Origin of the sequence: Enterococcus sp. E5-37, from assembly GCF_035726925.1 — a bacterium.
Taxonomy (GTDB): domain Bacteria; phylum Bacillota; class Bacilli; order Lactobacillales; family Enterococcaceae; genus Enterococcus_B; species Enterococcus_B faecium.
On sequence record NZ_JAPMLG010000002.1, the window covers coordinates 115343 to 230685 of the forward strand.

The window sequence follows — 115343 nt, forward strand, 5'->3', positions numbered from 1 at the left end:
TATACGGGGCGAACTATCATAAAGGTGAAGTAAATGTCTACCATATATTAGGAGATGGCGAACTGAAAGCAGCAGATTCAATATTCCATCAAGAAACGACAGGTCCTCATAAAAACCAAGATCATGCGCATGTCCACTATACGGATCTGACTCCTGACCAACGATTAGTCGTATGTGATCTTGGTACAGATCGTGTGTATACTTATGATGTGTCCGAAAACGGCAAATTGAATCTTGTAACTACCTTCACTGCAGAGCCAGGAACAGGCCCTCGCCATCTTGTCTTTCATCCAAATGGACAATTCGCTTATTTATTTGGTGAATTAGACAGCACAGTCCGCGTGCTTTCTTATAATAAAGAAACAGGTGCTTTTGAAGAATTACAGAAAATATCGACCTTGCCAGAAGAATTCGACGGTGAAAATGGAGGGGCAGCTATCCGCATTTCAAATGATGGCAAGTTCCTTTATGCTTCTAACCGAGGACATAACTCGATTGCTGTATTCGCAGTTTTTGAAGATGGTTCCCACATTCAAAACAAGCAAATCATCTCAACAGAAGGGGATTTTCCCCGCGATTTCGCACTAGATCCAAGCAATAATTTTGTCGTGTGTGCCAATCAGAATACCGATAATCTGACATTATATCGCCGTCATCCTGAAACAGGATTACTGGAATTACTAAAAAAAGATGTCTATGCACCAGAATGTGTCTGTGTTTATTTTGATCGTTAGTAAGAAAAGGAGAATGAAATGAATCAGCAAGACGTATTAGACAGACTACGGGAAGAACTAAATATTCCTTTCTTTGATGGGAAAATCGAAGATAAAGAGTATAGCGAAGAGGAATATCAGAAACTCAAAGCCGATTTACAGAACTACTTTGAACAATATGTACAGAATGTAGAAAACTAATCAGCTTTCCATACTATCTGAAAAGAACATCAGGACAAGACTTTTCCGTCTATCCTGATGTTCTTTTCTACAAATAAAAAACCGCCGAGATGGTTAGACTCGACGGAAAAGGAGTATTTACTCGATTTTGAGTAAGTACAAGGTTGTTGTTGGTTATAGGTATGTCATTATCATAAAGGATTTTGATCACTCTATCATAAAGGTAATATTACATTTATATTAGATAACTCTAGTTTTTATTGTTATCAAAGATTTCTTTTATTTTTTCAACAACAAATTAGTCATTTTTTGGATGGCAGCTGTCAATTGGTCTGTCGCTTGGTCTTGTTTTGCTTCAGATGTATTGAATAAATCTTTATCTACCCCTGACTCAAGATCAATACTTTGAATCATTTCTTCACAGCCTGCTACATATGAAAGATAAGCTTTTTCAAAATTTTTATGAATGCCCATTGCTTTTGCTGGTGGGCGCAATGTACTGACTTTCTTGAGCATTGCCCGATATTTTTTTGTTCCTTCTTCAAATAACAGGATGATCTCTTCAAGAGTCGATTTGTCCAGGTCACTTGTTTTTCCTTCATCGATTGCGTTTCTGATCACTTCATATTTCGGATGCATTCCTTCTCCGATTGCTTCTGTTTCCTTGACGATTTGATCGATGGACTGCACATAATAGCCAATATTCGGTAACATGTTCGTTTTCCTACTTTCTCCATTGTTGTTATTATTTATTCTACTTGTTTTTATCCTCAAATGACAAGTACTTGAAAAAATTTAATGGTTTCTATACAGCTCGCCATTCTTATTCGTGCTCAAAGAAACCATCTGCTAAACTATATTGTTTCCCTGCGACAATGTCATATTGGATCAATTGATATTCGTCGTAAATCTCTTGTTGCGAGCGATTGAATTGCGCTTCTTTATACCACTGTCCGTTTTGATAGTACAGTTCTCGTTCAAACGCCGGAAGTTCCTGTTCTAATGATAAAAGCAGCTGATAAAAGCCATTTGTTGTCTGATTCGTCTGTTCCATTAGATTCGCTGCAAAATAAAAAGGACTGGTGATTGCATCTTGAGTCGTTTGCTTTTCTAATTTCCCTTTGCTGTCAAACATCAAGAATTGTGTTTCGTGTAATGTTTGTTTATCATTTTTGGCTTGGATGGTATCTGAATAGATCCCTGGCAGATGATCCCCCCAAAAAACAACTAAAGTCCTTCTAGAAAGATTCTTCAATTCTTCCGTGAACTGCTTCAGTGCCGTGCTGCTATAGGAAATATCTTGCAGATAATTCTCTAAGTCAAGTGTCCCACTTCCATCTGAAATTTCTGCAGAATAGCCCAGTCTATCATACTTTCCATTGTAAGGCATATGTGTCTGCATCGTGACTAAATGAATGAACTGAGGTGTTTTTTCTTCCTTGAGAAGTGTCATTACTTCTTTGTAAGCTGACTCATCAGAAATATATGGATTATTCTCTATCGTATCCGTATAGGTCATCGTACGCTCGCTGATGAACTGGTCAAATCCTAATGTCTGATAAACATCCTCTCTTTTATACATCGAAGTATTGTATGGATGGATCGCTGTCGTCTGGTATGATTGTGCGTTTAACGCTGAAACGATAGAAGGAAGCTGATCCATTTTTGGTACAAGCATCGTGTAAGGGGTGGTGAGTTGCGCATTAAATAACGCCATAGAAAAACCAGTCAATGCTTCAAATTCGATATTTGCTGTTCCACCGCCATAGTTTTGAGAAAGCATATTGCCACTATATGTTTGATCAGCTACTTCATAATAATCTGCCAATGGCTCACCAGATACTTCTACGCCGTTTAATCGACTAGGATCTGAGAAACTTTCACTCATCACGAACACGATGTTCGGCGACTCTTCCTCTACAGTTTTATTTTTTTCATCGGCTAGCTTCTGGTATTTTTCAGTGATTTCTTTGATCTTTTCTTTCGAATATCCTTCAGGTTCATCCATTGGTTCTACCTTCAGATTGTACAAAAACCCACCGATAAAACCAGTGTTATAGTAGTTCATTTTCTGGCTGTAAGGTATCCATAGTGCCGTTTTATTATATGCTTTTCGCAACAAATTATCGGGATTGTTGAAATTACTGATATACCCTAGCAGTCCAATTGCCACAAGCAGTGTCGTTAATCGGATCAATTGGAATCGCCTTCCTTTTTTCAGGCTTCGAAACATGTACCAGCAAAACAATCCTAGCACGGTTCCTACGGCAGCTAAGATCACTGTAAACAGCATAGTGCCGGTTATATCTTTCAGCAATCCGATTTCAGTGATCATCTTCAAATCGTCTGGATAAATCGGTTCTTGCCGATAACTCATTTTCATATAATTTGCAAAACCTAATACACCGATGGCTACGACATACGTAAGGGAACCTAAAGGGACAGATCCTGCTAGTGCAATCAGAAAAATAAGAATGATCAGCAAGACGAGACAGGCTAAGAAGAATTTTTCCGTATGCCAAGAAAAAGCAAATTTCAACGCAAGGTCTACGGATAGATCATTTTGACACCACTGCAAAAACAAATTACTAAAAACAACAAGAAAAAAGATACTGATGATTGCTGCTGTTCCTTTTAAAATCTTTTTCTGTTTGGTCGAAAGTCTGCTTATATATCTTTTCAAATGCTTGCTCCTTCATTTCTATCAATAAAAGAATGTTGCTTCTCTTATTTTAGTTGTACGAAATTCGAAAGTAAAGAACGGAAAGAAGAATTAATGAAATCCAAATATTCTCTTTCTTTATGGCCTTTCTGGTTTCTTTAATAAGCGGACCTTTCGTACTCCAGAAATTTTTTCTAGCTGTTGTTTCACTTGATTGAGCTGTTCAAAATCAGTACTGTCTATGTCAATCAATATGTAGACATGCTCATTCTTATGGTTACGCGATATATCTGCGATCGCTAGCTCGTTCTCATTCAGCAGAGAAAATATCTCTGCTAATATATTGGTTTTCTTTTGATAAAATATAGTGAATCGAAACGGCGCTTGGAAAAACATTCGTGCGGATGGATAATTGACCGCTTCTCTAACCGTACCGAGCAAAAGATAATCTTTTAAGGCTTCAACTGCCAAACGTCCGCTGTCTGCCAAAGCTTCCTGAGTCGATCCCCCTAGATGAGGCAACATAAGTATACGGTCATTTTCTAAGAACTCTTCTTCTGGGAAATCAGTCACGTATTTGGCCAGATGTTGTTTTTCCAATGCTTGCATAACAGCATATTTATCAACAATTTCACTTCTTCCTACATTGATAAGTACAGCATCTTTTTTCATTTTTTCTATATTCGCCTGATCGATCAATCCTTTTGTATCTTCTGTCAACGGCAGCATGACTACGATGTAATCCGAGGTAGAAAGAACTGTTTCTAAATCTGCTTGCCGAACATAATCCAACTGGGCATCGCGGATAGAATAACCCAAGACATCCATCCCTAAGCTATAGCAACTTAGCGCTACTTTTGTGCCTATCGCTCCAAGACCAAGAAGACCGATGGTTTTGCCTTGCAATTCTCGTCCCACATAAGCACTTCTTTTGTTTTCTGCCTGTTCTAAAATATTAGGACCTGTTAGTGTTTGTACCATACGACTTGCTTCGATTATCGGACGGGAAGATAAGAGCAAACAGCACAAAACAAGCTCTTTTACTGCATTAGCATTTACACCTGGTGTATTCATGACGATCGTCCCGTTTTCAGAAGCTTTTTCAACGTTGATCGTGTTCACCCCAACACCAGCTCTTGAAATTGCTAGCAAATCTGGTGTAAGCCATTCATCTTTCACTTTCGTACTACGAATAACTATTCCTTCGGCTGGCAAATCATCTATTATTTTGAAATATTCCCCTTGTAACTTTTCTATCTCTTGTTCTGGAATAGCATCAATCAAATGAACGTGATACATAAAACCCCCTCCTTACTAACAAGTATCTCGAAATTTCTGCAATTAGACAACTGTTTACCATTTGACTTCCTAGAAGCAAAAAGAGCAGTTAGAGCAGAGTAGGCTTAGTGATAAAAATAAGGCTATGACAAGTTACTGCCATAAGCCTTATTTTCGAGAGCAAAATATTGAGGGTGAGATATCTTGATAAATGGTGTTCCGTTAGCTGACATTGATAATAAGACTAAATTTCAAAAAAGTTGAAAAGCAAATTTCGTCAATCTCTTCTTATTTCTTAAAACTAAGCGGCTTTTTCACAACCTCTTTTTATCTAATAACCACTGTTTCCAACTCAACTAATTTTGCCCACGTTTCAATTTGATCTGTTGTTAGATTTAGCGAGACAACGGTATGATGACCGCCACCTGCCTGAATCCATGAATGGACACCTTCATGGAAATTCGGTTTAGTTTTCCATAACACACGTGCAACAGGCAAATTAGGTGCTTCAGTTGTTGGTTCAAAGGCTTCTACTTCGTTGATCAGCAGTTTATAATGCGTACCGAAATCTGCCATCGAAACGACTACTCCTTCTCCTGCTTTCCCATCAAATACAAGACGCGCCGGATCTTCTCTATCTCCCATTGATAAAGGAGAAACAACGATTCTTGGTTTCGTCGCAGCAAGCGTCGGATCTACTTCCATCATATGGGATTCCAAGATTGCTTCTTGGCCACTAGCTAGCTCGTAAGTATAATCTTCCATGAATCCTGTATCTTTCCCTCGAGCCATGATTTTCAGCAACCGATCAATCGCTGCAGTTTTCCAGTCGCCTTCCCCGGCAAAACCGTATCCTTCTGCCATCAAACGTTGTACAGCTAGTCCAGGTAGTTGTTTCATTCCATACAGGTCTTCAAAATTAGTCGTAAAAGCGTTATAGCCTCCTTCTTCTAAGAAACGGCGAATACCGATTTCCTGCTGAGCTTGTACTTTTACATGTTCCTCCCATGTCTTTTCTTCATAATCACCATAGTCGAAGGTATACAATTCCTTGTACTCTTCAAATAATTGATCGACTTCTTCGTCTGATACGCGATCGATTACTTGTACAAGATCTCCGATACCAAAATAATCAACAGTCCAACCAAATTGAATCTGTGCTTCCACTTTGTCTCCTTCTGTGACACCCACGTTTCTCATGTTGTCACCAAAACGAGCCACTTTTATTCCAAAACTTTCATTATAGGCTACTGCAACATCCATCCAATCAGCAATCTCTTTTTGGATCTCAGGTCGTTTCCAGTAGCCAACGACGATTTTATTTTTTTTATTTAATCGAGCATTGATGAACCCATATTCGCGGTCACCATGAGCGGATTGATTTAAATTCATGAAATCCATATCGATCGTTTTCCAAGGAATGCTTTCGTTATATTGCGTAGCTAAATGAAGCAATGGTTTTTGTAGAAGCTTTGTCCCGCGGATCCACATTTTTGCTGGTGAGAAAGTATGCATCCAAGTGATCACACCTGCTACTTCTTCTCGATAATTGACCTCTTTCATGATTTTTGTGATCGTATCAGCAGTAACTGCTAATTCTTGAAGGCGGATTGGATAAGGCAATTGGCCATTTTCATTCAATTCATCGACCATTTCTTGTGCATGTTTCTTTACTTCTCGCAGTGCTTCTTCCCCATATAAATGCTGTGATCCTACAACAAACCAAAATTCTTTTTCTCCAATATTCAACATAACTAGCCACTCCTTTTATTTGTTTTGTCCGTAATACGCATTTTTTCCGTGTTTTCGTAAATAATGTTTATCTAAAATCCGTTGAGGCAGCTCTTCTGAAAATGAATTGAGCTGTCTGGTAAATAAATTCATCTTGCATACTTCATCTAGTACGACTGCGTTCATTACCGCACTTTGCGCATCTTTCCCCCAAGTAAATGGACCGTGTCCGTGTAAAAGTACCCCTGGAATTGCTAAGGGATCAATTTTGCGTTCTTTGAATGTTTCTATGATAACTTTTCCTGTTTCATATTCGTACCCGCTGTCGATTTCCTGTTGTGTCAAAAATCGAGCACAAGGTACCGATCCATAAAAAGTATCTGCATGCGTCGTCCCCATCGCAGGAACATCCAATCCTGCTTGTGCCCAGATCGTCGCCCATGTCGAGTGAGTATGGACGATTCCTCCGATTTGAGGAAATGAACGATATAAAACAGCATGAGTAGGCGTATCCGAAGAGGGATTGAGTTTACCTTCAATGATATGATTGTCCAAGTCCACAACGACCATGTCGTCTGCTGTCATCTCTTCATAACTGACTCCGCTAGGTTTGATAACGAAATATCGTGTTTCAGGATCAAAAGCGCTCACATTTCCCCATGTATATTTGACGAGTCCATGTTTAGGCAAGTCAAGATTTGCTTGATACACTTCTTCTTTCAGTTGTTCCAGCATTTTCTATCACTCCTTTTTCTTGCAATTGATGAATCGCTGTTTTTTCAATGTCGATCCCCTCACGGTAACGTCTCATAAATATCTGATAGCCTGCTATTTCTTCTGCTGAAGGTGTGATGGTGATTCCTTGGTCTTGTCCAAACACGTCTTCTGCCAAGAAGTTTTCTAAAGACTTCCCATGTCGATCCATCATATAGGCTGCTAATAACGCGATTCCCCACGCTCCACCTTCTCCGGCTGTGTCCATCACTGTAACTGGTGCCTCCATAGCAGATGCTAGAATCCGCTGTCCAACTTCTGGTGTTTTAAAAATCCCCCCATGCCCCACTAAACGATCAATTTGGACATTCTCAGATTTCAATATATCCATTCCGATTCTCATTGCACCAAAAGCACTGGCTAAATGGATCCGCATGAAATTCGCTAAATCAAAACGGCTACCTGGTGTACGTACAAATAATGGCCTTCCTTCATTTACTCCTGTAATGTTCTCTCCAGAAAAATAACCATAAGAAAGTAATCCCCCGCAATCCGTATCGCCTTCTAGCGCTTTGTTGAATAATGCCGTGAATAATTTATCTCTGCTTATCTCCATACCCAAAGAATTGGTAAATTCTTCAAAAATACTGACCCAAGCATTGATATCCGAAGAGCAGTTATTCGTATGAACCATGCCTACTAGTTCTCCTGAAGGTGTAGTGACCATGTCGATTTCCGGATGGACATTTTCTAGTTCTTTTTCTAATACGATCATAGCGAAGGCGGAAGTACCAGCCGAAATGTTCCCTGTCCGTTTGGCTACACTGTTCGTAGCGACCATACCGGTTCCTGCATCCCCTTCTGGCGGACAAACCGGGATTCCTGGTCTCAAATTTCCCGTAGGGTCGATCAGATAAGCCCCTGATTCGCTTAACTTGCCAGCTTCTTCTCCTGCTACTAGAACTTTAGGCAAAATGTGATCCAAGTCAATCGCTACGTGCGCTTTTTCGACTAACTGACCAAAAATATTTTTCATTTCTTGATGGTAGGTTTTCGTTGAAGGATCGATAGGAAACATGCCTGATGCATCTCCTACGCCTAGTACTTTCTCACCAGTAAGCTGCCAATGGACATAACCTGCAAGCGTTGTCAAAAAATTAATTTCTTTCACATGTTCTTCTTTATTCAAAATAGATTGATACAAATGAGCGATACTCCATCTCTGCGGAATATTGTATTGAAATTTTTCCGTTAATATTCGTTCTGCTTCTTCAGTGATTGTATTTCGCCAAGTACGAAATGGTACTAGTAACTGTTCCTTGCTATCAAATGCTAGATAACCGTGCATCATTGCACTGAACCCAATCGACCCGATTGTCGTAAGATTCTCGCCATAGATTTCGAATACTTCTGCTGCCATTTTTCGGTAACTGACGCGCAGTCCTTTCCAAATATCTTCTAATGAATAGGTCCAGATACCATTTTCTAGTTTGTTTTCCCACTCATAACTACCAGCGGCAATAGGAGTAAAAGATGAATCAATCAATACAGCTTTGATCCTAGTTGATCCAAACTCAATCCCTAAAGATGTACGACCATCTATGACATCTAACATACTTTGCGCATTTACTTCCTTCATAATGATTTAACTCCCTCCTTCTCGTCAAACCTGATCAAACCGTCTTTTTAGTAGCGCTTACAATGATTATTGTATACTTTTGTACGTACATGTCAAGCGGTTATTTACAAGAATACAATAAAAAACACTTGTTTTGTACGTACATAAGTTATAAAATGAAATTGCTTACAAAATCTGATCAACCGCCTTCTCGAAATTCTAGAAGGAGAGAATACTTATGAAAAAAGAAAAAAAAGTTTCCTCATCGTTTATTTATTTTTTTGGCGCATTTGGCGGCATTCTATTTGGATATGATATTGGTGTTATGACCGGCGCCTTACCTTTTTTACAGCATGATTGGGGTTTGGCAGGTAAAGCTTCTTTGATAGGATGGATCACGTCTTCGGTCATGTTAGGTGCGATCCTTGGCGGCTCTTTATCTGGTCTTCTTTCTGATAAGCTTGGACGACGAAAAATGATTCTTCTTTCTGCACTTATTTTTATGGCTGGTTCTGTCCTTTCTGCATCTGCCCCTCACAATGGTTCTTATTTTCTGATTGCAGCAAGGATTCTTCTAGGTTTAGCTGTTGGCGCTGCATCTGCCCTAGTTCCTGCTTATATGTCTGAAATGGCTCCTGCTAGACTAAGGGGAAGATTGTCAGGGATCAATCAAGTGATGATTGCTTCTGGCATGCTCCTTTCCTATGTTGCAGATTATTTGCTAAAAGGGTTGCCTGAAACGATGGCTTGGCGCGTGATGTTAGGACTCGCTGCTGTCCCCGCGCTGATTTTATTTTTCGGTGTTTTAGCTCTACCAGAGTCACCGCGTTTTCTTATGCAATCTGGCCGCTTGGAAGAGGCAAAAAGAGTATTGAACTATATTCGGACACCAAAAGAAGCTGAACAGGAATTCGAACAAATCCAGCTGAATGTCAAACAAGAAAAGACAACCGGAACTTCTTGGCATACTTTGTTTTTAGAAAAATATCGTTCCTTAGTCATTGCCGGTATTGGTGTAGCAATATTCCAGCAATTTCAAGGAGCTAATGCTATTTTTTACTATATTCCGCTGATCGTAGAAAAAGCGACTGGGCATGCAGCGAGCGATGCATTGATGTGGCCGATCATCCAAGGAATCATTTTAGTTGCTGGTTCTTTGCTCTTTTTGGTTATTGCAGACAAGTTCAATCGGCGAACTTTATTGAAAATAGGCGGTAGCGTGATGGGACTTTCTTTCATCCTACCAGCTGTTTTAGGAACTGTACTGGATGCTCATACAAATTCGTTGTTGATTCTCTTGTTTTTATGTATTTATGTCGCATTTTATTCTTGCACATGGGCTCCACTGACATGGGTAATCGTAGGCGAAATATTCCCACTAGCTGTCCGCGGGCGAGCATCTGGCCTAGCCTCTTCTTTTAATTGGATTGGTTCTTTCCTAGTTGGCTTGCTTTTTCCTGTGATGACTGCTTCTATGTCTCAAGAAATCGTTTTCGGCATTTTTGGGATCATCTGCTTTTTAGGGGTTTTATTTATTCAAGAGATCGTACCAGAAACTCGTGGGAAATCTTTAGAGGAAATCGAACAAAGTGCATCTAAAAAAACTTATCCTAAACGTATTTCTATCCATCATTCTTAAAGAGGTTGTGACAGAAGTGGTCAGCTTCAAGAAATAAGAAGGAATTTACGAAAATTGCTTCTTAAATTTTTGTGGAATTTCAGCTTATTTTCGAAGAAGTTACTTCTGGAACACCGTGAATCAGAGGTTGTGAAAAAGCTGTCCTTCATCAAATAATAAGAACAGCCAAACAAAAATAGCTTCTCCTATTTTTCGTTTGGTTAGGCTTATTACCGCAGATGCAAGCTTTTGAACATCGTTTAAGGAAGAAGTGGCGAGCCTGCCGTTTAACTCCGAGTCACAAGGAGCAATTTCAAAAAACAGCTTCTCATGTTTGATGAATATTGTGACTTGTGACCAGTTGGTAGGAGAACACCGTTTAGTGGAGAGGTGGTGAAAGAAACGTTCAGCCTTGAGCGATGACAAAAGCTCTCACAAACATTGCGACGAGTAACCGTAGGAGCAATAAGAGGCGGTAAAAACCCGTCTCTTATTTTTCGTTTTCTTTCACTGTTTCCCGTTCAACTAGTACAGGTTCATAAAGAATATTCGGCTGTGCCTGTCCTTTTTCAATCGTTGTGACGATCCACCGTGCGGCATCTTGTCCCAACTTTTCTTTTGGATGTGTCAATGTTGTTAATTTTTTATTTCCTAAATGGCTTAAAGAAGAATCGTCTGTTCCTACGATGGATAGATCATCTGGAATTTGATAGCCATTTTCTGTCAGCTTATCTAGCAATAAACTAGCTATTTGGTCGTTATAGCAAATGATCCCATCTAAAGCCTGTTCTTCTTTCAACCGTTGTACTGTTTTTTCAGCGATTGTTTCTCGTGTTTCCGTGGTGAAAGTAATGATGTCTTCCATCAAAAAACGCACATTGTACTGTTCACACGCGCTGATAAAACCTTTCATCCTATATTTTCCCTGAAGATCGTCAATTTTTGTGATAAATAACAGACGCTGATGCCCTTTTTTTATCAAATATTCCGCTGCCATAAAACCGACTTTCACATCATCTAAACAAATATAAGAGGCATTTAACTCTTCATAGGCAGCGTTGATCATCACCATCGGAATGTCTTGTTCTCTCAAAGCCACATAAAGTGCTAAGTTTGGATTATACTGATTACTTTTCGTAGGCTCAACGATCAAACCATCTACCCCATAAGCAATCATTTTCTTCAAACATTCTTTCTCTAATTCGTGATCGTTATTCGTACTGGCTAAAAGCAATGAATACCCAGATTCTCGTAATTCATTTTCGATTCCTCGGATAATCGACGGAAAAATATAGTCAGAGAGATATGTGGTGATGACACCGATCGTTTTTGTTCTGTTCAATGGTGTTTTTTCTATCTTATAGCTGTCATCTACATATGTGCCCGATCCTTTTTCTTTACGCAGATAGCCCTCATTTACCAACACAGCGATTGCTTGCCGAATCGTATGTCTGCTGACGTCATATATTTCTTGCAGCTTGAATTCTGAAGGAATGGTTGTATTTACTTCGTATTCCTCACGAAGGATCTTTTGTTTTATCTCTTCTGCAATATCTTGATATTTTGCCATTTGCCTTGCCCCTTTTTATTTGTACGTACATATATCATAACGAGTCTGCAAGGTTTATTCAAGCAAAAATCAAGGTTTCTTGTGCTCATAAGGCATACGGAACAGGTTCACCAAATTCTGGAAATCCTTGCTCATTCCACGTAAAGCATTGCGCGTTCGCGTGCCGATTGGGATTGTCTAACGGATCCCCTTTTTGGTTCTTCTCTGGTCGAGCATGATAGATCAAAATATCAAAGCACCCATCTTCTGAAACCGTAAACGAGTTGTGACCAGGACCAAATTGCTTATTTTTTTCAGAAGAAACGAATATTGGCTCCGATAATTTATGCCATGATTCTTTTAATAAAAGATTCTTGTGCTCATCAGCCCACAGCAGACCCATGGCATAGTTTTCATCTGTTGCACTACCAGAATACGTAATGAATATTTTCCCATTGCGAGTAAGGACTGCTGGACCTTCATTTACTGAAAAACCCCGTTTTTCCCATTCATACTCAGGTATAGAAAGGAGGATCTGCTTCCCCTTTAACGTCCAAGGATTATCCATTTCGGATAGATAAAGATTAGAATTCCCAGTAATTTCAGGATCTTGTTGAGCCCACACATAATATAGCTTTCCTTGAGAAGAGAAAGTTGTTCCGTCTAAACTGAAAGTTTCCCTTTTCGTTTTTATTTGTCCCTTTTCTATCCAATCTGTATTCATTGGATCTATATGCTGATTTTCAAGTACGAACATGCGGTGATGATGAGATTCATCACGTATAGTTTTATGATTGCTTGCAGCAAAGTAAATATACCATTTTCCATTGATATAATGGACTTCAGGTGCCCAGATCAATTCACTCATCGGTCCTTCTTCATGAGCCTGCCATACAATTAGGCTTTCAGCATGTTCTAATTCATTCAGTGACTTTGCCCTTCTTAATTCAATCACTTGGTAGCCTGGAACCGATCCTGTAAAATAATAATAACCATCTGTATGTTTATATACCCAAGGATCTGCCCGTTGCCGAACGATAGGATTATTATAAAGTTTCTTCATCATAACAAATTTCCTCACATTTTCTTTATTCTAATTACATTCCAAGAGTATTTTTCTATCCCTACATTTAATTCGTCATGTTTTTCTATTGAAAAATAGTTTATTTCAGGTCTTATTTTTTCTGGTTCTTCACGTGTATTTTTGTCCAACAGATCGCTACTGGTTAATGTGTAGTGCTCTCCTTGATCTAGCAAATTGAAATCATGCTCAATCGTTATCTTTTGTTGTTCATTTGTGCGATTGATCAAGAAAATAGTCAGCTGATTGCCGTTATCTACGATCACACTGTCCACATAAGAAACATTTTTTATCTTTTCACAATCATAAACAGGGCAAATGATTCGTTGTTCCAATACTTGACCTTTAGCATATTTCGATAAGTGTTGCATCACATAATAAGTTGGATTCCTCCATGCTTGACCTTTAGCATCTGTTAGTATTAAAGGTATTGTGTTTACTAACAATGATTGACAACTAATCTTTACGCGATCTGCGTGTCGTAAAATAGCCAGCCCTAATGAACCAAATAATAATGTATCTTCCATAGTAAAGTAACACCAATCGATGGGACTACCGACTTCAAAATCCCTATGTCTTTTTTCCGGTTGGGCATGTACATTCCATTCATCAAACGCTAGATACATTGTTTTCTCACTTCTTAAATATCCTTTTACATAATCACAAGTAGCAACGATTTCTTCAATTTGACGATCGAATCGATAAGCTTTTGCAAGGTATGTCGCTGTATCATCACGCTCATTTTTAGGAGGTTTAGTCAAGTCTTCTTCATCATACTTATCAATATAGTTATGCAAAGCTAAATAATCTACATTCTCATAAGCTTCTTCTAATGCGATACGATCCCATTCAGGGTACGATGGTAAACGTGGCGTAGAGCTTCCAACTAAGATTGTTTCAATTGAATCATCCACTAACTTCATGACTTTTGAGGCTTCATTTGCTAACCTACCATATTCATAAGCACTCTTAGCCCCCACTTGCCATGGCCCGTCTAGCTCATTCCCTAAACACCATAATTTAACGCCAAAAGGCTTTTTTTGCCCATTTTTTATTCTTAAATCACTCCAGAAGGTTCCTTTTGGAAAATTACAATATTCTACTAAATTTTTTGCTTCATCGATTCCTTTTGTTCCTAAATTCACCGTGAATATCGGTTCCGCTTGTACATGACTGATCCATTTAAAAAATTCGTGGAGCCCAAAAGAATTTGGTTCTATACCTCGCCATGCTAAATCAATTTTTTTTGGTCGTTGTTCTTTCCTACCTATAGTATCCACCCAATCATAACCAGATGTAAAGTTTCCTCCAGGATAGCGAATGACACCTAATTCCAATTCCTTTACATAAGAGAGGACATCTTGTCTAAACCCGTCACCATCAGCTGTTTCATGGCCCGGTTCATAAATCCCTGTATAGACGACACTTCCCATATGTTCAACAAATGAGCCAAACAGCCGAGAACTGATCTCTCCTACCGTAAAATCCTCTCTGATTTTTAATTTCACTTCTTCGTCCAACAGCTTTCCCTACCTTTCATTTCCTATAGTCAAGATAATAGATACAAGTTTCCATACGCCACCAGCAAAGATAAAAATAAAAGGAGGGAAAAGAAATATGAGCAGTACAAATCCTAATAACAATACGCAACAAAGAATATTTCTCAAAAAATCAAAAAATACTTTCCATGCACTTTGTTCAAAAATTTGTAAAAACGTGATATCTTTGTTTTCAGAAATCACATATATCCAGGACAAAAGAAACATGGAATAAATAAGTGAAACTACATATCCACTAATTGAAAGTACGATTGTCTGTTCTTCTAATAATTGATTAACAAGAAAATAAATAATGATCGTTAACAGACTAAGGAACAAGTTCTTACCAAAATGTTGCTTCATTCCTTGAAAGAAAAAATAAATGATATTTCCTGATCCCTCACCTTTCCATTGCGCCATTACATAAAAAACAGCACATGTAGCAGGCACGATAGTAATGACAGGCAAACACACGATTACCCAGAGAATACCTAATAAGATGTAATCAGAAACTATAATCAACTGTCCATAAAATTTAGTCTCAACTATTTTCATCTTCCTCACTCTTTCATTCCAGACATAGCTGTTCCTTGAACAAAATATTTCTGTGCAAAAATATAAACCACTAGTAATGGCAGCATTGAAATAACCGTTCCAGCCATTACAGGTCCATAAAAAGAAATGTTCTGCCCCGTAAATAAAGCTAACCCTGCTGGTAAAGTTCTCATTTTTGAACTACTTGTCAATATCAATGGATAAAGCAAGTCATTCCAACTATTCATCAGCGTGAAGATCCCTAATGATAAAAGAGTAGGTTTGCTCAATGGCAACATGATTTTCAAAAAAATATTAAACTCACTTAATCCATCAATGCGTGCTGCCTCTTCCAAAGAATCTGGTAAAGTGATAAAAAAGGAGCGCATCATGAAGATACCAAATGCAGTTGTCATACGAGGAATGATCAAACCTGCATAAGTATCAAGCATGCCAAGCAAATTGACTTCAATAAATAGAGGAATCATGAAGACTTGGAATGGGATCATCATTGTCAGCAAAACGAAATAGAACAAAACTGATTTTCCTTTGAAACGCATACGAGCAAATGCATACCCCGCAAGAGAATCAAAGAATACAGAAGTGATCACTGTCCCTCCAGCAAAAATCACTGTATTTTTGATGTAATCTAATAAAGGGATCGTTGTCCAAACCTTAATATAGTTATCTAGGGTATAGCTGTCTGCAAATATTCTAGGCGGAAATGAGATAATGTCTTTTTCGTGTTTAAAAGAAGAAATAATCAGCCACAAAAAAGGAAACGCAATAACCAACAATATAACTAGCATACTAATCGTTCGAATGATTTTTTTACCACTAACTGCTTTTCGACTATTCACAGTAACTGTAATCGAGCTTTCTGGTGCCATACAGGTTTCCCTCCTATTTCATTTGTTTTTCTTTCCGTGACATGTACACATTAGTGGAGATAGCTATAGTTGCAACAATGATAAACAAAACCGAAGACAGTGCTGATGCATAGCCCAATTCATAAGGTGCTGTAAATCCTCGACTGTAAATATATTGAACAGCTGTTTCTGTCTTAAATTGTGGGCCACCAGCGGTTGCAACATATACTTGGTCAAACACTTGCATCGAACCAATCAGATTCGTTAAAATACAAAAACCTAAGGAGGGAACGATCTGAGGTAGCGTAATGTTAAAAAACTGCTGCCGATTTGTTGCACCATCCATTTGAGCAGATTCATACAAAGAGGGAGAGATTCCCTGAATAGCAGTCAAGAGAATCGTCATAGTAACACCAAAATTCTTCCAAACAGTCATGATGGCTACCGTCGGCATAGCAAGGGTTGGATCGCGAAAAAATTGAGGGATCGGCAAGCCGACTTGTGAAAACAAGTAAGGAATCGCCCCTACATTCGGATCAAGCAACATAGAAAAAATAATCGCAATTGATGTCAATGAACAAATAACTGGAATGTAAAATGTCGAACGACAAAATCGATTGAATCTGGTATTTTTAGATAATGCTACTGCTGCTAATAAACCAACGATAATTTGTGTTGGCGTTTCGAGTACGGTGAAATATAAAGAATGAATCAACGAATTAACTGCTCGTTCATCACTAAATATACGTGTGAAATTTTCAAAACTTACAAAATTTCTTGATGTAAAGAAAATATTCAAATCTGTAAAACTAATAGCAAATGTTCCTAAAAGCGGTATGACAGTAAATAATAATAAAACTAAAAAAGATGGAGTCAAAAACAAATACGCAGCACGATCAGGGCGATTCCAATATTTGGTGAATCCGTTCATATAGTCCACCTCATCTTTCATTTTGATAAAATATACGATCTTGGTTTAAACGAATCTGAATAAGATATCCGAACAATCGCTGTGATTTTTGCAATAACACCTATCTGCAAACACTACGTCAATCATTCAGATATCTGTATCTTGCCAACAGTCTATCCTGTATAAAGGTCTGTACTATTTTTGCAGTAATTGATTGATGGCATCATCTGCATCGTTCATGAGTGTCTCAGGATCTTCTCCTGCTAATAATTTTTCAATCAGTGGATTGATGATATCGTTATTGATCGCAGAGATTTGGGTAAAACCTGGTAAATATGGCTCTGCATAGTCCATTTGTTTCGATAATTCAGATACAATAGGATCATTTTTTACTTCTTCATCTTTTGCTACTGAGTCCAAGTAGGCAGGAAAACCATTTTCGATACTCCATTTTTTACCAATTTCAGTTGTATTCCAATATTTCAAAAACTCATAGACAGCTTCTTTTTTATTATTATCTGTACTTGCCGGAATGGCATATCCTACGCCATCTAAAATAGCTGTTTTTTTGTCTGAATCACTCCCTTGTGGTAAGGTAGTCACATTATAATCAATCTCGTTTGCTTTCAATCCGTTATTTAACCATGGCCCATTGATTTCAATGGCTAGTTGACCAGCATTCATTAAATTGTCCATTTCGGCGCCAGAAATCGATTCTGGACCAGTCTTGTCTACATGGATCATTTTTTGGATCGCTTTTAACGTTTTAAGGTTCTCAGGAGACGCAAATTCAGACTTAGTATAATCATCGTTCACTAATTTACCGTCATTTGCTAACATCCAGTTATATAACGGTGCAGTTCCATCCTTATTGAAGACAAAACCTGATACATTTTTACTACTATCAGTTAATTTTGGTGCCATTTCTGTCAATTCTTCCCAAGTAGTAGGTGGTTGTTCAGTATCTAATCCAGCTTGTTTAAACAAATCATTATTCCAATACATATACATTCCTTGTACCTGCATGGGGACAAAATACTGTTTACCTTCTACTTCACCTAATTCAATAGCCGTTTCTTTAAAATCAGATTTATCTACTCCATCATATTCCCAGAAATCGTCTAATGGTTGTACCGCTCCGTTTTCTACATACTGTGCAAAATCTGGATAATTTAATGCAATAAAGTCAGGTGCTTTTTTAGAAGAAATCGCTGTAGGAAGTTTTTCATTCAAATTGGCCCAAGTCATGATATCCATTTCAATTTTGATGTTTTTATCATTTGTTTTATTAAATTCATTAACGATTTCTTGCAATATTTCACCATCAGATGCAGTAAACCCATTCCAAAAAGTCAAAGTCACTTCTTTATCAGAATCAGATTCTGCTGAACTTCCGCCACCGCAAGCTCCTAAAATACCTGTTGCAGCTACCAACAAAGAGCCAATTAACCATTTTTTACCTTTCATTTTTTGTTCCTCCTTCATCTGATAAACGACATCTGACCACATTCCAAGATAGCGGTTTCAAAAAACAATTGATTTTCCCATCTTCAGCTTTTACATTTGTTGAATGACTTGGTTTTACTTGTTCACTTTTAGGAAGATTAGTTGCTTTTGTATCAAACCCACTCATTTCAGAAAAATCAATCACTCCCTCTACTGATAATTCAGACAAGTAAACAGTTAAATTCATTTCTTCTTCTCCACGGTTAACTGCAAATATGACAAGTTCTTTGTCATTTATTACGGCTATACTTTCTAAATACGGCACTTCTTCAAAATCTTCCGTCGCATAGTTTGCTGAATGAATTTGTGGGCTTAACACCTCTCCTTGTCCATACACAGCAGCTTGCATAAATGGATAATAGATCGTCTGTCTCCAAGCTTCTCCGTTTGTTTCTGTCCTGATTGGTGCAATAACATTTACCAATTGAGCAAGACAAGCAATCTTTACTCTATCTGCATGTTTCAATAAAGTGATTAATAGACAGCCTAATAGTAATGCATCTTCAAAATTATAGTTATCTTCTAGTAAAGGAGGAGCAATCTGCCAAGGCGCTGCTTGCTCATCTTGTTCCGCTGAATGATACCAAATATTCCATTCATCAAAGGACAGGTTGATCTGCTTCTTACTATGTTTCTTCGCCTTGACTGTATCGCACATCGCTGTCACTTCAGAAATGAACCGATCCATGTCTAAGGAACGTGCAAGATAATGAGAAAGATCATTTTTTTGGTTGCCATAATATTGATGAAGAGACAAATAATCTATTTGATCGTACGCTTGATCAAGAACTGTTAACTCCCAATCACCAAATGTAGGCATTTGCCGATTCGAACTTCCGCATAAAACCACCTCAATTGAATCATCTACGAGTTTCATCGCCTTAGCCGTTTCCTCTGCTAACCGTCCATATTCTTCCGCTGTTTTATGTCCAATCTGCCAAGGACCGTCCATTTCATTCCCTAAACACCATGTCTTAATTCCAAAAGGGCTCTCTTGACCATTCGAACGCCTTAAATCACTCCAATAAGTTCCTTTAGGAAAATTACAATATTCGACTAAATTACGAGCTGCATCTACCCCACGAGTACCCAGATTGACAGCCATATTGATTTCGGCCCCCACATGCTGACACCAGTTATAAAATTCATGAATCCCAACTTCATTCGTTTCAATTGTCCGCCAAGCTAAATCCAACCTTCTAGGCCTATTTGCTATGGGCCCAATACTGTCTTCCCAACGAAATCCTGACACAAAATTCCCACCAGGATATCTAATCATGGGAATGTTCAATTCTTTTACCAAGTGAATGACGTCTTGGCGAAATCCACTTTTATTAGCTGATGGATGATCTGGCTGATAAATCCCTTCATATACTGCTCGTCCCATATGTTCAATAAATGAACTGTACAACCGCGGATCAACTTTGCCTACACGCTTGACACTACTAATCAACATTGTGGCTTCCATAACTGACCTCCTTTAATTTATACATGAATAATACACCTTGTTGAAAGCGTTGTCAATAATATAAATGTTAAACTTATTTATTTTTTATCGATTTTAATTAACAAAAATATTAATAATGATTAAAACAAATAATTTAATATAACTTTTATTAACAAATATGTTAATATAGAAGAAAAACCTTTTAAGAGGTGATATATATGCAACTACAAATAAACGAAGAATCCTTACCGGTATATGAAGCATTAGCTAGTAAAACAAGGATCAGGATCATCCAGCTACTTTCCAAAAAGAAGATGAATGTCAAAGATTTGGCAAAAGAACTTGGAGTAAGCAGTGCTATCACGACGATGCACGTGAAAAAGCTAGAGGAAGCAAACATCATCAAAACAGAGAAAGTAGGACAACAAAAAATTTCGAGCCTTCGTGTCGATAAAATCGATATCAGTTTTCCAGAAAAAATATTCAATGCTTTTGATATGAAAGAAACATCGATACCTATTGGTCACTATACAAATTATGCAATTGAACCAACATGCGGTTTAGCTACGATCCATGATTTTATCGGGAAAGTGGATGAACCACGCTATTTTATGGATCCTCGAAGGATGGATGCCCGCATTCTCTGGTTTACCAGCGGATTTGTCGAGTATCAGGCACCTAATTTTTTAAATACAGAGGATACATTGGAGATGTTGGAAGTTTCTGTGGAAATTTCTTCTGAATTTCCTTTTTCAAATGACAATTGGCCTTCAGATATCACTTTCAGCCTAAATGGTGTGGAGCTAGGAACATGGACGAGCCCTGGAGATTTTGCTGATATCCGCGGTAAATATACGCCTGATTGGTATCCAGATAATCTTAATCAATACGGCTTGCTGAAGACGATCCGAATTACCAAACACTTGACGAATATGAATGGAGAACCCTTGTCAAACATCACGATCAACGACATCCCTAAAGAGCAAGACACTTGGCATTTGCGAATCGAAGTGAAAGACGATGCCAAACATGTGGGGGGCTGTACTTTATTTGGTAAAGGATTCGGTAATTACGATCAGGATATCAAATTAAAAGTTTACTACAGCTGATATTTTTCTTTTCTATTTTATAAAACAAAAACAGCCAATCCCTATGAAGGGACGGCTGTTTTTGCTTTATTGTTATTTCCAGAAATCATCCAAAACGGAAATTGGCAAATGTCGTTTATGTTGTGTCTTGTTCCACCATGCTTCGATTTTTTCTTGTGCTTGAGCGGGAACTTCTTTTCCTTCTAGATAATCATCAATTTCATTATATGTGACACCTAGTGCGACTTCATCTGCAATCATTGGTTTCCCATCTTCAAGATCTGCAGTCGGAATTTTTGTGTATAATTTTTCCGGTGCATTCAATGCTTGAAGCAATTGTTTCCCTTGTCGTTTGTCCAAACGGAATAATGGCAAAATGTCGGCTCCACCATCACCAAATTTCGTGAAGAATCCAGTAATGTTTTCTGCAGCATGATCTGTCCCTAATACGGCTCCTGCTCTTTCTCCAGCTACGGCATATTGCGTAATCATACGTTGACGTGCTTTGATATTTCCTTTGTTAAAATCGCTGATTTCCACACCTGCTTCGCTTAATACTTGTACTTGTGCATCAACAGCTGGTTTGATATTTACTCGCAGACTAACATCGGGCTGGATAAAGTCAAGAGCAGCTTTTGCATCTTCTTCATCTGCTTGTTCACCATAAGGAAGACGAACAGCGATAAATTGATAGTTTTCATCTTTTGTTTCTTCACGCATTTCTTCCATCGTTAGTTGCGCCAAACGGCCTGCTAAAGTAGAATCTTGGCCGCCGCTAATACCTAGTACAAAAGTTTTAAGAAACGGATATTTTTTCAAATATGCTTTCATAAAGTCAATACTTTTACGTATTTCTTCTTTTGGATCAATTGTTGGTTTGACACCTAATTCATTGATAATTTCTGTCTGCAGGCTCATTTATTCTCCTCCTATGCTTCTGTATGAAGTTCTGCTACGCTTTTTTTCATTCGTTCCATGATAGCCATTTTATGGTTCCAGCATTCAGTAGACAGATCGACTGGGTATTTTTGCGGATTCAAGTCTCGTTTATACTCTTCCCATAGTGAATCTAGATTTTCTTTTGTATATTCTTTGATTTCGTTTAGTGCAGGTAATTCGTAAACTCTTTTTCCTTCGATAAAGATATCTTGTAAAACTGGGCGAGCTGTAAAGTCTCGAACAGTTTTATTGATAAACGTATGCACAGGATGGAACATGAAGATAGCTTCTTCTTCTCGAGGGTCTTCATCCCATAATGTAACGTAGTCTCCTTCAGATTTCCCATCAAAATTTCGAGTGATGCGCCACACTTGTTTTTTCCCTGGAGTAGTTACTTTTTCTGCATTGCTTGATAACTTGATCGTATCCATCATGTTTCCTTCATCATCTTCGATCGATACTAGCTTGAATACTGCACCAAGGGCTGGCTGATCATAGGCTGTGATCAATTTTGTCCCAACACCCCATACATCAATTTTAGCTTTTTGCATCTTTAAATTCAAAATCGTTGCTTCATCCAAGTCATTCGAAGCATAGATTTTTGCTTCCGTAAATCCGGCTGCATCTAATTGTTCCCGAACACGCTTAGATATATAGGCCATATCTCCACTGTCGATGCGTACGCCTTGGAAGTTGATTTTGTCACCTAATTCTTTCGCCACGCGAATCGCACTTGGCACACCTGATTTCAACGTATCATAAGTGTCGACTAAGAACACGCAGTCTTTATGGGTTTTAGCGTAGGCCATAAATGCTTCATAATCATTTCCATAAGATTGGACTAACGAATGAGCATGGGTCCCGCTAGCTGGTATCCCAAATATCTTCCCAGCACGTACATTGCTTGTTGCATCTGCTCCGCCGATATATGCCGCTCTAGTTCCCCAGACTGCTGCATCCAGTTCTTGTGCCCGTCTAGTTCCAAATTCCAATAGTGGATCTTCTCCGATGACAGATTTGATACGAGCTGCTTTTGTCGCGATCAACGTTTGGAAATTGACCATATTCAACAGTGCTGTTTCTACTAATTGGCAGTGCGCTAAAGGCCCTTCCACTTGGATCAATGGTTCATTTGCAAAAACTAGTTCTCCTTCACGAGCAGAACGAACTGTTGCTTTAAATTCAAAATTTTGTAAATACTCCAAAAAACCTTCAGGATAGACTTCTAATCCACGCAAGTAAGCAATATCGGAATCATTGAACGTCAGATTCTCTAAATAATTGACTAACCGTTCCAATCCTGCAAAAACCGCGTATCCGTGGTTAAAAGGCATTTCTCGAAAGTAACATTCAAAAACAGCATGTAAATCAGCTCGACCTAATTCCCAGTATGTCTGCATCATATTGATTTGATATAGATCCGTATGCAGCGTCAAACTGTCGTCTGGGTAAGTATTATTCATCTTGTATTACTCCTCTTGGCAAGTTTTCATTTCCTACCCATTATAACAAAAAAAATTAATAGGAAAAGAAATCTTCCATTTTTTCTGAAAAAGCACATGTTTTACGGATATTTCTTGCTAAAAATGAACTCCATCTGCTAAAACTATCCTTTCTTATTGGTATTTAACCTAAACGAGAAAGAATACTTATTTTATTCAATGTATCCGAGACACGAAGAAATTAGCGTTTTCTATTTTTCTTACTTGATAAAATAAGTAGCTTTTCCTACTACAATCGTAGCCGTTAAGATACCGATGATTGAACGAATATAACCAAATGTCTCTACAACATAATCAATGGCAAAAGTTTTTGAAGCAAATAATACAGCTTTCCTTTTTTGCTTCTTATCCCCAAAGAAACGGATATAACTTATTATGTATTGAATTTTTTTGGAAAGGCGAATTATGACAAGATATACCTTGCGTTGAAAAAACTCGCGGAAAAAATATCACACGTTTTTAAAAAGATACAAAGTAAGAAAGCAGCTGTCAATAGAATGGAAACAAAAATGGCGAGACATCAATCAGTCTCGCCTTGTTTTTTATTGTATACATTAGATATGGAGCAGGTTACCATAAAGATGATTATTAGTCGTTATTAAATAGAATCCTTCGTATTTTTTTGTTCTATCACTACAATATCTTTATTTGGACGTTTGAATTGTATTCCGGCACGTTCTAGCTCCTGTTTCACTCCTACATGGACTTTGACATCTTCTCGTGTCATTTTTAAAACGTGATGAATCGCATAGTCGATTTCTTGCCTTGTGATTTTTTTCTTCGTATTGATCATCACGACTTGCTTTTTATCATATGTGTCTACCAATAGCAGTTGTGTTCGATCTAACGAAAATAATTTGTAATAATTAATAGCCGTATTCCCAAAAAAGAATTCCACTACTTTAGGATAAAATGTCTTAATATTTAAATTACTATTCACAGGTGTTTCGATTAGCTTCATCTCATTCCTCTTTTCTATATAGTCGATTTAGATCCAACCTAAGTTATGTTACCATCTTTCCTAGCATTAAGGAATCGGTTACAATTGAACCTTTAAAGACAAAAGGATTTACCTTTTATCACTTAATAGTATAACATAATTTCATGAGAAAAAAATACAATTTTTTCTTGACCTTCTCGTTACGTAAAGGATTATGCTTACATTTGTCAGGAGGAAAAATAATGGAGTACACAATAAAGAAAATGTCAGAGATATCAGGAGTCAGTCCGAGAACCTTGCGCTTTTATGATGAGATTGGACTGCTAAAACCAGCTAGGATCAATTCTTCAGGTTATCGGATTTATGGCAAAAAAGAAGTCGATCGTCTGCAACACATCTTATTTTATCGAACAATGGCATTCAAGTTGGATGATATCCAAGAGGTCTTAGACAATCCATCTTTTGACCACCAGAAAGCTTTAATCAAGCATCAGCAAATGTTGCTGGAAAAACGGGCACAAATCGATACCCTCTTGACAACTGTCCAACAGACACTTGATATGTACGAAGGAGGAAGAAAAATGAGTGACAAAGAAAAATTTGAAGGGTTTAAACAACAAAAGTTGAAAGAAAATGAAGAATCCTATGGACAAGAGATTCGACAAAAATACGGAAAAAAAGGTTACAGCATCCAATGAAAAATGGATGAATATGGATAAAGAAACGTATGAAGAAATGCAAACTGTTGAAAAGCAGATGTTATTTGATCTCACTCTTTACTTAAAAGAACCAGAAGATGAAAGCTTAGCAGACCGTATCTTCCAAGCTCATAAGAAGTGGTTATCTTACAGCTGGCCTGAATATCAGCCAAAAGCGCATAAAGGACTAGGAATGATGTACGAAGCCGATGAACGGTTCACTGCATATTATGACGAGCGAAGTGGTCATGGTGCAGCAAAAGCTTTAAATGAAATTATCCAAAAAAGGCGTAATCTTTTACATGATCCAACAAAAAAGTACACGTAAAATGACCTAATAACAAAACAGCAGACACCCAAGTTAGATTTTTATGCTAACTTTTGGTGTCTGCTCCATTCTTTCACAAGTTTTTTCATCCTACTTTAAATATATTCATCGTTGAATAAACGTATAAGGTATTTTCACTTTATCCTTTTTTTCTGTAAGAAACAATTGAAATGCCATTTCTCCGCAAGCTTCCAGATGGTGGTCGATGGTTGGGAAACCAAGAAGCTCGCTGATCAGCAAATTATCGCGTCCAATCACCACTGGTGTCTTATCTTGCAGATAGCTTTGCAAGATGCCTGCTACAACCATATCCGAATTTGTAAAGACACCATCAACTCCAAGCTCTTTAAAAAAGAAGCCTGCTTGTTTTCCTTTCTCTGCATCTATACAATCCCAAAAAACAAGTGATTCATCAAAAGATGGAAAAAGTTGATGACATAGCTGCAAAGTGATTTTTGAGTTATAACTTAGCCTGCCACTTCGCCCCAACGTGATGCCCAATTGCTTTATACCTTGCTGCTTCAAATAAGTAAGGCCTTCTGTAATTGATTGTTCTCGATCAATAAAGACACAACTTGCCTGCTTTCCCTTGATTTCTTCACAAAAAACTAGAGGTCCATATTTTTGATATGCCAATAAATCATCTAGTGTATTGGCACGAGACGTAATGATCAATCCATCGAAAGCTTTAGCTGCAAATTCTTCAAGATACCTTCGCTCTTTTTCTTTCTGATAGCCCGTCGGTAAAAGTGTCACTTTGTAATCATAATCAAACGCTGCTTCAATGATCCCACTGATCAACTGATCAAAATACGGATGATTGGTATAAGGCAGAATCACTCCAATGCTTTTCGTTTTTCCATAACTTAACTGTCTGGCATTTGCATTAGGGATATAATCGACTTCTTTCATGACCGCAAGTATTTCTTTCCTTTTTTCCTCATCTACATATGGATGTCCATTGATTACACGTGAAATAGTAGAAACTGAATAACCTGTGAGCTTTGCGATATCTCGAATGTTTGCCACTGCTGCTTCGCCACCTATACAAAAAGATTTTCTTGTAAATAGTCTACCACAGCTGGACCGCATTCAAAAAACTGATACATTTTTCCTTCATGCGAAAAACTGATCCGCTGCCCGCCCCAATATATATCTTTTGTCAAAGTTTCGATTTCATTCATTGGTATTTCTTTTACTATATTCCTATTCAACCCTTGAAAACTGTACAACGTTAATACGGATCCCTTGAACTCGACAAACGCATAAAAATAATTGTTCGTTGTGCCATCTGTTATCTCTACATAAGTATTCATTGCAAGCCCTCCTTTTGATACTTTGAGTATAGTGTATGAAACGCGTCTCATAGCAAGGAGTTTGTTTTGCAATAGAAACGTTCTATTCCTCTGGTTCACCTAAATTTGGATCTAAGCGGTTTGCTGCTAAAATAAATGGCGCCCAGATCAAAGCAGCTACTATTAAATTAACGATTGTTAAAACGATGGCTCGCCAATCTCCCGCAGTAGCTAAAAATCCACTGATGATCGTTGGCATGACCCAGATCACATTTACTACAACCGGACGAACAAGCCCAGCCATCGTGGCAAAATAGGCGATCGTTGCAGTCGCAAGAGGTGCCAAGATGAACGGAATCATCAACAGCGGATTCAACACAACAGGAAGACCAAACATCACTGGTTCATTGATATTGAAGATTCCTGGTGCAATCCCCAACTTTCCTACCGTTTTATAATCTGCCCGTTTAGATAAAAATAAAATCATAACTATCAACACCAGCGTGACTCCAGCTCCTCCCGGCCAGACAAAAGCTTCAAAAGAACCTGCCACCCATTTGAAAGGGATGGGCTCATTATTTTGAAAGGCATTCGTGTTTTCGACCATCGCGGTACCATATAAGGTCTGCAAAACAGGTGACATAATATTTGTGCCGTGAAGACCAAAAAACCAAAGAACATGCACAAGAAGAACAATGATAAAGACCGCTCCATAACCTTGTGACAAGTTCATCAAAGGAGATTGGATGGCTTCAGAAATCCAGTCAATCAGCGGCTCGCCAGCTGTTTGTCTAAAGATATAATTAATCACACCAACGACGTATAAAGAAACTAATGCAGGAATAATCGCCGCAAAAGCTCTTGCTACAGCAGGTGGCACAGAATCCGGCATCCGTATGATGATCTTTTTCTTGATCAGAATCGCAAAAATAATGACAGAAATAAATCCAAAGATCATAGCAGTGAATAAACCAGACCCACCCATATATTTACCAAAATTAAAATAGCCCCATGCGCCTACTGATAACGTTTGTCCTCCATCTGGCGTTCCAGCAATCACACCACCTGCAGAAGTAATCAAATCTGCTGCGTCTTGCGAAAGCTTCTCGGGCAATGTCAACACCGCTGTTGCTGCATCGGGTAAGCCAATAATAAAAGCAACCAGAGAAACAATACTTCCTGAGACAGGATCGACCTCATAGGCTTTCGCTAGATTCGCTCCTAGTGATAAGGCAAAGACCACTGCCATAATAGCTAAAGTACCATTCCAGATCAATCCATTTACGCCAATGACTGGGGTAAAAAATGTCGTGATTGCATTCCCTTCACCTAGATACGTATTCGGAAAATCCCGCATAAATGCGTTCAGTAAAACAGCAATTGCTCCTGCCATCGTAGCTGGCATCGTACCAATAAAAGCATCCCTCAATGCAACCAAGTGTTTCTCCGACCCGATTTTCGTTGCAACTGGCAAAATATACTTCTCCATCCAACTCATTAATCCATTCATTTTTTCTCCTCCTGTTTTTATTGTTACCGAAGCTTCGTTTTGAATACGCATACATTATAATGATATTATAAATATAGCATAGTTATTCCTATCTGGCTATCTGTTTTTAGCAGATAAAATAAATAACTATGCGAATTCAAAAAACATGCATAATCCTTTATAAATAGTATAGTTTCCAACTACTCGCAAAAGCAAATGATACCATTTAAATAACGATTATTATGAATAAGTATACAAAAAAAGTAGAAAAGGAAGTATTTCGCTTCCTTTTCTACTTTTTATCTATCTTTCTCAAATAATGGGCTACGCTAGATAAGCAAGTTGCTTTTCTTACATCATACCGCCCATCATTGATGGATCCATTGCAGGAGCTGCTGGCGCTGCTGGTTCTGGTTTATCTGCAACGACTGCTTCTGTCGTTAATAACAAGGCAGAAACGGAAGCGGCATTTTGCAAGGCAGAACGTGTTACTTTAGTTGGGTCTACGATACCTGCTTCAACCATGTTTACCCATTCTCCAGTAGCAGCATTGAAACCAGTGCCTAGTTCCACGTTCTTCAATTTATCAACAATCACTGATCCTTCATAACCAGCGTTTTCAGCGATTTGACGAATTGGTTCTTCTAAAGCACGAACAACGATCTTGATACCTGTTGCCACGTCTCCTTCTGCTTCTACAGCAGAAACTTTGCTGATAACGTTCACTAGAGCTGTACCACCACCTGAGACCATTCCTTCTTCTACTGCGGCACGTGTAGCATTCAATGCATCTTCAATGCGTAATTTTAATTCTTTCAATTCTGTTTCAGTAGCTGCACCAACTTTAACAACAGCTACACCACCTGCTAATTTAGCTAAGCGTTCTTGTAATTTTTCGCGGTCAAAATCAGAAGTTGTTTCAGCAATTTGGTTTTTGATCAATTGCACACGAGCTTCGATTGCTTCTTTTTCTCCAGAACCTTCTACGATCGTTGTATTGTCTTTATCTACAACAACTTTAGAAGCATTTCCTAAGTTTTCGATTGTTGCATCTTTCAATTCTAAACCTAGATCGTCAGTAATTACTGTACCACCTGTCAAAATAGCGATATCTTCAAGCATTGCTTTACGACGATCGCCGAAACCAGGAGCTTTTACAGCTACTACGTTGAATGTTCCACGGATTTTGTTCAATACAAGAGTTGGCAATGCTTCACCATCTACATCGTCAGCAATAATTAACAATGGACGTGATTGTTGCAAGATTTGTTCTAACAATGGCAGAATATCTTGGATGTTAGAGATTTTTTTGTCTGTGATCAAGATATATGGATTTTCTAGAACAGCTTCCATTTTGTCGTTATCTGTTACCATATATTGTGATAAGTAACCACGATCAAACTGCATACCTTCTACAACATCTAGTTCTGTTTCGATCCCTTTTGATTCTTCGATTGTGATGACACCGTCGTTTCCAACTTTTTCCATTGCATCAGCAATCAAATGTCCAACTTTATCAGAACCCGAAGAAACAGCTGCTACTTGTGCAATGGCTTCTTTTGAATCAACAACAGTTGAGATATTATGCAATTCTTCGACTGCTGCTTTTGTTGCCAATTCGATCCCGCGACGAATGCCTAGAGGATTAGCACCTGCAGTTACGTTTTTTAAACCTTCGCGAACGATTGCTTGTGTCAGAACAGTTGCTGTCGTTGTACCGTCTCCTGCAATATCATTTGTTTTTGATGCTACTTCTGATACAAGTTTTGCACCCATGTTTTCAAAATGATCTTCTAATTCGATTTCTTTTGCGATCGTCACACCATCATTTGTGATCAATGGAGAGCCGTAAGATTTTTCTAGTACGACATTTCGGCCTTTAGGTCCTAATGTTACTTTCACTGTATCTGCTAATTTATCTACCCCGCGTAACATAGCTGCGCGTGCGTCTTCTGCAAATTTCAATTCTTTTGCCATGATTGATTCACCTCATTGATTATTTTTGATTATTTTTTTATCTTCAAAATTTACTCAACAATCGCCATGATATCTTTTCCTGCGACGATCAGATATTCTTTTCCTTCGTATTTTACTTCTGTACCGGCGTATTTTTCGAACATAACTTGGTCGCCTGCTTTTACAGCGGCAGGAACTTTTTCACCGTTTTCTAACAAACGGCCTTCACCGACTGCAACAACTGTCCCAGTTTGGGGTTTCTCTTTAGCAGCAGAAGCTAAAACGATTCCTCCGACAGTTTTTTCTTCTTCTTTTGCGACTTCGATAATGACGCGATCACCTAATGGTTTTAACACGATAAATCCCTCCGATAACTCTTTTTTTAATCTGTTAGCACTCTTAACCTTCGAGTGCTAACCTACATTTTTAATAATACTCATTCTCCCTCTTTTTTGCAAGCTTTTAAATCAAAGAAAAGAAATTTTATTCTGACAGCTGCTTATTGAAATTATGATATAATTGAAATCAATCGATATAAGCTTGCCTTGCATGCTTGTTATCCCTTAAAAGGAGGAATTACATGTCTTTAAAAAAATATAGCTTCCTCAGCATTTTTTGCTATGGTTTAATTTTTATCTCACCCTTGATCCTAGCTTCGATAGGACTTGTAAAATCTACGTCTGAATTGATCACAGCAACTGCAGTCATGTATATACTAGGCGCCGTTGTCCTAGCTATTTTTTATTTTAAGCAACGTGAACCCTTAGCGATCGAATCAGCGGTAAAAAAAGCTTCTGCTCCAAAGATTGTTATTTATGGATTGGTTGGAATCTTTGTCGCATTGATTCTGCAAAGCATCGCTGTCATGTTAGAATCTGTATTGTTTGGCGAAGCAACCCCTTCCGAGAATACACAAAATATCATCCAGATGATCATGGAAGCACCCGCTTTTATTTTGGCGACAACTGTTGCTGGACCCATCATGGAAGAGTTCGTATTCCGCCGCAGTATACTGGGGATCATCAGTCGATATTCAAATTTTTGGGTCGGAGCAGTGATCAGCTCTTTGCTGTTTGCGTTTGCTCATAATGATGGTCATCTGCTAATCTACTTTTTCCTAGGTTTCTTCTTCAGCCTAGAGTACAAAGCAACTGGTCGGATCTGGACATCGATGATCACACACGTAGGAATGAACACATTAGTTGTTCTTGTTCAATTAGCTGTCCAAAAAGGGCTAGTATAAACATGACTATAAATACTCCTGTCATCCTAGATTGGTGATTTTCCCAATCTAAAGCGACAGGAGTATTTTTGTTTTTTAGTCGTTCATCTTTTCTGCTGCTCCATCATTTTTTGTCTGTCTTTCCTTTTTGCAGTTTGCAGAATCTATTTTTTTCAAAAATGGGAAATAAATGAAAAAATTAATTGACAACACGATACCTTGTAAAATCGCTGCAGGCACTCCGCCTACTAAGAAACCCGAGAGGATCGGCGGTGTTGTCCAAGGGACTTGGACTGCTGTAAATAAAGGAACGAATCCAAAATATAAAGCGGAATAGGTAATCAATCCTGAAACGACCGGTGCGAAAATAAAAGGAACAGCCATCATCGGGTTCATCACGATCGGTGTGGAAAAAATAATCGATTCATTGATGTTGAAAAAGGCTGGTAAAAGAGCAATATTTCCTAATTCTCTGTATTTCTTCGATTTCGCAAAAACCGTCATAAAAAATACAGCCCCTAACGTCAACCCAGCACCCGTAACCGTCATGAACTGATCGAGAAATTGCTGAGTAACGATATGTCCGCCATTTGCCACCGTCAACTCTTGTCCTGAGGCTAAGATTTCTGCATTTGCTAATGAATTCGCTTGCAAGATGGGACTAACCAACCCATTGACCATCGCAGATCCATGAAGACCAAATAACCATAAAAACGGAACAAAAAAACCTAATAAAAGCACACCAAACAACGTGTCTATCGACGATTGAATGGGAAGCTGGACATATGTCCATATTCCTTGAACAACAGTCATTCTGAACAACTGTTGAAAAACCGCTGAACCGATAAGCGTAAAAGTGACTATAACAATGATTGGAATCAATGAAGTAAAAGACTGCCAAACATTTTCAGGTATCTTCTCTCTTTGCTTCCACCCTTTCGCAAGTCTTACTAAACGTGCATAGCCCCATCCGATGATGAGCCCAGTTGTAACTGCTCCTAGTATCCCTTCAGAACCTGTCCAGACAGTATCTATCTGAGTATTTAGTGGCTGAATAAGCAGTAGATAAGCAGATAAGGCTGTTATGCCGACTGGTAAGCGATCGATATCTTCTTCTTTTGCATAAGCGTATGCAATGGCAAAAACGATCCAAAAGGCTATCACATCAAATGTAGCCTGGTATACTTGTGTAAAATACATAGAAAATCCTGCTTTGTCTATCCACTGAGCGATGTAATCCACAGGAAAATGAGCAAATAAGAAAAACAGCGAGCCAACAATAATTATTGGGATCGTGTAAGTCATTCCATTACGCAAAGCAGTTAAGGGTCTAAGATTCACAACAGATGTTATCATTGGTAAAAAGGCACGATCTAACCACTCTTTCATTTCTTATCTCCTTCAACTTCTATTTTTATCAATCAGTTTTCTTAATTTAACTATACCCAATGATCACGAACCATGAAAGGAATGCGCACTGAGCTTTTCAAAAATCGGATTCTTTGACGAATATTCAGCAACTGCTTACAATGGACAGGAATAAAAAAGGAGGTTTTTTATGAAAATTGCACTCATTGGAGCTACTGGTCATGCAGGTTCATTTATTTTAGACGAAGCATTGTCCAGAGATTTAGACGTGACGGCAATCGTGCGTCATCCAGAAAAATTGCCATCAGATGTTCCGTTTATACAAAAGGATTTATTTGAGTTGACAACTACTGATCTTGCATCTTTTGATGTTGTCGTTGATGCTTTCAACGCTCCCAAAGGAAAAGAAGAAATGCATCAAACTTCTTTGTCCCATTTGATTGAGATGCTTGAAGGAACCGATACACGCTTAATTGTCGTTGGGGGTGCCTCTTCGTTATTCTTAGATACAGAAAAGACGACTCGTATGATTGACCAAGTACCTAAAAATGCACCCTTCTATCCAACAGCTTTCAATATGTACGAAGGATTGTTAAAATTGAAACAATCTAAAAATCTACATTGGACTTATATCAGTCCAGCTTCTTTATTTGATCCACATGGCAAACGTACAGGTACTTATTTGTTAAGTGATGATTATTTACAAAGAAACGCTGCTGGCGACAGTACGATCAGCATGGCAGATTACGCGATTGCATTAGTAGATGAGATACTGGATGAGAAACATGAAAAGCAGCACATCAGTGTAGTCAGTCGATAATACGGTTTTTTTTTAATATGCTAAAAAAATAAAAATAGAAGATAAAACCAACCCTGATTGATTTTATCTTCTGCTTTTTATATTTTTATTGATTGAACTGTTTAAATCGAAAATAGCTCAGTTGCTTCATCTGGATCTGTATCATAGATTTCAAAATCATGTCCAACGCCAAAATCTTTTTCTTTCAAAACATTTTCCATTGTTAAATGAGCAAGTTCTTTCATATTGTTTTCCTTGCTAAGATGGCCAAGATAGATTCGTTTGGTCCGATTACCGATCACATCAGTCATGACAAGTGCACCGTCTTCGTTGGAAAGATGTCCTCTATCTCCTAAAATACGCTGTTTTAAATTCCACGGATAAGGTCCCATGCGTAACATCTCAAGATCATGATTACTTTCCATCAAATAACCATCGGCATTTTCAATGACACCTCGCATATAATCACTGCAATATCCGGTGTCCGTCAACATGACGAATGACCGATTTTCTTTATGGAAACGATAAAATTGCGGAGCCGCTGCGTCATGGGAGACGCCGAAACTCTCAATATCGATATCGCCGAATGTTCTGACTTTCCCCATCTCAAATAGATGTTTTTGTTCCACTGGTACATTTCCAATCAGTGGTTCCATCGCTTCCCAAGTCTGCTGATTGGCAAAAACATCCAAATGATACTTACGAGCCAAGACACCCACGCCATGTATATGATCTCGATGTTCATGCGTCACAAGTATTCCATCTAATTGGTCCGGTGTCCGATCAATTTGAGCCATCAAGGAAGTGATTTTTTTACCGCTAAGTCCTGCATCGACCAAAAGCCGTTTTTTTTCACTTTCGATATAAAGTGAATTACCCGAACTTCCACTTGCTAGGATACTGATTTTAAAAGCTGGTTTTTCTTCAGCCATTTGACTCCTACTTCCCTTCTTACTTTGTAAACTTTTTTCATTATACTCGCTTTTTTATTGATCTTCCACTTTTGGTACAGTATTGTTTGTCACGATCGTATTGCTGAAAGCGTTGACGCTCTCGATTTGGACCACTTTATCGCTTGTTTCGATCGCTACATGCCAAACAGGAACATACACATTTTTTTCCCGGACTTTCAGAATACAGGAATAAGCTAGTTGACGCCATAAAATTTTTGATCCTCTTGGTATTTTGTTATTGATGTACAATGTATTGATTGCTTCCTCTTCCGTATACAGTTCCGTCTTTTCGCGCAGCTGCTCGATATCAGATAAATGCGTCTGCATGTATTTCGTGATGCTATAATCATTATCGTTTTTTTCTAAAGAAAGAACGATTTTTGCTGTATCATCATTGAATGGGATGCCTTCATACTCTTGGCTTGCTTGGATTTCTAGTGGTTCTTCTTCTAAATGAGAAAAGTTTTTCGTGTACACATAATCATTACCGAATAAAATATTGTCTTTGTTAGATAAAAAATCTTCCAAGGAACTACTAATTTTATCTGGATCGATCACGTTCTTTTCAGCATCTGAACTGGATAAAGATTTCGTCAAAACATCACCGTCTAAAAACACACCACTTGCCAGCAAGCCGCTTTTACCAGCCTTGCGATAATTCGCTAATGAAGTGCTAAGATTGGTCTGCTCCGCGCTAAGATAATAGCCTTGCTTGTTCTCAGACGAAATCTTCCCCGTGTAAGTAATATCGTCGCTAGCCAGACGTTGTTGGATTGATTCAGTCTGATTAGAGCGAATGACATTGTTTTCTTGGTATACCGCGTCATGATAACTGCTGAATAAAAACACATTCAACCCTAAAAAAGCGACGAAAAATATCCATTCGATTTTTTTGAAATCCAATTAATTCGCCTCCAATCCAGGTAATTTTTCCAGAAGGTCGTTAGCTGAATACCAGTTATCTTTATATTTCACATACCATTCAGGTAAGAGATCAACGACACGATTCGTTTCTTTGACATTTTGCCATGTATAGCCAACGATCACTGAACCAATCTTGTTGCTATCTGCTCCCTTAGCTTTTAACTGCTGGATGATTTCATTCGTACTTGCAAGTTCTACTTCTTCGTCTGAAGGTATCGGCACTTGAATCGTATTCAAACTGGTTTGGATATTCACTTGCACAGAACCATTCGTTTCACCGCCAACTTCCACACCAATCTGTCCTCTGCTGTCTGTCCCAAAAACCGGGAAGCCTTCCACGAATATCCGATAATCGATCGTATTGTCACTGCGGTCAAAATATCTGAGGTTCCCTAAAGAACTGCCTAATTTGCTAATATAGGGGAAACTTTCAGAAAATACACTAGCATTTTCTTTTTTCTCTGGCAGCTCTCCACGAAAATCAACTACTTGCGTTTCCGAATGGATAGACATTGTTTCATTCCCACCGTAAAAAATCAACTCATTGCTTTCATCATTATTCTTCACGCTATCTGGTTTCTGGAAAAAAGCATTTCTAAAAAGTGTATAGGGTTGCTGTGACAGGATATAACTATACTTTTTCAGTTTGATCGAATGTTTCGTAGCATATTGCGTGTCGATCGTCGATGGTTCTGTTGTCATTTCTGTCCATTTTGTGTCTTTTGCTGTTAATTCTTTATTGATATCTGTCCAATTCAACGAAATATTCGCTTCATATACGAGATGGTTCGAATAATTCAAAAATCGGATTTTTTTATTTCCTTGATCGAATTGTATTCTAGTAAAATACATATTTTCGCTTTCTTTTGCCAAGTTCGACACATCTAAATCTAAATCAAATGCTTCCTTGTATTCTCTTAGCAAAAAAGGCGCATTATAGGCCAACTCAAAACCAGAGTTCAGATTTTTCACCTGTTCAAACTGTGATTTGTCTCCTGAAACTACTTCAGAAAGCTTTCCAAATCTTGCTTTATCGATGATCAATTGCAATCGGTACACGAGATTTTCACTGTTGGTTTCTTGGATCGTTCCCGAATGGTGCCATGTAACATGAAGCGGAAGAAAGACTTCGGAAGTTTTTCGATTGCTTTGAGACTCGATCATTTGAGTGTTTGTCTCATCTACGTTGATTGAACTTTTTCCTGCTGGGCTCAGCCAGATTGCATAAGAGAAGTATATGCTTAACGCAACCATCAAAATGAGTCCTATACGAACGACTTTTTCAGAGATTCTCATTCCCACCATTCCTCCTCATAAGGTTCATATGGCAGCGAGATATAAAAAGTCGACCCTTTTCCTTCCTTGCTCTCTGCCCAAATAGCGCCTCGATGCGCCTTAATCACTTCTCTAGAAATAGCTAATCCAAGTCCTGTCCCACCTTGTGCTCTTGCACGTGCTTTATCTACTCGATAGAACCGCTCGAACACTCGGTTCAGATCTTTTTTAGGAATCCCCAATCCTTGATCGGTGATACTTAAAATCACGTTATTATGCGTTTCTAATAAGCGACAAGTAATCGTTCCCCCATCTGGTGAATACTTGATCGCGTTATTCATGATATTATCGACTACTTGGATGATTTTATCTGTATCTACTTCGACCCAAAGATCTCTTTGCGTAAATTCACGACGGATCTTATAATTTTTTTCCTGATTTCCCACCATCATATCAAACCGGTCAAGAACAAAATTCACTAACTCGTTGAAATTGACATATTCTAATTGAAGCTGGGTATTACCTGTATCCATGCGAGATAGATTTAAGAGGTCATTGATCATTCGAATCATTCGGTCTGTTTCATCTAGCGTTACCTTCAAAAAATTTGGTGCTACTTCCTCGTCTTTCCACGCACCTTCGCTCAATGCTTCGATATAACTACGCATACTTGTCAACGGTGTACGAAGTTCATGGGAAACATTAGAGACGAATTCACGACGTTCCCGTTCTGTTTTTTCTTGTTCTGTCACATCATGCAAGACAGCTACTAATCCGCTGATAAAACCTGATTCGCGACGGATCATAGAAAAGTCTACTCGCAAGATCATCTGATCACTTTCCAATGTACTGGTTGAACGGTCAAGTACCATTTCGTTTGGATCTTCTAATAATTTCCGCAACGTATATTCTTCTTCGATATCTAAAAGTGTCAAAATCGATTGTCCGATTGCTTCCTCGTTTTTGATATCTAGCAAGGAAACAGCCATATCATTGATCGTAATGACTTTACCCCTGCGATCTGTCGCAATGACGCCGTCTGTCATATGGGATAGCACGCTATCCAAACGATTGCGTTCAGCTTCCATTGTATCTTGAGCTTCTTCAATACGTTCAGCTAACTGATTGAAGGTATCAGCCAGCTGTCCAAGTTCATCTTGTCCATGCACTTTGACTTTCCGACTGTAGTCTCCTCTAGCGATTCGAATGGCTTGTTCTCTCATTTCACCGATCGGCTGTGTAATCGAACGAGCAACTAAAACAGATACGATCATTGAAATAAATGCCGCAATTAGTGAGGCAGTAAAGAAAATGACTGCTGTGTTATTGATTTCCGAATATTTTTGTTCGATATTACTTTTGACGTAAAGAGCCCCGATAACGGCATCGCCGGTCGGGGACAGGATCGGTTGAACATTGATATTCACCCGCTTATCGTCGTTATCTAAAGCAACATAACGTTTAGTCGTGAAATCATTGATATCAACATAATCATTTTTCTTTCCCACAGCGCTTTGTTCATTGACGTCGGTTGTTCCTCGGATGATCCCTTTTTCGTCAACGACCCGTATTTCGATGATATCGCTAGTCGCACTGTTTTCAATAAATCTTTTGATATTCGCATTTACCTCTTCATCATCTACATTATCTTTTCGATTCAATTCCGGGCTGATTGTTGTTGCTAATGATTCCACCGTTTGATTCATATCTTTAATAAATGTATTGATCGTGGAACGTTCTAAACCACGTATAAAGTAGGCACCAATAATTTCGATCGAGATCAATAAAATCAGAATAAAGGTAATAGCGATCTTAAAATTGACTGATCGAAAAAAGCGGACTTTTCTTTTCATCCAATTACTCCTGTTCTGGGTTACGCAAATAGTAACCGACACCACGACGTGTCACTAAATAATTTGGATGGCTTGGATTATCTTCGATCTTTTCACGCAAACGACGTACAGTTACATCCACTGTTCGTACATCTCCAAAATAATCATAACCCCAAACCGTTTGTAATAAATGTTCTCTTGTCATCACTTGTCCAAGGTGCTTCGCCAAGTAAAAGAGTAGTTCGAATTCACGATGTGTTAACTCGATTGTTTCTCCTCGTTTCGTCACCATGTAAGCTTCTGGATGGATCGTCAAATCACCAATCGTCAATTCCGCAGGTGCTGCCTCTTCTGGTTCCTTCGCAGCCGTGGCACCGCGACGAAGATTTGCTTTGACACGTGCAACTAATTCTCGGTTGGAAAATGGCTTGGTCACGTAATCATCGGCGCCTAACTCTAAGCCTAGGACTTTATCAATTTCAGAATCTTTGGCTGTTACCATAATGATCGGCATATCATAAGTTTTGCGTACCTCACGAGCAACTTCTAAGCCGTCCATTTTAGGTAGCATCAAATCAAGTAAAATCAAATCAGGTTCTACCTCAGCAATTTTTTCCAAGGCTTCTTCCCCATCATATGCAGTATAAACATCATAGCCTTCTTTGGCTAAATTGAATTTGACGATATCCGAAATCGGCTTCTCATCATCGACAACTAAAACTTTTTTCATAAAGAGCCACCTCTTATATATTATTGTCATACCTTCTCATTATACCGTATTTCTGCTTTTGTTTCATCTTTGCCTATAAAACAAAAGAGAAAATTAAAATGAAAGTGCAAAATACTTTATTATTTTTTGTTCTAACTTCAATAAAAAAGGAAAACACTGATTTTCACCTCAGTGTTTCCTTTTTTGATTTATCCTTCTAAAACTTGTATACCGACACCCAATAATCCCGGACCAGTGTGGACTACTAATGCCGGAGAAATCTGGCCAAAGTAGATTTGGTTTGCTTGTGGGAACTCTCTTTTAAGTCTCGCTTCCATTTCAATTGCTTCTTCTTTCGCATCCCCATGGGCAACAGCTAAGTTGAAGACCTTTGCATTACCGATTTTTTCTTTGACGTAAGCAACCGTTTTATCCAAACTTTTTTTACGTCCCCTAGCTTTTCCTACTGTGTAATAAATCCCTTCTTCATTACATGAGATGATTGGGTTAAGTTTTAAAGCGGTTCCTACAATAGAAGCAACTAAACCGATCCGTCCACCTTTTTGAAGATATTCCAATGTCGCAACATTAAAGAAAACTTTTGTTCTTTCGACTAACTCATTCAGATTACTGATCAGTTGATCCCATTCTACTCCTTCTTCCAGCCATTTTGCTGCTTGGATCGCAGAAAAACCTGCACCAATACCAATATTTTTCGTATCTAGTACATATGCTTCCAATTCTTCTTGCTGTTGTGCAATTAAACGAACCACATTATATGTCCCGCTCAATCCACTGGAAATTGTTACCGCAAGTACCTTTTCATAACCGTCTTTTTTGATTTGCTCAAAGATTTCTGTGATCGACTCACCATCCGGCAAAGATGTACCAGGGATTTCCTCTGGCAAACGTTGATAGATCTCTTCAGGGGTAATGTCAATTTTATCTGTATATACCTGATCTTTATAAATAATTTTCAATGGGATCATATACATCTCGTATTTTTTTATCAATTCTTCTGGCACATCCGTACCTGAATCTACTAAAATTGCGATTTTATTGTTTTTCATTTGTTTTCTCCTCTTTTAAATATTCGGTTTCTAGAACAATCGTTTTTTCCGCAAGAAGTTTCATTGCAAACGATAAAGTTGCCGCTCTTACAGCAATATATTCTACAGGGGTTGCCTGGTCGAATTTTTGCGGATGAGATTTACCTTGTGCTAATTGGCTGACCATCCACACAGCTGCTTCTTGTTCATCGCAAAATAGATTATAGGCTTCACGAATTCCTACTGTTTTTCCTTGGAACAATATCCCTTCTTTGATTTCAGGAATAGTCAATACTTGTTTCAACGTAGTGATTGCAAGTAAAAATGCTACGTGTTCTTTGTTATATCTTTTTTTAACTGGTGCTGGTATCAAACCTAGTTTAACGTAATTGTTTACCATAGAAGAGGTAAGCAATGGATGCTTTTCTCCTTGTATCACAGGTGAAAGATAACGATCAACTAACGTTCTGACTTGGTCCATATAAAGTTCTAAGTCAGGGAGTTCTTCCCAGTGAGGCAGACGGAATGTTTCCAGTTCCTTCCCCCACTCCATTAATTGCTGACGCATTTTTTCCATCATAACCGCTCCTTTTTTCATTTCATAAACATGATATCAGACTTATGATAAACATTCAATCTAGTTGTTTTAACTAGGTGATTTAATTAGCGGGATTTAATGAAAACAAAAAACAAGAAGGCTAAGCCTTCTTGTCTTTTATCGTTAAGAACAGGAGACCCGCCGGGGAGACGGCGGGAAAGGAGTAAAAAATGAAAAAAGTGTTAGGGTTTGTTCTCTTGCAAGAACTTTGTTTGTTGGTATGCTTATATAATAGCGAGCAAATGTGAATAATCTATGAATGATTTCCTATAAGGAAGTAAAGATTTTTCTGATTTTCTTTAAATGTAGTCTTGCATTTTAAAATTCTTAGTGCTACTATTATTAAGTACTTTTTGTACGGGCCGTTAGCTCAGTTGGTAGAGCAGCTGACTCTTAATCAGCGGGTCGCGGGTTCGAGCCCCTCACGGCCCATTGGGTGCCAAACCCACGGAACAGGTAAATGTTGGTGCGAAAGCATTTCGAAAACATTTACGCTGTTCTTTTTTTATTTTTCAAAATAACTAGGGCTCTTTATTTTTAACTCAAAGTCCACTGTAGCCTTTTGGACTTTGAGTTAAAAAAGAAGCATAATTATGAACAGTAAAGTTTCTAATATAACAATAATTCGAGAAGCTTTGCAAAATCATGCTACCAATGAACTCTCTAAACATATAGGATTAAATCTAAGTACTATAAAAGGTTAAAAAGTGGAGAATATTTAATAGAAAAACTAAATTTACTTGCTGCTTTCCCCTTTTCCATTAATACAACAATCAGAGAGTGTCTTTTTTTCGAAAAAATTAGAATAAATAAAAGACACGTAGTTTTTTTATCTACATGTCTTCCATCGACTACAAGTTATCATTTCTCAAAACGTATTTAGCTTTTAATTGATTAATTCGTTTCACGTTGTCTACACATTGCCTAATTAAGACTTTCTTATTAGAAGCATCAATCCCGCAATAATACCTAAAACTCCAGGAATTACCCACAATAATGTTAAAAGAAAAAATGGAATAATAGATAAAATGAGTAAACTAATACCATAGACCACTATTTTTTGATTTTTTCTTACTAAAAAACCTATTATGAAAATCATTATCGAAAAAACTAGGGCAATTCCTCCAAATAAAACAACATTCCCGCTTAGATTGACTAACATATCTATATCCTTACTGGTTAGTTCTGTAGTATTTAAAGTAGTTGAATCAATAGAAGATAGAAACATACCACCCATCAATGCTAAAAGACTACATAAAATCCCTGTTATTCCACTAATTAAAATCAAAATAAACTCTGTTTTTCTCTTATTCATTTAATTCCCTCCAGATTAGGTGTTTTAGAATTAGAAATTTTTTGACCATAGTTAATAGCTTCTAATGAACGAATAATAACCACTGACGTGTTAGAAAAATAATCCCCAATATGTTGTTTCTTGGGCGTGAAAGCAGCCACCAAATACCCAATTTGAAATACAAAATTTTTTAATATAAACCTACATATACACTCACGAATAAAGATAGTTTGCCAACTTAGCTCTTTTTCCTCAAAGCTCACTACTCTTATCCCAAAAATCATTTTCCCAATTGTTTGTCCTGAATTCAGCTTAGTCAAAAGTACAAAATAGGTTAAATAAATAGCTAATGACGCTATACCATAAAAAGTAATGATGGATTTGTCAGATTCCAGTCCCATGATTTTGTAAAAGAGACCTATAGTAGCATGGGTGATGATGCTAATACAAATTAAATCAATAAGAAAAGCAAAAAATCGTAACCAAAATCCCGCAAATACATAATTAGGCAAAGTTTCAATGCCACTCTTCTTATTCATTTTATAGCCCTCCATAGTAATACATTGGTTTTGGAGTATCAGAAAATCCAAGTTTTTCAAAAACTGAAATTACACGATCTGATGTAGTTGCCTTTAGCCCTTGCCATTCAGCAATCTTATTACCTAACCAAGAAGAAGCAAAGCCAGTTGTGTCATTTTTATATTCTATAACCGTCGCATCAGTTAATTTCTTCTCTTTTTTTAGGGAATCTAATGCATCTTCAGAATAACCAATTTGATCCACCAACCCATTTTCTACTGCTTGGTTACCATCATAAATTCTTCCATCCGCAAGTTCTTTCACTGCATTAGTATCCATATTTCTTCCTTTTGCTACAACATTGACAAAACGATCATAAGCACTCATCACAAATTCCTGTATAACTTTATTCTCTTCCTCTGAAGGTTTGTGTTGAGGTGACATCATATCTTTTAATGCACCACTTTTATACGTCGCATCAGTTACGCCAAGTTTTTCTAATAAGCCAGAATAATTTAAACCAGAAATAATGACACCAATTGATCCAGTTGTTGTTTCTTCCGTAGCAAATATTTTATCTGATCCAGCAGAAATGTAGTAACCTCCACTTGCCGCTGTATTTTTAAATGCAGTATAGATAGGAATATCTAGCTTTTTAATTTTTGCCATTTCTTTAGCAATCTCAGCACTTTCATATATTCCTCCCCCAGGTGAATTTACTTCTAATAACACTCCCTTAACCGCTTTGTCTTCTTGAATTTTCTTTAGCTGTGTTAAAAAATTCTGATGGTTATATTGTTCCCTACTAAAAAGATTGCTTTCACCTGTATCTGCAATAACTCCATTGACGGATAGTTTGACAATCTTTTTATTTGATGCGCCTTCTTCTAACGTTTCTTCTGTGATTTCGTTAGATCCGTAAAAAATCTTATTTATTCCTGTTAGGGTTGTATTTGATGCTTCCTCTTTATCTTTTCCTGGAATTAGCGCGACGATAATGGATAGTAACAATAATCCGCACGCTACTCCCACAGCAATCCATCTTCTTTTATTCATATAAACTCCTCCTATATTCTTAGTAAAAATAATTATTTTTTATTTAGAAACACATCGACAATTTGTTGCCAATATGTTTTTTCTCCTACAATTAAAGACAACTCTCCAGTTAATCCATAACGAAACGGAAACGATTGAGTTGTTTTTAACGTTCCTTTCACTGCATAAAAAACACCTTTCTCAGTGGCAGTAGAATTTTCTGAAATTTCATCTAAAGTTCCGTCGATCGTAATCGGAGCCCCACCTTTTTGATCCAATTTAAAATGAACCTTCATCCCTTCTTTAATATAGGTACTTTCATTCGCAGGTAAAAGTGCTGTAAATTTCATTTTTGATTTTTCGTGGATCGGATAAATTTCTGCAAGCACTGTTCCTTTGGCTAGTTCTGCTTGTCCCTTTGTTTCTTCATTTAAATGAACCGTTCCAGATACAGGAGCTTTTAGTATTCCTTTTGAAAGTTGATCGTCCAAACTTTTGATAACTGACTGGTTCTTCTCTTGTTTTTCATTTAGCTCTGTAACTGTTTGTTTTACAGTTGTTATTGCTTGTTCTAGCTCTTGCTTTCCTTTTTCCGTTTGACTAATTCTGTCATTCTCAGAAGTAGTTGGTTTAACTAATTTAGCTTTTTCTGACTGATACTGTTCTACTTCTTTTTTTAGTTGCTCAATTTGTTCATTTATGCTTGCTGAAATTGTCAGTTTCACTTGATTTTTTTGATCATCAGAAACATTATTTAGTTGTTCTTGCCAATTCTCATAGTTTGCCATCATTTCTTTTGAAAAATCTTTTAATGATTGATTATTACTCCAAGCTACCTGTACTTGTTGCCATTCTTGTAATTTACTATCTGAACTCTCAATTTGTTTTTCTAGTTGTCTTTTTGTCTTTTCGTATACTTCTAATTGCTTTTGATCATTTAATTCACTTTGCTTCAAAGCGTAGCGGAGTGATTCTTTTTCTGACAACATGCTCTTTAATTGATTACTGTAGCCAAAACTGTCATCCGTTGAAAACAAATTTTCTCCTTTACTTATACTTTCAATAAATAGCTGAGCCATCTTTATTTGTTGAGTAATACGTTGGTTTTCTTGTTCTATCTGAGCCTTTTCATTCTCTATTAAAGAACAATCCAATCTAACCAACACATCGTCCTTATGAACAAATTGATTTTCTTTTAGGAAGTTTTCCATTATTTTAGCTTCTAATGGCACTTGTAACTTCTCTATTTTTTCGGGGTTCAATTGAGCCGTTGTCCGAATAACAACCTCTTTTTTAGCAAAGGTTAAAAACAATCCAATAATACATAAAAAAAGAATTAGAGGGTATAACACCCAACGGTAGAAGCTATGATGTTGTTTAGTATAGATACTAGAATGTTCGAACCAATTATTATTCTGCATAAATTGTTTCCCTCTCCTAGATTTCCCATAATTTTTGATAGATACCATCGGCAAAACGAAGTTCATCGTGCGTTCCTTTTTCTACCAAATGCCCTTCATGGAGAACTAAAATTTGATCACATGCTTTTGCTATTGGTAAATGATGCGCAATAAAAATAATCGTTTGTTCTTTTAAATTGAGGAGATAATTCATAATTGCATGTTCTAACAAGGTATCTAATCCACTAGTTGCTTCATCTAAAATTAATATGTCCGGATTTTTTAATAAAGCCCGTGCTATGGCTAATCGTTGTCGTTGCCCTCCTGAAAGATTATTTCCACCTTCTTCCAACAATGTCTCGTAACGTAATGGCTGTTGATTAATATATTCATTTAGTTGGACTATCTCACAAACTTCTATTATTTGTTCGAAACTTGGTGGGCTATCTAAACCGAATATAAGATTCTCAATGATTGTTCTACTAAAGAAAAATGACTCTTGAGGCAAATATGTCACTCGATCGCGTAATATCTGAAAAGGAATGTCTAAGTGATTAATGTTTCCATAATGGATCGATCCTTCTGATGCTTCATAAAAACGAACAAATAACTTTGCAAGAGTTGATTTTCCAGAACCACTAACTCCAACTATAGCCGTTTTACTGTGCGAAGGAATTGTACATGAAATTTCGTTCAACGTTGGGGCCTTCATGCTATACGAGAATGAAACGTTTTTTACAGTGATATCTTGTTGAAATAATTGTTCAGAAAGCATATATTCAAAAGACTGGTTCGATTTTTCTGAATCAATCGCGAAAATTTCATTTAAACGATTATTTGCAACTTGAGCCGTTTGCATTTTCACTTGTAAATTAATAATGTTTTGTAAAGGATCTGTGAAAAATACTAGTAAAGCATTGTATGTGATAAGTTGACCTAGACTAATTCTATTATCCATAACAAAATAAGAACCTAGCCATAAAATTAATGCACTGCTAATTAATTGAATCAAATGTTTAATTCCTTGTTGAATATTATCAAGCGTAACCGTACGAAATGATTTTTTCATTAATTTAACAAATTCATGGTCTATACGGTTATATACTTTCTCTTCACCGCTATATGCTTTAATTGTTTCTATTCCTTTAAGACTTTCTATGATACTAGAATTTACAGCTGCACCGGCTGCCATTTCTTCCCTGTTCGATTTTTCATAGCTTTTCACGAAAGCGAATATTGCAACTACATAAAAAGGCAAAGAGCATAGAGTGATTAAAAACAACGTACTATTCTGAATAGCTAACGTAACCCCAACAAGCAACACCATACCAATATCTAAAAATATTGATAACGTAGCACTTGCTAAAGCATCAATAATCTTACTGGCATCAAGAAAACGAGAAATAATTTCCCCTGATTTTCTCGTAGCAAAAAAATTCATTGGTAAAGTTAACACATGTTTGAAATACTGAAGCATAATTGCCATACTCATTCGCTGTCCTAAAATAATAAGAAGATAACTACGACTATATTCAAACAATACCCGAAATAAATAGACAGCGATCAAGCCAATGGAAATTATATTTAAAGTTGAACGTGCTTGATTAGGGATGAAAAAATCAAGAATACCTTGAAAATAATATGAGCTTCCTATGCCAAAAAACGTAATGAAAATCGATGCTAAAACGATGTGGAATACTAATCCTTTTTGTTTCCAAATTATAGGCAAAAAAGAACTTAATCCAGCTACTTTTTCTTTAATAGGAATATAAGTTTCTCTAGGCATAGGTAATAAAAGAATACCTGTCCATTCTTTTTGAAACGCTTCAATCGTTTTTCTATTTTTTCCATTAGCGGGATCTGCAATCCATAGTACGTTTCCCTTCGTTTTATAAATTACAACGTAGTGCATATAGCTGTTATCAACCAATATATGTGCAATTAATGGTAAGATAAGATCTCTTTCTTTCCAGATCTCACTATCTGCTTGAATAGCCATACAATCAAAAGACAATTTTTCAAATGTCTTTTTCAATCCAAATGCTGAAGTACCCTCTAAATCAGTCCCAGATAGGTCCCGTAATTTATGAATCGGGATATCAGTTTTAAAATATTTTAAAATCATCGAAAGGCAAGCAACACCACAATCTTTTTCATCTTGTTGCTGCACAAAAGGAAATGATTTTATCACTTATCTAACACAACTCCTTCTAAAAAATTTTTATAGAAAAATTCTCAATATAGCTTTAATACAGTGAAAATATTGTCTCATAATTCCACAAAAACTTTGAAAACAGTTCTTGAACACTAACTTTTTCATTCCTGAATCAAATTTATTTTGGAAATTTTACTATTCAAGAATAAACTTGATAAGTTTCAGGAAGATTTTTACTGTTAATCAAATACGTATGTTACAGTAGCACCGTAAAAAATATTATTTAAAGAAGCGTGTTTAAACATGCAAAATGTAAAGGAACTAAGTATTGTGGAAATGCACAAACTGTTGGTGGAGGCAATAATGCTTGGGGAAAATTGGGGCAAGTTCTAGGTGGACTTACCACAGGGGCAGTAGGTGGTGCAGGTTTAGGAACAGCAATTTGCGGACCAGCTTGCGGTGTTGTTGGAGGGTTATATGGAGCTGTCGCTGGAGGTGCTGCAGCTGGCTGGGATGCTCGAAAAAAATAAAAAAAGGAGAATAAGTATTATGCATATTAAAAACACAAAAACAACATTTATATTATCTTCAGAAGAGTTGAAAAATATTCAAGGTGGGAGTGCCGTGGGAGTTTTAGGCACTACTTTTTCTGGGGCAACAGCAGGAGTAAAACTTTGTTCAGCCGGAGGACCTTATGCAATAGCTGCTTGTGGTGTAGGTGGAGCTTTATTAGGTGCTGGATTCGGCATGTGGACCGGTGCGTAAACAATTAAAAAATATCAAACCTCAAGATTGGTTTGTGTCGATTACGAACATAGGTATGTTCTTTATCTTTTCAAAAGTTTGGAATGGACAGAACTTTTTACTAAAGCTTCTTGTGCTAGTTTTTATAATTATATTAAATTTTTATCTTTTATTAAAGTCAGATAAAAATTCTTTGGAAATGTAATGGTAGAGATATTTTTACAAAAGGACTTGCAGCGCTGTAGTTGGTGCTGCAGGAGGACCTATTTCGGCCGTTACAGGAGGTATTGGTAATGTACTTGTCGGATGTGCATTAAAGCCTGTTCCTGCAAGTTAAATTTATAAAAACAGGAAAGTAATTATCTCAAATCCTATCAAGTACAATCATAGGATTGCACTTGACAGGACAAATTTTTTAACTAAAAAATGAAAAACACTTTCTAAAAATTAGTAGAATTTGCCAAATCTTTCGCATCTTCCACCATACATTTAATTTTAATTCCCCTTTATGGTACTTAATAAAAACAAGAAAAGAACTATTCATTTGGCCCTTTTTTGGTTCCAGACCATAGAAATATTCCTCCAGTAACTAATATTGCTGTTATGCACGTAACTAATAACAGCTATAAAAATTGGTACAACTTTAATAGGATTCAGAAAAATTTGCACTAGTGAAGGAATCTATTTTATTAGAAAAATGCAATCTCCCTAAAGAAAAAACCACTAAACAGTGCTTTCTTTCAACTTCTCCTTAATTTTTTGTGCTTTCCCTAAAGTAAAGTTTCTGGCCAACTCTGAATCAAAATATAGTGAACGTTTTTTAAAATCTATTTCTTTAACGTTAAAGATATTTACTAAACACGCTCGACTAATTCTTGTTAACATAGGATATTTCTTTTAAAGCTCACTAATTCTTCCATAAAATTCGTACTGCCCATCTTTAGTACACAATGATAATCTATGTGGTAATTTTGAAGCTTCTACAAAATAAATGTCATTTATATCAAAAGTAAATGTTTGAGAACCTATGGAAAAAACAAATGCTTGATTCGTAACCTGTTTTGTTGCATCTATCCTTTCTTGCGCTAATAACAATAACTCAACAATCTCGTTTCGATACTCATCTAGTGTTTGATCTTTTGTTACAAATCCTAACGTTTCAACTCTTCTTTTTATTGTTACGGGTAACATCTCATCATGAGTAGTTGTAAAAATGATTTTTGCTTGAACATCATATTTTCTGATTACTTCTGCTAATTCTATACCGTTAACTTCATGATTTAAATCAATATCTAAGAAATATATTCCTTGCTTTGGTCGGAATTGTTTGAGGTATTTTTTAACTTCTAACGGACTTTGTGTTTTCAATACTATCTTAAATACTTCATCGTGAAAAAGAATGAAATTATCAATAATTCGTTCTAACTGATTTAATTGTATAATTTGATCTTCACATAATATTATTGGATAACTCATAAATCCTCCTTCCCTCAAAACAACAAAATAACTTGAGTAGTAAATTGATACGGATCGTTTTGATAGTTCACAAACATATTGGGATTCTTTTTATTGATTTCCTCTATACTAGATAAACCTAACCCTTGATGTCCCTTTTTTGTTGTTATTCCTTTTTTCATTAGAGTATCTATAGAGAGTAGTATCTCTCTACAACTATTCGATATCGAAATTTCTATCTGTTTATCATCTCGGTAAATAGCTAGAGACAGTTCTCTATCTTGACTCTCTATAGATGCTTCAATTGCATTATCGAGAATAATTCCAAGCACCCTAATACAGTCAAATATTGGAACAGGAACTTCAATAATAGTACTTGGACATTCGAATTTACAACAAATCTTATTGTTATTTGCTTGGTATAGCTTCGCTATCAACAAACTTTTCAAATATTCATTTTTTATATTTTTTAAATAACGATATTCAAACTTATTGGTTAGATAAGAATTAGAATAGATCTCTAATTCTTTTATTTCTTTTTCCAATATCGAATCATGGTTTTGATTAGCGATTTCTTTTAAACTCAGCAATAAATTTTTATAGTCATGTCTAAATCTGGCAAATTTTTCTTGATCTTTTTCCAGTGAATCAGTATATTTTTTTAGATAAACCAATTCCTTTCTTTTCAATTGCTGTTCATATTGTTCTCGTTGCCTAATAGTTATTCTAATAAATAAAAATAGAACAACAAACATTTGAATGATTAAAAATATTAAGACACCAAACACAAAATGATCAAATACTTGATATTGATGAGCAACATAAGAAACAAATAAACCAATTGTAAGTAAATAAATCATGAATATAGCAGTAAGTTTAGAACTGGACTGTTCAACAATCCTATTTATAGCTAATTTTCTATATAACCAAATAAACATCAGTAAGAACAAAGAATCAAGCATTATCTGGAATACTACATAACCATACCCTTTTATCCCTTCAAATGAAAACATATACGTCATAACCATGGAAGTAATAATAGATCTGAAATCATCAATAAGCATACATAATAGTAATTTATTTAAAAGCACTATATTAGTTTTCTTCTTTTCCTTTAATATAAAATAACTTCCGATTATAGGTATAGCTGCGGAAACATCAGTAAATAATTCAGCAAAAAAAGTGAGTGGTATCAATAAACATACAAAAAGATATTTTCTTTTGTTAAGATCAGTATTAGTCATATAAAATAAGAGAAAAAAGAAAAAGTTTCCCACGAACATTCTTAATAGATAAGCTTTTGTATCGATAGTAATCAAGAGATCCCCTCCTGATTTTAGGATATCATAAAAAAAATTTTAGTTACACTTTTTAAATAATGAAAAAACACATTCCACTAAATTTGATGCCGGTTTTCCTTGAGGTTTTGTTCCAGCACCTCCTTTAATTTTTTTAAGCTCTTGATCTGAACATTGTTTAGCATTTAGTCTATTTTTTTCTTCCATTACGATTCCCCCTACAAACTATAAATACTTTTATGGCACTGATTCAATATACCTATTTTTCTAATCAAAAAATTTTGAGACATATTTAATATTATAAGTATCATTAAAATTGAGATTTATCTCCATAATCTGCTCGATATAAACCATTTATTCCAGCAGTTCTTCCAATTTCACTCAAATTTCTTATTAATTCCTCTTGATATTCAGTGAATCTTATTTTATTAGTATAAGCAGTAAAATATAGATAATTCACCAATCTATTTATTAAAGGACTGGGATCTAATTCATATTTTTGTTTTTCTAATTTTAAATATACCTTTTGTAAAACCTCAAGAATATCAGAATATTTAGGATCTTTACTTATAGATATATCATTATATAATTCATGAACAATTTGCTTAGCATTTTTTTTCATTTTAGCACTTCCCTGGAATTGCTCCACCTAAAAAACCACCTATAGACATTCCTGCAATACAAGTAGTTGCCTTGGCCCAATCGACCGTACATTTATTTTTAGTGCAATACACTCCATTTCCATAATATTTTCCACTATGAGTGGTACCCCCATAGATAAGTTGTGTCTCTTTAATAGACAAAATTTTTAAATGTTTCATAATCTAATCACCCCTAAATTAATGTTTTTAGACTATTATTCTAACATTCATTAAATTTCAAAAAACAATTCCTTCTTGAAACGTAGCAAAATAATTCCTGAATAAGAATTTAATCACTTTTAAGTATATAAACTATGTATATTCTTTAATATTTTTTGAGAATGCACTTCGTACATAATAAACTTTAATCACATTAGTCTTTCATACCTACGATCGATCTCTTTGACTCGCACCCATAAATCCATAATAGTTTGTCGGCGTCTTTGGACGTTTCGAAGATGAGCTACGCATTCTCTTTTTTTATAGACAAAAAAGATAGAGACGAACATGGAGCTTCCAAATTTGGATATTTGATCCAATTTTGGAAGCTCCATTTATTTCGTGTCTGTCTTTTTATTTTTTCCAGCTTTCGACTAATTCTTGGTTCTCTTTGATCCAGTCTTTTGCTGCTTGCTGTGGATCTTTTCCATTGTTGATTTCCAACATAACTTTTTCCATATCTTTTTCTGACCAATGGAAATTGTCTAATACTTTGTAAGCTTCTGGCTGGTCTTCTTTCAATCCTTTTCGAACCATCGTATGGATCTGCTCTTCGCTTCCCATTCCGTTTTCAGGATCTTCTAAGTATTTCAGATCATATTTGGCAAACATCCAATGAGGTGTCCATCCTGTAACTACAATTGGTTCGTGTTTTTTGATCGCTTGACCTAGTGCAACGGTCATTGCTCCTGAAGAAGATGTCTCGACTTTCCAGTCTTTCAAGTTGTCATATTTTTGGATCGTGTTTTCAGCAGCCGTAACTACACCAGCTCCTGGCTCGATTCCTATGATTTTCTTACCTGCCTGATCGGTTAACTCATCGATCGAATTTACATCCATGTAGGCTGGCACTGCTAAACCAACTTTTGCTCCTGTCAAATTGGCACCTAGGTCTTCGACTTGATCTTTATATTGTGCATATTGTGAACCATGAGTTTTAGGTAGCCAAGCTGAAACCATGGCATCTGACTCGCCATTTGAAACAGATTTCCACATGATTGAATTATCTAATGGCGTCATCGTTACATCATAGCCCATTTGTTTCAATACTTCACCGACTACATTTGTTGAAGCAACTTCTGTATCCCATTCAACATAAGATAAGTTGATACGTTTTGTTTCTTTGGCAGATGAAAAACTCCCTATACCAATCGCACCTAAGATCACTACTACTACAGCACCAATGATCAGTCCTTGACGTTTTTTACTTTTCTGTGTTGCTGCTCCTGCAGCTTTTTTATTGTTTGGCTGGTTCAAATGCTGTGTAAAACGGTCAATGATGATTGCTAAGATAACTAATGCAACCCCGTTGACAAATCCATTCCCGACTTGTGCTCTTTGCAATGCTGATAATACGCCGCGTCCTAAGCCGGGTGCACCGATCATAGAGGCAATAACGACCATTGAAAGTGACAGCATTGTTGTTTGATTGATCCCTGCCATGATCGTACTTTTAGCTAAAGGCAATTCTAGTTTGAATAGTTTTTGACGACTTGTGCTCCCGAATGAATCAGAAGCTTCTACTAATTCTTTAGGAACTTGTCGAATCCCTAAATTCGTAAAACGAACGGTTGGTGGCAAAGCAAAGATGACTGAGGCAAATACCCCTGGAACCATCCCGATACCGAAAAATGCAACTGCTGGAATCAAATAAACGAATCCTGGCATTGTCTGCATAAAGTCAAGGATCGGTTTGATAATACTTTGGGCTTTACTGCTTTTTGCCATCAAGATCCCTAATGGTACCCCAATGATGATTGAGATCACACTAGATAAAAGAACAAGTGTGACAGTATTCATCAAATCATTCCATAGACCTTGGTTATAAATAAACCATAGACCGATTAATGTGAACAACGTAAGTCCTGGACGTTTCTTAGAAATAAAGAAAGCTGCTACCGTCAATAACAAGATAAACAAAGGAGCTGGAATCACTAACAGTAAATTTGTAATCCCCGACATCACTGCCTGTCCGATCGTTTGTAAAAATGAAAATAGGCCAGAAAAAGTTGTCGTAAACCATTCTGTGATATTTTCTACCCAGTTTGCCACTGGTAATTGATAGTTCAATAGATTATTCATGTTCACTCACCTCGCTTGTTTCTGCTAATGCTTCAATCACACTACCTCGGATGACGACACCTTTTAATTTTCCATCCTCTACAACTGCAAGTGGAGTCGGTGAGTCATAAATAATATTGAAAATATCACTTACCACCATGTCTTTCCCGATCACCGTCACATTTTCATCTAGGAAGTCGATCAATGGACGTTTTTGCTTCCTAGCTTCTAACGCTTGATCTGCAGTGATGATCCCTTTCAGGTGTCTCTTTCTGTCAACAGCCATCAGCATGCTGACTTCTTCATTACGCATCCTTGTCAATGCAACGTTTGGTCCATCAGATTCGATATTCGTCGTCAATGCAGGTACCATGATGTTTTGAGCCGTAAGCACTTTGGAACGATCGACTTCTTCCACAAATTCACGTACATAATCATTTGCTGGATTGGTCAATATTTCTTCGCCTGTTCCGATCTGCATGATTTCGCCGTCTTTCATCAAGGCGATTCTGTCCCCAATCCGTAAAGCTTCATTCAAATCATGGGTAATGAAAATAATCGTTTTTTGAACATTGGCTTGCAGGTCCAGTAATTCGTCTTGCATTTCTCGCCGGATCAGCGGATCAAGAGCCGAGAACGCTTCGTCCATCAGCAAGATCTCAGGATCATTTGCTAAAGCTCTGGCTAGGCCAACCCGTTGTTGCATCCCACCAGATAACTGACTAGGATATTGGTCTTTAAATGAAAGCAAACTAGAATTTTCTAATGCTTTTTCTGCTTTTTCTTGTCGTTCTTCTTTAGGTACACCACGGACTTCTAACCCGTATTCTGTATTTTCCAAGATCGTTCGATGTGGAAACAGACCGAAGTTTTGGAAAACCATATTGATTTTATGACGACGGACTTCTCGCAATTCTTCTTTGCTTAACTTCGATACATCTTCTCCATCAATATAGATACTGCCCGAAGTTGGCTCAATCAGACGATTCAATAGACGGATCAATGTGGATTTCCCACTCCCGGAAAGCCCCATGATCACGAAGATTTCTCCTTCTTTTACGTCAAAATTCACGTCATACACACCAACCGTTGCACCGGTTTTCTTTAAAATCTCCGTTTTCGGCTGGTGATCATTCATCATATCTAAAGCGGCTTGTGTCTTTTTACCAAATATCTTTGTTAAATGTTTTACTTCTACTTTTACCAAACAAATTCTCCTTTTTTATGTAAATTCATTTTTCTTTCTGAAAAAAGTGACCACACTATGTTAACATCATGTAGTCACTTTGTCAAAAATGAAAGAAATTTGCTTGTCCAAACTGAAAAAAACTTGGCTAAATCTTTGTAAATAAAAGGTTTAGCCAAGTTAATATTTTTTTAATATTTCACACAATCATTCTGCAAGCTGATGCTCCGGGTAAAAAAAGTTTGTCATACGCTGTAGTGTATATTCATTTCCAATAAAATGAACGATGTCCCCTGCCGTAAATTTAGCATAGGGGCCAGGTGAAACAAGCAGTTCTTCATTATGAGAAATTGCGATAACTGTGGCGCCAGTCGCCTGCCAGATATTCAACTCGCTAATTGAACGGTCCAGATGCATTGCTTTTTCTGATAAAGATAATTCAAACGGAAGTAAAGGATTCATCTTATGTATTCGCTTCGTTTGATTGACCAGCTGATCCAATAATTGAGAAAAATGATTCAGCTCATCTTGTTGCTTCTCCACACTTGCCATGATTTCTGCTTTTGTATCTTGGATGGATTGTACATCTTGATATTGCAATAGGAAATCTTTTGCTTTTTCCTTCGAAGCAACAAATGCCCCACTTCCATGCCGTACTTCCATGATTCCAAGATCTACCAGCACATTGATAGCCTTGCGGGTAGTCTCAGGAGAAGCATTGTACGTACTGGCAAGTGTTGAGCGGGCATGGATCTTCTCACCCACTTTATATCGGTTTTCAACGATACGTTCGGCTAAATCAACAGCAATCTGCTGGTAGCGCGGGCGGACGATTTTTTTCTTTCCAGACATTTTCTTTCCTCTTTCTTTTTTTACTTTCCCTCATCTTACTATGCTCTAGCAAAATAAGCAAAAAAGGGAGAATAGCCTCTTGCAACGACTGATCATCGCTTGATCTGTTCCTTTTTTACTGGGCAAGCTGTTTGACAGTCATCACAATTCTTTCCGGATTTTAAACGAGTATAGACAATGGCGCCTGCACTTCCAAAGATTAACACACTTAATAAGAATGTCGCCATCCTATTCCTCTCCTTCTAATGACAATATAGTATAAAACTGGTTCTTGGATTTTGGCTGACGGAACAAAACATAAACGAGTCCTATCATCAGTAAAATAGCAAGATACGTCCCTAACGCTACCTGTCCACCCTCCAATAAGTGTCCCAACTGATAAATCACAAAACTAACTAAATAAGCTAAACCGCATTGATAGCCTATGGCGATCCAAGTCCATTTATTGGCATTCATTTCCCGATGGATAGCCCCAATTGCCGCAAAACAAGGCGCACAAAGTAAATTGAAGGCTAACAATGAATAAGCTGCTGCGGGAGTATATGTGTGTTGTAGCACTTGCCAGATTTCTCTGCCATTTTCGGATACTTCCGCATGACCAAACAAAATACCAAATGTGCCAATAATATTTTCTTTAGCGACCAATCCTGTAATCGCTGCGACTGTTCCTTGCCAGTTTCCCCAACCAAGCGGCTGAAAAACAACTGCCAGGATTCGCCCGAAAAAGGCTAAGATACTTTGGTCTTCAGAAACAGGTTGAGCATAAAAATTATAAGAAGAGCTGAACCAGATCACGATACTAGAAACAAAGATAATCGTTCCTGCTTTTTTAACAAAAGACTTGCTGCGGTCATAGGTTTGTCTTAGGACCGCTGACCATTGAGGAAAATGATATGCGGGCAATTCCATGATAAAAGGAGCTGTATCTCCAGCAAACAAACGTGTTTTTTTCAAGCTGATTCCAGAGAAAATAATTGCAGTCATACCAAGAAAATAGGCAGAAGGAGCTACCCAAGATTGATGAGGAAAAAAGGCCCCTGCTACTAAGGCAATAATCGTCAACTTTGCAGAACAAGGCATGAAGGTTGTGACCATGATCGTCAAACGACGATCTTGCTCGTTTTCAATCGTGCGACTGGCCATGACGCCTGGCACTCCACATCCTGTAGCAATCAGCATAGGAATGAAGGATTTTCCTGAAAGACCGAATTTCCTGAAAAGTCGATCCATGACAAAAGCGATCCTCGCCATATATCCGCAGTCTTCCAGAAAGCTCAAGCATAAAAACAATATGATCAATTGCGGTAGAAATCCTAACACTGCTCCCACGCCTGCGATGATGCCGTTCAAGATCAGCTCCTGCATCCATCCCGCTACTTGCCATTCAGCTAACAATCTGCCAACATGTTCTGGTAACCATGTACCAAACAATGTGTCATTGATCCAATCTGTCCCCATTGTTCCTACTGTTTGAATAGCCAGATAATAGATCAGCCACATCACAAATGCGAAGATCGGCAAGGCTAACCAACGATTCGTTGCAATCTGATCGATTTTGTCACTCATCGATAATTGGAAAGAATCATTTGACACAACACAGAGTGTACATAGTTGGGTAATAAATTCATAACGTTCATTGACCAGAATCGTCTCACTATCGTCGTCCAATAGTTTCTCTGTTAACTGGATCAGTTGCTCGATCTCTTTTTGCTGAGAAACTGCTATCTCGTAATCCTCTCTTACCTTCTGATCTCGTTCAAAATATTTCATTGCATACCAGCGTTTCTTGCCGCTTTGTTCTCCTAGTACATCTTCAATTTCATGTAAAGCTGCTTCTACACGTGGATCATATGTACAGGGAACAGGAATAGAAGGTCGCTTTTTTGCAGACTCCTGAATCTTTTCGATTAGTTTTTCGATTCCTTGATTTTTCAATACGCTGATTGGTAAAACTGGTACACCAAGACCATAGGAAAGCTTTTCTAGATTGATTTTTTTTCCTTCTTTTTTGATGACATCCATCATATTCAGACCAATGATCATAGGAATGTCTAAATCCAATAACTGCGTAGTTAAATAAAGATTCCGTTCTAAATTGGTAGCATCAATAATGTTGATGATCAGTTCAGGCTGTTCCTGAACCAAATAATCTCTTGCAATCACTTCTTCTGGTGTATAAGGAGACAAAGAATAGATGCCGGGTAGGTCCTGAATATGAATGTTCGGATTTTTTTTCAACGATCCTTCTTTTTTTTCTACTGTTACGCCCGGCCAATTCCCTACATATTGATTCGAACCAGTCAAGAGATTGAACAAGCTAGTTTTCCCGCTGTTTGGATTTCCGACTAACGCGATATTCATTCTTTTTCCTCCCTTTGTATCAAGATTAGTTCGGCCTCTGACTTTCGTAACGTCAGTTCATACCCTCGCACTGTCAGTTCGATTGGATCTCCCAGAGGGGCTAGTTTTCGGATAACTATTTTTACATTTCGCGTCAATCCCATATCCATTAACCGTCGCTTCACTGCGCCTTGTCCGTGGATTGCTACGACGATCCCAGTCTCTCCTGCTTTTAATTGATCAAGAGAAGTCCAGCTTTCAGAGGAAGCAGTCTTTTTATTGACAAAGATTTGACCTAGTATTTCCCGACTTACTGCCACTCGATGACTTTTTACCAGTAAAATGGCATTGTTGCCTGATAAATTGACGACGACGATTTTACTTCCGGCAACGATCCCGATATTTTGCAAATGGCGTTTTGTTTTTTCTTCTGTTTCGATTCGTTCGACTTGATAAACGAAATTTTGCTTTGCCTGCGCTAAGGTCTGCATATTGATTCCTCTCTTGTGAAATAAATCATGTATTAAAATCATTCATTATATGTTCTAATTTTCTTACGTGTTACGCAAATAAATGAGAATCATTCTCACATAGAATACTCTCGGTAATTGAGAATGTCAATTATACTTGTGATATTATGAGCGAATCTTTAGTATTGATAGATAAAAATGAGAAAAAAATATTTCTTCATAGTTTTCCACAATTTTTTCTCTATTAAATTTGCTATTTTCCCACACGATACTTGTTTTCAGCTCTTTTTTCAAAAACACAAAACTTAGTATTCCACAGTTTCCACAACACAATATGTAGTGTTTGTTGTTTGACTTTTTTACTAAGAGTTTTATACTATCTATTATAGATAATAAGAATGTGTTAGAGGAGGCACTCACCATGAACGTAAAAATCTTTTCTAAAAATAATTGTATGCAATGTAAGATGGTCAAACGGTTTTTAACAGAAAATCAAATTGCTTTTGAAGAAGTCAATATCGATGAACAGCCTGAAGCAGTAGACTGGTTGAAAGCACAAGGATTCCAAAGTGTTCCTGTCATTACTTCTGATGCAGAAACAGTTATCGGATTCCGTCCTGATCAGTTGCGTAAACTTGCCAGCTAACATGACTAAAAGAATCAAAACGTGATACATGGATTTGAAGGGCTTGAGACAGCACCAGTTTTTGTCGCAAACTTCCAAATCCTTTTTTAAAGCTTAAAAACAATGCAATGATTTGTAATCAAGCATCATCAAATACGAAATGAAGGTTGGGCGTACGTATGAGTCTTAAAAATTTACAAGATGTCAGTTATTTCAAGCTGAATAATGAAATCAATCGGCCAGTCAATGGTCAAATCCCTTTGAATAAGGATAAAGAAGCTTTAGTTGCCTTTTTTGAGGAAAATGTCAAACCAAATACGATGACTTTTCCATCTATTATGGAAAAAATCAATTACTTGATCGATCAAGAATATATAGAAGCAGAATTCATTCAATTGTATTCACCATCATTTATTGAAAAGCTATATCAATTTTTGGACGAGCAACATTTTTCTTTCAAATCTTTTATGGCTGCTTACAAATTTTATTCTCAATATGCGTTGAAAACCAACGACGGTTCCGCTTATCTGGAAACTTATGAAGATCGAGTAGCCTTCAATGCGCTTTACTTTGCGAACGGGGATGAAGAATTAGCACTTGCTCTTGCAGACGAAATGATCCATCAACGATATCAGCCAGCTACACCTTCTTTCTTGAATGCTGGACGTAAACGTCGGGGCGAATTGGTGTCTTGTTTCTTGACTCAAGTCACTGACGATATGAACTCTATCGGGCGCTCAATCAACTCTGCTTTGCAATTGTCCCGTATTGGTGGCGGCGTAGGGATTACTTTATCAAATCTTCGTGAAGCCGGCGCTCCTATCAAAGGATATGAGGGTGCTGCAAGTGGTGTCGTTCCAGTTATGAAATTATTCGAAGATAGTTTCAGCTATTCTAATCAATTAGGTCAGCGTCAAGGAGCTGGCGTGGTTTATTTGAACGTTTTCCATCCAGACATTATTGCTTTCCTTTCAGCAAAAAAAGAAAATGCAGATGAAAAGATTCGCGTAAAAACTCTTTCTCTTGGCGTGATCGTACCTGATAAATTTTATGAATTGACACGTAAAAACGAAGATATGTATTTATTTAGTCCATATAGTGTCGAAAAAGAATATGGTGTCCCATTCTCTTATGTAGATATTACAGCTGAGTATGATCATCTAGTTGCAAATCCAAACATTCGCAAACAAAAAATCAAAGCGCGTGATCTTGAAAATGAAATCTCAAAATTACAACAAGAATCTGGCTATCCTTACGTAATCAATATTGATACAGCGAACCGCGAGAATCCAATCGATGGCAAGATCATCATGAGTAATTTATGTTCAGAGATTTTACAAGTTCAAACGCCTTCTGTGATTAACGGCAAACAGGAATATGAAGTATTAGGAACAGATATCTCATGTAACTTAGGCTCGACAAATATCGTGAATTTGATGCAAAGCCCTAACTTTGGTCAATCTGTGCGTACGATGACTCGTGCATTGACATTTATTACAGATGCATCTGATATCGATGTCGTACCACCGATCCAAAACGGAAATAAGCTGAATCATACGATTGGATTAGGTGCCATGGGCTTACACACTTATCTTGCAAAAGAACAAATGGAATATGGCTCAGAGGATTCATTAGACTTTACAAATATTTACTTCATGCTGTTGAATTATTGGACACTTGTTGAAAGCAACAATATCGCTCGTGAAAGAAAACAAGTTTTCCATAATTTTGAAAAATCAGCTTATGCTGACGGCACTTATTTCGAAAAATACGTAACTGGAGAATTCCAGCCAAAATCAGAAAAAGTCAAAGCATTGTTTGAAGGCATTTTTATCCCAACTGCTGAAGATTGGAATGCTTTGAAACAAGCAGTAATGAAAGATGGACTGTATCATCAAAATCGCTTGGCAGTAGCACCAAATGGCTCAATTTCATATATCAACGATACGAGTGCAAGTATTCATCCTATCACTCGCATGATCGAAGAACGCCAAGAGAAGAAAATCGGTAAAATTTATTACCCAGCGCCTTATCTATCCAATGAGACGATTCCGTATTACACTTCTGCTTATGATATGGACATGCGTAAAGTAATCGATGTTTATGCAACGGCACAACAACACGTCGATCAAGGCATGAGTTTGACTTTATTCATGCGTTCTGAAATCCCAGAAGGCATTTATGAATGGAAGACAACAACGAAGCAAACGACACGTGATTTGAATATTTTAAGACATTACGCTTTCCATAAAGGAATCAAATCCATTTATTACGTACGTACCTTTACTGATGATGCAGAAGAAATCGGAAGCAATCAATGTGAAAGCTGCGTGATCTAATATCATAGATAGATTCGCTTATTCATATTTTAATTAAAGGAGCATTCTCATGTCAGAAACATATTATGAAGCAATAAACTGGAATGAAATTGAAGATATCATTGATAAATCCACTTGGGAGAAGCTGACAGAGCAATTTTGGCTAGATACACGTATCCCACTTTCAAATGACCTAGATGATTGGCGTACATTGTCTCAATTGGAAAAAGATACAGTAGGACATGTATTTGGCGGTTTGACACTGCTAGATACTGTCCAATCTGAAAGTGGCATGGATCAGTTGCGTAAAGATGTCCGCACTCCCCATGAAGAAGCCGTTTTGAACAATATTCAATTCATGGAATCCGTTCATGCCAAAAGTTATTCTTCTATTTTTAGTACACTGAATACGAAAAAAGAAATCGAAGAAATTTTTGACTGGACAAATACGAATCCTTATCTGCAAAAAAAAGCTGAGCGTATCAATGAAATCTACAAACACGGTACACCGCTAGAAAAGAAAATTGCCAGCGTCTTTTTAGAAACATTCTTGTTCTATTCAGGTTTTTATACTCCTCTTTATTATTTAGGAAACAACAAATTGGCTAACGTAGCAGAGATCATCAAACTAATCATCCGAGATGAATCTGTACATGGAACCTACATCGGTTACAAATTCCAATTAGGATTCAACGAGTTACCTGAAGCAGAACAAGAAACGTTAAAAGACTGGATGTACAATCTTCTTTATGAGCTTTACGAAAACGAAGAACGTTATACAGAAGAATTATACGATCCAATCGGCTGGACAGAAGAAGTCAAGACATTCCTACGCTATAATGCCAACAAAGCATTGATGAACCTAGGGATGGATCCACTCTTTCCAGATACTGCCAATGATGTCAACCCAATCGTAATGAACGGGATTTCAACAGGCACAAGCAACCATGACTTCTTCTCACAAGTCGGAAACGGCTATTTGTTAGGTCATGTAGAAGCGATGAAAGACGACGATTATTTGATTGGATTGGAATAAGGATTTATTTTAATTCAAAAATTTTTCGAAAAATAAAAAGAGTTTAGCGTACAGATATTTTAAATGTACACTGAACTCTTTTTTATGCTTATTCACTTGTTTCTTCCAGCACTTTTGGACTGTCTAACTTTTCCGAAACATGTTCCATTCTTCTCAATAAATAGATTTTCCGGATATTTAATATTATCGTCTTAATCACTGCATAGACAGGTATGCAAATCAGCATGCCTAATATTCCTGCGACACTTCCTGCTCCAATCAATACCAAGATGATCGTCAAAGGATGGATATTCATTGATTTCCCAAATAACAACGGCTTGATCAAATTTCCATCTAATTGTTGGATCACTAAAATCGACAACGCCATATACAAAGCTTGAAATGGAGAGATAAACAAACCGACAATGATTGCTGGTACCGCTCCAATAAAAGGGCCGACATACGGGATAATATTCGTAATTCCGCAAATGACCGCAAGCAACAAGCTATAAGGCTGATCGAATATTCTCATTGCCAAAAAGCTCATTACACCAATAATCAAAGCATCTAAGATCGTACTGCTGATATAGGCAGATAATGTTTCGTTTAATTCTTTTACCGTTTGGCGTAACTCTTTACGAATCGCTTTCGGAAAGAAGTGAGACAACGCATCAATAAATTTGTGCCCATCCTTGAACATAAATAGCAAAATAAATGGAACGGTAAATAACAAAATAAAAAATTGCATCATAAATGAAATGATTTTTGAGACACTTGCAGATAAACTGACTAATATGATATTGAACAAATTACTAAGAGATAAATTTGCTGATGCTAATTGTTCTTCCAAATTGAAATTTTTAAACTCTTCCCGCTGCGCCAATTCATTTAACCATTTGCTTGTTTCATCTGCATACGTCGGCAAGCTCTGGGTCAATTGAATTGTCTGTTCCATTAACTGAGGCACTACATTCATGACAGTTAAAACAACTAAAATGATTACGACCAAAAACGTCAATAAAAAACCGAACACTCTCGGGATCCGATGCTTTTCGAGAAAAACAACGATTGGATCGAACATATAATAGATAAAACCAGCAACAAGCAATGGTAAAAAAATTGCCGAAAGCATTTTCAATATTGGACTAAAAATATTCGGCATTTGTAAAATAAAGTACACGCCGATGATCGTGAGTACTAGCTCCACTGTCCAGAAAAATAGTTTTGATTGTTTAAAAAGTGATTGCATACATCTCCTCCAAGGTCCTTTGATACTTCTATTCTATCATTTAACAAAGAGTTACGCGCTGAGATTTTCATTTGCTTAAAAAAAACAAAAAAAATAAACATATTTTAATGAGTAGACGAGTACTTAAACAAAAACACGGTTTGAAGTAGTGACAAAAATTATACTGCAGTCCCTTTTTCCAAATAAACGGTGTTCAAAAGCTTGCATCTTCGTAATAAGCCCAGCCAAACGAAAAATATAAGGAACTATTTTTATTTGGCTGGGCTTATTACTTGATGTAGGACATCTATTTTACAACCTCAGATCATTTATTGCGCAATACTGACTAAATGCAACTTTGTGATATTTTTGTGTACGGACAACTCCTCGATCACATCGGCATAAGTGAGCCCTTTTGGAAGATCAATCGTATAGATATTTTTGTACACTCGGTAGTCATCAACGAATTTTACATCAAAATTCACATCTTCGATTACGATATTTTTCTCTTCAAAATAATCGGTAAGAAAATCTTTGGTTTCTTTTCTATGGATAAATTGGATTTCTAACTTTTTAGTCGTAGGTACATGGATCACGCGTTTCACTACTGTGAGTGCAATAGCAATCCCGATAAAACTGATGATCGCAATGGAATAGTAACCCATGCCGATGGCGATCCCTAATCCAGCAATAGCCCATAAAGAAGCGGCAGTCGTAAGTCCCGTCACCGATTGTTTCGTGACGATGATCGTTCCCGCGCCTAAGAAACCGACACCACTCACCACTTGAGCAATCAGCCTTGCTTCATCTGAACGAATCGTTCCAGCAAGCTGTGGATACTCTAAAGCATCTCTTAATGCACCACTAGCGATCTCAACTTGGATCAATGCAATGATACATGCTCCCATACAAACTAAAATATGCGTACGCATACCTGCTGGACGATTTTTATATTGTCGTTCAAAACCGATTGCTCCACCAAATAGCATAGCGATCCCTAAACGTAAAATAATCTCTGGAATTGTCAATACCATATCATTCATCTAAACACCCTCCAGTCCAATATATCATGTCTGAAAGGAGCAGACAAAAAAAGTGCAATTTTTACCTCTTACGAAAAAAGGACTGTGACAAAATTTTTGTCATAGTCCTTTTTATGAATAAACGGTGTTCAATCTGCTGACCTTCGGTATTAGCTCAACAAACGGCAAAATATGGGGAGCTATTTTTCCTTTGTCTTCTCTAATACTCAGGTCAAAACGCTGATTTCACAACCTCTTTAGCCTACTATTGAAAATTACAACTTACTTGCTGCTTCTTCATCGATGATCACAACAACATTGTCGTGGTTTTGCAATACACTTGCTGGTAAATGATTCGTTACAGGTCCTTCAATCATCCCTTTGATTGCATCAGCTTTGCTTTCGCCAAATGCCATCAAGACGATTTCTTTACTTTTCATAATTGAACCGATTCCCATTGAAACAGCTTTTGTTGGTACATCTTCTGCTTTATCGAAGAATCGTTTGTTTGCATTGATTGTTGATTCTGTTAAGTCAACTACTGAAGTCGTTCCGTCAAATGAAGCACCAGGTTCATTAAAACCGATATGTCCATTTTGCCCGATTCCTAAGATTTGGATATCGATTGGATGTGCATCGATGATTTGATCATACTTTTTGCATGCTGCTTCCAGATCTTCTGCTTTTCCATCTGGTACAAACGTTTCTTTGAATGGTTTTTTATCAAATAATTGGACATCCATGAAATGACGGTAGCTTTGTTCATCTGAACCGCCTAGTCCAACGTACTCATCTAAGTTTACAGAAGTCATTTCACTGAAATCCAAATCGCTTGAAGTCATTTCTTTATATAAAGTAACTGGTGTGCTTCCTGTTGCCAATCCTAATACTTTTGCACCTTTGTTCATACCTTCTTTGATGATTTCAAATGCTTTTTTTCCGCCTTCTTCAGCGTTTTTTACACGAATGATTTCCATAGTGATTGCTCCTTTGTATTTTGGTATAGCCCAATTATAGCATTCTTTTTTTCTTTTTACAATAATTAGTATAGACCAAATTGCATTTTTTTCATTTTCTTGACAATAAATAGGAATCCGTGTTAGGTTTCATAAGATGGTTCAATCAAACAATCCATGTTGCATGAAAACCAAGCAAGTGATTCACTGTGGACGCTTTATGTCTGCAGTTTTTTTATGAAAAAGGAGTTATTATGAGTATACTGACATTAAACAACATTACCCAGCAATTTGGCGACAAAATCCTCTATGAAGGTGTCGATCTGCAATTAAATGCTGGCGAACATCTTGGGCTGATTGGACAAAACGGAGCCGGTAAAAGTACATTGATTAAAATCATCACTGGTGAGATCTTACCAGATGACGGACAGATCCATTGGCAAAAAAATATTCACAAAGGTTACCTCGATCAATATGTGGAAGTCGATGAAACATTAACAATCGAAGAATTTCTAAAAACTGCGTACGCAAAAGAATACGAAAAGGAAGAAAAAATTGCTTTTCTTTACCAAACATATAGCGAGACCTTCGATGATTCCTTGCTGGAAAAAGCTGGGAAACTCCAAACGGAATTAGACCAAGGAGTGTTTTATCAAATCGACACCTTAGTTTCTGAGATGAGCAGCGGGTTGGGGATCGATGTCTTAGGTTTAGATTCACTGTTGAAAAATCTAAGTGGTGGACAACGTTCAAAGGTGATTTTAGCAAAACTACTTTTAGAAAACCCAGATGTTCTGATCTTAGATGAACCAACCAATCACTTAGATGATCAGCATATCCAATGGCTGACGCAGTTTCTTCAGGATTTTGACGGTGCGTATATCGTGATTTCCCATGACCAAGAATTTCTTGATCAGATCACCACCCATATCGCAGACATCGAGTTTGGAAAGATTACTAAGTATACTGGCCATCTAAAACAAGCATTGAAACAAAAGGAACAAAATCGCGAAAGCTATTTGCGCCAATATCATGCTCAACAAAAACAAATCGAAAAGACCGAAGCTTATATTCGAAAATACAAAGCCGGTTCCCGATCAACGATGGCAAAAAGCCGACAAAAACAATTAGATAAAATCGAACGGCTGACGCCTCCAGCTTCAGCAAGTAAAGCTGTCTTTGATTTTCCATTCTCGCCTATTGTCACGACATTAGCAGTGGAAACAACTGATTTAGTCATCGGATATGATCGACCGCTACTTGCACCCATCAATTTGACCATCCGCTTTGGTGAAAATATTGCCATTCGAGGCTTCAACGGGATTGGAAAATCTACTTTATTAAAAACACTGATCGGTGAGATTGAAAAAATAAGTGGCGATTTCCACTTCCCAGATAACACAAAAATCAATTACTTTTCACAAGATCTGTACTGGGAAAATCCATTAGAAACACCACTACAATATTTAAGCAGTCAATTTCCAAAAGCGACTATCAAAGAATTACGTCGCCAACTAGCTAAAGCAGGGTTAGTTAATCAATTAGCAAGTGAACCTCTCACTACATTAAGTGGTGGGGAACAAACTAAGGTGAAACTTGCACAGTTGACAATGAACCAAGGCAATTTACTGATTCTCGATGAACCGACGAACCATATCGATCAAGAAACGAAAGAAAGCTTACAAGACGGGATACAGAAATTTCCAGGAACAGTAATCATCGTCTCTCATGAACAAGAATTTTATCAAGATCTTGTGCAACGAGTCATTGAGATTGAACCAAAATAAACGTTTGATTGAATAGTTGAAAAAAAGGAGCTGTGACAAAATTTTTGTCACAACTCCTTCTTCTGAATAAATGGTGTCCAATTAGCTGACCTTCGGTATTAGCTCAAAAAACGGCAAAATATGAGGAGCTATTTTTATTTGGCTATTCTTATTACTTGATGCAGAACAGCTTTTCACAACCTCTTTTCGTCTATTTTTTATTTTCGAGATTTCTCTTTCCTTTAAAAACAACTGTTTGAAAGAAGAACGCACATCCTTGAAAAACAAGACCGCTAACCGTTACACCTAACCAGCCATACTGCTGCCACATTGTCGTCCCTAGCAATGAACCAGCCGCACCTCCAATAAAGTACATAAACATAAATACAGTATTATTTCGGTTGCTTGCTGCTTCACCTAGCCCTTGTACTCGTGTTTGATTGGCGACTTGACCAAATTGATTCCCGACGTCTAATAAAATAATAGCTAAAAGCAAAATGGCCAAATGGCTTCCGCCAACCAATAAAGCAATAAAGCTTATTGTTTGCATAACAAGTCCCATATACACGATTTTTCTTTCAGAATAAGAATCTGCCAGTCGTCCCACGATAGGTGCAGCAACTGCTCCAGACAAACCAAAAATCGCTAATATCCCTGCTTCGAATGTTCCCCAATTGTAGGCGGGACTGCTGATATAAAAAATCAACGTAGACCAAAAGATCGAAAATGTTCCAAACATGAAAAATCCACTGACTGCCGCTTCTCTTAATAGACGTTGAGAAGCAACTAAATGCGGCAAACTTTTAAGTGAATCAAGGTATGAAACAGCTGTACTACTTTGCTGGACAGAACGCGGCATTTTCCAGTAAAGCAGAAGTGTAAGAATTCCGACTGCACATAAAGCAAATAAATAGATCATCCGCCAAGAAAAAAGACTGGCAACAATACCAGATACCGTCCGAGAAAGCAAAATCCCCACGAGTAAACCGCTAAGCAATGTACCCATGACCTTCCCTCTTGCTTTTGGTCCCGCTAGTACCGCACCGTAAGGAATGATGATTTGCGGCACGATCGAAAGTAATCCTATTAAAAAAGAAGCGCATGCAAATAACGCAAACGAAGGCGCAAAAAAAGCGGCCAACAGCGAGATAGCAGATAACGCTGCCATTCGTATAATTAATTTTGGACGATCCACCACGTCCCCTAAAGGAACTAAAAACAGTAGCCCTAGTGCATAGCCTAACTGAGTCAACATTGTTAATATCCCGACTGCACTTGTGCTAACAGATAAACTAGCTGCTACTTTTGTTCCAATCGGCTGGATGTAATACATATTGGCAACAACGACACCGCAAGTGATTGATAATAATAAAATAAGCGACGTTGTTAAAGGTGTTTTTTCTTTACTCTCCATTGATTTCCCCCATTTCCTATCTTAGTTTACAACTTATGGAAAAGATTGGAAATAGAAAAATACAACTATTCGCCACACTTATTATTTTTGTCTTTGTTTTCCTTGTTTTTTCTTGCGATCTTTATAAATGAAGACAACTAACCCTACTAGCACAGTAACACTTGCAACCAACGTGACTGCAGTTTTGTTATATCCGTGAAACAGAGCTTCTCCACCACACGCATACAACACAGACGAAGGGATGACTCCAATCACGATCGACAATATGATTTGCTGTAGAGGCAATTTCATCGCATCTGCAGCAAAATTGACCATAGAAGATGGAATAACCGGTATCATATAGCCTAACATTACACCTATTTTTGGATGTTTCATTTGTCGGATTGCTTGCACCCAATGATTCGTTTCGGTTTTCTTATCTAAAAATTTTAAGCGATGCATAAGGAAAATTGCAGTGATGTTACCAAGAGCATTACCCAAAATGTTGATGATCGCACCTGTCAGTGGTCCAAAGCTCAAACCAGCAATGACTCCAACTACTGAAGTAGGAATACCTGGAACAGCACACATCACCGCTGTCAATACGATCAAGAGTATCGATGCAAAAGTCCCATGCGAACGAATATGTGCGAGTAGCTCTGCCTTACTCGCTCTCGGATTTAAAAATAATTGGATGTCTGTCTGATATTCTAAATACAACCGATAGCCCACTACCAGTATCAGAATGATTCCCAACGTGATCAACATCAATCGGATTATTTTCTTTTTCATATTTCCTCCTGAAAAAAATCTATATTCATTAAATAATAGTTTAACATAAAAACAAAAAAGCACCGAAATCCAACATAGGATCTCAGTGCTTTTAAATAGTAAAAATTATTTAACAGTTACAGATGCGCCAACTTCTTCAAGTTTAGCTTTCAATTCTTCAGCTTCTTCTTTAGATACGCCTTCTTTAACTGGTGCAGGAGCGCCATCAACTACAGCTTTAGCTTCTTTCAAGCCTAAACCAGTTGCTTCACGAACTGCTTTGATAACTTTAACTTTTTGGTCTCCAGCTGCAGTTAATTCTACAGTGAATTCTGTTTGTTCTTCAGCAGCAGCAGCGCCACCAGCAGCAGCTACAGCTACAGGAGCAGCAGCAGATACGCCAAATTCTTCTTCAATAGCTTTAACTAGGTCGTTAAGTTCTAGGATAGTTGCTTCTTTTAACTCAGCAACGATGTTTTCAATGTTCAATGCCATTATAATTTCCTCCGTTTAATTGTTCTTTTTTATTTAATGCTTTATGCGGCAATTAAGCTGCATCTCCATCTTCTTTGTCTGCCACTGCTTTGACAGCGTAAGCCACGTTGCGGACTGGCGCTTGTAGTACAGATAGCAACATAGATAGAAGTCCTTCGCGATTTGGCAATTTTGCCAATGCTGTGATTTCTTCCAATGAAGAGACTTTACCTTCGATGATACCGCCTTTGATTTCTAATGCTTTTGCTTCTTTAGCAAATTCGTCCATGATTTTCGCTGGTGCGACTACATCTTCGTTACTGAATGCAACAGCTGTAGGTCCAGTGAATACTTCGTCCATGCCTTCAAGGCCAGCTTTTTTAGCTGCACGTGAAAGAATAGAATTTTTGATAACTTTCATTTCTACGTTAGCATCACGAAGTTGTTTACGTAAACGTGTTACTTCATCAACTGTTAATCCGCGGTAGTCAACGACTACTACTGATGCAGCTGCTGTAAATTTTTCGCTTACTTCATCAACGATTGCTGCTTTTTTTGCGATAATTGCTTCACTCATTTTTGAGTTTCACCTCCTGAATTTTGATGGAAGAGTTTTTTTGCACTGAAAAGGCAAATCACTTTTATAGTTACTTTGCTCAACCAGTATTGTTCATCATCTCTTCACTTCGTTCATAGTGATTCTACTCGCTTTGCTCGAAAGGAAACTCCTTTCGCTTTGCTCAACCAGTATTGTTCATCATCTCTTCACTTCGTTCATAGTGATTCACAATAAAAAACTCTATGCCACCGCAGACATAGAGGGACTATTGAATATATTCAATAAACGTCCTCGGTAGGAAATTAAGGCTTGATGCCACCTACTGTCTTCGGTACAAGTTAATTATTAACCTCAACTAGCTTAGCATGCTAAACTAGTTGAGTCAAGAATTATTTTTCAGTTGGATCAATCAACATTCTAATATTTAATTAGAAAGAAGCTTGGTCAACATGGATACCAGGTCCAAATGTTGTTGTGATCGTTACATTTTTCATGTATTGACCTTTAGCTGCTGATGGTTTAGCTTTTAGCAATACATCATGGATTGCTGCAAAGTTTTCAACTAATTTTTCATCGTCAAATGAAACTTTTCCGATTGGTACATGGATATTTCCAGCTTTGTCCACACGGTAAGTTACTTTACCAGCTTTCACTTCGTTTACTGCTTTTGTTACGTCCATTGTAACTGTACCAGTTTTAGGGTTTGGCATTAAGCCTTTTGGTCCTAATACTCGTCCTAGACGACCTACAGTAGCCATCATATCAGGTGTTGCAACAACTACGTCAAAGTCAAACCATCCGTTTTGGATTTTTTGAACCATGTCGTCGTCACCTACGAAATCTGCACCAGCTGCTTCAGCTTCTTTTGCTTTGTCTCCTTTAGCAAAAACTAAAACAGTTTGTGTTTTACCAGTTCCGTTTGGTAATACAACAGCACCACGGATTTGTTGGTCTGCTTTTTTAGGGTCTACGTTCAAACGGTATGCAACTTCAACTGTTGCATCAAATTTTGCAATGTTTGTTTCTTTTGCTAAAGCTACTGCTTCAGCAACAGGATAAACTTTACTTGAATCAACTTTTTTTAATGCATCTTGCATTTTTTTGCTCTTTTTAGCCATTTTGGTTCCTCCTTGATTGTGGTTATAACGGTTGTACCTCCCACGTGTTCTATATCTTTCAATATAGAGCCAACTGAGAAGCTGCTGTCTTAGGGTGTAGAGATTATTCTACAGTGATCCCCATGCTTCGTGCAGTTCCTTCAACCATGCGCATTGCTGCTTCAACGTTAGCTGCGTTTAGGTCTTCCATTTTTAATTCAGCGATTTCTCTTACTTGATCGCTAGAAACTTTCGCAACTTTATTTTTGTTTGGTTCGCCTGAACCTTTTTCGATTTTAGCTGCTTTTTTCAATAGAACAGCAGCTGGCGGTGTTTTTGTAACGAATGTGAATGAACGGTCTTCGTATACAGAAATAACAACCGGAATGATCAAACCTGCTTGATCAGCTGTACGAGCGTTGAATTCTTTTGTGAATCCCATGATATTGATACCCGCTTGACCTAGTGCAGGACCTACTGGTGGAGCTGGAGTTGCTTTACCTGCAGGAATTTGCAATTTAACGATTTTTTCTACTTTCTTTGCCACGAGACATACCTCCTTAAGTCCGTGATGTGGTTAATTGGAGATGCATATTTCTCCTCCCACGTTTTATCTGATCTGAAAAAATCCAGACAAATAATGTGCAAAACAATGCACACTGGTACAGTATAGCAAATTTATTTGTTTTTTCAAGATTTTTTTCTGCTATTTTTACATTTTGCTTGAATAAACGCTAAATTTATTCTAAAAAAACAACAATTTTTCGTTCCCATTTCTTCTTTTATGTTACACTTGCGCTAGCATGGTTCAACAGATGAAAGCAAACAATAACACGGTTTTTTAGACCCTTGTACAAAGATTCCTACATAACAAAATGAGGTGGAGAAAATGAAAGATTTAAGGTATAGAAGTGTCTTTGATATTATTGGACCTGTGATGATTGGTCCAAGTAGCTCTCACACTGCCGGAGCTGCTAGAATCGGGAAAATCATACGTAGTATATTTGGCGAACAACCTGATTCTGTAGATATTTATCTATATGAATCATTTGCAAAAACCTATCGGGGGCACGGAACAGATATTGCATTAGTTGGCGGTCTGTTAGGGATGGAACCCGATGATGAACGTTTAGCTGATTCTTTGAAATTGGCATATGAAGCCGGTATGGAAGTCTTGTTTGTTCCTAAGAGTGAAAAAGCCGAACATCCAAACTCTGTAAAGATGCTTCTAAAAAAAGGAACACGAAAGCTTTCAGTCACCGGCATTTCGATCGGCGGTGGCAATATCCAGATTTCTGAATTGAATGGATTCAAAATTTCTTTAAGCATGGGTACTCCTACCTTGATCGTTGTCCACCAAGATGTTCCAGGTATGATTGCTAAAGTGACTAGTATACTTTCTGAGACCAATACGAATATCGGCACTATGACAGTGACACGGGAATCAAAAGGTGAAAATGCCATTATGATAATTGAAGTAGATGATCCTCAAGTAGAAGAAACGGTAAAAAGACTCAAACAGCTGCCAAATATCGACAGCGTAAATTATTTCGATTAAGGAGCTAAAAAAATGTTTTTATCGATTGAAGAATTAGTAGATCAAGCAAAAGCTTATCCAAGTGTAGCAGAATTGATGATTGCAGTTGAAATGGAAATGAGTGGCCGTTCCCGTAGTCACATCATCGAGATCATGGAAAAAAACCTCTCAGTAATGGAACAATCAATCAACGAGGGAAAAGAAGGTGTCACCTCCGTCACAGGAATTACCGGTGGTGATGCAAAAAAATTAGATGATTATTTAAATGAGGCAGACTTTTTAAGTGGAGAAACAATCTTAAAAGCTGTACGCAATGCTGTAGCTGTTAATGAAGTCAATGCAAAAATGGGGTTGATTTGTGCTACACCGACTGCCGGAAGCGCGGGTGTTGTTCCTGGTGTGCTGATGGCTGTCCGAGATCGGCTTGATTTAACACATGAACAGCAATTGGAATTCTTATTTACCGCTGGCGCTTTCGGGTTAGTTATCGCAAACAACGCTTCTATCAGTGGTGCAGAAGGGGGATGTCAAGCAGAAGTTGGTTCTGCAAGTGCAATGGCAGCAGCAGCTTTGGTTTGTGCAAAAAATGGGACTCCTCATCAAGCAGCACAAGCAGTAGCCATTACATTGAAAAATATGATGGGACTGATTTGCGATCCCGTTGCAGGCTTAGTTGAAGTCCCGTGTGTCAAACGTAATGCTTTAGGCTCTTCTCAAGCTTTTATCTCTGCTGATATGGCATTAGCGGGTATCGAAAGTGTCATTCCGCCGGATGAAGTCGTTGCTGCAATGTACCAAGTCGGACGTCAAATGCCGTCGATTTTCAAAGAAACAGCAGAAGGTGGCTTAGCTGTTACGCCAACTGCTAAACGACTTGCGGAAGAGATTTTAAATAAGAGGGCGTGATAAAGCTCCTTAATTTCGAGTATTAAGAGATTAGTTATCTTCATAACAAAAAACGAAGAGAGGACTAATTGCCCTTCTCTTCGTTTTTTATTAATCCATCAATTTCGTATTTTTTACTTCATCGATCGTTTTTGTTCCTGCAAGTTGCATCGTGATCAACAATTCTTTGTTCAGGTGTTCAAAAACAGATGTTACTCCTTCTGCCCCACCTAGATTCAACCCATAAATCACTGGTCGGCCAATCGCAACTAAGTCAGCACCACTTGCCAGAGCTTTGAAGACATGCTCTCCTCGACGGACACCAGAGTCGAAAATCACTGGTACACGTTTGTTGACTACTTCGGCAATTTTTGGCAATACTTCAAAGGAAGCAGGACCTCCATCTAATTGACGTCCACCATGATTGGATACCCAGATACCATCTGCCCCTGCAGAGATAGCGATTACTGCATCTTCTGGCGATTGTATTCCTTTTACGATAACTGGAAGATGGGTGATTTCTTTGATTGTTTTGATGTCATCTGGTGTCAAGCCTTGTTTTGCAGCTGCATAAATTTCTGCGATTCCTTTTCCTTCGCCATTACCACTTGCACTTTGTTCGCTATAAGCAGCTAAGTTAGGCATTGGTAATGGAAATTGGAATTGATTGATGACGTCTTCTTCACGGTAACCACCGAGCGTTGAATCTGCCGTTAAAATGATAGCTTTAGCCCCTGCTTCTACTGCTTTGTTCAAAATGAACTCATTGAATCTGTCGTCTTTACTCATATATAATTGGAAAAACTGCGGTGCGCCTGGCGCTGCATCGGCTGCGTCTTTGATTGTCGTATTTGCATAAGTGCTGATGGAAAAGATTGATCCAGCAGCAGCTACTCCTTTAGCTGTATCAGCTTCCCCTTTTTCATGTGCCAATCCTTGGGCCGCTGATGGCGCTTGGATAATCGGTGTATCTAATTCAATTCCGAAAACAGATGTATGCAAATCGGCTGAGTCGATTCCGCGTAATATCCGTGGCATGATTTTCTTTGTATTAAAAGAAGTCGTATTTTCTTTCATCGTCCACTCATCTTCAGAACCACCGCGAATATAGCCAAAAGCTCCTGCTTCCATGCGCTCTTTTACACGACCTTCTAGTGAGGCAATGTTTACAATATCGATTGGATGTTCTTCATTACTTGTATGATAAGTCATAGTAGATCCTTCTTTCATCTTCTTGATTACATATAAATCATACTAAACTTACAAAAAGTAAGCAAACATTTACTCTCAGATACTTTTATCGCTATTCTTTCCAAATAAATCGACTTACAAGCTGATCTACTTCTTGGTTTTCATGAAGCATACTATGAGAGGCATTTTCACCTGTCACTACTTTTTCCTCTATTTCATTTCCGCGTTGCTTCAACAACGCATAGACCGCTAATGCACTGTTTAACGGTACTGTTCCATCACTCAAGTCTGTTTCATCTAGTTGACCAGCAATCAAGAAAAATCGAGTGGTTATAGGAATATTACCGATCATTTGCTGGTAATCTTGATAGCGGTTAGAAACGACAGCAGGCCCCTTTGCTAACTCATCTGTCAGAGACTGCGCACTGTCATCGACAAAATCATTAAAAGGCGCGCCAATTGCTGTTAATGTCTGAACTTGTGGCAATGACGTATCCTGTCCATACGTTCCTAAATAGCGTAGTGCACTAGCTCCTCCCATGGAATGCCCCACTATGTTGACTTTATCTATGCCGTAGTTTTCTTTCAGATACAAAAGACAAGATTTGATCCATTCTGCTTGATTCCACTCGTTATTTTTATTATCTTCAAACAATACTTGGACCATCGGATTATCTGCTTTTCCAGACAAATCTCCTGTTGCTTGTATTTGTCCATCTGTTCCTACTGTTAAAACCAATTCTTTTACTGCTTGCTGATTTTTTTCCAAACGCCGCAACATCCCTTTAAAGGAATTTTCTGTCCCGCTGTAGCCGTGGAAAAATAGTGTTGGAATAGTGGTTTTTTCTATCACTTTACTGGATTCTGCCGTTTTTTCTTTATCAGAAACTTCAGTAGTATTTATCTTCGTCGTCTGGCAACCACTTAACGCAAACAAACTGATAAGGACTAAAGCTGCTGTAGCCGCATGTTTGCATAAATTTTTGATTGGTTCTGTCATACACCTCTTCCTTTCCATATAGAAAAAAGAAAGACTTGAAAGGCCAATCATATGATCGACATTTCAAGTCTCTTTATTAATCGATTTTATCTACTTGATCGAAATCAAGTTCTGTACTTGTTTCACGTCCAAACATATCGATGTTGACTTTCAATTTTTCTTTTTCTCCGTCAACTTCTGTTACTTGTCCTTCTAATCCAGCAAATGCGCCTTCGATGATTTTCACGACTTCGCCAACTTCTACTTCTAGATCATTTTGTCGCAGGCTCATACCGATAGAACGCAAGATATGATTGACTTCTTCTGGAAGTAATGGTGCTGGTTTGCTTCCGGCTCCGTGTGAACCAACGAATCCTGTCACACCAGGTGTGTTGCGGACAACATACCATGAAGCGTCTGTCATGATCATTTCAACAAGTACGTATCCTGGGAATGTTTTATGAACGATTTCTTTTTCTTTCCCATTTTTGACTTCAGTTTCTTTTTCTTCAGGAACAACGACACGGAAAATAAAGTCGGCCATTTTCATACTTTGCGCACGAGATTCGATATTTGCTTTTACTTTGTTTTCATATCCTGAATATGTATGCAAGACATACCAGTTTTTTTCAAAAGATTCCATTGAAGGCTCCTCATTTCATTGTAAAATAAAAAAACCTCAGTACACCCGAAGTTTTTCTTTCGCTTCATTATAGCACTAAAAGTACGTTGTGGCTAGCGAGTTATTTTAAGATCCAGCCAAATAAACTTTGGATGGCTGTATCCATTACGTAAAACATCAATCCGAAAATAATAGAAGTTTCGATGACTACTAACGTATCTTTACGGAGTTGTTTTCTGCTTGGCCAAGTTACTTGTTTGATTTCATCTTTTACGCTTTTTAGAAATTTCATGAGACAACCTCCCTTGCTACTGTTTATTTCGTTTCTTTATGTAATGTATATTGATTACAATATTTACAAAACTTATTGATTTCCAAACGTTCGCCGCTTTTTCCTTCACTGACTGATTTTGTGTAGTTGCGAGACCCACAAACGGAACAAGCGAGTGCTACTTTTTTCTTTGCCATTTACTTCTGCCCCCTTGCTGAGAATCAGACTTATACTTCATAACAGTATCACGTAACTTTTTACTTGTCAATTTGTGAAATAAACTATCTATTGTTTTGGATAAAATTATGATATGATTAATTTGAAATTAAGCTAAAATGAGACAATTGGAGGTATAGCGATGCTATTAAAAACACTTGTATATAAGAAAAAAGATCTGACAACCGTTACAGAGACTAGTACATTAGAAGAAGCATTAAAAATTTTAGAAACTTCCGGATACCGTTGTGTGCCGATCTTAGATTCTTCAGGTAATATTTTCCGTGGAAACATTTACAAAATGCATATCTATCGTCATAAAGCAAATGGCGGTGATATGACGCTTCCTGTCACTCATCTTTTGAAAAACGCTACAAAGTTCATTTACCTGGATACTTCTTTCTTCAAAGTATTCTTTACGATCAAAGAGCTTCCTTATATTGCTGTCCTTGACAGTGAAAATCATTTTTATGGTATTTTGACACATAGTACGTTGCTTAATATGCTCTCTCAATCTTGGAGCGTAGAACAAGGAAGCTATGTACTGACAATTGCTTCCACAGGAAAGCAAGGAGATTTGGCTGCTATTGCAAAAATCATTTCAAAACACAGCAGCATTGCCAGCTGTATTACTCTTGATATTGAAAAAGACGAATACATTCGACGTACATTGATCACGCTACCGGCTAACACTGAAGCGAAAGTATGTGAAACGATCGTCAACCACTTAGAGAAAAAGAATTATAAAGTGGTAGAAATTGAAAATTTGCAAAACCAAGAAGCATAATCAAAAAGCGAAAAAAGAAAACAGCTAATCTGCTTTCTTTTTTCGCTTTTTATAATTAGACACGCTTTTCAAAATCAAGCGCGCGATCTAAATAATACATCAATGGTGCTGAAACAGCCATGACGATAAACTCACTTAATGCAAGCGTGCCATAGGTTGTCCAAAATGCTTGGCCACCTGTTGGAACTAACATATAAGCAATCAGTCCCATGCTGATGGTAAAGAAGATCGTGTTCAATACTAAACGCATCTTTACATTTTTCACTTTGTTTTGCAATAAAGCTGTCAGGCCTAAAGAAAGCAATGTTTGGCCGCCACCAAAAACCACATCCATGATACCAAAACCAAAGAAGGCATTATAGACGATGACCCCGCCTAAAACTCCCCAAAGCAATTTACGGTTAAAGACAACTAAATGATTCAAACTTTCTGAAATACGAAACTGGATCGGCCCTGAGGATACAGGCGCAACTAAAATAGTTAACGCTAGATAAAGAGCCATGATGATGCCATTTACAACGATTACGGATAACCGTTGTCTGCTTTTCGTTTTTTGCATTTTCTCTCCTCTTTTCTCCTAGTTTTTTTAACGCGGGATGGTTGATGAACCGCGGTTATGTGAAACAAACAATAATTATAACAGACTTTTCATTTATTTCAATCCGTCTTATCTGTTTTAAAAAAAGCAAAAGCTCAAATAATGTAAACGTTTGCTAAAAATCGTGGGATATGGTATAAAGTAAGTGTAAGGGGTCATAAGAATTCCCAGTAAAGCAGACGAAGTAGGATCTGCAAGAACAGAATTGTTGTGAAACTTAAATAAATAAAAAAGGATGTGGGAATTTGAGCAACCTCTTACTAGAGAACGGTCTAGCAAGCAGCTGAAGATCTAAGTGGACATGCCGAACCTTGGAACTTCTCCTTACGTAAGTAATGGATCATGCGCTTGCTAGGCTTTTTTGTGTTTTTCGGTCTTCGGACCTTTTTCATTTTCCTAGACTTCTGCTATAATAACCAAGAATTAATTTTGTAACAGATTTTTTTGAAAAAACAAGTTTCTTTCGTTCAAAAATAGAAAAAGCTTGCTAATTATTGGTTAACCAGCAAACAGGAGTATTAAAATATCTTGTTTTATTGAATAGCAGGAGGAAATTATGAAATTCCATTATCATATATTGATCAATCCATCGGCAGGCAGCGGAAATGGCTATAAAGTAGCAGAAAGAATTTTACCGGTATTAAAAAATAAGCATATTGACTATACACTTCATTATAGTGAATACAAAGGACACGATGCTGAGATTGCTGAAACTTTGGCAAAAGAAACATTGATTCCTTGGATAGAAGAAGAACAGAAAACAATCGATACTTTCCCCCTTTTGATCATCGTAGGAGGTGACGGCACCTTACATCAGGTACTTGATACTTTCTATCAGATGGAAGTAGAATTCCCAGTTGCTTATATTCCAGCAGGTTCTGGAAATGATTTTGCTCGAGGGGCAGGCCTTCCAAAAAATCCCAAAAAAGGACTTCAGCTGATTTTAGCAGCTCAATCACCAGAAAAAGTCCACATAATGGCTTATGAAGAAAAAATAAGTGAAAAAAAAGGAATAGCTGTTAATAATTTCGGTATAGGATTAGATGCAGCTATCGTCCATGCGACAAATCATTCTTCCACAAAAAAGCGATTGAACAAATACAACTTAGGATCATTTTCGTATTTATTCTCTATTCTCCGTGCTTTATTCACTCAAAAAGGATTTCCAATTCTGGTAGATGCAGGAGGAAAACAATTAAGTTTTTCAAACGCATTTTTATGTACAGCAACGAAGCATCCTTTTTTTGGCGGAGGAATCGCGATTGTTCCAACTGCTGATGCGTCTAAACCAGTCATTGATTTTGTCGTGGTCGAACGAATCAATTTCTTTAAAATCTTGTGGCTCATTCTTTTACTTATACAGAAAAAACAATTGAAATCGAAATATTTCCATCACTACACAACAAACAGATTACGTATCGTTTCAACAACACCGCAACATGGTCAAGAAGATGGAGAAGAAATGGAAAAACGACCTTTTGATATCACAATAACCACAACTAAACAGTTGTTTTGGTGTTAATAAAAGAGGTTGTGTCAGAAGCTACATCTGGAACACCGTTTATTCGGAAAAAAGGACTGTGACACGACTTTTGTCACAGTCCTTTTTTTACTATGCAGTTAATTCTTTGCCCAATTGGGTTGCCATCGATAGTTTCTTTCTTTACCCAAAATAAATTGGATCATTGAAAACACCGCAGCAAAAGCAACTAAGACACAACCATTGAACCAAAAAGATTCTGCAAATGTTTGATTGTAACTGAGTGTTTCACTGATCAAGTTATTATTTTGAACAAACCAATATGTTGGTGTGAATGCCGCTATTTTGCTAACCATTTCTGGCAAGTATTCTGCTGGTACAAACACCCCACCGATAAAGCAACTGCCTGTGATAAAAATATCTTTGATCCCACCGCTGGTTTCTGAGTTTTTTACCAATGAAGTGATACAAGCCGAAAAGCTAATGACCGGCAATAAAAACAAGAAAGTATTTAAAATATGATACCATACCGTTATATCCCACGAGGTGTGGATCACTAACAGAACCATTAGAAGTAAGAAGCCACTGAACAACAGCAGCGAGTAACTAATCAAACTAAAGGTTACTTTGCGATTCAAGTTTCGTTTGGTAATGGGCGCACTCTGGTTTCGTTTACTGATCTCTTTGCGATTAAACGCTAGATTGATGACGCTGAAACCGCTAAAAATGGATAGAAACAACCCATAAGACAAGAAATTAAAGGTTGTGCCCGTCAACAGCTTTTTCATCCGCTGACTATATCCCGCACTTAGCTCAACTTCTCCAGTAACCGAGAGTGCCATTTGTGTCTGTTCCATAGCTGCATCGATTGTTTTATCTTCTTCTTGAAACAGAATCAGTGTTTGCAAAAAGGTGTTCACTTGCTGTGTAACAACTGTTTTAGAAAAGGCATCTGGGCGACTCTGTATCTTGATCGTCGGCATCTTTCCTACTTCGACTTGTTCGGTAAAGTCTGCAGGCAGATGTAAGATAATGTTTACACGATTAAAATAAAGAGCATCATCGATTTCTTTTTGTGAGGTTCCATCCAATGTAACGACTGTTTCCTTGTCATTCAAATATTTACGAAGGCCTTCGACTACAGGCGACTCTTCTTCGCTAATCAAGGCGATTTTCGCATCTTGCAGAGAGGTATTTTCAACATCAATATTTTGCGCAAAAAAGAATGTGGCAACAACAGTGATAATTACACCTATCAGTAAATTCGATTTATTTGCTTTAAGCAATGTCCAAATCGTTTTATAAAGCGTCATAACGCACCCCTCTTTCCATCCAAGCATTTCCTAACGCAAAAAGGAAAATAAATCCGATCAACCATAGAAGATTGGTATAAAAACTAGCCAAATCAGTGTAGAAATAAAGTTTATACAAACTTTCGCTGATCAAGTTGACGAGATTTAATTGACCAACAATCGGAATATGAAGATCAATCCAATACTTCACTTGTTCCGACCCCATCATACCAGCAAAAAAGCTCATCGCAATCGTCACTGAAATCAAGATGCTATCCTTTTGCACCAGATTCATTTTTGGTATCAAATTACCAACCAATGTACCTAACAAAATCGCACACAACGACCCCAGAGCGGTAACAATCATCAACCATTGCCAACGTTCACCAAAGTCTACTTGATAGATAAAACGAAAGACAGCTAACATAATATAAATCTCTGTCAAAACAATCGTAAAGCTTGCTGCCAAATTAGCGATTGAAACTAACGATTGCTTTCTAGGAATCAAGGACAAGCGAATACCATTTGACGATTGATTTGCTTGCTGATCCTGTACATTGCGGACCCCCCACATCGTCCCGTAGAGAATCGCCATTCCAATCAGAGTGAAGAAATAAAAACTTTTGAAACTCATATTACGACCTGCATGAACTTCTTGAAAAGATACTTCTTGTTCAAAAGCAGTCATGATGGGCGCGAGATCAACGTTCTCCACTTCTGCCACTTTACTCGAAATTATACCAATACGCTGTAAAAATTGATCCATGACGTTTTTCATCAACGTCTGACTCATTCCTGCTTGACCCACATGGAGCGAAACAGATGAACCATCAATGAGATAAAAACCAGCCAAATCATCTGCATTTAGCTTTTCATTCGCTTCTACTTCTGATAGTTCCTGTACTTCAAATAATGGTTTATCATTGACTTCGACTTGTTCTAAGACTGTGGTAAAATTTTCCGAAAGCGCTGTTTGATCCGCTTTGATTACAATTCCAGTATTAATCGTTTCGAGATTGCCACCTTGATCAATCTCGCCAAAGGCCGCCATAAACATCAATCCTAAAAGAATTGGAAAGGCCAATGTCCAAAACAACATGGATTTATTTCGCAGCAGTATTTTTGTGCGATATTTATAAAAATGCCAAAACATTATTTCCCCTCCTCTAGTCTCTCAAATCCTTGCCAGTAATCTCTAAAAAGACATCATTCAAGGACGCTTCTTTGGTTGCTATTTTTCCGTAACTGATCTTTTCTTCTTGTAAGATTGTAAGAATCGGCAACAATACTGTATTTAGTTCAGTAGTTGTTACTTGGAGCTGACCTTTTTTATAAGCGATTCCATCAGAAGCTATTGTTCGCTGAATCGCTGACAACACGTTTTCTGGGAGTAATGGGATGTCGATCGTCAAACGATCCGCCGTCCGTACCATATCTTTTAGAGATTCTTTGGTTCCTTTAGCAATCACCTGTCCTTGATCCATGATCACGATCTGGTCGCAAAGAATTTCTACTTCTTCCATGTAATGTGTTGTATAGACAATGGTTGCTCCTTGTCGATTCAGCTCCTTGATACTTTCTAAAATTTTATTCCGACTTTGGGGGTCTACAGCTACTGTCGGCTCATCTAAAAAAATTAACCGCGGCTTGTGGGCAATCCCACATGCGATGTTCAACCGACGTTTCAAGCCACCACTAAGTTCTCCTGGACGAAACGACACATATTTTTCTAATCCCACTAATTGAATCACCTCTTCAATCAAGGCTTTCCTTTTCTCTTTTTCGGAAACATATAAACCGCAAAAATAATCGATATTTTCTTGCACACTTAGTTCGTCAAAGACCGCAACGTCTTGAGGAACGACCCCAATCATTGCCTTGACAGCATAATTTTCAGGAGTCATTGTTGTCCCGAACAATTTGATGGTTCCTTTGTCATAATTTAACAAAGAAAGCATACAGTTGATGGCAGTCGATTTCCCACTGCCGTTTGGTCCTAACAGACCTAAGACCTCTCCTTCTTGTACTTGCAGATCAAAATGATTCAATGCTACAAAATCTCCATAGCGTTTGACTAATTTATCAATTTCGATAATCATCATGAAAAACTCCTTCCAAATTTCTTGTTGATCTGACTATAATAAAGTGCAAGAAAAGAAACTAGTGACGATTGGCTAAACCACACATGACATTTGTCACAATGAAGGAGTCTGCTATGCATAAATCTCGGCTACTCAACGAAACTAGCTTTCTACTGGTTATCTCATTGCTTTTGCTGGTAAGTCAAGGATTCGTTGCTATGCAAGTTATCTATTTATTGATCGCCGTTTTATTCACTGGTGTCAGTTATTTACTGCCTACAAAGCCAAATTGGATTTTCCAAGTTATTCTATTTCTTTTATGTGCCTTTTTACCTGATCTTGTCCTGTTTCTGCCAGCGACGATGCGAGTGATCGCCCCTGAAGAAAGCCACCTTGATTACTTGTTTTTGTTAGGTTTTTTGTTGATTTCGACGGTTGGTAATCATCCCCCCATCAAGGTCGCCTTTGTCGTAATTTTGCTGTTTTTTTCCTTTTACTTACGAAAAAAAGATCAACGAACGACCGATCTTGAGAAAAAGTACATTGTCTCCAAAGATACTCATTGGGAAAAACAACAAGAGTTATCGGAACAAAATAAAGCATTGGCCCTGTCACAAGAAACACAATTAGCCTTGCAAATTTTGGAAGAACGGAACCGAATTGCCCGAGACATCCATGACAATGTCGGTCATCTGCTGTCAAGTGCGATTTTACAAATTGGTGCGCTTGAAATGATCAATCAAGAACCAAAACTAAAAGAACCATTAGAAAATTTAAGTGCCACCGTTCACACTGGGATGGATCGGATTCGTCAAAGTGTCCATGACCTCCATGAGACATCGATCTCTTTTCAACACTCCTTAGAGTTTCTGATCGCTGATTTTCCTTCTTCTGTTACGATTGAAGGAAACTTGTTTGAAGGATTGAATGAAACGCAGCAAAACTGCTTCTTAATGGTCATCAAAGAAGCCTTAACCAACAGTATCAAACATAGTCATGCCAAAACCGTTGTTTTACATTTTCGAACGTTGCCGGTCTTTTATCGCTTGCAAATCACGAATGATGGCACCAGCCCACAAAAAAATTCTGCTCCCGGTATTGGTTTGAAAACGATGCGTCAACGTGTTCAAGAACAAAAGGGACAAGTCCATATTTTCCAAGAAAACCAGCAATTTCAGTTAACGATCATTTTACCAAGGGAGGGACACCAATGATAACAGTAGTCATTATTGATGATGATCCATTTGTGACGAAATCGTTACAAACCATTTTAGAAAGCACGAAAGAGATCCGTGTGTTAGGCATTGGTCATTGTGCCAAGGATGCGCTAGTCTTATACGAAACCCATCGTCCCGATGTTTTGCTGACGGACATCCGCATGCCTAAACAAACGGGCATCGATGCTGCCAAAGAAATTTTGGCTAAATTTCCCAAAGCCATCCTTTTGCTTTTGACGACATTCAAAGATGAAGAATACATCCGCGAAGCATTTTCCATCGGTGTCAAAGGGTATTTAATCAAACAGAACTTGCAAGCGATTATTCCTTCTGTCAAATCCGCTTATAATGGACAGGCCGTATTTGGTAATGAAATCATCGAGACTTTCACTCAAATGATGAAGAATAAACCGACGATTGATAGTCATGCTTATGCTTCTTTTAGTGAACGTGAGCTTGCAATCATCAAAGAAGTAGCTGCCGGGAAAAACAATAAAGAAATTGCAGATGCCTTGTACTTGAGTGACGGCACTGTTCGCAATTACATCAGCCAATTACTAGAAAAGCTAGATTTACGGGATCGCACGCAATTGGCTATCTATTTTTATCAGCATTTGCAATAAGTCTTATCTAACACAAAAAAACCTGAATGATGCTCCTTCGCATCATTCAGGTTTTTTTCACATCTTCTATTCAATTGTCCCGCAAACCATTTCCTCACGATTAAAAGAATCAAGGATTCGCAGGGCTGCCAGGATTCGTTGGATTGTTCGGCGTGTTAGGCGGAAAAATAGGCGCCTTGTCTAACGTTTTTTCTAGTTTTGATTCTTCACGATCGTCTCGTTCTACATCAGGACTTTCATTCAATTTGAATTCTTTTTCCATCTCATCTAACTTTTTAAAGTCATTGCCAGATTCTTTTGCTAATTTCGCTAATTTATCTTCGGTTTCTTTAGCCATAAAGTAACGCCCCCCTTTTGATTTCAGCTTAGCATATCACACTGAAAAAACAAAAGAAAACGCTAACCAATGATCATTTTTAGCTATTTCTCATCTTTAAAATCAAGCATTTTTTGCCGGTATAAAATCGTAGGGAGAACTGTTTTCCATACCAATCATCGGATCTACTAACTGGTTATCGATCACTTCTGCTGTAAGAACGAAATCTTTAGAAACAGCAGGTTCTACCTCTTCTTTCTTTTCTTCTCCAACAAATGAAGAAAACAGATCTGGTTCCACTGTTTCCATTACTTGTTTTTTCGATTCATTCGTCCCACTGTCATCTTCTACAGGTAGCTTTTCTTTTACAACCCGTGGCTCTTTTGTATAGTTCCCATCTTCAAATGGATCATTTCCGACCAAAGAATCTTCATAAGCTGCTAGTTTTGTCCGCAGAGTGATATTCATTTTATCATTATCTATGATCCTTGATTTCAACGTAGTCATCCGGCTTGCTGATTCATTCGCTACACAAGTGACATAGGCTTGCTCTTCCCCTAACAAAATCAACAGTTCCTTACTGCGGGTCACTGCCGTGTAGAGCAAATTACGCTGAAGCATTCGCTGATATTGATGGACCATGGGCAAAATAACCATCTTGAATTCACTGCCTTGTGATTTATGGATTGAGCAACAATAAGAAAGAGTGATTTTATTCCATTCGTTTCTTTTATAAGTGACCTCATTTGCATCAAACTGGATAACTAATTCATCCACTTTATCTTCAGAATCTTTTGCCAAGATGATACCCGTGATTTCTCCCATATCTCCATTGAATACATTCAATTCGGGAGTATTGACTAATTGGAGGACTTTGTCTCCTATCCGATAAACGGTGTCGTTCCAATGTACTTCCTTTTTTCCAGGTTTCCCTGGATTGAATATCTCCTGCATCATTTTATTTAACGCATCGATCCCTGCAGGTCCCCGATACATTGGTGCTAATACTTGGATATCTTGTGCACGGAATCCCTTATTTTTCGCTTTTTCCACAATTTTAGAGATCAAGGGTTCAATTTGATAAGCATCACTTCGGAAATAGGAACGATCTTTTTGATTCTTTGTGAAATCTTTTGGCAGACGTCCTTCTTTGATCTCATGGGCAAGAGGAATAATACTAGAACCATCACCTTGCCGATAAATCTGATTGAGTTCCATTTTGGGAATTTGTTCGATTTCCAAAAGATCATGGAGTACTTGACCAGGACCGACAGAGGGAAGCTGATCTTTGTCTCCTACTAAGATAACTTGCATATTCGTCGGAATCGCTTTGAATAATGTGTTAGCCAGCCATGTATCGACCATAGACATCTCATCAACAATCAAAAGTCCGCCTTCTAATTCTTTCGTACTGACTGAAGGTGTTTTTTCCCGTCCATTCAGCCCCAGAAGACGATGGATCGTACTGGCAGGCAGACCTGTCGTTTCGTTTATTCGTTTAGCTGCTCGGCCAGTTGGTGCTGCAAGTAGAATAGGAAAAATTTCTTGGGTATATTTTGAAAGATCCAATTCCAGTCCGTTCAACTCTGCAAAAAGATTGACGATTCCGTTGATCACAGTAGTTTTCCCCGTACCTGGTCCTCCTGTTAAAATAAATAGAGGGGAACGGATTGCTTCAGCGATAGCTTGTTCTTGCGAAGGTCCATACTGTATGCCGAATATTTTTTCGATACGCCGAATATTCTTCTGCACTTCTTTTTCAGGATAATGGATTTCTTTTTTACGACTGAGAAGGCGCTGGATCGAATTACCGATCCCCCATTCAGAAAAGTACAAACTGTTTTCGTAAAGATTAGTCTCTTCTTGTTGTATCTTTCCTTCTTCAACAAGTTGGATAATTACAGTAGCAACCTGATCAGGCTGGATTTCAATTGGGCGACTTGTTTCTAAAATACGGATCGTTTGCTGAAGCAATGTCTCCGCCGGTACGTATGTATCTCCTGTTTGAACTGCATGCTGAAAAATCTGATGCAAGATAGCTGCTCGAATTCTTCTCGGTGAATCTGCTGCAATACCGATTTGTTCGGCTAGATTATCTGCACGTTTGAACCCGATTCCTTCTATGTCTTCGACTAGCTGGTACGGATTTTCTTCGATGATATCCAAAGACTCGTTCTTATAGGCCTGGTAGATACTGAAAGCTAACTGACTACCGAACCCGTAACGATTCAGTCCCATGATCACTTGATCCATCCCGTGGTTTAGCCGAATCGTCTCAGCAAGCATTTCTCTTTTTGGCTTCGTCAAACCGGAGATTTGTTTTAATACCGAAGGATCAGCAATGATTTTTTCGATAGCATCTTCTCCCAGCAATTCTACAATTTTTTCTGCTGTTTTCTTCCCGATTCCTGGGAATTTTTCGCTGGAAAGATACGCTACGATCCCATTTGCAGTTGTTGGCTTTTCTTGCTCATATCTTTCGAGTTTAAGCTGCCTTCCGTATTTAGGATGATCCACTAATTCTCCATAAAAACGATAAGTCTCATTTTCTTGAATATCGCCGAAACTTCCGGTGACTACAATCTCTTTTTCACGGTAATCAGCTGTGGTTTCACTGATGTGTACCAAAAGCACTTTGTAAAAATTACTAGGATTTTGAAAAAAAATCGCGGCAACTGTACCAACGAAATAAGGCATTTCTTCTGGCTGCATCGGAAGCCGCCTCCTTCTTCTATAGTAAAGGTTCTGGTGCTGTTTCAGTTCCTAAAAAATCTGTTTGGTTCCATACTTTCAGTTCATATGGCAATAATCTGCAAGGCTCTTCAGTCTCTAAAATCGTCAAACTACTATTGAACAATCCACCCATTTCACGCAACTCACTTAGCTCTTTTCCTGTCATCCATTGAATGGCTGCAGTTAAAGAAGCTCCATGTCCTACGAATAAAAGTGGGCCATCTTTATGTTGGGCAACCGCATCTGCTACAACAGTTTCGATACGTGTGATTGCCGATTCAATCGTTTCTCCGTGAAAAGGAGAAGGATCATACAGATCTAAATGATTACGCAAATTCGGCAGATTATCCGGATATTTCTGGTACATTTCATCGATCGACTGACCTTCTAAAGTACCCAGCCCTAGTTCTCTTAGCTTATCTGTATAAAAAATCTCTACCGGACGAGCAAGCTCTTTGTTGATACCTTCTGCTGTATCACGTGCTCGCTTTGCTGTACTGGAATAAATTGCTTTAAAAGGAACATATTTTACCTTTTTCCCAAATGCTTTGATTTCTTCGTAACTTTGTGGCAAAAGCGGAGAATCGCCATTGCTCCCTTGAAAACGTCTTTCCTGATTCCATTGTGTCTTCCCATGTCGGGTAAAATATAGTTCCATACGCAGCAAACTCCAGTCTTTCTTTTATTTTACTCTATAATAAACTGTCTAATCCAGCTTGTCATTTTCATAGTGATGCGTCAATTCTAAATTAGGGAATCCTTGCTGGCGAAGTGCTTCATACACTATCATTGCAGCTGTATTCGATAAATTCAATGAGCGGACATGCTCATCATTCATAGGGATGCGTAAACACTTTTCTTCGTTTTCACGCATAAATGTTTCTGGCAAACCGGTTGTTTCTTTTCCAAATAAAAAGAAGTGCTCTTCTCCATCAGCAAAATTTTCGTCACTATATACTTTATGGGCAAATTTTGAGATCAAATGTAGTTTACGATTACCTAAAAATGTTAAAAAAGCTTCTAAATTACTGTGGTAAGTAATATTTACATCATTCCAATAATCCAACCCTGCCCGTTTTAGATGTTTGTCATCAGTTGAAAAACCTAGTGGCTCGATTAAATGAAGCGGAGTATTCGTGGCTGCACACGTACGGGCAATATTTCCAGTGTTTGCAGGGATTAATGGTTCAAATAAAACGATATGATTCATCAGGATCATTCCTCTCATATTTATGTTCGTTTCTATTTTCTGACAATTTGATTTTTGCATAAAAAAAAACGTATCAACTCGGTGTCAGTCACTGCGAGTCGTTACGTTAGTGAAGCTCTTCTCACTAACTTTTATCAGAACAGGAACCTGATAAAAACCAATGAAAAAACAACTTGTTGCTAATATAACACCCTCAACTTTTTTTTGCAACCTCTACTCATTAAAAACTGCTAGAAAAACGTTTTCTCTTAGTTCCTTTTAATAATTCTATGTCAATTGTAATCTTCTTCAAAGGATTCTTATATAAGTCTGCTTTGATTCGCTCTTCTACCTGCCATTCTAAAGGTGACATGGCCAAAAGATCTTTTTGATTTTCCTCTGGTATCTCAAATTCATAGGTTACACGCTGACGTTCAGTTAATTTCATTGCTTCAGCAAACTTGGCTACTACACGTTCATTGGAATAACTCTGTTTTTCAGGTTGATTCGGATAAAAAGCCTGACGTAGTTCCTTTAAATAATTTTCTTGTGGCACCACCTTCAACACTTCTCCATCTTCTGAGAGTACACGTTGGAATTCTTGGTAATGAGAAGGCGAAAAGATATTTAAAACCGCGTTGAATGTTTGATCAGCAAACGGCAAATTGGTCAAATCAGCTACACACCAAAATGCTTCGGCAGATTGTTCTGTAGCTGCGTAGACTCCTTCTTTTGAAATATCAAATCCAACAGCATTTTGAATCTTTTTCAATTTTGAAAGTTCATTCAAGAAGCTACCTTCTCCGCAGCCAACATCTAATAGCGAGACTTCTTCAGGTAAATGCTGCGCAATAGTCTCAATAACGGGCTGATACATGCCAGATTGGATCATTCTACGCCTTGGAACGAACATTCCTTGATCGTATTCTGTTTTAACCGCATGGGATAAAAAATAAAGTGTTCCTTTTTTGGAAAGGTCAAAACGGTGATTATTTTTGCATATCAAGCCATTATCAGACTTTTTTACTTCTTCTTGGCAAACCGGACAGCGGAACAGCTGATGATTTTCTGCCAAAAACTGGCGTCCTCGGTCAATTTTTTTTAACATAGTTCCCCCTCATTTCTGTTTTATCTTACCGTTAGATGCTCACTTTGGCAACTGCTAAAAATATGATACAATGCCTAGAAGAAAGTGAAAGATAAAGGAGAAGATTAGATGATCAAAGAATTTTGCGCTGAAAACTACACATCTATTCCTCTAGCAATTGCTAGAGGAGCCGATCGGATCGAATTGTGTGACAACTTAGCGGTCGGTGGCACAACCCCGAGTACTGGTGTGATCGAAGAAACGTTAAGTTATGCTGGGGAAAAAGATATCCCCGTAATGACGATTATTCGTCCTAGAGGGGGCGACTTCGTCTATAACGATATCGAATTGAAAATCATGCATACTGATTTGATTGAAGCAAAGAAATTAGGGACGGATGGCGTAGTATTTGGTTGTCTTACTCCTTCAGGCTGGCTAGACGAAGAGGCCTTAGAACTATTGATCGAAACAGCAGAAGGGTTGCAGATCACCTTCCATATGGCTTTTGACAGTATTCCTGAAGATCGGCAATTCGAAGCAATCGATTGGCTGGTAGAACATGGTGTTGACCGTATCTTGACTCATGGCGGTCCTGCTGACAAAACTATTGTAGAAAATTTCCCACGGCTTAAAGAATTGATTGCCTATACAGATGGCCGCTTAATCATTTTGCCTGGTGGTGGTGTCACTGCAGAGAATGCAGCACATGTAGCTAAAGAATTGAACGTAAGCGAAGTACACGGAACCAAAATCGTGGATCTTCAGTTATAATCTTATAAACAAAAAAACATTTGCAACAGGCATAATGCTTATTGCAAATGTTTTTGTTTTTTTACATAAAATAGCCCATAAATAAAGAAGCAATATTGAAATAAATCAGTACACTCGTCAAATCGCTCAAAGTCGTGATAAAGGGACCGCTTGCTACTGCTGGATCAAATCCTAGACGATCCATTAGCATCGGGATTAAACTACCTGCAAGATTCGCCACTGTGATTGCAAATAGCATAGCCATCCCTATGACAAACCCCAAGATAAAATTATGTTTCCAAAAACCTACGATTAGAAAAATCGTGATCCCCGTAACAGCTCCTGTGACAACGCCGGTCAAGACTTCAGCCAAAACAAGTCGAACAAATCCATGATCTTTCTCATCAGAAATCGCAAGTCGACGAACAGCCACAGCTAGCGACTGGGTTCCAGCATTACCGGCAGTTCCTGTAATCAGCGAAATGAAGACTGCTAAAATACTCGCTTCACTTACCAAGTCTTCATAGTGACTGATTAAAGAAGCGGTCGACATACCTAAAAACAACAGAGTGATCAGCCAAGGCAAACGTCGAGACGCTGCCTTTACTGGATTTTCATTAATTTCTTCCACATTGACCCCGGCAAGTCCTGAATAATCGCTAGCAGCTTCATCATCAATAACGTCGATGATATCATCGACTGTGACGATTCCTAACAAATGATCATCATAATCGGTAACAGGAAGAGCTAAGAAGTCATAATCCCTAAATGTTTGTGCCACATCTTCTTGATCGTCGCCTACATGAACTGAAAGCACTCGTTCGCTCATCAGATCAGAAATCATTGCGTCGTCATCATTCACGATTAGGTCGCGCAGAGAAATAACCCCTACTAGCTGACCTTCTTGATTAACGACATAGATGTAATAGATTGTTTCAGCTACATCTGCTTCGTTCTTCAGCACGTACATCGCAGAGCGAACAGTTTGATTGGCTACGATCGAAACAAATTCAGTTGTCATGATCGCGCCAGCTGTTTCATCCTCGTAATGGAGAAGTTCCTTGATTTCACTGGCATCGTCTGCCGACATCAAACTTAAATATTTAGCAATTTGCTTTTTATCCAGCGTATTAAGCAAGTCAACAGCATTATCTGTATACATCTCAGAAAGCATATCAGCTGCATAGCTAGGACGCATTTCATCTAGGTATTCTTTCATATGTTCGTTGTCTTCTTCAATCACATCGAACATATCCGCTAATTCTTTAGGCGACAGATAGGAATAGATCAGCTGCCTGTTCTCTTCTGTAAGAGATTGGTAGAATTGCCCCTGCTCATAGATATGCATCTCTAAAAAACTGTTTCTGAATGCCTGAATATTATTTTCCCTTAAATCTTGAGTCAACTGGGCAAATCTTTCCTCTAATTCTTGATTTTCATCCAAACCAATCTCACCTCGCCTTATTCTTCAAACCGTCTCACAACTGCCTCCATGTCTGCGGCTAAAGGCTGCTTGAACTCCAGCAACTCTTCTGTAAATGGATGGTAAAAACGCAGATCATAACAATGAAGGGCTTGTCTTTTTATTCCCAGATCCATTCGCCCGCCATACATATCATCACCGAGCAGGGCACAGCCAATTGCGGAAAAATGAACTCTTATTTGATGTGTCCTTCCTGTATGCAGCTGGATATCAACTAACGCGATTTCTGTTAGTCGCTTCTCTATCCAGTACTCAGTCTGTGCCGAACGTCCTTCATCAGAGACCATTCGCTTCAATAGCGAAGAATAATCTCGGGCGATCGGCAAATCGATATGTCCATGTGCCGATAAATCTGAAAGCCTTCCACTGACTAAGGCCTGATATTTTTTCACAAACTTCTTTTCACGAAGTTGCATATCTAATTTTGCGTGCGCAAATCCATGCTTTGCAAAAAGCATCAAACCAGATGTATCCCGATCTAGTCGCGTCACCACATGGATTACTTGGTTTTCGTAACCTTGTTTTTTATAATAAGCCTTTACACGATTAGCCATTGTCCCATTTGGATGGTATTGGGCAGGAATAGACGAAACGCCTGCTGGTTTATTTACTACCAGAACGTGTTCATCTTCATACACGATATCGATCGGTGTTTCATCCAAAAGTACGGTTTCATGTTCTCCTTCAGCAGGAATCACAATGGTTACCTTATCATCCTTAGCTAGAGAAAACAAGACATTTTCTACTTGATCATTAACTTTGATTTGACCGCCTTGAAATTTTATTTTCGCTAATAGACCCTTTGAGATCCCTTTTTCTTTTAAAAAATATTTTACTTGCTGAGAATGATCTTTCTCATAATCCCATGTAAACTGCATATCAATCCTCACTAATAAAGGCATCTTTCACACGATGCCAAAAATGCATATGTCGATAAGAAGCAAAATGGATCCGTTCTTCTGCTATTCGATAATAAATTGAGCGGATATTTGCTTTTGCGACATTCAATTGATCAACCGTTACAAGATAATCTTCTGTATTTTCCAATTTTATTTCTAGCCATTCATCATGGGCAATCACGATCGGAGAACCCAAAGTACGAAACACTCGATTATTCAGTGAAGCAATCTCTGCCAACTGAAAGGCATTGATACTAGGATGGATCACAGCACCGCCGACACTTTTATTATATGCTGTCGAACCAGTAGGCGTAGAAATCGTCAATCCATCTCCTCTAAAACTTTCAAACAGCTCGTTTTTGATGTATACATCGGCTACCATCGTACGATTGGCCCGTTTAATCGTTGATTCATTCAGTGCTAAAAAATGCTGGTCCGGTGTTTCATCCAAATAACTGATCCGAACATCCAGCAAGGGATAACTAACACTTTGTTCCCGGTTCGTTCGTAAGCTGTCTACTAGTTCTTCCAGCTCGTAATCCCGCCAATCCGTGTAAAACCCTAAATGACCTGTATGCACGCCCAAGAAACGCACATCATTCAGACAATGACTGTAGTGATGGAACGCCGACAATAATGTGCCGTCTCCGCCGACTGAGATGACCAATTCTGGCTCATGATCATCTCGTTGAATCCCTGCTTGTTCTAAAAGTGCGCTCAAACGTTCTGTCACTTCTATAGTCTTTGCTTCTTTATTATGAACGATCGCTACTTTCATCCCCTGCCTCCTCTCTTTCGCTTTCTTTCTTCAAAAGCGTTCGATAGTAGACATCATCTGATTTTCCTCTTCCATGGGAGAATAACCGCTGTGCTTCTTGGATTTCTTCACGGATACTAGACATCTCTTCATCCAACTGATAGGCAGCTTCTGCCGCACGCTGAAGTCGTTCACTCATTTCTTCTGGAAAAACGCCTTGATATTTATAATTCAGCGAATGCTCAATCGTTGCCCAGAAATTCATCGCAAGAGTCCGAATCTGGATTTCCGCCAAAATTTTCTTCTCACCGCTGATCAGCTGTACAGGATACTCGATCACCAGATGATAAGAACGGTAGCCACTTGCTTTTTTATTTGTGATGTAATCTCGTTCTTGGAGAACTTTCATGTCTTTTCTTTTACGGATGATCTCAACAACTTGATGGATATCTTCTACAAACTGACACATGATCCTTAACCCGGCAATATCAGACATTTCTTCTTCTAAACGTCCCATTGGAATATGCCGTAATTGTGATTTTGTTACAATACTATCGACTGGCTTGACTCTCCCAGTGACAAATTCAATCGGGACATGTCGATTTTGTTCACGGAACTGTTTGCGGATCCCCCGCAGTTTCACTTTCAATTCTGATACAGTTTGTTCATATGGTGCTAAAAATGCTTCCCAATCTCGTTCCATAGCTGATACCTCTACTTCATTAACATTCATTGTTTATTCTACCATATATGCAAAGTTTTTTCGTACTCTTGATTTATGCATTGACCAAAAAAAGAAAATTAGGCAAAATAGACAAAAAGGAGTCGATCAAATGACACAAATGCTTGAAATCGAATATAAATCTATGCTGACAAAGCAAGAGTACGAGATATTCATCGCTCACTATCAATTAACAGATAAAGATTTCCGTGTACAGACTAATATTTATTTCGATACCGTTGATGAACAGCTGAAGAAACAAAATTGTGGCCTACGGATCCGTTTCGTTGGTCATCAAGCTGAATATACATTAAAAACACCTGCTGAAAAAGGGCGTCTCGAAACAACGGATACCTTTATAACAGAAGAAGCAGAAGCATTTATCTTCGAAAAACGTCTGCCTCGTTCAGGCGCAGTTTTTCAAAAACTTTCTGATTTGAATATCGATCCTGCTTCATTAATCCAAACCGGAAAGCTTACAACAAAACGGGCTGAATTCCCTATTGAAGAAGGACTTTTAGCTATTGATGAAAGCTGGGGAGACAATCTACACGATTTTGAACTGGAACTAGAGGTAGGGGATGCATCTGTGGGAAAAATTGCTTTTATAAATTTTTTAAAACGTTTTTCTTTACCTTATCGTCCTGCTAAAAACAAGATCCAACGTATGCTTGAAGCTAAAAATTAGAAACCTTTCATTTTCACAAGGCACTTGAGTTCATTTTTTTACTTTTTTCTGTTAAGTTATAGGATGTGAAAGAATCTAGTCACTAGTTGTATAGAATCTATTTTGGGGGAGATTCATATGATCGAAATCTATTTATTTGTTAATCCTTTAGGGGAATACTGTTTCGAAATGGAACAACAGTTATTACAATTTATCGAAGAAGAGTACGGGACACCATCAAAAGAAAAGATGCAATTTCGCTTTCTTCCTTTGGTCAATTTGCAGACAATTGGGGATGTCATGCAACAAAAAGGAATTTCTCAGAACAATCTTGAGGAACGTAATCACTTATTCTCAATGACTTATTCTGCAGCATTAGACTGCAAAGCGGCGCAGTTTCAAGGAAAGAAAAAAGGCCGCCGTTTTTTGATCAAATTGCAAGAAGCAGTCGGCTGTAATGACATACCATATTCTCAAGAACTTGCTGAATCCATATTTGAAGAAATCGGCGGCGATTTGAATATGTTTAAAGAAGATCGGCAGTCTGACTTCGTTAAAGAAGTATTCTTTTCTGATCAAAAAATTGCTCGGGAAATGGGCATCACAAAACACCCTTCTGCAGTCGTTTACAATTATGCCTGCGACCGTGATTTTGGTGTTTTAGTAGAAGTAAAAGGTACAAGTAGCCTTTGGAGAATCACAGAGCTGTGTAAAACAACAGATAACTCATATCAAGTTTTTAATGGTGAACATTTACATACAAATGATTCTCAGTTCCATTCAAGAACTAGCCATTTACACTTGCTTTCTAATTAAAAAAATACGTCGACTCCCTTACAAGAGAGCCGACGTATTTTTTTCGTTTCTATTCGAGAAAATCAAAAATAGAAAGCCTTATAAACGATCGATCAATTCTTCTAATTCATTTAGACGTTGTTCAAACATCGACATTGCATCTTCGATATATGCAGCCTGTGTCATATCAACTCCTGCTTTTTTCATTACTTCCACAGGATAATCGCTGTTACCTGCTTTTAGGTAAGCCAAGTAGTTCTCTAGTGCCTCTGGTTCCTGGTTTAGTATTTTCTTCGCCAGTGCTGAAGCAGCAGAAAAGCCAGTCGAGTATTGGAAAACATAGTAATTATAATAAAAATGCGGTATCCGTGACCATTCGAATTTAATTTCTGGGTCTTCTTCGACTGCTGGACCATAATATTTTGCATTCAATTTACCATAACTATCACTTAGGTATTCACTAGTCAATGGCACACCTTTTTCATCTTCCGTATGCATGAAATGCTCGAATTCAGCGAATTGTGTCTGGCGGAAAACTGTTCCTTTAAACCCATCCAAGTAATGGTTGAGTACATAAGCCCGTACACGAGGGTCTTTTTCTGTTTCCAATAAATACTCCGTTAGGATATTTTCATTCGTTGTCGAAGCAATTTCTGCTAAAAAGATGGAGTAGTCGCCGTACACATAAGGCTGGTTCGAACGAGTGAAATAACTATGAACACTATGTCCCATTTCGTGGACAAGCGTAAATAGCTGATCCAGCGTATCATGCCAATTCAATAAAATATATGGATTTGTGTCATAGCTTCCCGAAGAATAAGCACCGCTTCGTTTCCCTTTATTTTCGACAACATCGATCCAACGTTCAGAGAATGCTTTTTCTACGATGGCCATGTATTCTTCACCCATTGGTTTCAGTGCTTCTAAAGCTTTTTCTTTTGCTTCTTCGTACGTAAAGGTAATTGGAGCTTCCCCTAAGACCGGTGTATAAAGATCATACATGTGCAGTTTTTCCACTTCTAATAAACGTTTCCGTAATTCCATGTATCGATGTAACAAAGGCAAATGCTTGTTTACCACGTCTACCAAAGTATCGTATACACTTTCAGGAATATGATTATTGCTCAAAGACGCTTCTCTGGCAGAGCTGTAATTACGGACTTTCGCTTTAAAATTATGTCCTTTTATATGTGTGCCTAAAGTAGAAGCAAATGTATTTCTAAATTGTTCGTAAACACTGTACAATCCCTTAAATGCTGCTTCGCGTACCCTTCGATCCGTGCTTTCTAGCAACTGACCATACACGCCATGAGATAATTGGACTATTTCACCATTTTCTCCTTCAATCGTTGGAAAAACTAGATCTGCATTATTCAAAACAGCAAATGTATCACTTGAAGCATCAAAGATTTCACCTGCTCCAGCAAGAAGAGATTCTTGCTCAGCAGATAAGACATGGGCTCGATTATCTACTATTTGCTGGATATAATGGCGATAGACTTCCAATTTTGGTTCTTCTTTGAAATATTGCCAAATCTGGTCATCTGACAATTGCAATATTTCTGGTTCAAACCAGGAAACGGCTTCACTAACTTTCGAAAACAGACTGCTTGCTCTTGCATAAAGCGCTTGGTAATCTGTATTTCCAGTGTCTTGATCGTTTTTAAGGTGCGCATATACATAAATGACTTCAGTTTGGCGATAAACCCTCAATACGAATTCAATCGCATTTAAAAATTGAGAAGCGCCTTGATCAAGTGTTCCTTTGTGTTTTTCAGATTGTTTTAACTCTTCTGATAATTCCAAATATTTCTCATCAAACTCTTGGTCGCTTGAAAAGATCTTGGTCAAGTCCCAAGTTAAATTTTCAGGCAATTCTTCTCGTTTTGGCAACTGCTTTACTTCCATGAAATCCACTCCTTTTCTTCCCTTAGCTCTATCTATCAAAATAGATCATAGTCTAACATCCACATGTCACAGCATCTAACTTTTCTACTCATTCATGTGTCTGCTTCCATCAATTTTAGCATAACTAAATCTTGTTTTACATAGAAAACCGATTCCTAGCCTATTTTTATACTTACTATTTTTTCAAAGAAGACAAGTGTATGCATTCGTTAAAAAACTGCTGATAGACCATCTCTTCATCAATCATAGGAAAAAGCCATTCCCTTTTATGTTCTTTTATTTGGCAAAGCCATGAGTTGAAATCAGGAACTTTCTGGTTTTCCAAGGCTTCTTCGTACAACATTCGATAAAGAAAAACCTGTTCTTGTAAATAAAAGAAAAACCGACTTTTTTGATAGATCCACGATGATAGATGCAAAAGATGTTTATGACGCAAGTAGCATTGTTCTTGTATGGATACTGTATTCTTTTGCTTGTGAATAAGTTGGCGTGTCAGCCATTTCTTCCCATCTTCACTCACTTTTTCTATTTTTTTCATTTGGTTCATTTTAATTTCGTTACTAGTGAATATTTCTTTAAGGTCCCTACTAGAAAAAGTCCAGCAGCTACTGCAAAAGGAAATATGCCCTGATACAGTCTCTGTAATATGATGATACAAATAAAGCTTTTGTTTCTTGAGATCAGCTTTCCAGCAATGCACTCCTCTTTTTCTATTATAGTAGCAGCAACTTTTTTCTATCAATGAGAATTGCGATTGTCCAAAAAAAGAATTCCCAAGTATCCACCATACTTGGTAACTGTTATTCAAATAATTTTGGGTTCTTTCAATAAATCTCTGGTGAGACAGTCTAGAACATTGGATTTCTATTGCTAGATTCGCCAACAAAATATCCGGCCTTTGCCGCAACCTCGGCAAATAGGCTTCCAAAAATACTGGTTCTACTGACTGTCCCAGCCAATCCATGAAGCATTCCTTTAACTGTAAGTGCTCTTTTGATTCTCTTTCACTAAAGACCGAACAGTTATCTGATTTTTGATGGGCAAAATGAGCACATTTTTTCTTTCCCTTTTTCAAAATCACTCTTTTTCGACAGCCACGACAATAATATTTCTTTCCTTTTTCTGCATGTTTAGCAAAACAGCACTTATTATATTCATTCATTGCAAGCAGCATTTTTCTCCCTCTGAACTTATTTACGTCTAAGAATTTATTTATACGAAAAAAGAGGGCGTGAAAAAGCTATTCTGCATCAAGTAATAAGAACAGCTAAACAAAAATAGTTCCCAATATTTTTCGTTTGGTTGGGCTTGTTACCGCAGATGCAAGCTTTTGAACACTATTTATACGAAAAAAAGACTGCGACACAATTTTTGTCGCAGTCTCTTACTATAATGCTGATTTATACAAAATAAAATTTCGTTCGCTCGATAGCATTACGCGCCATCAGACATTTTCCATATTCATTCAATGTTTCTGGTGTACGATCGCTCTTTTCAGCAAACTCCAAAATTCGAGCAATCTGATTCTCTACATCCGCTTGGTTGAGATTTTCCATCCAGAAGTGAACGACTAGGTAATAGCGCTCTTCGAATAAATACAAATCAGTCCAAGCAGACTCTAGTTCGACATCTGTTGCAAGTTGGATCACTTGTTCAAAATCTTCAAAAGCAAAAGTTGCTTGTCTTTCCTGTTCTTCTAGGGCGCTTCCAGATAATTCTTCCTCCGGATCGCTGCCAATAATCTGCTGACGAAGAAAGTCACTCACATCTTCTGAATTAACAGTAGAATCTTCTGATTGAGAAATTTCTTCATCCGGAAGATTTTTACTGATAAACAGTTCTAATCCGTCTCCTTTTGGCAAAACTTGGAAAGTGACAGCTTCGCTTCCTCGGAACTCCTCTTCGATATCAACTTCTTCCAAAATACTATAAAAGAAATTTTCGATTTCTTTGTGATTGCCAAGTAAATCCAAAAATGAAACGCCCCGTTCCTCTAAATCTTCATGACCAATTAGTACACGGATCGTATTTTCATTAATATGTTCCATTTCCATTTTGCTACACCTCACTTTGCCACAATGTTTAATATAGATTCATTGTAGCGAAATCAGCTTAAATGTAAAGAAAAAAAATCTCGCTGTTAAGTGAATTTAATAAAACCAGCGGATTTTTCAACCTTTCAAGCTATCTTATTTAACTATAACATTTTTGGCAGACGAATACTATATAGCCGACTTTTCAGCTAATTTTTCCTCTCTATTTTTCGCGCAATCATCATCTTCTATTACCTTTTTATACATCTAATCAAGAATACTTTTTGTAAAAACAAAAAAACTTGGAAAAACTATCTTTGTAATAGTCTTTTCCAAGTTTCGTATTATCCTTCTATAATCCAGCCATCAATTGTGCTTGACGTAATTCTAATTGTCGTACATCGCGCGGTAGGAACCGACGAATTTCATCTTCATTAAAACCAACTTGCAGACGTTTATCATCAATCATGATTGGACGGCGAAGCAATCCAGGATTGTTTTGCACAAGTTCCAATAATTCTTGTAACGGCAGATCATCTAAATCCATGTTCAGTTTTTGGAATACTTTGGAACGTGTCGAGATGATTTCTTCTGTTCCGTCTTCTGTCATTTGTAAAATCGCTTTTAATTCAGAACTGTTCAATGGTTCTGAAAAAATATTACGTTCAACAAATGGAATCTGATGTTCTTGCAACCACGCACGAGCCTTTCTGCAGGAAGTACAACTTGGGGAAGTATATAATGTTAACAACGTGCACCACTCCTTTTCGTGATAAGAATCACTTTTTTGTAACAGAAGATCATAATAATCTCCCATCTGTTTCTATTATACATAATCAACTTTTAAATAGCTACCTTTTTTTCATAATTTTTTTAAAAAAATGAAAGTTATCTAAGGTTAATATACAGTAAAACCAGCATTCTCGCTTTTTTTATCATTTAAAAATTAGAGTTTTCAAATCTAATTCAAATTTTCTAAACATATGAAACAGCGTATAAAACTGTACTATTATTTTATCTCAAAAGCTAAATGAAACCGATTTCTTAAGATTTTTTATGTTTTTTATTTCTTTAATAGTAATGTTTTCTGTCATTTTAAATAATACTGTTCTTTATTATAACGCTTATTTTCTCTGTTATATAAGCGTAGTATTTTAAAGCAATGATTACTAAATAAAATTTACTATAAACAAATAAATCAAATAACGTTATTTTATGTTTGAATAGTTATATTGAGACTGTATTAAAAAAATAAATCTTTCGAAAATTCCACAGAGATTGCATTAAAATAAATCAATCGACTTCTACCATAATGATTAATTTGTTCATCAAACTTATTGACGTGTTTCACGATTTTTAGTGAAAAAAACTGAAATATAAAAACCTTATTCTGTCAAGGAAATAGAAATATAGTAAGAAAAACCTTTATTTATCAGCTTTTTTAGACAATTTTTTCTGTTACAATAGTCAAGGATTTGTGAAAAAATCAATGAAAACCGAAAGGCGTGTAAAATTTTGATTAAATCAGTTGTGTTTGATATTGATGATACGATGTATGATCAGCAGCAGCCATTTCGAAACGCGGTCAAAAGAGTCGTTCCGCTTGTTTCAGATGCAGATATGCATCCACTATATATCCGGTTCCGCCATCATAGTGATGAAAACTTCCCAAAAGTAATGGCAGGAGATTGGACACTAGAATATATGCGAGCACATCGGATCAGCCAATCACTAAAAGATTTAGACTACCCTCATATTACGGAAGAAGATGGCCTCTTATTTCAAAAAATTTACGAGGAAGAACTTGATAATATCTGCTTGCATGAGGAGGTCAAAAAAACCCTCGATTTCTTGAAGGAAAAGAATGTCCCATTAGGAATTATCACAAATGGGCCGACTGACCATCAGACAAAAAAACTGAAGCAACTTCAATTGAACAATTGGATTCCTTCCCGCAATATGCTCATTTCTCAAGCAACAGGTTTCCAAAAACCAGAAAAAGAGATTTTTCAGCTGGCTGAGAAAGAATTTCATATGCTTCCAGAAGAGACCTTATACGTTGGCGATAATTACGACAATGATGTTCTAGGTGCAAAAAGTGCTAACTGGCAAGCGCTTTGGTTCAACCATCGAGAACGCAAAATTGAACAAACTCCAATTTGCGATATCGAGATTTCTTCTTTTGATCAGCTGTTAGAGACAATGAAGACAATCTTTGTATAACCTTTAAAAATAGAAATAAAAAAATGATAGCAAGGAAGCTGGGATAAAATGGAATCCCAGCCTCCTTGCTATTTTTTAAATCAAATAAACAATCGCTTCTTTAGAAAGACTTTCTTACCCATTACTGAACGCTTTTTCGAGTCTCTTACTCCTCGATTTCTCCTACACTTAAAATCATGCGGATGTCTTCTTCAGTCAGTTTCGTCAACTGTTCTTCATTACCTTGGATCACTTTTTGGAACAGTTCGCGTTTTTCTTGCTGGAGTGAATCCATGCGTTCCTCAATCGTTCCTTCAGAGATCATACGCCACACTTCTACCACATTTTTTTGTCCGATCCGATGTGCACGTCCAGCAGCTTGTTCTTCAATGGCAGGATTCCACCAAAGGTCATACAAGATGACCGTATCTGCTCCCGTGAGATTCAATCCAGTTCCCCCAGCCTTTAAGGAAATCAGAAAAACATCTTTTTCGCCAGCATTAAATGCGTCTACCATACTTAACCGATCTTGTGGTTTCGTACTGCCTCTTAAATAAAATGTCGAGATCCCTAGCTCGGCTAACTCTTCTTGCAAGATAGTCAGCATCCCTGTAAATTGAGAAAACAGCAAAACTCTTCGTTTGTTCTCTTTGGCAGCTACCAGTAGATCTTTTACTTGATCGAGCTTGCCGGAACCGCCTTGGTAATCTTCAATAAACAGACGAGGATCGCAGCAAATTTGTCGCAGTCTTGTCAGACCAGCAAGTATCCCGATCCGATTTTTCTTGAATGCTTCAGAATCCATTGATGTGATTTCTTCACGCATTTGACGCAAGTAAGCTAAATAAACAGTTTTTTGTTCTTCTGTAAGTGCAGAATATAGATTCATCTCTGTTTTTTCCGGCAAGTCTTTCAACACAGTTTGTTTATCTCGCCGTAAAATAAACGGTCGAATCATTTGCGCAATTTCTTCTGCGGCAAGTTCCCTGAATTTTGTTTTAGTCGGGAAAAATCCTGGCATAATCGTTGCAAACAATGACCACAATTCTTCTAAATTATTCTCGATTGGTGTCCCACTCAGTGCAAACCGCTGAGGTACAGCTAATTCCCTCAATGCTTGTGCAGTTTTCGTACTGCTATTTTTGACCATTTGTGCCTCATCAAGAATCAAATAATCAATTTTTTGCGACTGATAATTAGCTAGATCTTGTCTTAAGCTGGCATAAGAAGTCACTCGGATATCTGTGTCTTTAGCCAGTAATTCTTCACGTTCTTTTTTATTCCCATTGATTACTTGGATACTCAAAGAAGGGGCGAATTTTCTCACCTCTGCCTGCCAGTTGTAAATTAAGCTCGCTGGCGCTACGATCAAAGCAGAGAAGCTTTTCCGTTCTTCTTTTTCCGAAAGTAAAAAGGCAATTGTCTGTAGTGTTTTCCCAAGTCCCATTTCATCGGCTAAAATACCGCCAAACTGATAATGACCTAACATCTTCAACCATCGAAAACCTTGCTTTTGATAATCTCTCATCGTTGCATTCAATCCTTTGGGAAGCTGTGCCTGGTATCTTTCTGGATGAATGAGATCTTGTACCATCGTTTGGAACGATTCACTAAAAGTAGCATTGCTTTTTTCCAATTGATTTTGAATGATCAATCCTTGATTTTTAGGTACATGGATCGTTCCTTCTTCTGTACGTATCGATTCCCGTAATTGTTGCAACACTTGGCTTGTTTGTTGAAATTCTTCTGAATCAAAAGAAAGAACCTGACCATTTTCTAATGTATAAAAAGCATCATTTCTCAGCAAGCTTTGCAGGACATGATCGATTTCTTGCTCCTCTATCCCTGTCACATCGAATCGAATATCGAGCCATGAACCGGTCTCGGTTACTTCGATTTTCGGTTGATGTTTATGCGCATCTAAATACAACTCTCGCAATTTTCTTCCAAGTCTGACTTCACCAAACTGACGGAAGACAGATAGTTCTGTGCGGAAAAATGCATATAGTTCTTCCCCGCTTGGCAATGGACGTTCATAACCAGTTTCATTTTTCTGGTAGCGATACATTCTGAATAGATCAAGTACTCGTTTCTCTTCTACTGTGTCACGTAACACCTGAAAAGTCTGATCTGTCGAGGCCTCATGCTTCGGGTCAGTCGAATAGATGACTTCGCCATAGACGAAATCGACTCGAGCTTGGATTTTTCCTTTTGCTTTTCGGAAAAAGAAAATAAATTCGACGGGGATATCTGCTACTTCCTCTTCTACTGCAGGGGCAATAGCTACGTCGCCGATCTCTGAAAGCAGAGGGATAATCTCTTTAAACAAAGACGGTAATTCTTTTTTCTTGAACACTACTTCTGGTTTCTCCAATCGGCGAATCAATTGTTTCCAAGTTTGATAAACCGTTTGTTGATATTTCGTCAGAGAATAAAATGTCCCTTGGATAACTCCCCACTGATAATGCATAAAGAAAAAATCAAAATCATTCAATGCTTGCAGCAAATAATCTTCTCCAAATTTTTCCACTTTGAATGATAAAGGTTTGTTTTGATCGGAAAATTGTATTCCTTGATCGTTTTGTTCATTTATCTGCAGATGCAAACGTGTAGTCTGATTCATCTGCTCTAACAGGAAGCGGGCTTGTTCTACTGGGAGAAGCAGATATCTTTTATCTAGTTTTCCTTTGACTTGTAAGCCGTTCGTACCTAATAATTGATGCGTCTGAGCACTTCCTGCAAGATGCGTGAGTATTTTTTGATCTTCTTTTTGAAACGCCCGTTTATCTAGACGAAACTGGTACTGTTTATTAACAGTGTAAGTTTCTTTTTCTGCGTAAGCTTGTAAAAAATCATAGATGTTTTTTACGATATATGTTTTTTTCGGTGATGCCAATGAACCGATACGCAAGTAAAGTGCCAAAATAGAAAGCTCTGGGTGATACTGATTAGTCTCAATCGTTTCTACTTGGTATTCAATAATCAAAGGTTGCACCGCTTGAGGATTGTTTTGTGTTTTTAGACGAGAAAAACCTTTTGCAATGATTTCTCCCTCACTTGTTGCTTTTACCGGTTCTAGCATTGGCTGGTCTTTTTTCATGATACGAGATAGATTTTTCGACCGTAAATAAAGTTCCACAGCAACTGTATGCTTACAATATTTATGTTCCTCCCAATAGGGACATTGGCAGTAATCTATCTCTTTTGCTGTACCATCCAAATCAACCATATACAATTCACTGCCCAAGACTTCTGCATGCCACACGTTTTCTTCTTGGTCAGGGACAACCGATAACACTCGGCCTTCTTGCAAGTATTGACGTCCACGTGCAATGACTTTTTCTGGAATACTCCATTTCATAGTTACCAATCTCCCTTTTTATCCAAGTTGATAGCGTATTTTGCTTTGTCCGCTACCTTCTGTATCAATTCTTATTTGTTGTAATACTCGTTCTTTCAATTCTCTTACATGACTAATGATGCCAATCATTCTTCCTTCACTTTCGATCGTTTCTAAAGCTTCCATTGCCATTTCCAAAGCTTCTTCATCTAATGACCCAAATCCTTCATCAATAAACAATGCATCGATTGCTACACCACCAGCTTGTGTCTGGATCACATCGGCAAGAGCTAACGCTAAAGAAAGTGCTGCAATAAAACTCTCACCGCCAGACAGGGTATGCGCACTTCGAGACATACCTGCCTGATCATCATAGATATTGATTTCTAATCCGGTTTTCCCCCGATAACTGCCAATGGTATCCGCTAGCTCAAATTGATAACGATTTTTCGTTAAACGTTGGAGATGATCATTTGCTACTTGTAACACTTCTTGAAGATAAACCTGAAGCACATACCGTTCCAAACTAGTCTTCTTAGGATTTTCTCCGTTGAATGTTTGCGAAAGCTGCTGTAATTGCGTAAGCTCATCTAATTTCGTCTGGCTTGTGTGATAAATCGAAAGACATTCATCGTAGATTTTCTGATTACTAATTTTTTGTTCTTGTAAACCGTATATCTTTTCTTGCTTTATTTCGATCATACGTCTTATCTCTTCTAACTGTTGGCTGATCTCTTCTGTATCTGGGAATGTCTCAGTTAGCTGGATATTTTCTAATTGACGCAGCCGGTCAGCTGTCACTAATTGTGCTTCATGATAAGAAGTAACTGTACGTTGGTTTTCTTTATATTGTGCTTGCTGTTGTGCAAATGCACAGATTTCTTCAATTGTTGAAAAATACGACTGGCTTTCTAACTTTTTAGCTATTCTTTCTTGTTCCTTTTCTATTTTTTCATCTATTTTTTCTATTTGTTCATGTTGAAGATCAAGCTGTGTCCGAAGCGTATGAAGATCTTGCAACAATTGCACTCCTGCTTTCTGCTCAACAGCTAGTTGATTCGAGTCTTTTTCTAACTGTTTTTCAAGTCGTCGTATCTCCTCTTCTAAACAGTTACTATCCGTATCTTGCAATTGTTGTTCTAAACTTTTGATTTCTCCTTGCAGTTGCTGGAGCTGATTATTTTTTTCTGTCTGCTGCTGTTTGTAGACAGCTAATTGTTGTTCGAGCTTTTCTGCTTGTTGTCTTATTTCTTCCAGCTCTATTCTTGTATTGGCCATCTTGCTTTTTCGTCTATCTAAAGATTGTTCGATTACTACAAGAGCTGTTTTTGTTTTTTGTTCTGTTATCTCAGGAAATGCCTTTTTCAAAGCCTGTTGCAAGTGTTCTTCTTGTTCAGCCAATTGTATATTCGTTGCCATGATTTTTTGTTCTAAATCTGATAATTGTTGTTGAAGATTATTTTCATGTGCTTCACTTTTGGCAATGATTTGCTGAGTTCTTTCTACAGCAGACTCAGCTTCTGCCAGTTGTTGTTCTACTTTTAAGATATCTTCCTTATTTGGCTGTTCGTGTTTTGATTGTTGTATGGGGTGTTTTGTTGATCCACAAACAAGACATGGCTCCCCTGGACGCAAAAAAAGCTGAAGACGAGCAATTTGCTGCTTTGCCCATTGGCTTTTCAGCTGTTCTGCTTGTTCTGTCTGTTCTTTCAATAGCTGACTATTTTTTGTTATTTCTTCAGTTGCTTTTTTGAGTTCTTCTCTTATCTGTGCGAGCGACCCAGTGTCTTTTGCTTTTTGTTTTTCTATTTCTTGCTGCTTTTCATCTAGATATTTTAACTGTCCAAAAGCAAGACGATCTTCTTGCAGTTTTTCCTGATCCAGTAAATTTTCTTGAAGAATTCGAGTTCTTTCCTGATAGATAGCGAGATTTTGATACAGCTTCTCGGCATTCAATTCTTCTTTATCCAATGAAATTGTTAATTGTTCTGCGTCTTGTTTTTTACTACGTAAGGATTCGACAATTGGCACCATCATCTGTTTGTTTTGCAGTTTTTGAGCAGCTTCTTTGATTTTTGTTTGTCGGCGTACGCGGTTTGCTTCATTTTTTTGCCACTCTTCATAATTCTGCGTAGTCATCGCTAGTTTCTTTGTTTGCTCACTACTTTTTTGTGACAGTTCTATTTTTTCAGCTTTTATTTCTTGTAGGCGCTGGATTGGTTCGACTAATCGTTGCGTAAATTCATAATACCCAATCCATCGTTTCTTTTCCTCTATTTCGTCTTTTTGAGCAGCTAATTCCTTTTGCTTGTTTATTAATATCGTTTTTTCTTCATAACTTTTTTTCAAGCTTTCAAAACGATAGTAGGAATTTTCTAGTTGCTTTTGTTTTTCCTGAAGTTCCGTTAGAGCTTCTTTTTCTTCCGTGATTTGTTTTTCGAGTATTGCCTGATGGTTTGTCCATTGGGCTAAAACGGCTTCAAACCCTGCTGCTGGTTCCTCTTCTTTGACTAAAACAAACCTTTTTTGCAGAAGATGCAGCTCTTGCTCTAAATGATCCAATTTTTGTTGCTGTTGTTTTGCTTTTTCTTTTAATCGCTCATTGAACTGTTGGAAAAATTGAGTACCGAATAAATGACGTAAAACAGTCTCTTTATCACTGCTTGATGAAACCAAAAAATTACGGAATTCTCCTTGGGGTAGTAAAACGATTTGAGAAAACTGTTTCGCATCGAGATTCATCAGTTCTCTGATCAACTGATCTGCTTCTGTACGTTTTGTGATTTGTTTGATTTCTTTTCCTTTCCCATCAAAAATGGTCAACGTTACTTTGGCTGCCTGTTTTTTTGTTCCGTTTCCTTTTCGTTTTGCTAAAACTTGTTCTGGTTTTCGTTCGATTTCATAGCTCATCTGCTGATGTTCAAAAGAAAAAGTCACGCTTGTTTCTTCGTCTGGTGTAGCAAACAAAGAACGCATCTCTTTTCCAGAGCGAAGTCTTCCGGAAGTTTCACCAAAAAGTGCGAAGGTGATCCCATCAAAAATCGTCGTTTTGCCAGCTCCTGTCTTCCCGCTGATCAAAAAAAGCGGTGCTTCTGTCAAACGTGAAAAATCTACGGTCTCATTGATAAAAGGACCAAAATTTTTAAGTTGTAATTTTTTCGGTTTCATTCTTGATCATTCCATTTCCATGATTTCTTGCAACGTTTCTCCGAGCCATTTTTCTTGGTTTGCAGTTAGCTGCTCTTCCGTCATTTCACTAAAAAATGCTTCTGCTAATTTTTGAGGATCTTTCATTTCTAGTACTTTTCGTTTGCGCTTTGTTTGTTCTGCTCGACCGTTTGCCCGTTCAATCCCCAAAATACGAGGATATATTTGCCGAAGCTGGTTCATCATATTCGGGATGATCGTTCTATCAGTGAGATAGATATAGATGTAATTCTCCCGATTGACGGACTGATAAAAGGCAGGATCCAGCAATTCTTTGAAACTCGCTGTTATTTCTTCAATATCATGCAGGGGTTCGATCTCCCTAAAATTCAACTCCAGGCCTGTTGTCAGGTCAACGATCCATACGCCTTTTTTTTGGTTGATCTCAGATAAAGAGAATTTCAATGGGGAACCGCTATAGCGAGCATTATCCTGTCTCAAAGCAGCTTGATTATGCAAATGTCCTAGTGCTACATAATCAAACGGTGTAAGTAGTTCACCAGGGATCGAATCCAACCCGCCTACTTCGATTTTCGTTTCCGAATCAGATTTTACACTTCCCATTACAAAAAAATGGCTAATCAATACTTGTTTTTTTTCTGAATCAAATAGCTCCTGCATTTTATCTATCACCTTGGCTACCGCTTGCTTGATCGTTCGGATATTGTCATCTTCAAAATATAATCTCGCTGCAATTGGTTCAAAGTAAGGAAGAAAGAAAAATTGTACGTTTTTAAACTCGACTGGTTCAAATGCTTCTGCTAGCTGTGTTCGCAAAAAATAGTTCGAATAACTGAACCATGGCGTACCCACTGAAAGTCTCGTACTGCTATCGTGATTTCCTGATATAGCAAAAATCGGGATCTTTTCCTTTAAATTCCAATCGACCATCAATTCATTGTATAATTCTACGGCATCAACAGCTGGGACACTCCTATCATATAAGTCTCCGGAAATCACGATTGCCTCTACTTTTTCTTCTTTCGCGATATCTAGTATAGAAGATAGTACATGACGCTGGTCTTCAATCAAGTCATAACCTTGTAGTTTTTTTCCGATATGCCAATCGGCTGTATGTAAAAAACGCATTCAATCACCTCAAAAAATGTCCTTCTAATTATTATAACACTTTGATCCATTACATGACACCTGTCTTCTATTTTACATATTGGAACGCAAAAAGAGGGCAGACTTGACGTCTCTCCCTCGTTTTCATTGAAAAAGTCTGAACTGAACAGGACAGTAGATTCAAAAGACCGCCCACGCATAAACTTATCATTTTATTTTTTTTTGACTTCATATTTGAAATCAGGGTTCACTTCTTTGTCCAATTTGTCAAAAGCTGCTTGTGTTCGTCGTTCGATCTCCGCCATACCTTCTTTATCCGTTTTCTTGATATCTGATAAGTCGATTGGTTCGCCGAAACGCACTGTCACTCTCTGACGCTTGAACAGATCCCCAAGTGTCAACGGACCTTGATATACAGCTGGCACGATTTTCGCTTTAGACATTCTGGAAATCAATGCCATTCCGCCTTTAAGTTCTGTAGCATGTCTTGTCCCACTGGGAAACATGATCAAACTCAAATTTGTCGATTTCAAAATCTTTACAGGTGTTTTAATGACGCTTGGTCCTGGATTTTCTCTTTTAACTGGAAAAGCATTGGATCGAGTTAATATAAATCGCAGAACTGGATTTTTGAACAGTTCTTCTTTTGCCATAAAGCTGAATTCCTTGGGTGCTGCAGCTACCGCCAGATATAATGGGTCCCACCAAGTACGATGGGGAGCAACTAGTATGTAATTCTCATCTTGCGGTAAAACTTCTTTATTCTCATAGCGGGCATTTCCATTAACTAAGGCTAATAGTACTCGAACTACCCCGCGCATAAATCGATAAAACATAGTCTCTTCCTTTCCCTTCTTATGGTCATAGTATGCATAAAAAATAGAGGTTTGACAAGCCACCTTGGTTCTTTTTAATAAAAATAGTATAATACAGACGACTATTTTTTTCATTTTGGAGGGAATCCATGCTTCACGAAGACGAACGAATCGACCAATTATACGCAGAAGATATCAAGATTATCCAAAGTTCCAAAGTGTTTTCTTTTTCTTTAGATGCTGTGCTGCTTGCTCACTTTTCCCGTGTACCTAAAAAAGGGAAGATTGTTGACCTTTGTGCAGGAAATGGCGCAGTTGGACTTTTTTTAAGTAAACGAACCCAGGCGGCTATCGACGCTATCGAACTTCAACCTCGTCTAGCAGACATGGCAAGACGTAGTATCGCGCTTAACCATTTAAATGAACAAATGACTGTCCACACCATCGATCTGAAAGACAGCTTATCTGTCGTTCGGCATAATTCTTGTGACTTAGTCGTCTGTAATCCACCTTATTTCAAAGGGCTGCCAACAAATAAAACGAACCCTAATAAACACCTGGCAATCGCCCGTCATGAGATCCATACGACGTTAGAAGAAGTGATCGATATTTCAAGTAAGCTACTAAAAACAAATGGACGCTTTACTATGGTCCATCGTCCTGATCGGTTTTTAGAAATCATTCAGGTCATGCAAGACTATCGAATTGCACCTAAAAGGATCCAATTTGTTTACCCAAAACCTGGAAAAGAGGCAAATATTTTGTTAGTTGAAGGAATCAAAGAAGGCAAATTAGACGGATTCAAAGTCGCTCCACCATTGATCACTTACAATATGGATGGAGAATACACTGTAGAGATTCGTGAGATGCTCTATGGCAAATGAACATTATTTTTACGTGTTATTCTGTAAAGATCAGACATTTTATGGTGGATATACAACCGATCTTTCTAGACGATTAGAGGAACATAACAATGGTACTGGTGCTAAATATACTCGTCTTCAAAAAAGAAGACCTGTTAAGATGATCCATGCAGAAGTATTTTCTTCAAGAAGCGAAGCAACAAAAGCAGAAGCTGCATTCAAAAAACTCACCCGAAAACAAAAAGAACGTTATTTACAGACACACTCAACCGTTTTGCTTCCTGAATCTATATGAATGTTAAAAACACGATAAATATAAAAAAACTTCAGGCAAAAACAAATGTTTTTGCCTAAAGTTTTTTGTAGCTATCATTCTGTCACGTTTGTCTCACTGCTGTTCGTACTTGAACTTCCTCCTAGCAAGGCTTCGCTGACTAAGTGAATGTAATGTGTCATCCCTTCAGGATTTGGATGGACTTGATCATCATAAAACCAGTCACTATGGTCATTACTGTAGCTGTACCAATCAATCAGCGTCATATTGTCGTATTTTTTCGTCATCTGTTCAAGCATCGCATTCACGTCATTTTGCCAGCGCTTCGTCGGTACTCGGACATTGACCCAGTATACTTTTCGATCACCGATTGCATCCATCACACTATCAAACTGAGCTTCCGAGAATGAGCCATTCGTTCCTAGTCCAATCAGAACAGTGTCTTTCAACAAATCTTGTTCCTTTAATTTTTCAATGTACGGTACACTGGCATATAATTGTCGTCCGACATCTCCATCTACCACTACTTTTGGATAAAGTTCTTGTAGATCCGTTGCAGCATCCAACATAACTGAATCACCAAATGCCGTTAGTTCTAATTTTTGTGCCTTATTCCCTTGTGCCTTGGACAACTCGTACTTATCAAGGATCGCTTGGTCAACCGAACTAGTGGTGTTTTCTGAATTGTTTCTGGTTTCTTCTGCTAATTTTTTACTTTCAGCGATTTTTGCCTGCAGTTGTTTTTGATCGGCTGTTACAGCGTTTTTCGGTGCCGTAACGAAACCAACGAGTGCAATTGCTACAAGTAATGTGCCTGGAACAACCCATGGTTTGCTCTTACTGATGATCGGTTTGCTGAACCATCCTTTCATCACTTGGAATGTACGACCATAATCAAAACGTGCTAGCGGACGCTCCACATATCGATAAGAAAGTTCACTGATGATTAGAATCAATGTGATTTCCACTAAAGTATGCAACAAAACATGATCGGCAATATCAGTCACCTTTGCTTCATAAAAAATCATAACTGGAAACTGATACAGATAAATGCCATAGCTTCGTTTACCAATCCAAGTAAATACTGGATTGGTCAGCCATCGATTCAAACTTGCTCCAGGGTGTGCTGTCACTGCAACTAGCACTACGCATAACAGACTCACTAGGAGCATTCCTCCGTAATAGATGAAATTGTAATGATCATCTAAAAAGAAGAAGCAAAGAATCAGTGCCAAAAGCGAGATTCCTCCAGCGATATTCAGAATATTTTTCGCTTGTTTCGGGATGTTTTTCTTTAAACGCGTACTTGGCCAAACAAACGCAAGCGCACTTCCCAACCATATAGAAAACAGACGAGTGTCGGTACCGTAATAAACACGGGTTGGATCGCCTCCTGGTGTATACAAGATCATCATCAAGATGGCGGAGAGGAAGGATGTACCTAACACAGTATAAAAGATCCATTTTCTTTTACGAACAAATACCATCAACAATACAAATAAGATCGGCCAAACCAAATAGTTTTGACCTTCTACTGCTAAAGACCAGATATGCGTAAACGGTGACTCATTAGCAAATCGATCGAAATAAGATAAACCGTTATTGATTTGCCACCAGTTGTTGACATACAGTAAGCTGCTGACCACAACTCCTCGAAGATTGTTTAACAGCCCTCGCTGAAACAAAGTGATATAAGCCGAAGCTGTCACAAGCATAAAAACAAGTGCCGGATAGAGTCTCTTCATTCTTCTGACATAAAATTGCCAAATATTGATTTTTCCATTTTGTTCCCATTCCTGCCGCAGCAGATCCGTGATCAAATAACCAGATACGACGAAAAAAATCGGAACGCCCAAATAGCCGCCTTTCATACTAGTTGGCAGAAGGTGATAGAAGATAACACCCACCACAGCTAATGAACGGAGCCCATCAAACCCAGTGATGTAGCGGCTGTTTTTTAACCTTTTTTGTTTTTCCATTCAATATTCCAACTTTTCATAAACTTTTTTCATTCGTAATATACGGGTATTAAGTGAAAATAGCAAGTAGAATCGTGTCCTTTCTCTACTATTTTTTTCTATCATCCCATAAATTTAAAAAAATAAACATGCTTTTTTTCAACTTTAAGAAAATTTCAAATAAAAAAGCAGTTTTTCTTTGCTGATTCTACTATGGTAGAAAAAAACTGCAGACAAACAAACGTCTGTCTACAGCAGTATTTCATGAATTTTTGTCAAACTCGATCTAAATGCCATCCTCATAGAAACGACCAAGTATCTGGACGTTTTCTGCAATACTTACAAAAGCTTGTGGATCAGAAGCTTTCATTGCTTCTCTAAGTAGAGGCAGTTCGTATCGTGTAACGATCGTCATCAATACTGTCTGCTTATCATGCTTATAAGCACCTTCTGCTTCATTGATGATCGTGATCCCTCTACGCATACAGTTTTGGATTTCATTTACTACTTTTTCTGGATGTTTCGTTACGATCATTACCTGCATCTTCTTTTGTTTAGTATAAACGACATCAGTTACTTTTCCACTGACGAAAATAGACAACGTACTGTAAAACATATATTGCCAGCCAAATAGAATTCCGGCAACAAAAACGATCAATGCATTGAAGTAGATCGAAATAGAACCAATCGACTT

The 115343-nt window shown here is 37.8% G+C and carries 107 protein-coding genes, 1 tRNA gene, 2 pseudogenes, 1 riboswitch and 1 other annotated feature (2 of these 112 running past the window's edge); of the genes and pseudogenes, 27 read left to right on the forward strand and 83 right to left on the reverse strand.

Features of this window, described 5'->3' with window-relative positions; all coding sequences use genetic code 11:
* Positions 1 to 734 carry the 3' portion of a lactonase family protein gene (locus OS138_RS02125; protein ID WP_002318648.1) on the forward strand. Its footprint begins 289 nt before the window's first position, so only the last 734 of its 1023 coding nucleotides appear in the window; its start codon lies beyond the left edge, outside the window; the stop codon is at positions 732 to 734.
* A gap of 18 nt (positions 735 to 752) precedes the next feature.
* Positions 753 to 914: a hypothetical protein gene (locus OS138_RS02130; RefSeq protein WP_002287277.1), complete on the forward strand. Its 162-nt coding sequence runs from the start codon at positions 753 to 755 to the stop codon at positions 912 to 914.
* A 258-nt stretch (positions 915 to 1172) separates the two neighbouring features.
* Here OS138_RS02130 and OS138_RS02135 read toward each other — a convergent pair whose 3' ends face one another.
* Positions 1173 to 1607: a hypothetical protein gene (locus OS138_RS02135; protein ID WP_002307190.1), complete on the reverse strand. Its 435-nt coding sequence runs from the start codon at positions 1605 to 1607 to the stop codon at positions 1173 to 1175.
* Between the two features lie 109 nt (positions 1608 to 1716).
* Complete coding sequence (locus OS138_RS02140) at positions 1717 to 3576, reverse strand: LTA synthase family protein (RefSeq protein ID WP_325069625.1); 1860 nt, start codon at positions 3574 to 3576, stop codon at positions 1717 to 1719.
* On the opposite strand from OS138_RS02140, the gene OS138_RS02145 reads away from it, so the two are divergent.
* Complete coding sequence (locus OS138_RS02145; protein ID WP_002321042.1) at positions 3577 to 3717, forward strand: hypothetical protein; 141 nt, start codon at positions 3577 to 3579, stop codon at positions 3715 to 3717.
* On the opposite strand, the gene OS138_RS02150 is transcribed toward OS138_RS02145, so the two are convergent.
* The 4 genes from OS138_RS02150 to OS138_RS02165 all read right to left on the reverse strand — a co-directional run bounded on the left by OS138_RS02150 (position 3694) and on the right by OS138_RS02165 (position 8917).
* Complete coding sequence (locus tag OS138_RS02150) at positions 3694 to 4854, reverse strand: NAD(P)-dependent oxidoreductase (protein ID WP_325069626.1); 1161 nt, start codon at positions 4852 to 4854, stop codon at positions 3694 to 3696. The two genes, OS138_RS02145 and OS138_RS02150, sit on opposite strands and share 24 nt — an antisense overlap.
* A gap of 306 nt (positions 4855 to 5160) precedes the next feature.
* Complete coding sequence (gene araA / locus OS138_RS02155; RefSeq protein WP_087626429.1) at positions 5161 to 6585, reverse strand: L-arabinose isomerase; 1425 nt, start codon at positions 6583 to 6585, stop codon at positions 5161 to 5163.
* A gap of 15 nt (positions 6586 to 6600) precedes the next feature.
* Positions 6601 to 7299 (reverse strand): L-ribulose-5-phosphate 4-epimerase, encoded by a 699-nt coding sequence (locus OS138_RS02160; RefSeq protein WP_002287284.1) that lies wholly within the window; start codon positions 7297 to 7299, stop codon positions 6601 to 6603.
* The gene (locus OS138_RS02165; protein ID WP_087626428.1) at positions 7256 to 8917 is read right to left on the reverse strand and encodes a xylulokinase; all 1662 of its coding nucleotides are present in this window, start codon (positions 8915 to 8917) and stop codon (positions 7256 to 7258) included. The genes OS138_RS02160 and OS138_RS02165 overlap by 44 nt, the downstream gene beginning before the upstream one ends.
* A gap of 217 nt (positions 8918 to 9134) precedes the next feature.
* Here OS138_RS02165 and OS138_RS02170 point away from each other — a divergent pair, with 217 nt between their 5' ends.
* Complete coding sequence (locus tag OS138_RS02170) at positions 9135 to 10535, forward strand: sugar porter family MFS transporter (protein ID WP_325069629.1); 1401 nt, start codon at positions 9135 to 9137, stop codon at positions 10533 to 10535.
* A 469-nt stretch (positions 10536 to 11004) separates the two neighbouring features.
* Here the strand turns inward: OS138_RS02170 and OS138_RS02175 are convergent, their stop codons facing one another.
* The 8 genes from OS138_RS02175 to arfA all read right to left on the reverse strand — a co-directional run bounded on the left by OS138_RS02175 (position 11005) and on the right by arfA (position 19969).
* The gene (locus OS138_RS02175; RefSeq protein ID WP_061343715.1) at positions 11005 to 12084 is read right to left on the reverse strand and encodes a GntR family transcriptional regulator; all 1080 of its coding nucleotides are present in this window, start codon (positions 12082 to 12084) and stop codon (positions 11005 to 11007) included.
* A gap of 85 nt (positions 12085 to 12169) precedes the next feature.
* Positions 12170 to 13129 carry a glycoside hydrolase family 43 protein gene (locus OS138_RS02180; RefSeq protein ID WP_325069630.1) on the reverse strand — a complete coding sequence of 320 codons (960 nt, stop codon included), beginning with the start codon at positions 13127 to 13129 and terminating at the stop codon, positions 12170 to 12172.
* A gap of 11 nt (positions 13130 to 13140) precedes the next feature.
* Positions 13141 to 14652, reverse strand: coding sequence for an alpha-N-arabinofuranosidase (locus OS138_RS02185; RefSeq protein ID WP_325069670.1), 1512 nt, complete (start codon positions 14650 to 14652; stop codon positions 13141 to 13143).
* A 21-nt stretch (positions 14653 to 14673) separates the two neighbouring features.
* Positions 14674 to 15237, reverse strand: a complete 564-nt coding sequence (locus OS138_RS02190) for a YesL family protein (RefSeq protein WP_002328158.1) — start codon at positions 15235 to 15237, stop codon at positions 14674 to 14676.
* A gap of 5 nt (positions 15238 to 15242) precedes the next feature.
* Positions 15243 to 16106: a carbohydrate ABC transporter permease gene (locus OS138_RS02195; protein WP_002287292.1), complete on the reverse strand. Its 864-nt coding sequence runs from the start codon at positions 16104 to 16106 to the stop codon at positions 15243 to 15245.
* Between the two features lie 13 nt (positions 16107 to 16119).
* Entirely contained in the window at positions 16120 to 17016 is an 897-nt protein-coding gene (locus OS138_RS02200) for a carbohydrate ABC transporter permease (RefSeq protein ID WP_002287294.1), read from the reverse strand.
* 174 nt (positions 17017 to 17190) lie between these two features.
* Complete coding sequence (locus OS138_RS02205; protein WP_195911642.1) at positions 17191 to 18480, reverse strand: ABC transporter substrate-binding protein; 1290 nt, start codon at positions 18478 to 18480, stop codon at positions 17191 to 17193.
* Positions 18452 to 19969, reverse strand: a complete 1518-nt coding sequence (arfA, locus tag OS138_RS02210; protein WP_325069632.1) for an arabinosylfuranosidase ArfA — start codon at positions 19967 to 19969, stop codon at positions 18452 to 18454. Before arfA ends, OS138_RS02205 begins: the two co-directional genes overlap by 29 nt.
* Positions 19970 to 20166: 197 nt before the next feature.
* Here arfA and OS138_RS02215 point away from each other — a divergent pair, with 197 nt between their 5' ends.
* A complete protein-coding gene (locus tag OS138_RS02215) occupies positions 20167 to 21057 on the forward strand; it encodes an ArsR/SmtB family transcription factor (RefSeq protein ID WP_325069633.1) in 891 nt (296 codons plus the stop codon).
* A gap of 72 nt (positions 21058 to 21129) precedes the next feature.
* Here the strand turns inward: OS138_RS02215 and nadE are convergent, their stop codons facing one another.
* The 3 genes from nadE to OS138_RS02230 all read right to left on the reverse strand — a co-directional run bounded on the left by nadE (position 21130) and on the right by OS138_RS02230 (position 24438).
* Positions 21130 to 21954 (reverse strand): ammonia-dependent NAD(+) synthetase, encoded by an 825-nt coding sequence (gene nadE / locus OS138_RS02220; protein ID WP_002307174.1) that lies wholly within the window; start codon positions 21952 to 21954, stop codon positions 21130 to 21132.
* A gap of 11 nt (positions 21955 to 21965) precedes the next feature.
* On the reverse strand, positions 21966 to 23438 hold the full coding sequence (locus OS138_RS02225; protein WP_002297685.1) for a nicotinate phosphoribosyltransferase: 1473 nt from the start codon (positions 23436 to 23438) through the stop codon (positions 21966 to 21968).
* A 637-nt stretch (positions 23439 to 24075) separates the two neighbouring features.
* Positions 24076 to 24438, reverse strand: coding sequence for a DUF1827 family protein (locus OS138_RS02230; protein WP_002287305.1), 363 nt, complete (start codon positions 24436 to 24438; stop codon positions 24076 to 24078).
* A gap of 221 nt (positions 24439 to 24659) precedes the next feature.
* Between OS138_RS02230 and OS138_RS02235 the strand changes: the two are divergent.
* Positions 24660 to 25443, forward strand: a pseudogene (locus OS138_RS02235) (MerR family transcriptional regulator).
* 105 nt (positions 25444 to 25548) lie between these two features.
* Here the strand turns inward: OS138_RS02235 and OS138_RS02240 are convergent.
* From OS138_RS02240 to groES, 5 genes are all read right to left on the reverse strand, one after another.
* Positions 25549 to 26472, reverse strand: a complete 924-nt coding sequence (locus OS138_RS02240) for a LacI family DNA-binding transcriptional regulator (RefSeq protein ID WP_325069634.1) — start codon at positions 26470 to 26472, stop codon at positions 25549 to 25551.
* A 14-nt stretch (positions 26473 to 26486) separates the two neighbouring features.
* Positions 26487 to 26759 (reverse strand): hypothetical protein, encoded by a 273-nt coding sequence (locus OS138_RS02245; RefSeq protein ID WP_002297679.1) that lies wholly within the window; start codon positions 26757 to 26759, stop codon positions 26487 to 26489.
* Positions 26760 to 26841: 82 nt separating this feature from the next.
* Positions 26842 to 28248, reverse strand: coding sequence for a PTS sugar transporter subunit IIC (locus tag OS138_RS02250; protein ID WP_002310042.1), 1407 nt, complete (start codon positions 28246 to 28248; stop codon positions 26842 to 26844).
* Positions 28249 to 28578: 330 nt separating this feature from the next.
* A complete protein-coding gene (gene groL / locus OS138_RS02255) occupies positions 28579 to 30204 on the reverse strand; it encodes a chaperonin GroEL (protein WP_002290607.1) in 1626 nt (541 codons plus the stop codon).
* Between the two features lie 50 nt (positions 30205 to 30254).
* Positions 30255 to 30539, reverse strand: coding sequence for a co-chaperone GroES (gene groES, locus OS138_RS02260; protein WP_002288862.1), 285 nt, complete (start codon positions 30537 to 30539; stop codon positions 30255 to 30257).
* Positions 30540 to 30763: 224 nt separating this feature from the next.
* Between groES and OS138_RS02265 the strand changes: the two genes are divergently transcribed.
* Entirely contained in the window at positions 30764 to 31426 is a 663-nt protein-coding gene (locus tag OS138_RS02265) for a CPBP family intramembrane glutamic endopeptidase (RefSeq protein ID WP_002299792.1), read from the forward strand.
* A gap of 75 nt (positions 31427 to 31501) precedes the next feature.
* Here the strand turns inward: OS138_RS02265 and OS138_RS02270 are convergent, their stop codons facing one another.
* Positions 31502 to 32794, reverse strand: a complete 1293-nt coding sequence (locus OS138_RS02270; protein ID WP_325069635.1) for a PTS sugar transporter subunit IIC — start codon at positions 32792 to 32794, stop codon at positions 31502 to 31504.
* A gap of 169 nt (positions 32795 to 32963) precedes the next feature.
* Here OS138_RS02270 and OS138_RS02275 point away from each other — a divergent pair, with 169 nt between their 5' ends.
* Complete coding sequence (locus OS138_RS02275; RefSeq protein ID WP_002288856.1) at positions 32964 to 33593, forward strand: NAD(P)-dependent oxidoreductase; 630 nt, start codon at positions 32964 to 32966, stop codon at positions 33591 to 33593.
* Between the two features lie 101 nt (positions 33594 to 33694).
* Here OS138_RS02275 and OS138_RS02280 read toward each other — a convergent pair whose 3' ends face one another.
* The 7 genes from OS138_RS02280 to OS138_RS02310 all read right to left on the reverse strand — a co-directional run bounded on the left by OS138_RS02280 (position 33695) and on the right by OS138_RS02310 (position 40891).
* Positions 33695 to 34504 (reverse strand): MBL fold metallo-hydrolase, encoded by an 810-nt coding sequence (locus OS138_RS02280; RefSeq protein ID WP_002288854.1) that lies wholly within the window; start codon positions 34502 to 34504, stop codon positions 33695 to 33697.
* Positions 34505 to 34558: 54 nt separating this feature from the next.
* On the reverse strand, positions 34559 to 35428 hold the full coding sequence (locus OS138_RS02285) for a two-component system regulatory protein YycI (RefSeq protein WP_002288853.1): 870 nt from the start codon (positions 35426 to 35428) through the stop codon (positions 34559 to 34561).
* A complete protein-coding gene (locus OS138_RS02290) occupies positions 35429 to 36745 on the reverse strand; it encodes a YycH family regulatory protein (protein ID WP_002318504.1) in 1317 nt (438 codons plus the stop codon).
* On the reverse strand, positions 36742 to 38577 hold the full coding sequence (walK, locus tag OS138_RS02295) for a cell wall metabolism sensor histidine kinase WalK (protein WP_002325379.1): 1836 nt from the start codon (positions 38575 to 38577) through the stop codon (positions 36742 to 36744). Before walK ends, OS138_RS02290 begins: the two co-directional genes overlap by 4 nt.
* A 4-nt stretch (positions 38578 to 38581) precedes the next feature.
* Positions 38582 to 39286: a response regulator YycF gene (gene yycF, locus OS138_RS02300; protein WP_325069638.1), complete on the reverse strand. Its 705-nt coding sequence runs from the start codon at positions 39284 to 39286 to the stop codon at positions 38582 to 38584.
* A gap of 188 nt (positions 39287 to 39474) precedes the next feature.
* Complete coding sequence (locus tag OS138_RS02305; RefSeq protein WP_002299785.1) at positions 39475 to 40335, reverse strand: DegV family protein; 861 nt, start codon at positions 40333 to 40335, stop codon at positions 39475 to 39477.
* Positions 40322 to 40891: a DUF1836 domain-containing protein gene (locus OS138_RS02310; RefSeq protein WP_002322652.1), complete on the reverse strand. Its 570-nt coding sequence runs from the start codon at positions 40889 to 40891 to the stop codon at positions 40322 to 40324. The genes OS138_RS02305 and OS138_RS02310 overlap by 14 nt, the downstream gene beginning before the upstream one ends.
* 380 nt (positions 40892 to 41271) lie before the next feature.
* Between OS138_RS02310 and OS138_RS02315 the strand changes: the two genes are divergently transcribed.
* Positions 41272 to 41344: transfer RNA gene (locus OS138_RS02315), tRNA-Lys, on the forward strand.
* A gap of 496 nt (positions 41345 to 41840) precedes the next feature.
* Here the strand turns inward: OS138_RS02315 and OS138_RS02320 are convergent.
* The 5 genes from OS138_RS02320 to OS138_RS02340 are packed head-to-tail and all read right to left on the reverse strand — an operon-like array spanning position 41841 to position 47351.
* Positions 41841 to 42227: a DUF4064 domain-containing protein gene (locus OS138_RS02320; RefSeq protein ID WP_087626419.1), complete on the reverse strand. Its 387-nt coding sequence runs from the start codon at positions 42225 to 42227 to the stop codon at positions 41841 to 41843.
* On the reverse strand, positions 42224 to 42745 hold the full coding sequence (locus tag OS138_RS02325) for an RDD family protein (RefSeq protein ID WP_010728085.1): 522 nt from the start codon (positions 42743 to 42745) through the stop codon (positions 42224 to 42226). The genes OS138_RS02320 and OS138_RS02325 overlap by 4 nt, the downstream gene beginning before the upstream one ends.
* Position 42746: 1 nt before the next feature.
* Positions 42747 to 43781, reverse strand: a complete 1035-nt coding sequence (gene sppA / locus OS138_RS02330; RefSeq protein ID WP_002294607.1) for a signal peptide peptidase SppA — start codon at positions 43779 to 43781, stop codon at positions 42747 to 42749.
* 32 nt (positions 43782 to 43813) lie between these two features.
* The gene (locus OS138_RS02335) at positions 43814 to 45229 is read right to left on the reverse strand and encodes an HlyD family secretion protein (protein ID WP_325069671.1); all 1416 of its coding nucleotides are present in this window, start codon (positions 45227 to 45229) and stop codon (positions 43814 to 43816) included.
* Complete coding sequence (locus tag OS138_RS02340; protein ID WP_325069640.1) at positions 45198 to 47351, reverse strand: peptide cleavage/export ABC transporter; 2154 nt, start codon at positions 47349 to 47351, stop codon at positions 45198 to 45200. Before OS138_RS02340 ends, OS138_RS02335 begins: the two co-directional genes overlap by 32 nt.
* 257 nt (positions 47352 to 47608) lie before the next feature.
* Between OS138_RS02340 and OS138_RS02345 the strand changes: the two genes are divergently transcribed.
* Complete coding sequence (locus OS138_RS02345; protein WP_087626418.1) at positions 47609 to 47845, forward strand: bacteriocin; 237 nt, start codon at positions 47609 to 47611, stop codon at positions 47843 to 47845.
* Between the two features lie 19 nt (positions 47846 to 47864).
* Positions 47865 to 48080 carry a Blp family class II bacteriocin gene (locus tag OS138_RS02350; RefSeq protein WP_002307138.1) on the forward strand — a complete coding sequence of 72 codons (216 nt, stop codon included), beginning with the start codon at positions 47865 to 47867 and terminating at the stop codon, positions 48078 to 48080.
* Between the two features lie 702 nt (positions 48081 to 48782).
* Here the strand turns inward: OS138_RS02350 and OS138_RS02355 are convergent.
* From OS138_RS02355 to OS138_RS02405, 11 genes and pseudogenes are all read right to left on the reverse strand, one after another.
* Positions 48783 to 49535: pseudogene (locus OS138_RS02355) on the reverse strand (response regulator transcription factor).
* Between the two features lie 14 nt (positions 49536 to 49549).
* On the reverse strand, positions 49550 to 50833 hold the full coding sequence (locus OS138_RS02360) for a sensor histidine kinase (protein WP_442784204.1): 1284 nt from the start codon (positions 50831 to 50833) through the stop codon (positions 49550 to 49552).
* Between the two features lie 39 nt (positions 50834 to 50872).
* Positions 50873 to 51019: an EntF family bacteriocin induction factor gene (locus OS138_RS02365; RefSeq protein ID WP_002294600.1), complete on the reverse strand. Its 147-nt coding sequence runs from the start codon at positions 51017 to 51019 to the stop codon at positions 50873 to 50875.
* A 103-nt stretch (positions 51020 to 51122) separates the two neighbouring features.
* Positions 51123 to 51434, reverse strand: coding sequence for a bacteriocin immunity protein (locus OS138_RS02370; protein WP_002287810.1), 312 nt, complete (start codon positions 51432 to 51434; stop codon positions 51123 to 51125).
* 1 nt (position 51435) lies between these two features.
* Positions 51436 to 51633: a class II bacteriocin gene (locus OS138_RS02375; protein ID WP_002304799.1), complete on the reverse strand. Its 198-nt coding sequence runs from the start codon at positions 51631 to 51633 to the stop codon at positions 51436 to 51438.
* A gap of 393 nt (positions 51634 to 52026) precedes the next feature.
* Positions 52027 to 53754, reverse strand: coding sequence for an ABC transporter permease/substrate binding protein (locus OS138_RS02380; protein WP_002298506.1), 1728 nt, complete (start codon positions 53752 to 53754; stop codon positions 52027 to 52029).
* Entirely contained in the window at positions 53747 to 54940 is a 1194-nt protein-coding gene (locus OS138_RS02385; RefSeq protein ID WP_002287805.1) for a quaternary amine ABC transporter ATP-binding protein, read from the reverse strand. The genes OS138_RS02380 and OS138_RS02385 overlap by 8 nt, the downstream gene beginning before the upstream one ends.
* A 186-nt stretch (positions 54941 to 55126) precedes the next feature.
* Entirely contained in the window at positions 55127 to 55771 is a 645-nt protein-coding gene (locus OS138_RS02390; protein ID WP_002287801.1) for a GntR family transcriptional regulator, read from the reverse strand.
* Positions 55772 to 55863: 92 nt separating this feature from the next.
* Complete coding sequence (locus OS138_RS02395) at positions 55864 to 55998, reverse strand: hypothetical protein (RefSeq protein WP_002290587.1); 135 nt, start codon at positions 55996 to 55998, stop codon at positions 55864 to 55866.
* Position 55999: 1 nt separating this feature from the next.
* Positions 56000 to 58132, reverse strand: a complete 2133-nt coding sequence (gene feoB, locus OS138_RS02400) for a ferrous iron transport protein B (RefSeq protein ID WP_325069641.1) — start codon at positions 58130 to 58132, stop codon at positions 56000 to 56002.
* On the reverse strand, positions 58129 to 58602 hold the full coding sequence (locus OS138_RS02405; RefSeq protein ID WP_002287797.1) for a FeoA family protein: 474 nt from the start codon (positions 58600 to 58602) through the stop codon (positions 58129 to 58131). The genes feoB and OS138_RS02405 overlap by 4 nt, the downstream gene beginning before the upstream one ends.
* Before the next feature lie 400 nt (positions 58603 to 59002).
* Here OS138_RS02405 and nrdH point away from each other — a divergent pair, with 400 nt between their 5' ends.
* From nrdH to nrdF, 3 genes are all read left to right on the forward strand, one after another.
* Positions 59003 to 59227, forward strand: coding sequence for a glutaredoxin-like protein NrdH (nrdH, locus tag OS138_RS02410; RefSeq protein ID WP_002287795.1), 225 nt, complete (start codon positions 59003 to 59005; stop codon positions 59225 to 59227).
* A gap of 158 nt (positions 59228 to 59385) precedes the next feature.
* The gene (gene nrdE / locus OS138_RS02415; protein ID WP_002319007.1) at positions 59386 to 61545 is read left to right on the forward strand and encodes a class 1b ribonucleoside-diphosphate reductase subunit alpha; all 2160 of its coding nucleotides are present in this window, start codon (positions 59386 to 59388) and stop codon (positions 61543 to 61545) included.
* A 49-nt stretch (positions 61546 to 61594) separates the two neighbouring features.
* Positions 61595 to 62560, forward strand: coding sequence for a class 1b ribonucleoside-diphosphate reductase subunit beta (nrdF, locus tag OS138_RS02420; RefSeq protein ID WP_002287792.1), 966 nt, complete (start codon positions 61595 to 61597; stop codon positions 62558 to 62560).
* A gap of 88 nt (positions 62561 to 62648) precedes the next feature.
* Here the strand turns inward: nrdF and OS138_RS02425 are convergent, their stop codons facing one another.
* The 3 genes from OS138_RS02425 to nagB all read right to left on the reverse strand — a co-directional run bounded on the left by OS138_RS02425 (position 62649) and on the right by nagB (position 65766).
* Complete coding sequence (locus OS138_RS02425) at positions 62649 to 63788, reverse strand: AI-2E family transporter (protein ID WP_325069643.1); 1140 nt, start codon at positions 63786 to 63788, stop codon at positions 62649 to 62651.
* A 308-nt stretch (positions 63789 to 64096) separates the two neighbouring features.
* Positions 64097 to 64810 carry an MgtC/SapB family protein gene (locus OS138_RS02430; protein WP_002287788.1) on the reverse strand — a complete coding sequence of 238 codons (714 nt, stop codon included), beginning with the start codon at positions 64808 to 64810 and terminating at the stop codon, positions 64097 to 64099.
* A gap of 254 nt (positions 64811 to 65064) precedes the next feature.
* Positions 65065 to 65766, reverse strand: coding sequence for a glucosamine-6-phosphate deaminase (gene nagB, locus OS138_RS02435; RefSeq protein WP_002287787.1), 702 nt, complete (start codon positions 65764 to 65766; stop codon positions 65065 to 65067).
* A 233-nt stretch (positions 65767 to 65999) separates the two neighbouring features.
* Between nagB and OS138_RS02440 the strand changes: the two genes are divergently transcribed.
* Positions 66000 to 67532: an ABC-F family ATP-binding cassette domain-containing protein gene (locus OS138_RS02440; protein ID WP_325069645.1), complete on the forward strand. Its 1533-nt coding sequence runs from the start codon at positions 66000 to 66002 to the stop codon at positions 67530 to 67532.
* Between the two features lie 190 nt (positions 67533 to 67722).
* Here OS138_RS02440 and OS138_RS02445 read toward each other — a convergent pair whose 3' ends face one another.
* The 6 genes from OS138_RS02445 to rplK form a co-directional block, all read right to left on the reverse strand.
* Complete coding sequence (locus OS138_RS02445; RefSeq protein ID WP_087626413.1) at positions 67723 to 68925, reverse strand: MFS transporter; 1203 nt, start codon at positions 68923 to 68925, stop codon at positions 67723 to 67725.
* A gap of 81 nt (positions 68926 to 69006) precedes the next feature.
* Entirely contained in the window at positions 69007 to 69696 is a 690-nt protein-coding gene (locus OS138_RS02450; RefSeq protein WP_087626412.1) for a TVP38/TMEM64 family protein, read from the reverse strand.
* 105 nt (positions 69697 to 69801) lie between these two features.
* A complete protein-coding gene (gene rplL, locus OS138_RS02455) occupies positions 69802 to 70170 on the reverse strand; it encodes a 50S ribosomal protein L7/L12 (RefSeq protein WP_002294588.1) in 369 nt (122 codons plus the stop codon).
* Positions 70171 to 70222: 52 nt separating this feature from the next.
* On the reverse strand, positions 70223 to 70726 hold the full coding sequence (gene rplJ, locus OS138_RS02460) for a 50S ribosomal protein L10 (protein WP_002291634.1): 504 nt from the start codon (positions 70724 to 70726) through the stop codon (positions 70223 to 70225).
* Positions 70727 to 70930: 204 nt separating this feature from the next.
* Positions 70931 to 71058 (reverse strand) — a sequence feature (ribosomal protein L10 leader region).
* Between the two features lie 78 nt (positions 71059 to 71136).
* Positions 71137 to 71826 carry a 50S ribosomal protein L1 gene (gene rplA / locus OS138_RS02465; RefSeq protein ID WP_002294587.1) on the reverse strand — a complete coding sequence of 230 codons (690 nt, stop codon included), beginning with the start codon at positions 71824 to 71826 and terminating at the stop codon, positions 71137 to 71139.
* 103 nt (positions 71827 to 71929) lie between these two features.
* Entirely contained in the window at positions 71930 to 72352 is a 423-nt protein-coding gene (gene rplK, locus OS138_RS02470) for a 50S ribosomal protein L11 (RefSeq protein WP_002291638.1), read from the reverse strand.
* A gap of 342 nt (positions 72353 to 72694) precedes the next feature.
* On the opposite strand from rplK, the gene sdaAB reads away from it, so the two are divergent.
* Positions 72695 to 73363 (forward strand): L-serine ammonia-lyase, iron-sulfur-dependent subunit beta, encoded by a 669-nt coding sequence (gene sdaAB / locus OS138_RS02475; protein WP_002294585.1) that lies wholly within the window; start codon positions 72695 to 72697, stop codon positions 73361 to 73363.
* Between the two features lie 12 nt (positions 73364 to 73375).
* A complete protein-coding gene (gene sdaAA / locus OS138_RS02480) occupies positions 73376 to 74248 on the forward strand; it encodes an L-serine ammonia-lyase, iron-sulfur-dependent, subunit alpha (RefSeq protein ID WP_002294584.1) in 873 nt (290 codons plus the stop codon).
* A 90-nt stretch (positions 74249 to 74338) separates the two neighbouring features.
* Here sdaAA and OS138_RS02485 read toward each other — a convergent pair whose 3' ends face one another.
* The 5 genes from OS138_RS02485 to rpmG all read right to left on the reverse strand — a co-directional run bounded on the left by OS138_RS02485 (position 74339) and on the right by rpmG (position 77487).
* Positions 74339 to 75439 carry a lactate oxidase gene (locus OS138_RS02485; RefSeq protein WP_087626411.1) on the reverse strand — a complete coding sequence of 367 codons (1101 nt, stop codon included), beginning with the start codon at positions 75437 to 75439 and terminating at the stop codon, positions 74339 to 74341.
* Positions 75440 to 75530: 91 nt separating this feature from the next.
* On the reverse strand, positions 75531 to 76418 hold the full coding sequence (locus tag OS138_RS02490; protein ID WP_087626410.1) for an alpha/beta fold hydrolase: 888 nt from the start codon (positions 76416 to 76418) through the stop codon (positions 75531 to 75533).
* A gap of 76 nt (positions 76419 to 76494) precedes the next feature.
* Positions 76495 to 77040: a transcription termination/antitermination protein NusG gene (gene nusG, locus OS138_RS02495; protein ID WP_002294580.1), complete on the reverse strand. Its 546-nt coding sequence runs from the start codon at positions 77038 to 77040 to the stop codon at positions 76495 to 76497.
* 100 nt (positions 77041 to 77140) lie between these two features.
* A complete protein-coding gene (secE, locus tag OS138_RS02500) occupies positions 77141 to 77311 on the reverse strand; it encodes a preprotein translocase subunit SecE (protein ID WP_002294579.1) in 171 nt (56 codons plus the stop codon).
* Positions 77312 to 77334: 23 nt separating this feature from the next.
* Positions 77335 to 77487 (reverse strand): 50S ribosomal protein L33, encoded by a 153-nt coding sequence (gene rpmG / locus OS138_RS02505; protein WP_087626409.1) that lies wholly within the window; start codon positions 77485 to 77487, stop codon positions 77335 to 77337.
* A gap of 161 nt (positions 77488 to 77648) precedes the next feature.
* Between rpmG and cbpA the strand changes: the two genes are divergently transcribed.
* Complete coding sequence (gene cbpA / locus OS138_RS02510) at positions 77649 to 78293, forward strand: cyclic di-AMP binding protein CbpA (RefSeq protein ID WP_002294577.1); 645 nt, start codon at positions 77649 to 77651, stop codon at positions 78291 to 78293.
* A 55-nt stretch (positions 78294 to 78348) separates the two neighbouring features.
* Here the strand turns inward: cbpA and OS138_RS02515 are convergent, their stop codons facing one another.
* Positions 78349 to 78852, reverse strand: coding sequence for a QueT transporter family protein (locus OS138_RS02515; RefSeq protein ID WP_002294548.1), 504 nt, complete (start codon positions 78850 to 78852; stop codon positions 78349 to 78351).
* Positions 78853 to 78864: 12 nt separating this feature from the next.
* Positions 78865 to 78911, reverse strand: a riboswitch (PreQ1 riboswitch).
* Between the two features lie 536 nt (positions 78912 to 79447).
* On the opposite strand from OS138_RS02515, the gene OS138_RS02520 reads away from it, so the two are divergent.
* Entirely contained in the window at positions 79448 to 80413 is a 966-nt protein-coding gene (locus OS138_RS02520) for a diacylglycerol/lipid kinase family protein (RefSeq protein ID WP_002294549.1), read from the forward strand.
* A 98-nt stretch (positions 80414 to 80511) separates the two neighbouring features.
* On the opposite strand, the gene OS138_RS02525 is transcribed toward OS138_RS02520, so the two are convergent.
* The 3 genes from OS138_RS02525 to OS138_RS02535 are packed head-to-tail and all read right to left on the reverse strand — an operon-like array spanning position 80512 to position 83762.
* Positions 80512 to 81684: an ABC transporter permease gene (locus OS138_RS02525; protein ID WP_002318551.1), complete on the reverse strand. Its 1173-nt coding sequence runs from the start codon at positions 81682 to 81684 to the stop codon at positions 80512 to 80514.
* Positions 81671 to 82816, reverse strand: a complete 1146-nt coding sequence (locus OS138_RS02530) for an ABC transporter permease (RefSeq protein ID WP_002301301.1) — start codon at positions 82814 to 82816, stop codon at positions 81671 to 81673. Before OS138_RS02530 ends, OS138_RS02525 begins: the two co-directional genes overlap by 14 nt.
* Positions 82817 to 82829: 13 nt before the next feature.
* Positions 82830 to 83762 carry an ABC transporter ATP-binding protein gene (locus OS138_RS02535; RefSeq protein ID WP_002324227.1) on the reverse strand — a complete coding sequence of 311 codons (933 nt, stop codon included), beginning with the start codon at positions 83760 to 83762 and terminating at the stop codon, positions 82830 to 82832.
* 86 nt (positions 83763 to 83848) lie between these two features.
* Between OS138_RS02535 and OS138_RS02540 the strand changes: the two genes are divergently transcribed.
* Positions 83849 to 84958, forward strand: coding sequence for a sensor histidine kinase (locus OS138_RS02540; protein WP_442784205.1), 1110 nt, complete (start codon positions 83849 to 83851; stop codon positions 84956 to 84958).
* Positions 84955 to 85584, forward strand: coding sequence for a response regulator transcription factor (locus OS138_RS02545; protein ID WP_002289597.1), 630 nt, complete (start codon positions 84955 to 84957; stop codon positions 85582 to 85584). Before OS138_RS02540 ends, OS138_RS02545 begins: the two co-directional genes overlap by 4 nt.
* A 109-nt stretch (positions 85585 to 85693) precedes the next feature.
* Here OS138_RS02545 and OS138_RS02550 read toward each other — a convergent pair whose 3' ends face one another.
* The 5 genes from OS138_RS02550 to OS138_RS02570 form a co-directional block, all read right to left on the reverse strand.
* Positions 85694 to 85921 carry a hypothetical protein gene (locus OS138_RS02550; RefSeq protein ID WP_002289596.1) on the reverse strand — a complete coding sequence of 76 codons (228 nt, stop codon included), beginning with the start codon at positions 85919 to 85921 and terminating at the stop codon, positions 85694 to 85696.
* Positions 85922 to 86023: 102 nt separating this feature from the next.
* Entirely contained in the window at positions 86024 to 88612 is a 2589-nt protein-coding gene (gene recD2, locus OS138_RS02555; RefSeq protein WP_087626405.1) for an SF1B family DNA helicase RecD2, read from the reverse strand.
* A 19-nt stretch (positions 88613 to 88631) separates the two neighbouring features.
* On the reverse strand, positions 88632 to 89291 hold the full coding sequence (locus tag OS138_RS02560) for a histidine phosphatase family protein (protein WP_002294557.1): 660 nt from the start codon (positions 89289 to 89291) through the stop codon (positions 88632 to 88634).
* Between the two features lie 48 nt (positions 89292 to 89339).
* Entirely contained in the window at positions 89340 to 89843 is a 504-nt protein-coding gene (trmL, locus tag OS138_RS02565) for a tRNA (uridine(34)/cytosine(34)/5-carboxymethylaminomethyluridine(34)-2'-O)-methyltransferase TrmL (RefSeq protein ID WP_002289592.1), read from the reverse strand.
* 220 nt (positions 89844 to 90063) lie between these two features.
* Complete coding sequence (locus OS138_RS02570) at positions 90064 to 90930, reverse strand: methyltransferase domain-containing protein (protein ID WP_002294559.1); 867 nt, start codon at positions 90928 to 90930, stop codon at positions 90064 to 90066.
* A gap of 108 nt (positions 90931 to 91038) precedes the next feature.
* On the opposite strand from OS138_RS02570, the gene OS138_RS02575 reads away from it, so the two are divergent.
* A complete protein-coding gene (locus tag OS138_RS02575; protein ID WP_002294560.1) occupies positions 91039 to 91680 on the forward strand; it encodes a copper homeostasis protein CutC in 642 nt (213 codons plus the stop codon).
* A gap of 61 nt (positions 91681 to 91741) precedes the next feature.
* Here OS138_RS02575 and mgtE read toward each other — a convergent pair whose 3' ends face one another.
* From mgtE to OS138_RS02595, 4 genes are read right to left on the reverse strand one after another with little or no spacing between them, the layout of a single operon-like run.
* The gene (gene mgtE, locus OS138_RS02580; protein WP_002294561.1) at positions 91742 to 93103 is read right to left on the reverse strand and encodes a magnesium transporter; all 1362 of its coding nucleotides are present in this window, start codon (positions 93101 to 93103) and stop codon (positions 91742 to 91744) included.
* Between the two features lie 17 nt (positions 93104 to 93120).
* Complete coding sequence (locus OS138_RS02585; RefSeq protein ID WP_002294562.1) at positions 93121 to 94020, reverse strand: RluA family pseudouridine synthase; 900 nt, start codon at positions 94018 to 94020, stop codon at positions 93121 to 93123.
* A 1-nt stretch (position 94021) separates the two neighbouring features.
* Positions 94022 to 94819, reverse strand: coding sequence for an NAD kinase (locus tag OS138_RS02590; protein ID WP_087626402.1), 798 nt, complete (start codon positions 94817 to 94819; stop codon positions 94022 to 94024).
* The gene (locus OS138_RS02595) at positions 94797 to 95501 is read right to left on the reverse strand and encodes a GTP pyrophosphokinase (RefSeq protein WP_002289848.1); all 705 of its coding nucleotides are present in this window, start codon (positions 95499 to 95501) and stop codon (positions 94797 to 94799) included. The genes OS138_RS02590 and OS138_RS02595 overlap by 23 nt, the downstream gene beginning before the upstream one ends.
* Before the next feature lie 130 nt (positions 95502 to 95631).
* On the opposite strand from OS138_RS02595, the gene OS138_RS02600 reads away from it, so the two are divergent.
* Positions 95632 to 96207: a CYTH domain-containing protein gene (locus OS138_RS02600; protein ID WP_002289849.1), complete on the forward strand. Its 576-nt coding sequence runs from the start codon at positions 95632 to 95634 to the stop codon at positions 96205 to 96207.
* A gap of 117 nt (positions 96208 to 96324) precedes the next feature.
* On the forward strand, positions 96325 to 97002 hold the full coding sequence (locus OS138_RS02605) for a ClpXP adapter SpxH family protein (RefSeq protein WP_002289850.1): 678 nt from the start codon (positions 96325 to 96327) through the stop codon (positions 97000 to 97002).
* Positions 97003 to 97080: 78 nt separating this feature from the next.
* Here OS138_RS02605 and pepF read toward each other — a convergent pair whose 3' ends face one another.
* The 4 genes from pepF to spxA form a co-directional block, all read right to left on the reverse strand.
* Complete coding sequence (pepF, locus tag OS138_RS02610; RefSeq protein WP_002288947.1) at positions 97081 to 98889, reverse strand: oligoendopeptidase F; 1809 nt, start codon at positions 98887 to 98889, stop codon at positions 97081 to 97083.
* Positions 98890 to 99064: 175 nt separating this feature from the next.
* A complete protein-coding gene (locus OS138_RS02615) occupies positions 99065 to 100063 on the reverse strand; it encodes a competence protein CoiA (RefSeq protein ID WP_087626401.1) in 999 nt (332 codons plus the stop codon).
* A gap of 226 nt (positions 100064 to 100289) precedes the next feature.
* Complete coding sequence (locus tag OS138_RS02620) at positions 100290 to 100943, reverse strand: adaptor protein MecA (protein ID WP_087626400.1); 654 nt, start codon at positions 100941 to 100943, stop codon at positions 100290 to 100292.
* Positions 100944 to 101274: 331 nt separating this feature from the next.
* Positions 101275 to 101673 carry a transcriptional regulator SpxA gene (spxA, locus tag OS138_RS02625; protein ID WP_002296384.1) on the reverse strand — a complete coding sequence of 133 codons (399 nt, stop codon included), beginning with the start codon at positions 101671 to 101673 and terminating at the stop codon, positions 101275 to 101277.
* A gap of 764 nt (positions 101674 to 102437) precedes the next feature.
* Between spxA and OS138_RS02630 the strand changes: the two genes are divergently transcribed.
* Complete coding sequence (locus OS138_RS02630) at positions 102438 to 103145, forward strand: HAD family hydrolase (protein ID WP_325069650.1); 708 nt, start codon at positions 102438 to 102440, stop codon at positions 103143 to 103145.
* 145 nt (positions 103146 to 103290) lie between these two features.
* On the opposite strand, the gene OS138_RS02635 is transcribed toward OS138_RS02630, so the two are convergent.
* From OS138_RS02635 to OS138_RS02650, 4 genes are all read right to left on the reverse strand, one after another.
* The gene (locus tag OS138_RS02635; protein ID WP_325069651.1) at positions 103291 to 106485 is read right to left on the reverse strand and encodes a DEAD/DEAH box helicase; all 3195 of its coding nucleotides are present in this window, start codon (positions 106483 to 106485) and stop codon (positions 103291 to 103293) included.
* Between the two features lie 18 nt (positions 106486 to 106503).
* Complete coding sequence (locus tag OS138_RS02640; RefSeq protein ID WP_325069652.1) at positions 106504 to 109632, reverse strand: SMC family ATPase; 3129 nt, start codon at positions 109630 to 109632, stop codon at positions 106504 to 106506.
* A gap of 6 nt (positions 109633 to 109638) precedes the next feature.
* Positions 109639 to 110760 (reverse strand): exonuclease SbcCD subunit D, encoded by a 1122-nt coding sequence (locus OS138_RS02645; protein ID WP_325069654.1) that lies wholly within the window; start codon positions 110758 to 110760, stop codon positions 109639 to 109641.
* Between the two features lie 191 nt (positions 110761 to 110951).
* Positions 110952 to 111575, reverse strand: a complete 624-nt coding sequence (locus tag OS138_RS02650; RefSeq protein WP_002288956.1) for a lysophospholipid acyltransferase family protein — start codon at positions 111573 to 111575, stop codon at positions 110952 to 110954.
* Between the two features lie 128 nt (positions 111576 to 111703).
* Here OS138_RS02650 and OS138_RS02655 point away from each other — a divergent pair, with 128 nt between their 5' ends.
* Both OS138_RS02655 and OS138_RS02660 read left to right on the forward strand, forming a co-directional pair.
* Positions 111704 to 112438 carry a tRNA1(Val) (adenine(37)-N6)-methyltransferase gene (locus tag OS138_RS02655; protein WP_002299374.1) on the forward strand — a complete coding sequence of 245 codons (735 nt, stop codon included), beginning with the start codon at positions 111704 to 111706 and terminating at the stop codon, positions 112436 to 112438.
* A complete protein-coding gene (locus OS138_RS02660; RefSeq protein WP_002304776.1) occupies positions 112428 to 112712 on the forward strand; it encodes a GIY-YIG nuclease family protein in 285 nt (94 codons plus the stop codon). The genes OS138_RS02655 and OS138_RS02660 overlap by 11 nt, the downstream gene beginning before the upstream one ends.
* Before the next feature lie 74 nt (positions 112713 to 112786).
* Here the strand turns inward: OS138_RS02660 and OS138_RS02665 are convergent, their stop codons facing one another.
* The gene (locus tag OS138_RS02665; protein ID WP_002303199.1) at positions 112787 to 114670 is read right to left on the reverse strand and encodes an acyltransferase family protein; all 1884 of its coding nucleotides are present in this window, start codon (positions 114668 to 114670) and stop codon (positions 112787 to 112789) included.
* A 265-nt stretch (positions 114671 to 114935) separates the two neighbouring features.
* Positions 114936 to 115343 carry the 3' portion of a YitT family protein gene (locus OS138_RS02670; RefSeq protein ID WP_002293644.1) on the reverse strand. It continues 468 nt past the right edge of the window, so the window shows 408 of its 876 coding nt (coding positions 469-876); its start codon lies beyond the right edge, outside the window; its stop codon occupies positions 114936 to 114938.

Coding starts and splice junctions, on each gene's coding strand:
- OS138_RS02130 (WP_002287277.1), top strand. CDS start 753: ATGAATCAGCAAGACGTATTAGACAGACTACGGGAAGAACTAAATATT.
- OS138_RS02135 (WP_002307190.1), bottom strand. CDS start 1,607: ATGTTACCGAATATTGGCTATTATGTGCAGTCCATCGATCAAATCGTC.
- OS138_RS02145 (WP_002321042.1), top strand. CDS start 3,577: ATGCTTGCTCCTTCATTTCTATCAATAAAAGAATGTTGCTTCTCTTAT.
- OS138_RS02150 (WP_325069626.1), bottom strand. CDS start 4,854: ATGTATCACGTTCATTTGATTGATGCTATTCCAGAACAAGAGATAGAA.
- araA (WP_087626429.1), bottom strand. CDS start 6,585: ATGTTGAATATTGGAGAAAAAGAATTTTGGTTTGTTGTAGGATCACAG.
- OS138_RS02160 (WP_002287284.1), bottom strand. CDS start 7,299: ATGCTGGAACAACTGAAAGAAGAAGTGTATCAAGCAAATCTTGACTTG.
- OS138_RS02165 (WP_087626428.1), bottom strand. CDS start 8,917: ATGAAGGAAGTAAATGCGCAAAGTATGTTAGATGTCATAGATGGTCGT.
- OS138_RS02170 (WP_325069629.1), top strand. CDS start 9,135: ATGAAAAAAGAAAAAAAAGTTTCCTCATCGTTTATTTATTTTTTTGGC.
- OS138_RS02175 (WP_061343715.1), bottom strand. CDS start 12,084: ATGGCAAAATATCAAGATATTGCAGAAGAGATAAAACAAAAGATCCTT.
- OS138_RS02180 (WP_325069630.1), bottom strand. CDS start 13,129: ATGATGAAGAAACTTTATAATAATCCTATCGTTCGGCAACGGGCAGAT.
- OS138_RS02190 (WP_002328158.1), bottom strand. CDS start 15,237: ATGAAAATAGTTGAGACTAAATTTTATGGACAGTTGATTATAGTTTCT.
- OS138_RS02195 (WP_002287292.1), bottom strand. CDS start 16,106: ATGGCACCAGAAAGCTCGATTACAGTTACTGTGAATAGTCGAAAAGCA.
- OS138_RS02200 (WP_002287294.1), bottom strand. CDS start 17,016: ATGAACGGATTCACCAAATATTGGAATCGCCCTGATCGTGCTGCGTAT.
- OS138_RS02205 (WP_195911642.1), bottom strand. CDS start 18,480: ATGAAGGAGGAACAAAAAATGAAAGGTAAAAAATGGTTAATTGGCTCT.
- arfA (WP_325069632.1), bottom strand. CDS start 19,969: ATGGAAGCCACAATGTTGATTAGTAGTGTCAAGCGTGTAGGCAAAGTT.
- OS138_RS02215 (WP_325069633.1), top strand. CDS start 20,167: ATGCAACTACAAATAAACGAAGAATCCTTACCGGTATATGAAGCATTA.
- nadE (WP_002307174.1), bottom strand. CDS start 21,954: ATGAGCCTGCAGACAGAAATTATCAATGAATTAGGTGTCAAACCAACA.
- OS138_RS02225 (WP_002297685.1), bottom strand. CDS start 23,438: ATGAATAATACTTACCCAGACGACAGTTTGACGCTGCATACGGATCTA.
- OS138_RS02230 (WP_002287305.1), bottom strand. CDS start 24,438: ATGAAGCTAATCGAAACACCTGTGAATAGTAATTTAAATATTAAGACA.
- OS138_RS02245 (WP_002297679.1), bottom strand. CDS start 26,759: ATGAATACTTATGTAGAGATAACAGATGGCACAACGAACAATTATTTT.
- OS138_RS02250 (WP_002310042.1), bottom strand. CDS start 28,248: ATGAATGGATTAATGAGTTGGATGGAGAAGTATATTTTGCCAGTTGCA.
- groL (WP_002290607.1), bottom strand. CDS start 30,204: ATGGCAAAAGAATTGAAATTTGCAGAAGACGCACGCGCAGCTATGTTA.
- OS138_RS02265 (WP_002299792.1), top strand. CDS start 30,764: ATGTCTTTAAAAAAATATAGCTTCCTCAGCATTTTTTGCTATGGTTTA.
- OS138_RS02270 (WP_325069635.1), bottom strand. CDS start 32,794: ATGAAAGAGTGGTTAGATCGTGCCTTTTTACCAATGATAACATCTGTT.
- OS138_RS02275 (WP_002288856.1), top strand. CDS start 32,964: ATGAAAATTGCACTCATTGGAGCTACTGGTCATGCAGGTTCATTTATT.
- OS138_RS02280 (WP_002288854.1), bottom strand. CDS start 34,504: ATGGCTGAAGAAAAACCAGCTTTTAAAATCAGTATCCTAGCAAGTGGA.
- OS138_RS02290 (WP_002318504.1), bottom strand. CDS start 36,745: ATGAGAATCTCTGAAAAAGTCGTTCGTATAGGACTCATTTTGATGGTT.
- walK (WP_002325379.1), bottom strand. CDS start 38,577: ATGAAAAGAAAAGTCCGCTTTTTTCGATCAGTCAATTTTAAGATCGCT.
- yycF (WP_325069638.1), bottom strand. CDS start 39,286: ATGAAAAAAGTTTTAGTTGTCGATGATGAGAAGCCGATTTCGGATATC.
- OS138_RS02305 (WP_002299785.1), bottom strand. CDS start 40,335: ATGAAAAACAATAAAATCGCAATTTTAGTAGATTCAGGTACGGATGTG.
- OS138_RS02310 (WP_002322652.1), bottom strand. CDS start 40,891: ATGGAAAAAATGCGTCAGCAATTAATGGAGTGGGGGAAGGAACTGGAA.
- OS138_RS02320 (WP_087626419.1), bottom strand. CDS start 42,227: ATGAATAAGAGAAAAACAGAGTTTATTTTGATTTTAATTAGTGGAATA.
- OS138_RS02325 (WP_010728085.1), bottom strand. CDS start 42,745: ATGAATAAGAAGAGTGGCATTGAAACTTTGCCTAATTATGTATTTGCG.
- sppA (WP_002294607.1), bottom strand. CDS start 43,781: ATGAATAAAAGAAGATGGATTGCTGTGGGAGTAGCGTGCGGATTATTG.
- OS138_RS02335 (WP_325069671.1), bottom strand. CDS start 45,229: ATGGTATCTATCAAAAATTATGGGAAATCTAGGAGAGGGAAACAATTT.
- OS138_RS02350 (WP_002307138.1), top strand. CDS start 47,865: ATGCATATTAAAAACACAAAAACAACATTTATATTATCTTCAGAAGAG.
- OS138_RS02365 (WP_002294600.1), bottom strand. CDS start 51,019: ATGGAAGAAAAAAATAGACTAAATGCTAAACAATGTTCAGATCAAGAG.
- OS138_RS02370 (WP_002287810.1), bottom strand. CDS start 51,434: ATGAAAAAAAATGCTAAGCAAATTGTTCATGAATTATATAATGATATA.
- OS138_RS02375 (WP_002304799.1), bottom strand. CDS start 51,633: ATGAAACATTTAAAAATTTTGTCTATTAAAGAGACACAACTTATCTAT.
- OS138_RS02380 (WP_002298506.1), bottom strand. CDS start 53,754: ATGAATAATCTATTGAACTATCAATTACCAGTGGCAAACTGGGTAGAA.
- OS138_RS02390 (WP_002287801.1), bottom strand. CDS start 55,771: ATGTCTGGAAAGAAAAAAATCGTCCGCCCGCGCTACCAGCAGATTGCT.
- OS138_RS02395 (WP_002290587.1), bottom strand. CDS start 55,998: ATGGCGACATTCTTATTAAGTGTGTTAATCTTTGGAAGTGCAGGCGCC.
- feoB (WP_325069641.1), bottom strand. CDS start 58,132: ATGAATATCGCGTTAGTCGGAAATCCAAACAGCGGGAAAACTAGCTTG.
- OS138_RS02405 (WP_002287797.1), bottom strand. CDS start 58,602: ATGCAGACCTTAGCGCAGGCAAAGCAAAATTTCGTTTATCAAGTCGAA.
- nrdH (WP_002287795.1), top strand. CDS start 59,003: ATGAACGTAAAAATCTTTTCTAAAAATAATTGTATGCAATGTAAGATG.
- nrdE (WP_002319007.1), top strand. CDS start 59,386: ATGAGTCTTAAAAATTTACAAGATGTCAGTTATTTCAAGCTGAATAAT.
- nrdF (WP_002287792.1), top strand. CDS start 61,595: ATGTCAGAAACATATTATGAAGCAATAAACTGGAATGAAATTGAAGAT.
- OS138_RS02425 (WP_325069643.1), bottom strand. CDS start 63,788: ATGCAATCACTTTTTAAACAATCAAAACTATTTTTCTGGACAGTGGAG.
- OS138_RS02430 (WP_002287788.1), bottom strand. CDS start 64,810: ATGAATGATATGGTATTGACAATTCCAGAGATTATTTTACGTTTAGGG.
- nagB (WP_002287787.1), bottom strand. CDS start 65,766: ATGGAAATCATTCGTGTAAAAAACGCTGAAGAAGGCGGAAAAAAAGCA.
- OS138_RS02440 (WP_325069645.1), top strand. CDS start 66,000: ATGAGTATACTGACATTAAACAACATTACCCAGCAATTTGGCGACAAA.
- OS138_RS02445 (WP_087626413.1), bottom strand. CDS start 68,925: ATGGAGAGTAAAGAAAAAACACCTTTAACAACGTCGCTTATTTTATTA.
- OS138_RS02450 (WP_087626412.1), bottom strand. CDS start 69,696: ATGAAAAAGAAAATAATCCGATTGATGTTGATCACGTTGGGAATCATT.
- rplL (WP_002294588.1), bottom strand. CDS start 70,170: ATGGCATTGAACATTGAAAACATCGTTGCTGAGTTAAAAGAAGCAACT.
- rplJ (WP_002291634.1), bottom strand. CDS start 70,726: ATGAGTGAAGCAATTATCGCAAAAAAAGCAGCAATCGTTGATGAAGTA.
- rplA (WP_002294587.1), bottom strand. CDS start 71,826: ATGGCTAAAAAGAGCAAAAAAATGCAAGATGCATTAAAAAAAGTTGAT.
- sdaAB (WP_002294585.1), top strand. CDS start 72,695: ATGAAAGATTTAAGGTATAGAAGTGTCTTTGATATTATTGGACCTGTG.
- sdaAA (WP_002294584.1), top strand. CDS start 73,376: ATGTTTTTATCGATTGAAGAATTAGTAGATCAAGCAAAAGCTTATCCA.
- OS138_RS02485 (WP_087626411.1), bottom strand. CDS start 75,439: ATGACTTATCATACAAGTAATGAAGAACATCCAATCGATATTGTAAAC.
- OS138_RS02490 (WP_087626410.1), bottom strand. CDS start 76,418: ATGACAGAACCAATCAAAAATTTATGCAAACATGCGGCTACAGCAGCT.
- nusG (WP_002294580.1), bottom strand. CDS start 77,040: ATGGAATCTTTTGAAAAAAACTGGTATGTCTTGCATACATATTCAGGA.
- secE (WP_002294579.1), bottom strand. CDS start 77,311: ATGAAATTTCTAAAAAGCGTAAAAGATGAAATCAAACAAGTAACTTGG.
- rpmG (WP_087626409.1), bottom strand. CDS start 77,487: ATGGCAAAGAAAAAAGTAGCACTCGCTTGTTCCGTTTGTGGGTCTCGC.
- cbpA (WP_002294577.1), top strand. CDS start 77,649: ATGCTATTAAAAACACTTGTATATAAGAAAAAAGATCTGACAACCGTT.
- OS138_RS02515 (WP_002294548.1), bottom strand. CDS start 78,852: ATGCAAAAAACGAAAAGCAGACAACGGTTATCCGTAATCGTTGTAAAT.
- OS138_RS02520 (WP_002294549.1), top strand. CDS start 79,448: ATGAAATTCCATTATCATATATTGATCAATCCATCGGCAGGCAGCGGA.
- OS138_RS02525 (WP_002318551.1), bottom strand. CDS start 81,684: ATGACGCTTTATAAAACGATTTGGACATTGCTTAAAGCAAATAAATCG.
- OS138_RS02530 (WP_002301301.1), bottom strand. CDS start 82,816: ATGTTTTGGCATTTTTATAAATATCGCACAAAAATACTGCTGCGAAAT.
- OS138_RS02535 (WP_002324227.1), bottom strand. CDS start 83,762: ATGATTATCGAAATTGATAAATTAGTCAAACGCTATGGAGATTTTGTA.
- OS138_RS02540 (WP_442784205.1), top strand. CDS start 83,849: ATGACATTTGTCACAATGAAGGAGTCTGCTATGCATAAATCTCGGCTA.
- OS138_RS02545 (WP_002289597.1), top strand. CDS start 84,955: ATGATAACAGTAGTCATTATTGATGATGATCCATTTGTGACGAAATCG.
- OS138_RS02550 (WP_002289596.1), bottom strand. CDS start 85,921: ATGGCTAAAGAAACCGAAGATAAATTAGCGAAATTAGCAAAAGAATCT.
- recD2 (WP_087626405.1), bottom strand. CDS start 88,612: ATGCAGCCAGAAGAAATGCCTTATTTCGTTGGTACAGTTGCCGCGATT.
- OS138_RS02560 (WP_002294557.1), bottom strand. CDS start 89,291: ATGGAACTATATTTTACCCGACATGGGAAGACACAATGGAATCAGGAA.
- trmL (WP_002289592.1), bottom strand. CDS start 89,843: ATGAATCATATCGTTTTATTTGAACCATTAATCCCTGCAAACACTGGA.
- OS138_RS02570 (WP_002294559.1), bottom strand. CDS start 90,930: ATGTTAAAAAAAATTGACCGAGGACGCCAGTTTTTGGCAGAAAATCAT.
- OS138_RS02575 (WP_002294560.1), top strand. CDS start 91,039: ATGATCAAAGAATTTTGCGCTGAAAACTACACATCTATTCCTCTAGCA.
- OS138_RS02585 (WP_002294562.1), bottom strand. CDS start 94,020: ATGCAGTTTACATGGGATTATGAGAAAGATCATTCTCAGCAAGTAAAA.
- OS138_RS02590 (WP_087626402.1), bottom strand. CDS start 94,819: ATGAAAGTAGCGATCGTTCATAATAAAGAAGCAAAGACTATAGAAGTG.
- OS138_RS02595 (WP_002289848.1), bottom strand. CDS start 95,501: ATGGAACGAGATTGGGAAGCATTTTTAGCACCATATGAACAAACTGTA.
- OS138_RS02600 (WP_002289849.1), top strand. CDS start 95,632: ATGACACAAATGCTTGAAATCGAATATAAATCTATGCTGACAAAGCAA.
- OS138_RS02605 (WP_002289850.1), top strand. CDS start 96,325: ATGATCGAAATCTATTTATTTGTTAATCCTTTAGGGGAATACTGTTTC.
- pepF (WP_002288947.1), bottom strand. CDS start 98,889: ATGGAAGTAAAGCAGTTGCCAAAACGAGAAGAATTGCCTGAAAATTTA.
- OS138_RS02615 (WP_087626401.1), bottom strand. CDS start 100,063: ATGCTGCTTGCAATGAATGAATATAATAAGTGCTGTTTTGCTAAACAT.
- OS138_RS02620 (WP_087626400.1), bottom strand. CDS start 100,943: ATGGAAATGGAACATATTAATGAAAATACGATCCGTGTACTAATTGGT.
- OS138_RS02635 (WP_325069651.1), bottom strand. CDS start 106,485: ATGAAATGGAGTATTCCAGAAAAAGTCATTGCACGTGGACGTCAATAC.
- OS138_RS02640 (WP_325069652.1), bottom strand. CDS start 109,632: ATGAAACCGAAAAAATTACAACTTAAAAATTTTGGTCCTTTTATCAAT.
- OS138_RS02645 (WP_325069654.1), bottom strand. CDS start 110,760: ATGCGTTTTTTACATACAGCCGATTGGCATATCGGAAAAAAACTACAA.
- OS138_RS02650 (WP_002288956.1), bottom strand. CDS start 111,575: ATGTTTTATCGATTTATGCGCGGGGTAGTTCGAGTACTATTAGCCTTA.
- OS138_RS02655 (WP_002299374.1), top strand. CDS start 111,704: ATGCTTCACGAAGACGAACGAATCGACCAATTATACGCAGAAGATATC.
- OS138_RS02660 (WP_002304776.1), top strand. CDS start 112,428: ATGGCAAATGAACATTATTTTTACGTGTTATTCTGTAAAGATCAGACA.
- OS138_RS02665 (WP_002303199.1), bottom strand. CDS start 114,670: ATGGAAAAACAAAAAAGGTTAAAAAACAGCCGCTACATCACTGGGTTT.